Genomic DNA, 115,343 nt, shown 5'->3' with positions numbered 1-115,343 from the left:
AATGAATGGTGAATTAGAGAAAGCAGGGCGTATTAGTGATTATCTGGAGGTGGCAGAACTAATGTGTGTTGATGCATTAACACGTGAAGAGTCTTGTGGCGCACATTTCAGAGAAGAATATCAGACGCCAGAAGGGGAAGCACTTAGAGATGATAAAAACTTTTGTTTTGTATCGGCCTGGCAATGGCATGGAGAGGGTAGAGAAGAGGTGTTGATTCCAGAACATCTGCATTTTGAGAATGTTGAACTAGCAGTAAGAAGTTATAAATAACAAATCCAGCGTTATGAAGATCTATTTAAAAATATGGAGACAAAATGATTCGGGGAGTCCGGGTAAATTAGTTGATTATGAGCTTGATAATGTGGTTTCACATATGTCTTTCCTGGAAATGATGGATACTTTAAATGAGCAATTAGTTCTTTCTGGAGACCGTCCGGTGGAGTTTGATCATGATTGCAGAGAAGGTATTTGTGGCCAGTGTGGCATGATGATCAATGGAAGGGCGCATGGACCAATTGCGCATACAACTACTTGTCAGCTTCATATGCGGGAATTTAAAGATGGCGATACCATTTATGTCGAACCTTTTAGGGCACATGCTTTTCCTATAAAACGGGATCTTAAAGTTGATCGCTCTGCATTCGACAGGATTATTATGGCTGGAGGTTTTGTTTCTGTTAATACCGGACAGGCACCTGAGGCCAACAGTATCCCTATTACTTCTGAAACAGTAGAATCAGCATTTGATTCAGCGGCTTGTATAGGTTGTGGAGCCTGCGTTGCAACCTGTAAAAATTCGAGTGCTGCATTGTTTACATCTGCTAAAATTTCTCATTTGTCAAAATTGCCTCAAGGGAAAATGGAGTCAAGAAAGCGTGTACTTACTATGGTTGCACGTATGGATGAAGAGCAATTTGGGCATTGTACCAATACAGAAGCCTGTGAAGTAGAATGCCCGCAAGGTATTTCAGTACTCAATATTGCCAGGATGAACTGGGAATTTTCATTGAGCAGTATATTGAAGAAATAGCAAGGTTATTCAAATAACCTTGCAAAGTGATTTTCAAGATGATTACGCATGGCATTCCTAAATAATTCCGGGGAGCCATTCTCTAGTATATCTACAAGCCCTTTATGGGATACAAATTTCTGTATCTGCGTTTGTTTCTTTAATAGTCCACTGTTGTGCACATAGTCAAATACAGGTAAGAGCATCCTTTGAAAGGTTTTTAAAGTGTCGTTTCCTGTAATTTCATAAAGCTTTCCGTGGAAAACTATTTCATGATCTATATGGAATATATAGTTCTGAGCAGTGTCGGGCTCGTTTTCTACAATCTCTTTTAATTCTTTTATGTCTTCAGGTGTAATGCGTTGGAATAAAAAATCAGCCATACCAATTTCAAGGGCAAGTCTGATTTCAAATATTCCTTTTAATGTATCCTGATCAAGAACATGAGGGTTCATTGTTTTGCTCATGATGCCAAATATGTCGGGGCTGGTAATTACAGATCCCTTTTTCTTTTTGGTTTCAATCAATCCCATCATTCTTAAACGCAATATGGCTTCACGGGTAACAGTTCTGCTTACGCCTAAAGTTTTAGATAAATCTAATTCTGTAGGAATGGTGTCACCCACTCTAAGTTTCTTTTCCTGAAGTAGTTTCACAAGGTTCGCTTCTACTTTGTCAACCAGAGAGCTTGTATCTAGTGGTTGAAACGGTTCGGTTATGCTTTCCATTATTATGTATTATAATATATTTTTCTAGTAAAAATGCTTTTATGACTCAAATATAATGGTATTGAGGATATTTCGATAAAAAAAGTAAATATTTCTTGCATATGAAGTAAAAAAGTCATTACCTTAGATTTATTATGTTATACATAATGCTAAAACCAAATCTCAATAGTATGAAACAGTTTTATTTAAAATCCTTTATTTTGCTGTGTTGCTCGCTGTTCTCTATAGGCGTCTTCGCACAGAGTAAAAAAGTGACCGGTACGGTTACAGGAGAAGATGACGGACTCTCAATTCCAAGTGTTAGTATTTCTGTAAAGGGAACTAAAGCAGGTACACAAACTGACATGAATGGTAAGTTTAGTTTAGAGGCTACAGCAAATGATGTATTAGTCTTTACTTACCTGGGTTATTTAACTCAAGAAATTAAGGTAGGTGCCAGTACAAGTTTAAAAGTAGTGTTAAAACCAGCTGCTGCTAATCTTGATGAGGTGGTGGTTGTAGGTTATGGAACGCAGAACAGACGTAATGTGACAAGTTCGATTGCTAAATTGGACAAGGACGTATTGGCTAATGCACCACGATCAAATGTGGGGAGCGCTTTACAAGGTACAATTGCAGGTTTGCAGGTAGTTAATAAAACGGGACAGCCGGGTGCGGGCCCAACAATCACACTTAGAGGTGGTGCAAGTATTAACAGTCCGGGTACTCCATTGGTAATTGTAGATGGAGTAATCAGAGATTATAATGATATCTCCTCAGAGAATATCGAATCAATGGAAGTTTTAAAGGATGCCTCAGCTACTGCCATTTATGGTGCAAGAGCTAACAACGGTGTTATTTTAATTACCACTAAAACTGGTAAAGCAGGAATGGCACAGATCAATTACAAATTTACAGGTGGATACAATCAACGAAGAGAGGGATATCAATACTTGGGAGCAAAAGATTATATCTATTATACCCGTTTAGGATATCTTAATGCAAATAGAACACTCGCACAGGTTAATAGCTCCAGAGGTTTGGGTTTGTTAACTGATGCAGCCAATCTGGCTACTTTTGATATCAGGTCATACGTTGCAGGAACTACTACTTTACCTGCAGGATGGGAAGTTATGGATGACCCATATGGTGGTCAGATTATGTTTAAAGATCATGGTGGTGAAGTTGAAGATGTGGTATTTCGCAATACTTATACTAAAGACCACTATCTAAGTGCGATGGGTGGAAATGATAAAGGGAAATATTTTGCTTCTTTTGATGCATATAATGAAGATGGTGTAATTGTTGGATCTAAATACAAACGTTATACAGGTGATATCAATGGTTCTTATAAAGTAAAACCAAGTGTTGAAGTGGGAGGAGGTGTAACACTTTCTACCTCATCACAGATCGGAGCAATTGGTTCTGAGGTAAATAACCTTTACAGAAATCTTGCTATCTGGCCAACATTTAACCCTTGGTTAGACGAAGCGAAGACACTTCCAAATCCTGGTAATGGTGTAAATGATGGTAATCCATTGTATTGGTTGGGTAGATTGAATAGATCTAATGAGGTAAATAAGGTAGTAGTAAATGGTTCAGTAAAATGGGATATCATTCCAGGCTTGTACTTTAAAGGAACTGGAAATGCATATTTACTGGATAGGCTAGATGAGTCTTTTCAAAAGTCAACACAGTTATATACGAACATATTTGCCAACCCACAAACTATTAGCAGTAGCAGCAGGGATGCAATTAACTTACGTAGAAGAGATTTTCAAACACAATTTAATGGAATCTTAAATTACAATAAAGAATTCGGAAAGCATAATTTGAATGCAATGGTTGGTGCTGAAACATTTCTTACCAAGACATTAAATGCACAAATCTACGGACAAAATGCGCCAACTGATGAAATTCCTACTATTAACGCTTCAACAGTATTTCCGGCAACTATAGGAACAACGAAAGTAAATTATAGTGAGAAATCTCAGTTTCGGATCAATTCAGTATTCAGCAGGTTAGCTTATGATTTTGATCAGAAGTATTTATTTACTGCAGTATTTAGAGCGGATGGAGTTTCCAGTTTACCTGAAGGTAATCAATGGGGGTATTTTCCTGGAGTATCTGCAGGATGGAATGTACATAAAGAAGCATTCTTCCAAAATACTGGTTTGAAAAATTATGTTTCTACTTTAAAACCACGCGTAAGTTATGGTGTGAATGGGAATATAAATGGTTTAGGTAAATATGATGTTCAGGGTGTGTATACTTCTCCAGCTAATTATGATGGTTTAGGTGGATTTTTCCATGATAAATTGCCTAATGAAAACCTTAGGTGGGAAAAAAGTAAAACCCTTGATTTTGGTTTGGACTTAGGTTTGTTGAATGATAAAATAACTTTATTGTTTGATTATTACGATCGTAGAACTTCTGATCTTTTAACTGACTTGCAGTTACCAAGTTATATTGGCTACCCTCCTTTAAAAACAAACCTGGGTACTTTACAAAATAAAGGTTATGAGGTTGCGATAAATGCTAGAGTATTAAATACAGAAGGTGGATTTACACTGAATTTGGGGGCTAATGCAAGTTTTGTAAAAAATAAAGTGCTGCAACTTCCTTTCAATGGGAATGAAAATAACAGACAAGGTGGATTGCAAGTATATGATCCGGCATCTGGTCAGGTTATATGGGTAGGTGGAATACAAGAAGGACGTGCTATAGGAGATATTTATGCTTATAAGCAAGTCTCTATTTTTAAAGATGCTGAAGAAGTCGCTCGTGTAGCTGGAAACAGAACTGATGCAATAGCTGGGATTACTGGTCCAAATTTGCCTGCCGGAGCAAACGGTCGTATCACTCCAGGTGATGTGAACTGGGCAGATTTAAATGGGGATAATATCATCGACTCAAGAGACCAGGTTTACCTGGGGAATACTATGCCAAAATGGACAGGTGGTTTTAGTGCTAATGCAGCTTATAAAGGTATTTCATTGTCTACTCGTTTTGAGTTCGCAACAGGTCATACCATTTATAATGATTTAGTGGCAAGAACGATGGGTAACTATCAGGGTACATTTAATTACATCGATTTAATGAAGCAATCCTGGTCACCAACCAACACTGTTACCGATGTTCCAAAAGTATACTTTGCTGATCAGGTTCTGGGATCAAAACAAAATTATACCAGAGCAAATAATGCGGGTTCTGTATTAAACAGTAACAATTCCAGATTCTATGAAAAAGGAGATTATCTGGCATTAAGAGAAGTAACCCTTTCTTATACATTACCTAAGTCATTGATGGCAAAAACTAAGTTTCTTAATAACACCAGAGTTTATGCTACTGGAAGCAATTTGTTTTATATAACTGGTTTTACCGGTCCAACACCAGAAGCACCAATGGATGCTAATAATAACATTACGGGTGTATATGCAGGAACTTATCCTACGCCTAGAACATTTGTATTCGGTTTGGAAGTTTCATTTTAAAGGTTAAGCGTCATGAAAAAGTATTATAGAAATTTAATAGCAATCTTAGGATTGCTCACAGTAACCATGAGTTCCTGTAAAAAGGATCTGGAATTAAAACCAATCAGTAATTTAAGTGATGACACTTATTGGAAAAATGCAGATCAATATGATGCCTTTGTCTCAGGTATGCATAGTAAGTTCCGCGGACATAATGGTAATTTTATGTTTCTTGGTGAACTACGTTCAGGGATATATGGTAACGACCCTGGGACTACAGCTTCCTTTACAGGTGAGGCTTCTCAGGGATTAGAGCGGATGTGGTTACATACATTAACTTTGGATGCTGCGGGGGTAAGTAATTTTGGAACTTTCTATACCAATATCAATCAGCTGAATTTATTAATTAATAAGCTGAATACCGGAACAATTTTGTCAGAACCAGCAAAGAAATACTACTTAGGTATAGCTTATGGAATGCGTGCCTTCTACTATTTCCAGATGTATAGAACCTGGGGAAAAACCGTAATCCAGACTGAATTTATTGATGCACCAAATCTGGACCTCTTTAATCTTTCAAAAGCGGCTTCTCCGGCGGCAGATGTGCTTAAATTGATTCAAGAAGATATAGATAGATCTACTGATAATTTTGGTGTAGACTATTCTATAAGACGTACCAAAGCTTACTGGTCTAAAGCTGCGACTTTAATGTTAAAAGCAGAGGTTTATTTATGGACCGCACACAGAACTGGAGGAATGACTGATGCCAATATTGCTAAAACTGCATTAAATGATATCAAAACTAATATACCTGGATTAGGTTTGGTTACAACTTCATCTAATCCTTTAAATTCTCCTTATGCAGACGTTTTTGCAGCAAAAGGAAATAAAGAAATGATAATGGTTAGCAGAAATCAATTGAATGAAGCGGAGATGTCATTTATTCCAACGTCCTTTACACCACAATCAGGTTTGATTGCTAACTTCTATGATTCATTGGCAAACCGCAAGTTTAATACTTCTTCTGAGAATTATGGAGGTTTGTTACGTGCACCAATTAAGATAGCCACTTATAGGAAATTCAGTGATAAAGATACCCGTAGAGATGCGTCAATACAAGCAGCATATTCATCACCAACAGCAGGCACATACAGAATTGCAGGTTGTTTCTTAAGGAAGTATCAAGGACAACAGGATGCTGGAAACAGAAGGTACACCAACGACTACCCAATTTACCGTTATGCAGATCTATTGCTGTTAATGGCTGAAGCAAAAGAGATTTTAGGCGAAAGTCCGGCAGCAGAGATCAATGAAATAAGAGCCAGAGCTTATGGCGCTAACTACAATGTGGCAGTACAGGGATTTCCTAATCTACCTGGTGATGGAGATATCAAGACAGCAATTCTTAATGAGCGCTTCTTTGAGTTTATAGGAGAGGGCAAAAGATGGTACGACTTAAGACGTATGGGGGATAGCTACGTGTATGCTAACACTGGATTATCTGCAGGTGAATCTTACAAACTTCTGTGGCCAATAGACCGGGGTTCTTTAACCAATAACAGAGCTTTGACACAAACAGACGGTTATCCGCAATTTTAAATATTGTTTCCTTTGGTTTAATCAGTAGCAGTCTAAAAACTGCTGCTGGTTTATTAAAGTGATGCCTCGATCTTTTTACAAATAATATCTACACAAAATGATAGTTTCAAAACTAGAAGGCTTAATAGCCGCCCCATTTACACCAATGGATGAGAATGGGGAATTAAATTTATCTTTAATACCTAAGTATTATAATTTCTTAAAATCAAATCGCGTTACGGGCGCATTTATTTGTGGATCTACCGGAGAAGGTGTATCTATGACCAATCAGGAAAAGAAAGAAGTGGCAGCTAAATGGGCAGAATGTACCGATGATGATGATGATTTTAAGGTAATGATGCTTTTAGGAGGCACAAGTATTGCCGATTGTAAAGATCTGGCATTATATGCAAGTCAGATCGGACTATATGCCATTTCCTTTACTTCACCATTTTATTTTAAACCGGCAAATGCAGAAGTGCTGGGCCAGATTTGTGAAGAGATTGCAAGTGTAGTTCCTGAAATGCCTTTTTATTATTACCATATTCCTGTATTAACGGGTGGTAATTATGCAATGATCGACCTATTACATGCTGTTGATGGTAAAATTCCAAACTTTGCGGGTATCAAATATACCCATGAAGATTTTATGGATTTTCAAAGTTGCATGAGCTTTAAAGATGGTAAATACGACATGTTATGGGGACGTGACGAAAACATGTTATCTGCTTTAGTATTGGGTGCAAAAGGAGCTGTTGGTAGTACTTTTAATTATGCAGCCCCTCTTTATTATGATTTAATTGATGCGTTTAATGCTAATGATCTGGTAAAAGCTCGCGAATTGCAACAAAAAGCAATTGATATGATCCGGTTGTTAGGGAAATATGGTGGTATTTCTGTAGGCAAAGCTTACATGAAATTGATTAACTTAAACTGCGGTGAATTTAGATTACCAGTTAAAAATATGAATGAAACTCAATCAGTGCTGTTTAAAAAGGATGTTGAAGCCCTGGGCTTTGATCACTTTAAATCAGTCGGCTAGATTGGTTAAATTTTAAAAAATGTACAAATACATCTTCCTATCCTTATATATCATGTTAATTACTGAATCTGCTTTTGCGCAAAAAGCAAAGCTACCAAGTGTGGAATGGACGCTTGCGGCTGAACTAAAAGATAGCGATGGAAATCGCTCCCTGGGTTTTGCCGGAGCTATTAATGCAATCGATAATGATGTGCTTATTGTGGCGGGAGGTGCAAATTTCCCTGACAAAATGCCTTGGGACGGTGGTAAGAAGCATTATGCCAACGAGATTCATGTACTGCAAAAAACTACTGAGGGACATTTTTGGAATAAGGTTGTAAAAACTAAACTGCCGGAACCTATCGGTTATTGTGGTTATACATCAACACCACAGGGGATTGTTTATGCTGGTGGTGAAAATAATAATGGTTTTTCAAACCGGGTCTATCTATTAAACTGGGATGATGCTAGTGAAGATGTTATTATAAAACAATTGCCAAATCTGCCTGTCGCTATAACCAATATTGCCTTAACTAATATTGGTCATATCATATATGCAGTTGGAGGTGATTTACAAAATAAGTCTTCAAATGCATTTTTAAGCCTTGACCTTTCCAAAGAAAACGCAAAATGGGAAAATATGCCCAATCTTCCTGTTGCATTAGCTAATACCGTAGTAGTGGTTCAGCAATACAACCATGGGAAGGGTATTTATATGATAGGGGGGAGAGCTAAAACTTCATCGGGAATCAGTAACCTGCATCACAGCACTTTTGTTTTTGATTTTGAAAAGCAAAAATGGAGAGATGCTGCACCAATAAGTGATGGCAAAAATGTAACTAACTTTTCTGCAGGAGCAGGTGTTGGTATAGGAGATCATTTTATCCTGATTACGGGTGGAGATGATGGAAAGATTTTCAATAAAATAGAGAACTACCTTTCGCAAATTGCCAAAAGCAGTAATGATGAACTTAAAAGAAAGCTCACAAAAGAGAAGAATGAACTAAATATTAATCATAAAGGGTTTTACCGGGGGATGTTGTTATACAATACCTTAACCAATACCTGGACTAAGATTGGCGACTTGCCTTTTCTTGCTCAGGTTACCACAAAAGCCACATTGTGGGATGGGAAGATTGTTCTTTCTAATGGAGAAGTAAAACCAGGTATACGAACGCCAAACGTAATGTTAGGTACTATAAAACAATAATATCTAAAACTAAAAACTAAGCAATTTTTTTAGACCAAAATGAGATGAAAGATACAAGTAGATATGCCTGGGTTGTTGTAGGATTACTTTGGGTTGTTGCATTACTGAATTATATGGACAGGCAAATGTTGTCAACCATGAAACCAGCTATGCAACTGGATATTGCCGAATTGCAATCGGCCACTAACTTTGGTTACCTGATGGCTATTTTCCTGTGGATATATGGGTTTATGAGTCCTGTATCTGGGATTATTGCCGATAAGTTCAATAGAAAATGGTTAATCGTAGGTAGTTTGTTTGTATGGTCGGCCGTTACTTATATGATGGGTTATGCAGAGACTTTCAACCAGATTTATTGGTTACGTGCATTAATGGGTGTTAGTGAGGCTTTATATATTCCTGCAGCATTATCCTTGATTGCTGATTTCCATTCTCCAAAAACAAGGTCTCTTGCTATAGGTATCCATATGACGGGTTTATATATGGGACAAGCGCTTGGTGGTTTTGGAGCTACCATTGCTGCTGAATATTCCTGGCAATCCACTTTTCATTATTTTGGAATAGTTGGTATTTTCTATGCTTTTGTACTGGTATTTTTCCTAAGAGAGGCAAAAATATCAGGAGAACATGTAACAACTGATCAGATAAAGGTGAAGCCATCTCTGTTTAAAGGATTGGGATTACTTTTTACCAATATCTCATTTTGGATTATCCTGTTTTATTTCGCTGTTCCAAGCTTACCAGGATGGGCTGCTAAAAATTGGTTACCAACACTTTTTGCACAGAACTTAAATATTCCAATGGCTACAGCTGGCCCATTATCTACTATAACTATTGCTGTTTCATCTTTTATTGGTGTTATAACCGGGGGGATTTTATCAGACAGATGGGTACAGAAAAATCTGAAAGGTAGGATATACACCAGTGCAATAGGTTTGGGATTAACTATTCCTTCATTGTTATTGCTTGGTTTCGGGCATACACTTTTCCATGTTGTAGGTGCTGCGGTGTGTTTTGGGGTTGGATTTGGAATGTTTGATGCCAATAATATGCCTATCCTATGTCAGTTTGTCTCGGCTAAATACCGTGCAACAGCTTACGGGCTTATGAATATGGTTGGCGTATTCTCTGGAGCTTACATTACCGATTTATTAGGGAAATCAACCGATGCCGGCCATTTGGGTAAAGATTTCGCCATGCTAGCCGGTATTGTATTGGTTGCTTTGCTTGTACAGCTTTATTTCTTGAAGCCGAAAAATAATGACTTCGCTGATGCCAGCGCTTAAATAATTTTAAAATATATTCTAATGAAGACACATCACATATTCAATTGCTTTTTGCTCCTCGCTATATTAAGTTTATCAGCTTGTGCTGATAAAGTTTATAATGGAACGGGTAAGGATGCCATCACAATTATTGCTAAGCCAACGGTAAATCCGATTTTTAAACGTATGGAAACCAATCCGTATTTACGCTTTGAGCTTGTTATTCCAGAAGGGAAGGAGATCAATTATCGTCAATTGAAAGGTACAATTGCTGCTGATGGATGGAAAGCTATTGCAAAACTGGAACTTTACCTTGGTAATGATCAGGAAGATATTTCCAAAAGCACCTTAGTAGGTAGTACAGCAACGATTTCAAGTAAATTTGTTATCCCTTTTACAACTGCATTGACGGCTGGAAAACACAATTTATGGTTAAGCGTTACGCTAAAAGATGATGCAGATATTGATCATAAACTAACCATCAAAGCAGATCAGATGAATGATGGAACTGGCTTGGCTTATAAAGTAACTCAAAATGAGGTAACATCACGTTACCTTGGAATTGCATTGCGTAAACCTATGGATGAAGGTGTACATACGTACCGTATCCCAGGGATCATCACCACCGATAAAGGAACCCTGATTTCAGTTTATGATATCCGTTACGATAATGATGTAGATCTTCCAGGAAATATAGATGTGGGCATGAGCAGAAGTACAGATGGTGGTAAAACCTGGGAGGGAATGAAAAATATTATGGATATGGGTGGTCCATTAGATAATAGTGGTGCCGGTGATCCATCTATACTTTTTGATCCGGTTACTAAAACTATATGGGTTTCGGCTTTATGGAGTAAAGGGGATAAATCTATTAAAGGATCAGGACCTGGTTTAACACCCGATGAAACGGGACAGTTCATTGTATGTAGCAGTACTGATGATGGTTTAACCTGGAGTAAGCCGTATAGTATCACTTCACAAGTGAAAAATCCAGAATGGCGTTTATTTTTCCCTGGCCCGGGTAATGGAATTGCAATGGCCGATGGAAAAATTGTTTTCCCTGCCCAATACTGGGATGCAGTAAAAATGCCATACTCAACTTTAGTTTATAGCGACGATCATGGCAAAACATGGAAATCTGGTGTGGGAGCTAAATCAAACACAACCGAAAGTCAGCTTGTAGAAACTACCCCAGGAACATTGATGTTGAATATGAGAGATAACAGGGGCAAGTTCAGAAGCGTAGCAACTACGACTGATATGGGGCAAACCTGGACGGAACATGCTACTTCTTACAGTGCTTTACCTGATCCGGTATGTATGGCAAGTTTCATTAAAGCAGATGTAAATGTTAAGGGAGCAAAGAAAGATGTGTTATTCTTTAGTAACCTGAATACTTCAAAATCACCAAGAGCGCATACGACCATTAAGGCTAGTTTAGATTTGGGTGAAAGTTGGCAGCCAGCAAACCTTTTATACCTTGATGAGCGTAAATCCTATGGATACTCGGCCCTTACCAAAATAGATGACCAAACCCTGGGTATTTTATATGAAGGAATAAGAAGTATGCTATTTGTGAAAATCCCTGTCAAAGATATCATTAAGTGATAAAACAGGATCTCAACAATTCATAAAATGCTTAAAAATTTAAGTCTGATATTCCTGATCGTTTTGATGCAGGCTATGGCTACAGCGCAAACTGTAAAAGTAGCTTGTATTGGAAATTCAGTAACTTTTGGTGCTGGTTTGAAAAACCCTGCTACGGAAGCCTATCCTGCAGTATTGCAAAAGTTGATGAGAAATGGATATGAGGTGAAAAACTTTGGTTTGAGTGGTGCTACACTGTTAAAAAAAGGGCATAGGCCATATTTTAAAACCAAGGAATTTGATGCAGCAATGGATTTTAAAGCAGATATTGCTATCGTACACCTGGGCTTAAATGATACAGATCCTCGCAACTGGCCGGATTATAAAGATGATTTTGAACCTGATTATGCCTGGCTGCTGGATACCCTAAAAAAACAAAACCCTAAGGTTAAACTTTACATATGTAAGCTTACGCCTGTATTTAACGGCCACCCTAGGTTTAAGTCGGGGACCAGGGATTGGTATTGGCAAATTCAACAAAGCATTCCAGTAATCGCAAAAGCAAATCAGGCACAGATTATTGACTTAAATAAGCCGCTACACAACAGACCAGATCTTTTTGCCGATAATCTTCATCCCGATAAAGAGGGGGCAGCTATTATCGCTCAAACTGTATATGAAAAATTAAGTGGCAATTATGGTGGGTTAAAACTCTCTGCAATATTTACTGATCACATGGTGATGCAGCGTATTAAGCCTATTCCTGTATATGGTACAGCAAATGCGTATCAAGATATCGAGGTTGTTTTCAATCATAAAAAGCTTAGAACAATTTCAGATGCTGATGGACAATGGAAAGTGTCTTTCCCTGCAATGACACACGGCGGTCCCTATCTGCTAAAGGTAAGTTCTGATAATGTTAGTCTTGAAATAAAAGATATTTTAGTGGGTGATGTATGGTTATGTTCCGGGCAATCTAATATGGCTTTCCCTTTAAAAGCTGCAGCAACAGGAAAGGCAGAACTTGCTAATTTAAAAATCAACCCTCAGTTACGATTGCTGAAATATAATCCGATAGCAGAAACTAATAATGTTGCCTGGGATACTACAACACTTGAAAAGATCAATCAGCTTAAATACTTTAAAGGCGAATGGAAAACAACAAATACAGCTTCAGCCGCAGATTTTTCTGCAGTAGCCTATTATTTTGGGAAAAAGATCGCAGTTGATGAAGCTGTTCCTGTAGGATTAATAGAAGTTGCTGTCGGTGGTTCGATCATTGAATCATGGATAGATCGTTACACCATGGAACATGATGAGCAATTGGTTGATGTGCTTACAGATTGGCGTAAATCCGACTTCATACAGGAATGGGCCAGAGGTCGTGCAGACGTAAATTTAAAAAAAGCAGCTAAGGTAAAACAGCGTCACCCTTATGAGCCTGCTTACAATTATGAGGCTGGTATTGCACAGCTAACTAATTTTCCTATTAAAGGTGTCCTATGGTATCAGGGTGAAAGCAATGCTCAAAATGTGGAGCAATATGAACATTCTTTTCCTGTCTTAGTTAATAGCTGGAGAGCGAAATGGGGATATAATTTTCCTTTTTATTTTGTACAGCTTTCTAGTATAGACAGGCCATCATGGCCATATTTTAGAGATGCGCAACGCAAACTTCAGTTAAGTATTCCAAATTCAGGTATGGCAGTAAGTTCAGATCTGGGCGATTCTCTTGATGTTCATCCAACAAGAAAGAAAGAGGTTGGCGAGCGACTCGCCTTACTGGCGTTAAAAAATACTTACAATAAGTCTATACGCGCATCTGGGCCCGTGGCATTGAGTGCTAAAAAACAGCAAAACGAAGTGTTGATTTCATTTACAGACTGCGACAAGTTGTTAACGGCTGATAAATTACCCCTTACAGGCTTTGAACTGGTAACAGAAAAAGGACAGCACATCATTCCTGTAAAGGCAATGATTGTGAATAAACAAATACGATTAAGCATACCTAACGGACAGCATATTAAAAAAGTAGATTATGCATGGAAACCATTTACCCGTGCAAATTTAACTAATGAAGCAGGCTTACCAGCTTCTACATTTTCAATTATAGTCAATTAAAAATATTCAAAATGAGCTATACATCACAGGATTTAGAACAACTTAAGGCTTATTACAGCCATCAGTTATTAAATGATACAGTGCCTTTTTGGTTTCCAAGGTCAATTGATCAGGAATATGGTGGTTACTTATTGATGCGGGATCAGGATGGAACCCTGATTGATGATGATAAGGCGGTTTGGATACAAGGACGTGCAGCCTGGCTGTTATCAACTTTGTATAATACAGTTGAGCAGAAACAAGAATGGCTGGATGCTGCAAAATCTGGAATAGATTTTTTAAACAAGTACTGTTTTGATACAGATGGACAGATGTTTTTCCATGTTACCCGTGATGGCAGACCTATTCGTAAACGTCGTTATTATTTTTCCGAAACCTTTGCTGTGATTGCTAATGCGGCTTATGCACAAGCAAGTGGAGATGAAGCTGCTGCAGAACGGGCTCGTTATTTGTTTGGAAAGTGTATCGAATATTCGACTACACCTGGTATTTTACCAGGTAAATTCACAGATACAAGACCTGCAAAAGGAATTGGAGTGCCCATGATCATGATGAATACAGCTCAGCAGTTAAGAGAAACTATTGGAGATCCGCGGTGTGATGAATGGATCGACAAATGGATCAATGAAATCGAAACCTATTTTGTAAAGGATGACATCCGTTGCGTAATGGAGCAGGTTGCTCCTGATGGTGGTATTATTGACCATATTGATGGCAGAACATTAAATCCAGGCCATGCTATTGAAGGTGCCTGGTTTATTCTTCATGAAGCAAAATATAGAAATAATGATCCCAGATTGATTAAGTTGGGTTGTAAAATGCTTGATTATATGTGGGAACGTGGATGGGATAAAGAGCATGGAGGTATCATGTATTTTAAAGATGTGTACAATAAACCAGTGCAGGAATATTGGCAGGATATGAAGTTCTGGTGGCCACATAATGAGGTGATTATAGCTACATTATTGGCCTACACCATTACCGGGGATGAAAAATATGCTGAATGGCACAAGATGGTACATGATTATTCTTATCAGCACTTCCATGATGCAGCAAATGGTGAATGGTTCGGTTATCTGCATAGAGATGGGAGTTTAGCACAAACCGCTAAAGGAAATATGTTCAAAGGTCCGTTTCACTTGCCAAGACAGGAGTGGTATTGCATGACTTTATTAAATGAATTTTTAAATCAACCTGTTGCTGAACTAGCAACCATAAAGGTGCATTAAGAAATGATTAAAAAGAAAATTATCTTTCTTGTAAGCTGTCTTGGTGTTTTAATGATGACCATCAATACAGTAAAAGCACAGTCTCCTGTAAAGTCGCAGGCCAGTCTGATCCCTATGCCACAGAAGATGACGGTTAAAGCCGGTCTTTTTAATCTTAAAAACTGTAAGGTCATCGTTGTAGACAATAATCTTTTTTTCAAAGAGGCTTTACAGTTGCAAAAATACCTTAAAAGTATAGGCATACATGCGCTCATTAAGAACAGTGTTTCCGCTTATAAAACTGGTTTGATTGTCCTTAAACAAGCCGAGATTAAAACTGTAAAATCTACAAAGGAAGCTTATAGCTTAGCCGTAACACCTGGAAACATAGTGGTTACTGCTTCAGGTGGGGCCGGGATTTTTTACGGATTGGAAACTTTAAAACAACTTGTTCGCAAAGATAAACAAATACCAGTATGCGAAATTACTGATTGGCCTGCATTCAATTGGAGGGGGTATATGATTGATGCTGGAAGAAATTTTGTGCCAATGGAATTGATCAAACAGCAGATCGATATGATGGCAAAATACAAATTGAACGTATTTCATTTTCATTTTACAGAAGATATTGCCTGGCGACTAGAGAGTAAATTGTACCCGCAACTTACCGACCCGGAAACTATGCTGCGTAATAAGGGAGAATATTACACAGAAAAAGACTTAAAAGAGTTGATCAGCTATTGTAAAGACAGGCATATTTTGCTGATACCTGAAATAGATATGCCAGGGCATAGCGCAGCTTTTAAAAGGGCTATGAAAACGGATATGCAAAGTGATAGCGGCCTCGCTATAGTAAAAAATATCATCACAGAATTTTGCAATACCTACGATTTACCTTATCTGCATATAGGCGCAGATGAAGTGAAAATTACCAATCAAAACTTTTTGCCAGAAGTAACAGCATTAATAGAGAAACTAGGTAAAAAGGTAATCGGTTGGGAACCTGGAGGTAATTTTACTGAAAGTACCATCAGGCAGTTATGGATGGAGGGAGCGACTAAAGTAAGCAATAATAAAAATATCAAATACATCGATTCCAGACATCTTTACATCAATCATATGGATCCTTTGGAAAGTGTGGTAACGATATTTAACAGACAGATCTGTAATCTTGATAAAGGCAATGACGCGGCACTAGGTGCAATCATGTGTGCCTGGCCAGACAGACGGGTGAATAGTCCGCATGATGTAATGATCCAGAATCCTGTTTACCCTGCAATACTTGCTTTTGCAGAAAGGAGCTGGAGGGGTGGTGGTACCCCTGGCTGGACTGCCGATATCGGAGCACCAGGAACAATTGCTGCAAAGACTTTTGCCGAATTTGAAAATCGTTTAATGGCACATAAAGCATTGTACTTTGCCAAATTTCCTTTCCCTTATGTTAGACAATCTGATGTGCATTGGAAACTTTTCGGGCCATTTAAAAACGAAGGTGATTTAAGTAAAACTTTCCCGCCACAAAACAGGAATTTTAATATTCAGACAGCACCGGCAAACTTAAATGCAGTCGGCGGTACTTTAATATTAAGACATTGGTGGACACCATTGGTAAAGGGTATTTTGGATGATCCGCAGGAGAATACTACCTGGTATGCAGCACGAATAATATGGAGTGATAAAGATGAAGCCAGAAATTTCTGGATTGGCTTCAACAATATTTCGCGCTCATACGCATCAGATTCACCTGAAAAGGGTGCCTGGGACAATAGGGCTAGTCAGGTTTATGTAAATGACCAGCTTGTTTCGCCTCCATTATGGAAACAAGCAGGAGCTAAAGGAGATATGGAACTTCCTTTAGTCGACGAAGGTTACGAATACAGGGAGCCGACAAAGATTTATCTGAAGAAAGGATGGAATAAGGTATTGATTAAGTTACCAGTAGCATCATTGAAGGGTAAAGATTGGAAAAACCCTCAGAAGTGGATGTTCACTTTTGTAGAGGCGGGGATTTAATCGTAATTTTGCCATTGATTATACGATGGTTTCATTAAGCGAACATTCTGAAAATGAACTTGCAGGTTTGTTAAAAACCGGAAGTGAGGCCGCATTCAGTGAAATCTATAATCGTTACTGGGATAAACTCTATGTTGTGGCCAGGAAACGTCTGGACAATGCATTTGATGGTGAAGAAATCGTCCAGGAAATCTTTTGTAATCTATGGCGCAAACGAGAAACATTTCAACTTGATAAAGGATTCAATAATTATTTCTCAGTAGCTGTAAAGTTTGAAGTTATCAACAGGCTTCAGAAAAGGGAACGTCTGCAAAATCTTGAAAAGAACTTAAGTTTTCAGCTCACAGAATTTGACGATACTACTGCTAAACAAGTTGATTTTAATGAGCTTAAAGCACAAATTGAATTAACGGTTAAGCAGTTGCCGGAAAAATGTCAGATTGTATTTCGTTTAAAACATGAGGAAGGATTGTCGCAAAAGCAGATCGCAGACCAATTGAATGTATCTGAAAAAACAGTGGAGGCACATCTTTCTAAGGCCCGTAAAACCATTAAGGATCAGTTTGGTAATGCAGGAATTTTATTCTTTTTAATGTTTTTATAAAAATAATTCATTTCTCACTAAGGGATTTATCGATTCTGATTGGCTATATATAAAAGTAGCCTTTCATGAATGCAAAAAAAGACAATCATCGTTTATCTGAACTTGCCCAGAAATGGAAAGACGGAACCATTACAGCTCAGGAGCAAACTGAGTTTAATGAATGGTACGATTCTTTTGATGATACATCGCTGGATGAAGTCTCCACTGAAACAGTTGCCGAACTAAAACATCGTTTATATACCAATGTGGTCAATCATGAGGGTATCCCATTGGCAAAACCCCTAAAGTCAGTTAAGCAATGGTATAAGATTGCTGTGGCGGCAGCGGTACTTGTTGTATTATCAACGGGGATCTATTTGATCAACGCTTCCAACAATAAGAAAAGTGTAAACAGTCAGCTGGTTAAAGAAGATGTGAAGCCGGGAGGAAACAGAGCTTTGTTAACGCTGGCAGACGGAACTACAATATTGATTGATGATGTTGCAGAAGGTAAACTTGCTGAACAAAGTGGGGTTGTCATCAATAAAACAAAGGACGGACAATTGGTGTATGAGTTTAAAGATGCTAATATCCAAAATGAAGGGTTGGGTACGCAATTTAATACCATCTCTACACCTAAAGGCGGTCAATATCAGGTTAATTTACCAGATGGTACCCGGGTTTGGCTAAATGCAGCTACGTCAATTAAGTTCCCTGTAACATTTACTGGTCTTAAGGAAAGAAAGGTGGAGTTAAATGGGGAAGCTTATTTTGAAGTTCATAAAGACAAGCTTAAACCTTTTAAAGTAACCTCTGATCGTCAGGAAGTAAAGGTTTTGGGAACTCATTTCAATATCAATACCTATAAAAATGAAAGCAGCAGTAAAACGACTTTATTAGAAGGCTCGGTGCAATTACATTCTTCTGTTGCCGCAGATTTGATGCTGAAACCTGGTGAACAGTCTGTTTTAAAGGGGAATGCAGTAGATGTGAATAAAGTAAATACAGAAGAGGTGATTGCCTGGAAAAATGGAAACTTTCTGTTTAACGATGAGAGTCTGACGAGCATTTTAAGACAGCTCGAACGTTGGTATGATGTAGGCGTTGATTATTCGCATGTGCCTGATACACGTTATAATGGCTATATATCCAGGAATGTAAATCTATCCAATGTATTAAAAATGTTGGAAGTTACAGGGAACCTAAAGTTTAAAATAGAAGGAAAAGTAATAAAAGTATATAAATAGAAACCAATTCATATCATATGTAACAACTATACAAAAAGAGAGGATGGCTTTACGACTTTATTGTGCGGGAACATAATAAAGAGCCGGCAGTGCGGGAACACTACCGGCAATAAGGTAAGCTTATCTATTAAAAGAGAGAATCAGTCAATAAAAATCAACAAACCTTAACACTAACAAATTTATGAATTTCAACCTTCTAAGCAAGAGGGTGTATGGCTTCATGCATAGCCTAAGTTTATCTTGCTTTTTAAGATCAAAAACGATATTAGTTATGAAGCTAATTGCAATCCTTCTCACAGTAACCTGTTTACAGGTTAGTGCTGAAGGTTTTTCTCAACAGATTACGCTTTCAAAAAACAGCGCTTCGTTAAAAAGTGTGCTTCATGCAATAAGGAAGCAAAGTGGCTTTCAGCTATTATACAATACTGATTTGATTCAAAATGCAAAACCAGTAAGTGTAAATTTGCAAAATTCCGGATTGGAAGAAGCTTTAAAAGCCTCACTTAAAGGTCAGAATTTTAGTTACGAAATCACTAATAAAATAATTCTGATTAAGCCTATTCAGACTAATAACGATGTTCCTAATGCCAATTACAATCGGGTTTTAAAATGGAAGGCTTTTAAGGAAATCCGTGGTAAAGTAATTACAAATGACGGACAGCCTTTACCAGGTGTAGTGATCGCTGAAAAAGGCACAGGTAATAAAACAGCAACTAATGCCAATGGGGAGTTTGAGCTGCGTAATGTAGCAGATAATGCCGTATTGGTATTTTCTTATATCGGTTACGAAAGTCAGGAAATAGCAACAACAGGTGCAGCTGGGCCATTAAATGTTACCATGATTCAAAGTGATAACAAACTAAAGGAAGTGAATGTAGTTGTATCTACAGGTTACCAGAATTTACCTAAGGAACGTGCTACAGGATCATTTAGCTTTGTTGACCAGAAAAAACTAGCAATAACTAATCTTGGTGCAACTGATTTTGCAAAAGGATTGGAAGGATTAGTCCCAGGATTGTTGGTAGGACCAGACGGAAAGATGCAGATCAGAGGTGCATCTTCACTTAGATCAGCTACACGCGAAGTTTTAATCGTTGTAGATGGTTTCCCTATTGAAACTGGTAATTTTACAGTGAACCCTAATGATATAGAAAATATCACATTTTTGAAGGATGCAGCTGCCGCTTCAATATGGGGTGTACGTGCCTCGAATGGTGTAGTTGTTATCAAAACCAAAAGTGGTATGGCTAATGATGGTAAAGCTGTATTTAACTTTACCAGTAACTTAAGCGTAACCAGTAAACCAGATTTCTCCTTCCAGCGTTTGGCCAATAGCTCAGATTATATCGATGCTGAAGTTGAGAGCATTAAGAGGGGATGGATCCCTTTTACCAATGCTGATAAGAATGCTTACTCATTGGTTGCAGGATTGTATTATAAAAATTATAAAGATCCTAATGGTTTTCCGATGAGCATGGTTAATAGCGGAATAGATCAGCTAAAGCAATACAATTCACTCAATGAACAAGATCTTTTTTACCGCAAAGCAGTACAACGTCAGCTAAATTTATCGGTACGTGGTGGTACTGAAAAGTATATGTTTGCCATCTCATCTTTATACACTAAAGAGTCAACAAACCTGACAGGCAAAAATAATGATAATCTGATCCTGAACTTTAAAAATAGCTTGCAGGTTTTACCTAAAGTAGTTTTGTCATTGGGCATAAATAGCACCTATGTAAAAAATGAGGGTAGTAATAGTGGTTATGATTATGGCAGTGCAAGACCTTATGACAGGATTTTAGATGAAAATGGAAACTACGTTTCACGTACATCAAGAGTTCCCGACCATATGAAGCAAAGCTTTTATAATAATGGCTATTTAAGCTGGGATGATAACGCTTTGCAGAATATGCAAAACACAACAACTAAGAAAAGTACTTTTGCCTCAAGAATTAACGTTGGTGCAGATTACGAGATTATAAAGGGATTAAATTTCAGTTCTCAGTTCCAGACAGAGTTGAGGTTTACAAATAATGAAAATTTACAAGGTATCGATGCCTATTATCCACGATTAATGGCTAATACATGGAGAGTGCCTACAGGATCAGGCTCTTTTGTAAACAAGTTTCCGGCAGGCCCTGTATTTGATAAAGGTAAGGAAAACCAAAACAGCTGGACATTCCGTAACGTGGCAAACCTCGACAGACAGTTTGGTTCTGACCATGCTATTAATGCTGTCGCGGGTATGGAGTTAAGAAAAGTAGGCTTTACAAGTAATTCTGAACGTTATTACAATTATAACTATAAAGCACTTACATCTGATAATATAGATCTGGCTTCGCTTGGTATCACACAACTTAACGGACTTGGTGATTATAGCACTTATACATGGTTGCCTAATTTTGTGGATACAGATAAGCGGTTCTTTTCTTTATTTGCAAATGCTGCTTATACTTATAAAAGCCGCTACACGGTATCAGGAAGTATCCGTATAGATCAGTCGAACTTGTTTGGTACAGATCCAAAATATCGCTACCGTCCGTTATGGAGTACCGGTGTAAGCTGGAACATGACGAACGAAGATTTTATGAGTTCAGTAGGTTTCTTAGACAAATTAATTGTCAGAGCTACCTATGGTATAAACGGTAACATTGGTAATTCAAGTCCGTATCCAATCGCACAAACCGGTAAAAACTTCAATACGCAAGAGAATATGCTGACATACATGAATCCTGAAAATCAGGCCTTGCGTCCGGAAAAAACAGCATCTACAAACTTTGGGGTAGATTTCTCAGTATTCAATCGCCGTATTTCAGGATCGGTTGACTTATACAAAAAGAGGAGTTATGACCTGTTAGGCAATAGCATTCTAGACCCGACAACAGGTTTTTCAAGAGCTGAGAAAAATACAGCAATTATGACCAATCATGGTGTAGAACTGAACTTAAACGCTCGTATTTTAGAGGGAGATGTTCGTTTAGATGCTGACTTCAATATCGGATATAATAAGAATAAAGTAACAGATGTATTGACACCAAATAAAACGGCATCAGCTTATGCGAATTCAGAAGGACAAATTTCAGGATTACCACTTAGCTTTTTATATAGTTATAAATGGGCAGGTTTATCTTCAAAAGGAGAACCTCAGATTTATGATGCTGAAGGTAATATCAGAAGCTGGTCGCAAACACGTATAACTGATATCAATGCATTAAAATATGTAGGAACTATGGATCCTCCTGTTTATGGAGGAATGATGATTAATGTTGGTTATAAAGGTTTTACTTTTAGTCCGCAGTTTACTTTTAAAATGGGACATGTAATGCGTCAGAGCACTACAAAAACAGATATGACTGCAGGTGTAACATCTGATATTGTCAACAGATGGAAAAATCCGGGTGATGAGCAATACACCAATATCCCACGTATGTTCGATAGAGCAAGCATTGATGCAAAATGGAACGACTATTATAGAAAGTCTGATGTTTGGGATGATGATGCATCATTTGTACGTCTAAGATCAATGAGTTTATCATACCAGATGCCTAAAAAATTCTTGTTTAATGTATTTACAGCAGCAAGTTTAACTGCACAGGCTAATAATGTATGGTTGTGGACAGTCAACAAACAGGGCTTAGATCCTGACTACGTTAATTTACTTACAGGAAGCATTGGTTTTCCTCCGGTAAAAAACTACGTATTCTCATTAAATCTTAACTTTTAATTGGTACAGAAATGAAAATTTTTAATATATATAAATATACAGCAATAATGCTTGCAGTAGTACTTTTCACTTCCTGCAATAAGTTCCTGGATGCAGAACCTAAAGGTGTAGTTATTCCTACTACGTTAGATGACTATCTTGCATTAATGAGTGCACCACTTGAAATTGGACGTACTTCAAATAATACTCATTATCTAACTGATGAGATAAATTTACCAGATGCCTACCGCGCCGGAGCAATTGGTTATCCAGGAACTGGTCCGATCAGGGCTTATGATTTTGAAGCAGAGTTGTATGATGTATCTGAGGAAGACACAGATTGGAATGTAGCCTATAGAACAATTTATGTAGCAAACTCGGTGTTATCCGGGTTGGAAACAAATACAGAAACAAATCAGGCAAAAAGAAACCAGGCTAAAGGAGAAGCATTGGTTCATCGTGCTTATACCTATCTTACTTTGGTAAACGAGTATGCAAAGCATTATAGCAATACTTCAGAAACTGACATGGGTGTACCATTAAATTTAAAAGTAGACATCAATGCTTTGCCTGCAAGAGCTTCCGTTAAAGCTGTTTATGCACAGGTAGAAAAAGACTTGTTGGAAGCTGCTGATATCCTCGCTGAAAAATCAACTTATAGTTACAGACCCAATAAGGCTGCGGCGTATGGTGTTTTAGCTCGTATGTACTTATACATGGGGAATTGGACAAAAGCCTCAGAATATGCAGGTAAGGCTTTAGCTATTAATAGTTTTATTTATGATTATACGACCTTTAGCCTGGTAACGCCAACAAAACCACAATCTTCAGCGATTACCGGTTATCCTAGTTCTTCAATAGCTAAAAAACATATTGTATTGTTAAAATATAGTTTGAAGGTTGGTAGCTATGAATTTAACTATCTCTTCTCTAATGAGCAATTCAACTTGTTAAATCCTATTGCTCAAGATCCAGCCTCTTTTGATCCATATAAAGTAAATGATTTAAGAGAGACTTATGGTTCATCTCCTTATGGTTTTTCAGGTACCGCTTTCGTAAACAGTGGAAGGGGAATTAGAGATTTCAATGGTACTTACGATTACAACAATAGTGGGATTACTACACAGGAATTAATATTGATACGTGCTGAAGCTTTAGCACGTTTAAATCAAACACAGCTTGCTTTGGATGATGTCAATGCACTTAGAAAGAAACGTATTCCTACAGCTAAGTATGCAGACTTAACTGCTGCAACACCTGCAGATGCCTTAAATCTGGTATTACGCGAACGTCGTATTGAGCTTGCGTTTACAGGATTACGTTTAGCAGATATCAAGAGGTTAAACCTTGAGGGAAGAAATATCAGTGTAACTCATGGTAGTAAAACATTGCCCGCAAATAGTCCACGTTTTGTTTTACCAATCCCTTCAAAAGTGATTAGTTTAAACAATAACATCAAACAGAATCCAAGATAGAGAGGGGAATTAGTGTGATGAAGAAGATCTTATTATTTTGCATTTTGTTAGGAAGCAGTATTATTTGTCAGGCCATTACTAAATTAAATGGTGTTATTAAAGTAGCAGACAACCGTACGGTTACTATTTATTTGAAAGAAGTTCTTGGTAATGAAGTTGGTAAGCCATACGAGGAAGAACTTAATATTGGAACCCAACGTTCATTTACAATGAAACTGGATATTAATAAAGCCGGTTTTTATAGTCTTTCTGTAGTTACACAAAAAGAAAATAATAAATCTGTACATAATAGTACTATCTATTTAAAACCGAATGATAAATTGAAATTGGAATTTCAAGGAAACAATCAATTCGGATTGGTTTGTAATTATATAAAAATCACCAATGCAGATAATAAGGCACTGTTAGAAATCAACGAGAAATTTAACGATTACTTCCGTGCTTTATTTAACAGTACTGCAGATGTGGTTCATCAAAAAGAAGAGTTAAAGCAATTTTATGTATTAACTGATCAGGTGTTGACAGATAAAAAAATCAGCCCTATAGTTCAGAAGTATTTAAAGTTTAAAGCTTTTGATGTGTACAATACACATTTATATCGTCTTGCATTAGAATACAGCAGGGGATCTAAAAACACTGTTCCTGTTGGGGCGGGCTTTTATGCTCAGCCTGTAGATCCCCTTTTTTACTTTAATGACCCAACAATTTTGCTTTTTACAAATGGGGTGTCAAATGTGATCAGGTATCTTGAAGTATATACAGAAATGCCTGTTTATAAAAGAAGCAAAACACTGAAGGAAATCAATACTCAGATTGACTTGTTAAAAAGTATGGTGTCTAATGTACCACTAATTGATCAGGTGATAGAAAGTTTGCTGAGTAGCTATACTGCTTCCTATAAAATTACCAATGATTTTGAGCAAGACTTGAAAACCTATGTTAAAGTTGCAGCGCAAATTAATGACGTTGCAATCAGATCTAAGGTAAAGAAGGATTTTGAAAACTTAAGGTATACAATGAGAGGAGGTGCTTTACCCGACTTGAAATTTGAGGATGCAGAAGGTAAAACCGTAGATCTTGAACAGTTTAAAGGGAAATATCTTTTTATTGATTTCTGGGCTTCATGGTGTGTTCCTTGTATCAAAATGACACCTCTGGTGCAGAAGTTAGAAAAGGAGTATGAGGGAAGGAACATTACTTTTGTAGCCATCTCAATTGATGGTAATAAACATGCCTGGTTAAGCAAAATGAAAGAACTGAATATGCATGGTCATCAGTATTTAGACCAGACTGGCGCTTTCACCAAAAAGCTAAATATTTCAGGAATTCCTCATTATATGATCTATGATATGGAAAGCAAATTGTTGGTTTATAAGGCGCCAATGCCCGACAGTCCAAAGTTGAAAGAAATAATTGATCAATTATCAGGATTATAACGATCAGAAATAATCTCCATTTTAATAGAAAAAGCCCGTATCATTAATTAATGTTACGGGCTATTTTCTTTTTATTATGTATCATGCTTGAAGAAAAAATACCTAGGTTATTTTTTACTTCCTTAACAAAGTCTTCCAGCTTGTTTTACTTGCAATCAGTTCATCAAGGTGACTGATCTCAATACGTTGCTGCTCCATAGTGTCACGGTGACGAATCGTTACCGTATTATCTTCAAGGGTCTGATGATCTACAGTTACACAGAAAGGAGTACCTATAGCATCCTGGCGACGGTAGCGTTTGCCAATTGCATCTTTTTCTTCATAAACACAATTGAAATCAAGTTTTAAACTATCCATAATTTCCCTTGCTTTTTCTGGCAATCCATCTTTCTTAGTTAATGGGAATATGGCAACTTTAACAGGCGCCAGACAAGGGTGCAGGCGTAATAAAGTTCTGCTGTCTTGTTTATCTCCATCACTTAGATCCTGCTCTTCAAGTGCATTAGTCATTGTTAACAAGAACAGACGATCCAAACCAATTGAAGTTTCAATAACATAAGGAACATAGTTGCCATATGGCTTACCTTCCTCATTTAAGTCATTGTCAAAGTATTGCATCTTCTTACCAGAGAACTCCTGATGTTGTGTCAAATCGAAATCAGTACGGCTATGAATACCTTCTACTTCTTTAAATCCGAATGGGAATTCAAATTCAATATCAGTAGCAGCATTGGCATAATGTGCTAACTTAACATGGTCATGGAAACGATATTTTTCCGGAGGAGTACCCAAGGCAGTATGCCACTTTAAGCGTGCTTCTTTCCAGTAAGCAAACCATTTTTGGTCTTCGCCCGGGCGAACAAAGAATTGCATTTCCATTTGTTCGAATTCACGCATACGCATGATAAACTGACGTGCAATCACTTCATTTCTAAATGCTTTTCCTATTTGTGCAATTCCAAACGGGATTTTCATACGTCCTGTTTTTTGTACATTCAGGAAGTTTACAAAGATCCCCTGAGCAGTTTCCGGACGTAGGTAAACTTCGTCAGAATCTTCAGACATAGCTCCAAACTGCGTGCTGAACATCAAATTGAACTGACGTACATCTGTCCAGTTTTTTGTACCACTAACAGGACACACGATATCATGGTCTTCAATTAGTTTTTTTAGCAATGGCAAATCTTCCGCTTTTAAAGCGTCGTCCATATCAGTTTGTAGCTGAGCTGCTTTATCTGTTTTTCCGTCTTTTTCGTAACGGGCAATTTTGTCTTCTAATAACTGGTCGGCACGGTAACGTTTTTTAGAGTCCTTATTGTCTATCATCGGATCATTAAAACCATCCACGTGACCGCTGGCTTTCCATATTTTTGGATGCATAAAAATGGCAGAATCGATGCCCACAATATTTTCATGCATTTGCACCATTGATTTCCACCAATAAGTTTTAAGGTTGTTTTTTAATTCAGCACCCAATTGGCCGTAATCATATACAGCGCTTAGTCCGTCATAAATTTCGCTGCTCTGAAATACAAATCCGTATTCCTTAGCGTGTGATATTACTTTTTTAAGTTGCTCGTCGTTAGTATTCTTTGCCATAATGATGCAAACTTAGATAAATTACGGTGTTTTTCCTACTTTTGAGTTTGATCATCTGATTAGTATTAAAAATATAAGAAATTGAGTATTAAGGTAAGCGCATTATCCAAACATTTCGATAAGCAAAAAGCAGTAGATGGGATTAGTTTTGAAGCTAAGCCTGGCCGTATTTTAGGTTTTTTGGGCCCAAATGGGGCAGGGAAATCTACTACTATGCGTATGCTCACTGGCTACACCGCACCTACATCTGGATCGGCAAGTTTATGTGGCTTTGATACCCAAACTCAAAGTCTTGAACTGAGAAAGATTATGGGCTATTTACCGGAAAACACTCCTTTGTATATGGATATGTATGTAAAGGAATTTCTGTTGTTTGTTGCCAATACTTATCGGTTAAAAAATGCGGCATTAAAAGTTGAAGAGACGATTAAACAGGTCGGACTTGGTGCAGAGCAGCATAAAAAGATCGCGATGTTGTCTAAAGGTTACAAACAACGTGTAGGCCTGGCTCAGGCCATTATTCATAATCCTGAAGTATTGATTCTTGATGAGCCTACTTCCGGTCTTGATCCTAATCAGCTTTCAGAGATCAGAGAATTGATTAAAAGTCTGGGTAAAGATAAAACGGTAATTCTTTCCACGCATATTATGCAGGAGGTAGAAGCTATTTGTGATGACGTGATCATCATAAATAAAGGGAATATTGTTGCTAATGATTCTATTGCTGACTTGAAAGCTAAATATCCGGGTAGTAGTTTAGAGGATATTTTTAGAAAGTTAACTTTTGCATAGTTATAATAAATACCTATTAATAGGTATTGTTTAATCTTTTTCGTTTTTGTCATTTTGGGCATCTAATTAACCAAACAAACAAGATGAAAAAAATTTTACTCTCATTAATGATTGCCGGTGCTGGCTTAGCTGCTTCAGCCCAAACAAGCCCTGTTAAATTCGGTGTTAAAGCAGGTGTTAATTTTCCAAGCGTTTCATTCTCAGAAGTAGAAGAGGATGAAGGTAAGGTAAAAGCAAATACTTCTTTTTATTTAGGTGGAACAGTTGATTTTCAAATCAGTGAAATGTTTTCGGTACAACCAGGATTATTACTTTCCGGAAAAGGTTATAAACAAGAACTTTCTGGAACTGAAGAGGGTGTAACTTTTTCTGCTAAATCTTCTAGAAGTCTAATGTACATTGAGATTCCTGTAAACGCAGTGGTAAGTTTCCCTGCAGGATCGGGTAAAGTGTTTATCGGAGCTGGTCCATATTATGCTATGGCTATCTCAGGTAAAGATAAAGCTGAATTTTCATTAACAGGTGGCGGTGTCTCAGAATCTGAGTCTGATTCAGATGATGTTGATTTCAGTAAAGACGGTGACACAAAACGTGGCGATTTCGGAATAAATGCTTTAGCTGGTTATCAGTTGAGTAATGGCTTCAACATTCATGCAGGTTATGGATTTGGCTTAAGTAATGTTGCAAGGGATTCAGGAGATTTTAAAGTTAAGAATAAAGTATTTTCTATAGGGATAGGATTTTCTTTTTAACGTTCAACGCGTACCAAGTTTTGATTTGAAGCGTCTGCCACTTGGTAGACGCTTTTTTGCTTTTTAGGTGTTGATATTTTCTAGCTGTGTAACAATGGCAAAGTTTTTGTATCTAAGGAGTAAATCAAATTAAAAATATAAACATGAAAAAATTATTACTATTAACAGCAGTTGCAGGTTTATTTGCATTCTCAAGTGTTAACGCACAAGTTATTAAATCTCCAAAATTAAGTGTTGGAGCTGATTTTGGATTCCCAATTGGTGATGCAAGTGAAGGAACTGACTTTGCATTTGGTGGATCATTGCAATATCAACACCCTGTTGCTGAGAATTTTTTATTAACAGGTAGTGCAGGTTATTTAAATTTTAAAGGCAAGGATTTTGACTTTGGTGGTGTTACTGTAAAAGGTGGAAATGCAGGAGTTATTCCGGTTAAAGCTGGTGCGAGATACTATTTTGGTGAGAACTTTTTTGTAAACGGTGAATTGGGAGCTGGTTTCTCTACTGAAAAAGGAGGATCTACTGCATTTATTTATGCTCCTGGAGCAGGTGTTGAATTTGAAGTTTCTGATAAGTCATCTGTAGAGTTAGGTGCTCGTTATGAAGGCCATTCAGTAAGTGGAGGAACTGCTTCTTTCATTGGCTTAAGAGCTGCATTTAACTTCGGTCTTTAGTTAAAACACTGATTCTGTAAATAATATTATAAAAAGGTTGTTCGGAATATTTCGGACAACCTTTTTTGCTTTAATTAAGTCTGTGCCGGGATATCAATTTTCCCTAAATACTGGCTGTCAGATTGTTTCTCTCGGTCATCTGAGACAAAACCTATGTACGCATGAACTTCTCTCCCTTTAAAATCGTTAGGGATTTCAACAGTTAGTGCCCCATTTCTTCTAAATGCCCCATCAAAGATTCTGGTAATTGCCATTTTATTTTCCATATCATAAACTACTACCATTGCCTGATCTGAGGTATGTTCGTAAGTTATGTTACTGATATCCCAACTAAAAGTAATAAGCATTGGATCTTCAAATACGACAGTTGGATTTACAGCTTGAGGCAAATCTCCACCACTAACCTTAAGCAAGGCAGGATCAATATAAATGCCTGCATCATCTTTGACTAGTGCAATTTTTCGGGTATAAGAAACGGCACTTCTGAATCCACCTGTTTTAGTCCCGTAATTTTTAAAACCCACTTTTAAAAAGTCTTTTAAAGGATTTAAGATGTCTTGTACAAGTTTAAACTTAGCTCTGTTAACAAGTTCATTTTTTGTAGGCTTGGCACGACGTATTGGGAGTGCACGTATGTAGCTTTCATCGCCAATTTGGTAGCCTACAGCAGTTCCTATTTTTCCGTTAAATCCTCCTAATATTCCATTTTTAATTGTAGCCATAATGCTGTTAGTTTCTAAGCAACCTTTTAGAAACAACCTATTTAACCTTGAGAAAGTTTCAATTGTAACTGGAAGTTTACATTTTGTATGCAGTATGACAACTAGGTCTAAACTATATAGTTGACCCTGTTATCACCCTGTTTAGACCCTGTTTGCACCCTGTTTAGATATGGTTAAGTTTGAAACCTTTCTAGATATTGAATAAAGCTGAGATTGTCACTGGATTATTATTGATTCGAACGTAATTAGAATTTTTATATTAACATGAATATGGCAATGTAAATACATAATTTTTCATAATATCGCTGATTAATCAAAATCAGATTGTAATGAAGAGAATGCTTTTAATGGCAGCAGCCGGATTTTTAATGTTAGGCAATACATATGCTCAGTCAAAAGCTGGCGAGTCTAAACTTGGACTAGGTCTGGATGCTGCATTTCCTGTTGGAAGTTATAAAGATGTTGCTGATTATGGTATTGGTGTTTCACTGCTTTATCAAAAGCCTGTGACCGAAAATTTAAGCATCACTGGTAACATTGGTTATATAAGATTTCACGGTCCAGCTATTTATAGTAATATCAAATACAAAGAGGGCTATGTACCTATTAAAGCAGGAGCAAGGTACTTTATTATTCCCACAGTTTATGGCGCTGCGGAGCTTGGTGTCGCAATTTCTACAGCAAATGGTTACGGAACAGGAACTGCATTTGCTTATGCGCCAAGATTAGGCACTGAGTTTAAAATCTCGAACTCCGGAACATTAGATCTTGGACTGAGTTATGAAAGCTGGAGCAGAAGTGGCGGTACACGTTCATTCGGAGGAATAAGGGCGGGATACAATTTTTAGCGGATATTTTTCTAACTTCGGCGTTAATAATCTGAATGCATGTACGCAGTTTTTAAACGTGAATTATTTAGTTTGCTGAATTCCATGATGGCCTATATCACCATCGGAATTTTTCTTTTAGCCCTCGGCTTGTTGTTATGGTTTTTCCCAGATACTTCTATCCTGGATTATGGCTATGCTGAACTGACAGGCTTTTTTAGCCTGGTGCCTTTTCTTTTTATGTTTTTAATTCCTGCAATTACCATGCGCTCTTTTGCTGAAGAACGTAGGGAGGGGACTTATATATTATTGGCTACAAGACCAATAACGGATTGGCAGATTATACTGGCTAAGTATCTGGCTTGTTTGGTTTTGGTGCTTTTCGCACTGGTCCCGACCCTTATTTATTACTATTCCATATCAGAATTGGGCTTTCCTAAAGGAAATATCGATGGTGGAGCAGTAACAGGTAGTTATATTGGTCTTTTGTTGTTGGGTGCCGCATTTACCGCTATTGGTATTTTTGCATCTTCGGTAACTAAAAACCAGGTAATAGCATTTGCTGTAGCTGTATTTATATGCTTCATTACTTTTCAGGGATTTGATGCAATGAGTAAGATATTTGGCATGCAATATCTTGAAACTGCATTGTTAAATCTAAGTGTGAATGAACATTACCAATCTATAAGTCGTGGGGTAATGGATACGCGCGATCTGGTATATTTTATCAGTTTTGTAATGGTGTTTTTAGGTCTTACTCGCTTAATAATAGGAGGTAAGAAATGGTAAATAAGCGTAATAAATGGATGTTGACAACCATTTATATTGTTGCAATTGTTCTTTTAAATGTTCTTGCGCAGTATTTTTATGCCAGAATTGATTTTACCAAAGAAAAGCGTTTCACCCTAAGCCCTAAATCTAAAGAGATTTTAAAAAATGTAAAGAGTCCGGTTAGTATAACTGTTTTTTTAGATGGTGAGCTGCCTGCTGCTTTTAAACGACTTAAAAATTCAACAAAGGATTTACTGGCAGATTATAAAGCTTATGCTGGGACAGACATAAAGGTGATTTTTGTAGATCCTATTTCGGGTTTATCTGCTGCTGAACAAGATACAGCAATCAATAACTTGTATCAGGCCGGTATTGAAGCCACAACATTGAACATCAAGAATGATAATGGCTTTGCTCAGAAAACAATCTTTCCGATGGCTATGATTGCGGCAGATGGTAAACGCTTTCCTGTAAAGCTTTTGCAGAATCTCGATGCAACAGGTAATTATGAGGAGAATATAAATAATTCGATTCAAAACCTGGAATATCTGTTCACTTCGGGTATTCAAAAAGTATTGAGTGCGGAGCATCCTCGGATTGGCTTTACAGAGGGTAATGGCGAATTGTCTGATATATACTTGCAGGATGCCATCAGAAGCCTTTCCGAGAGTTATGAAGTTGGACGTGTAAATCTGGATCAGATAGACAAAAGTGGACTGGATAAGTTGAAATTACTGTTTATCACCAAACCGCAAAAGGAATTTACCGAAGCCCAGAAATACAAGATTAATTATTTTGTGATGAACGGCGGTAGAATAGTGTGGAGCATTGATCAGGTAGGGGCAGATCTGGATAGTTTAAAAGGTGGAGAACAGCTTGCTTTTAATCGAAAACTCAATCTGGACGATATGTTGTTCATGTATGGTGCCAGAATCAATTATAACCTTGTCGCCGATGCCAATTGTGCAGAAATTCCCCTGTCTATGGGTGGGGCACAAGCGCAGATCCAAATGGCCCCATGGGTATATTATCCTTTATTAATGCCCGACTCATCGAGTTATATCGTAAAAAACATTGATAACATCCGGACAGAGTTTGTAAGTACAGTGGATACCATTGGTGTTAAAGGAATCAGTAAAAAATCTATACTGCATACTTCATCATTTAACAAGGTTTTTAATGCACCTCAGGTGCTTTCTTTACAAATGGTGGCCCAACAACCTGATCCGCGTGAATATGCTAGTGTACCACGTACTGTTGGAGTATTGCTGGAAGGAGAATTTCCTTCTGTCTTTTTGAATCGTGCTTTACCCGCTGGAATTGAAAAAGATTATGGATTGCCACAACTTAGTAAACCCACAAAAATGATTGTAATTGGAGATGGTGATATTTTCAAAAATCAGGTAAGTGGGAGAGATGGGTCCGTATTTCCATTGGGTTTTGATAGGTATTCGCAAAGAAATTTTGGAAATAAAGCATTGTTGCTAAATATCGCAGATTATTTATCTAATGATAATAATTTAATCAGTTTACGCAATAAAGAGGTTAAGATCAGGTTATTGGATAAGACCAGGTTGCGCGCCGAAAAGTTGCAATGGCAACTGATTAATATAATTGTACCTTTACTATTGTTAATATCCTTTGCAATTTTTCAACATTATTACCGTAAACACAAGTATACACGGTAATTTTTATATTTTTGAGAACTTACTAGATCATAATTATGAGATTTATTGTATCCACATCAACGCTATTAAAACATTTGCAAACTGTTAACGGTGCATCGAGCAGCAGCACTGTTTTACCTATACTGGAAAATTTCCTGTTTGAGATTAAAGATGGAAATTTAACGATCTCTGCTACAGATTTGCAGACTAGTATGACTACCTCATTGCCTGTTGAATCTAAAGAAGGAGGAAAAGTTGCAGTACCAGCAAGAATCCTGTTAGACACTTTAAAAACATTACCTGATCAGCCAATATCTTTCAATATTGATGACAGTACTTTTTCTATCGAGATCAGTGCAGGTGATGGTAAATACAAGCTAAGTGGAGAGAACGGTGATGATTTTCCGAAAATTCCGGTAGTAGAAAATGCTTCTTCAGTAAATTTACCTGCTTCTGTATTAACTGAAGCCATTACAAAAACTATTTTTGCAGTAAGTAGCGATGAACTTCGTCCGGCTATGACTGGTGTCTTTTGTCAGCTTTCTGAGCAACATATTACTTTTGTAGCTACTGATGCACATAAATTGGTAAGATACAGACGTATGGATAGTAAAGGCGAAAAGAGTTCATCTTTTATTTTGCCTAAAAAAGCGCTGACCTTATTAAAGGCGGCTTTACCATCAACTGATATCAATGTTTCTGTTGATTATAATGCTACAAGTGCATTCTTTAAATTTGAAAATATTAACCTTGTTTGTCGTCTGATTGATGAGCGTTATCCAGATTATGAAGCAGTTATTCCTGCAAATAACCCTAACAAATTGGTTATTGACAGAGCTTTGTTCTTAAATACATTGCGTAGGGTAGTGATTTTTGCAAACAAAACTACTCACCAGGTACGTTTAAAAATTAATGGCAGCGAATTAAACATTTCTTCTGAAGATCTTGATTTCGCTAATGAAGCTCATGAGCGCTTAAGCTGTCAGTATGAAGGTGAAGATCTTGAAATCGGATTTAATGCTAAATTCCTTATTGAGATGTTGAGCAATTTAAGTGGCGAAGAGGTAACTCTGGAGCTTTCAACACCAAATCGTGCAGGTTTATTGATCCCTCAGACTAATGATGAAAATGAGGATGTTCTGATGCTTGTAATGCCTGTAATGTTAAATAATTACAATTAATACTTAAAATAATTAGCTAAAGTGGCTTGGTTTTTGACCAAGCCATTTTGTTTTTAACGATTCTAAAATTAAAAGATATGAAACCATCATTTTTATTATCATCGAAAGCCGGAAAAGTTTTCATGGTAGTTTGTCTAAGCATAATCGTATTAGTTGCTTCATGTGGTAAAAAGTATGACCCGGTACCTGAGCCGGTAGGTGATGCGAAAGTACGCTATGTAAATACTGTGCTAAATTCAGATCCTCAGGATTTTTATGTTAATGGAGCCAAAAAAGGTATTGAAGCTGTAGCTTATGGGGAAGTTTCTGATTATTTAACAATCACTTCAGGGAGTAATGCATTTAGTTTTTATAATACTGGAACTACGACTGTAAATACAACTACACAGGCTTATAATTTCCCTATTGGCATTAGCGGAACCGTATTTTACGTTCAATCACAAAGTGGACCAAAAGGAGCTTTTGCAATAGGTGATGATATGTCGGCACCAGCAGCTGGTAAAGCTAAAGTTAGATTTATTAATGTAAATAGTTTTGCAGGATCCAATCCAATTTCAGTTTCTGTAGTTGGTGAAACAGGTGTGCTGATCCCGTCATTAATGTATATTGATTTGGAGAGATTGGCTTACTTTAGCGTTGAGCCAGCAGCAAAGTTTAAAATCACCATGAATAGTACAACTATAGAGTTTGACCCTGGAATTGTTGCTGGTAAAAACTATACCATTTGGATTGATGGCTCGTCTGCTACTACGTTGACTGCACATGCAATTCTTCAGAATTAGAGATAACTATATCATTATTATGACATTTCTATTTATAAAAATATCATGGTTTATGCCATGATATTTTTATTTTTGGGCTTAATTTATAAGATTTGGAATTTTTCAGTTTTTTAGTAGACTTCCTCCTGCACATTGACAAGCACCTGGAAGAAATTATCAGAGATTACAGCACCTGGACTTATGCTATCCTTTTTTTAATCATTTTTGCTGAAACAGGCTTTGTGGTAACACCATTCTTGCCAGGGGATTCCTTGCTCTTTGCAATGGGTGCATTGATTGCTGGCGGAAATACTGGTTTAAGTATTTGGGTAATGATGATCTTACTCATCGTCGCTGCAATTTTAGGAAATTCCCTGAATTACAAGCTCGGCAGCTTTTTTGGTGTGAAGGTATTTAAGCCTGAGAATAAGATTCTCAAGTTAGAATATTACAATCAATCACATGAGTTTTTTGAAAAACATGGTGGTAAAGCTATCATTTTCAGTAGGTTCTTACCTATATTCCGAACAATTGCTCCTTTTGTGGCTGGTGTAGCAAAAATGCCTTTCGGAAGGTTTACTTTCTTCAATGTTGTTGGTGGAGTAGCCTGGATTGCTGGTTTATTATTGGCAGGTTTTTTACTGGGACAAATTCCGGTGGTTAAAAAGAACTTCGATGTTGTGATTATAGTGATTGCAGTGGTTACTTTCTTCCCGGCCTTATTCGCAGCTTTGAAATCTAAATTTAAGAAGAAACCAGTAGTTGAGGTGCTTGATGAAGCACTTAGTACAGAAGAAGAGAATAAAGCTAGCTAATATTTTAATATTGGCTGTCCGGCATCAATCCAGGCAGTATACCAATATGATCCGATACTTAATATGGCTGAGCGCATTTGTCGCTCAACCATATTTTCCATTCTATCGTGATATGCTTTTGAATAGGCAAAGGAGTATTGCCTCAATAGTTGATTGTTTCTTTTAGAATAGCTATACTTTTTGCGGGCCGGAAATTCTTTACTTAACCTGGCTTCAAAATTTAATACCGTATCTACCATGGTATGTGTATTCTTAACAATCTTCCATGCTTCGGCTAGTGGGTTTTCTATATAACGTGCAGGGCCAACAACATAGTTGTATTGTTTTGCAAATAGTTCAGGTAAGCGGCTTTCCCAAAAAGCATGTATCCCCAATTGGTTTGTGAGTTGACCATTATGGTTTTGTGTGGTATGCAGGGGGACATGAGCATCCGCGATATAATGACCTAAATAAGCAGAATAGATTAATATTCTTAAGGAGTCTTTGTCTTTGAAAGCGTTGACAAGCTTGTAATAGCTTTTTTGAATTTGCCAGGGTAAAATACCATTCTTGTTTAGCTTAGTCCATCCATAGCGTTTTAAAGCATCCTCCCATTTATAAGGGATGCTATCTATATGTTTTTCATATAACTCTACGTCAAGAAAATGTCTTGCTGCTTCAGCCGTATCGGCGTATCTCCTTTTATCGGGGTCTACGGCATGATCTGAAATGTAGGTGATGTTATTCTTGTAAAAAGAATTAATGCCGGCAGGGAGCGTAAAAACAGCCAGGCGATTGATACGCATATGTGCATAAAATCCCCAGGAGCTGCAGGTAATAAGGACTACCATTAGAGTTACAGTAACGAATAGATTTTTCATTACTGTAAGTCTATATCAATTGGGCTATTGCCTGGTAATTTATTCTATACTTTTTCCCTTCATAGCAGCAGAAACTGCTACATCCATTACCCTTTCGGCAAATGGGCGGGTGAATTCATTTAGCTCATCAGCTTTTTTAAGTATTTCATCCTTTTGAGGATTTGCCAGTGCTACTTTTAAAGCTTCAATATGTGTTTTGGTATCAGCTATTTCAGCTTCTGTGAGGTATGTCGCATGTTTTTCAATAAAGCGTTCTGCAGTGTATACCAGTTGTTCACCCTCACTTCTTGCTTCAATCAGCATGCGTTGTTCAACATCACTTTTAGCATGAGTAATACTGTCTACCAGCATTTTTTCAACAGTATCATCAGTTAAGCCATAACTAGGTTTAATATCAATTTCCTGTTTAACACCTGAGCGTAATTCTACTGCTTGTACTGTAAGAATACCATCGGCATTCAGGATAAAGTTAATGTCGACTTTTGGTAGGCCTGCCGGCATTGCCGGAATTCCTTTCAGATCAAATTCTGCAAGTTTTCTGTTTTCCTGTACCAAATCACGTTCTCCCTGGAAAACTGTGATTTTCATGTTTACCTGCCCATCAACCGAAGTTGTGTATTGTCGGCCAGCCTTAGTAGGTACTTTTGAATTTCTTGGGATAATCACATCCATTAATCCCCCCATCGTTTCGATACCCAAAGAAAGTGGTGTTACGTCAAGCAGAAGAATATCAGAACGGTTTCCGGCAAGAATATCTGCCTGAATTGCTGCACCAAGGGCAACTACTTCATCAGGATTGATCTGGTCATGAGGCTGAATGCCAAAGAATTCAGCTACCTGTGATTTTACATAAGGTGTCCTGGTTGATCCCCCAACCAATACTACTTCATCAATCTCAGCCACAGTTAATTTTGCATCACTCAGTGCTTGTTTGCAAGAGTTAATGGTTTCCTGAACTTTTGGAGCGATAAGTTGTTCAAATGTTTGTTTATCTAATGTACACCAGATATCACCCATTTGTTCATTAAACAGGTTCTGCGTACTTAAAGCTTGTTTCGCAGTTTCTGCTTTCAATCGTAATTCCTGCATTAAAGATGGGTCAGCAGTAAGCTTTTCCACATCTAATTTATTTTTCTCTATCCAGTAATGAACAATGGCACGGTCAAAATCGTCACCTCCCAAAAATGTATTACCATTTGTTGCCAATACTTCAAATATGCCATTTTGAATAGAAAGGATAGAAACATCAAATGTTCCACCGCCAAGATCGTATACTGCAATTGTTTTTTGTTGAGTAGGATCAAGACCGATTCCATAAGCCAGACTGGCGGCTGTTGGTTCGTTAACGATTCTTAAAACATCCAATCCAGCTAAACGGCCGGCATCTCTTGTAGCCTGGCGCTGACTGTCGTTAAAGTAAGCAGGAACAGTAATCACCGCCCTGTTTACAGGTGTCTTTAATGCATGTTCTGCACGTGCTTTTAATTCTTTTAAAATCTCTGCTGATAACTCAATGGGAGTATAGAACTTATCGCCCGCTTTTATTTTAATCAGAGAATCATTCTCATCATCAATGATTTTATAAGAAAAAGTATCCTGGTGACCAGCTACATCTTTATATGAACGGCCCAGTAAACGCTTTACTGAGAATATAGTATTTTCAGGATCGGTGGTTAAAAACTCTTTAGCTTCAGTACCTACAATAGAATCACCTTGTTTGTTGAAATGAACTACAGAAGGAACCAAAAGGCCTTTCCCAGTATCATTAATCACAATAGGTTTTTTATCGGGATTGATAAATGCCACTAAACTATTTGTGGTACCTAAATCAATTCCAACGATGATTTCTTCTTTTTGCAGGGAACCTGTTGCCAGGTTAATGGAGATCTTTGCCATAGTCTGGCAAATTTAGGAATGTTTCGTGTCTTTTTTGTTGGAATGTTGCAATGTTTGAAAACCGGATGCACTTTTCTTTCGTAAGTCTCCATATAAAACTTTAGAACCAAAGACTATGGAAAATTTACAAGAAAAAAGTATGCTGACTGCACCATTGCAGCGTCGTTCTTTCCTTCAGTTTGCAGGAGCAGGAGCTGCAGCTATGGCTTTAGTTGCAGTGGGCTGCAAAAAAGACAGAAACAATGGCCCGATGGCTTCGGGAGTTACATTAGATTTTAAGGATGATTTTGGCGTATTAAATTACGCGTATGCTTTAGAACAACTTGAAGCAGCATTTTACATTCAGGTGGCTTCTAAACCGCCTACAACATTCAGTCCAGCCGAAAAAACATATTTTCAGGATATTCAATTTCATGAAATCGCACACAGAGAGTTCTTTAAAAAAGCATTGAACACTGCTGCAATTGGCAGTCTGGAAGTGGATTTCTCCACAATAAATTTTAATGACCGTACTAGTGTTTTAAACGCAGCCAAGGCTTTTGAAGATTTAGGTGTTGCTGCATATAATGGTGCCGGGGCTCGTATTAAAACAGATGCTTATCTGGTAGCCGCTGGTAAAATTGTATCTGTTGAAGCCCGCCACGCAGCTTATGTTCGCGATTTAATTTCGAACGGCAGTTTTGCGAATGCGGAAGTGGTCAATGCTCAGGGCCTGGATATGGCTTTATCGCCTGATAAAGTTTTGGCTGTTGCCGGAAAATACATCAAGACCAAAATTAATGTCATTAACCTTTAAATCTTAGAAATCATGAATATTGTAAATATATTAGAAGAGATAGAAAAAGTAGACTGTGAGATCTATGAGAGATTAAACCCAAGAAGAGCAGCAATGAAAGATTTTTTTAATTTTGGGAAAAAGGTTGCTTTATCTGCCGCACCACTGGCATTAGGTTCCATGTTTACAAAAGCATACGGACAAACCACACCAAGTGGAGTAATCGATGTGTTGAACTTTGCTTTGACCCTCGAATATCTGGAATATCATTTTTATAACCATTCTTTACTTGCAGCTCCTGGTCTAATTCCGGCTGGAGCTGCAACTACCGCAATTACGACAATCCGTGATCATGAAAAAGCACACGTAGATTTACTGAAAGGTGCAATTACTGCCAGTGGTGGGACGCCGGTTTCTTTTACTTATGATCAGTTCGACTTTACAGCAAAGAACACCTTTCCAACAGTATATACAAATTATGATACTTTCCTTGCGGTAGCACAAGCATTTGAAGATACAGGAGTAAGGGCATATAAAGGTCAGGCGACTGCATTAAAAGGGATGTCTGTTTTAACTACAGCCTTGCAAATTCATTCGGTAGAAGCCCGTCACGCTGCACACATACGGTCTATGAGAGCTGCCCGCGGAGCGACTATCAAGCCATGGATTAGTCTTGGTTCTGGGGGTGTTGCCAATGATACTGGTATTGCTGCAGTAGATGCGGTTTATGCAGGTGAAAATCTCGATGCACAGGCGGGCATAACCATTACAGGGATCGCAAACGGTGTAACTAAAGCGGCAGCTGTAGAGAGCTTTGACGAGCCTTTATTAAAAGCAGATGTATTAAACATAGCTAGTTTATTTATCAAATAAAAAGCATAGTTAGGTAAATAGTAATGACCCCGTAGGTTTCTAATCACCTGCGGGGTTTTATATTTTATAAGGAAATTTAAATTGAAACGTTGCCCGCTACAATGAGCTGAGTCATGGTTGGTGTTGGACTTCCGCCACGTTTTTCCAGGGTAACAGCAAAAGTTTGCGCATCTGCAATAGCTTTCATGTTTATCAGAATTTGTGAACTGTCAGCTTTCACATCAAACACTCCTAAATCTACAGGCTTTCCATTTACAAGAGCCCAAAGCTGATATTGATGATCAGCATCATTTAGTGGGAGTTGCATTTTCGATTGATCTACAATTACATTTTGCTTAGAAGTATCCCAATAAACTACCATTTTAGCATTGGGATCCATTTTTGTTCCAGCAAGCTGTACAATTTTCCAGGCTGGATTGGCCACCATATCTGCAATCTTTTGCAAATCAGCATTTGATTGCTTAATATAATTTACTGTAGTAGTATATTGTTCTTTTTCAGTGCTTAGTAATGCAATTTGATCTTTAGCATTGCCTAATTCATTGTGTGTATTATACAGCGCAACGCCACTAACAACAAGTAAAGAAGCACATGCAGCAAGCGCAATACGTAAGGTTTTTATTTTCGATTCGTAAGGCGCATTATTAAATGGAATAATAGGGGCGACATCCTGCACAGAAGGTTTACTAATCTCCGCTAATATTTTACTTTCAATATTGGGATTAGGAGCTACTGCATTTTTTTGTGCATACTGTTCCATAGCAATTTCAATAGCTTCAATCTCCTGTTTTATTTCAGGGTGTTTTGCTGCCATATCTTCTACTTCCGCTTGTTCTATTGCATTTAACTGCCCTAGAACGTAAAGCTCAAGTATGCCGGATTCAATATATGTTTTTAGTTCTTCCAATTTAATTAAAATACTTTCTAAGCTCTAAAATTGCCATTCTGAGGCGTGTTTTCACGGTACCCAAAGGTAAGTTCAATTCTTCAGCAGTTTCTACATGTGTATAGCCTTTAAAATATACCATATCTAATACATTATTGTATTCAGGTTTTAGTGTATCAACTATGTCTTTCAATCCCAGTAAATCTGCATTAAAGGTAATTTCTTTTTGTGCATCAATGAAATCTACGTTATTATCGATGTCTTGGTTTTTTTCTGAATTTCTAAAATCTTTAGAACGCACTTTGTCGATAGCCAGGTTACGTGCAATATTCATCATCCAGGTAAACAAACGCCCTTTACTACTATCATAGCTGTCAGCAGCGTTCCATATTTTAATGAAAGTTTCTTGTAGAATATCTTCGGCGACTTCTGTGTGGGGTACTAGCCTGGAGATTACTCCAAACAACGCTGCCGAATACATATCGTACAATGCGCGTATAGCAATAGTATCCCGACTTTTCAGTTTACTAATGAGTTCTTCTTCAGAAAGGGATACTTTATTTACTGTGCTCAATTGACCCGTAATATAGAGATTATAACATAATCTACGAAATATTTGTTTTGTTTTCAATGAGTTAATTGTAGGATAGGGTGATTATAGAATGAACTATAATAAGCAGCCCAGGTTTTGCCGAATTGATCAAAAGGAAGTTGGATAAAAGGAAACGGGATAAAATTATGGCATTTCTTACTTACTACGTAAGTTTTGAGAAGCCGGAAATGATGATTAAGTTTGAAGAAGAAGTTGAACAATTAAAAGGAAATAAAGAACCTATGGGCGTTATAGAGATATTAATGGAAAGACGGGAGAAACAGGGAATTGAGAAAGGAATTGAAAAAGGAATTTATCAAAGAAGTTTGGAAATTGCCCGTGAAATGAAGAAGGACAAATTTCCTGTTGATAAAATTTCAAAATTCACTAAACTATCTATAGAAGAAATAGAGAAGCTATAGCCAGTAATTCCTTTAAGGAATATCGAGCTCTGCCTTATGGATATTATACAACCACAATACAATATCCTGATAACTATCAGTGCCTTTAGATTGGTTGTTTAATTTTAAAAACCGATCAAAAGCCACATCCATATAAGCAAACATATTGCTGTTGTAAATTTTCCAGAAATTTCTGTCAACTTTTAAGTCATTTATGGTAACCGGGTTTATAGTATTGTAAAGCTTTTCATAATCCTCCGGCGATTTCATTTTAATTTCAAAGATGATGTTTTTAAATACTTCGTATGTCGCTGAGTATTGGAAAAGAGGATCGCTGCTATTGCTACCCACCAGGTAACCAACCAAGTTGGCTTCATCTTCTCTGGCAATACCCAACTGATGCGCTATTTCATGGCAAGTTATAAAAGGTAATGATGTTCCTGGTAAGCGCATGTTAACATTTGCCTCGCCGGAAAGCGGACTGTAATATCCCTCAATACCAATTTTAGTGATTATCCAGCTGTTTAGTACTGGTTTAACTGAAGGGCTTTTATAAGTAAAGAATGCATTTTTCTGCTGCATCCCATCATAAGCAACTTTGGCTTTTTGACGGAGTTCCTGAATGCTATAATTTACCCTTTTAACGTGTTGAAATTGGTTTAGACGATTAATGAAGTATTGTCCAAGGGAAACCAATTGTGCAGTAGTATATTTTTCATCGCTAATATGAAGTTGTTTCGCTATTGGTAACCGCGAATAATTTAGTCCCCACAATAGTTTAAATGTCAAATACAGTATCAAAAAGAAATTAATAACCTGTAAGGGTATATTGATACGATCTGTTCTTTTTAACCTCTTTTTAACTACCTTTTTATAAAATAAATACAGACTTCTAAGTACAAATAGGATGAGCAATAAATACAGGAAATCACCCAGAGCAAATGGAACGATACTGCTGATAAACCGCTGTAAAACAGAAGTGAATCTGTATAATCCCTGCGCATAATATTGCTCTACCCAATTGCTGTTGAAGCCAATAGCATATACCAATGCCGATAAGACGAAAAGCAAAATGAACTGCTTTAGCTTAGGCAGGTATGCGGTATTCATTAGGGGTTAAATGAAAGCCTTTGTCCGGTTTCTTGCGTTGTGAAACGTCCTTTTTGATAAGCCAGGTTTCCAGAAACAAAAGTATGGGTAACTTCAGCCTGGAAAGTTTGTCCTTCAAAGGGCGACCACCCACATTTGTACAATACGTTAGTCCGTGTTACTTTAAAAGGATCATTTAGGTTTACAAGTACAAGATCTGCCCAATAACCTTCTCTGATAAAACCTCTCCTGTCGATGTTAAAGCAAGTAGCCACGTTATGAGCTGTCTTTTCAGCGATCTGTATTAAAGATATTTTGTTCTGGTGATACATTTCAAACAAAGCAGGTAAAGCATGTTGTACCAATGGGCCACCAGAAGGTGCTTGTAGATAAGGTTGTTCCTTTTCTTCAATAGTATGCGGCGCATGGTCCGTTGCAATGATGTCTATATAACCATCCAATAAACCCTTTAAAATGCCATCTTTATCTGATGCTGTTTTTACTGCCGGGTTCCATTTGATCCAGTTGCCTTTTGTAGCATAATCCCGGTCGTCAAACCAAAGGTGATGAACACAAGCTTCAGCAGTTATTTTTTTATCTGCAAGCGGTGTTTTATTGTCGAACAATGCTACTTCCCTTGCTGTTGAAATGTGCAGGATATGTAGTCTTGTATCATATTTCTTAGCCAGTTCCACAGCTAATGAAGAAGATTTATAACAAGCCTCTGCACTGCGGATTAATGGATGCATGTCTATGGTGATGTTATCGCCATATTTTGCTTTATACTCAGCCATATTCTGTTGTATGGTCTGTTCATCTTCGCAATGTGTAGCCACAAGCATTGGGGCCTCTCTAAAGATGTTTTCCAATACTTTTTCATTATCAACCAGCATATTTCCGGTCGAAGAGCCCATGAATACCTTAATACCACAAACGTTTTTAGGATCTGTTTTCAATACCTCATCCAGGTTGTTATTGGAAGCTCCCATGAAAAAGGAGTAATTTGCCAATGACATTTCTGATGCAATGGCATACTTGTCTGCCAGTAGTTCTTGAGTTAAAGTATTGGGTACAGTGTTTGGCATTTCCATGAAAGAGGTGATCCCTCCGGCAACGGCTGCCATACTTTCTGTAAAAATATCTGCTTTATGTGTTAATCCAGGCTCTCTGAAGTGCACCTGATCATCAATCATCCCCGGAAAAAGATGTAAGCCTTCCGCATTGATTTCCTGATCGGCAGGAGCATCAATATGAGGTGCTATTTTTTCAATTAATCCATTTTTAATGAGCAGGTCGGCAACTATAATTTGCCCCTCGTTCACTATTGAAGCAGCTTTTATCAGAATGGTATTCATATTGCCAAAACTACAAAAAACTCTTATTATATATTACAGTTGTAGTAAAGCGAAGAATTTATTTCAATCTGTTGATTATATCTGATGCATTTAATTCCATTTTTGAGAAAGCAAACCATTTATTGCCCAGGTCTTTTAATGATGCACCGAAATGATAAACTAAGGTGTTATCCAAGATTAAAAACCTGTCGTGTGCTTTATTAAATTGTTTTGCTGTAACAGGAGCATATTGCTTGTTGTATTTTATTAAATCCAGCTTGAACTGATTACTGATTTCCTTTGTATAGATATGTAATGGTATACCTTTTTTTCTTTTAATAAATAGGTTTAGAACTGTTTCATCAACATAGTTGTCGATTAATATAATGGAGCTTTTAGCCTGTTTAATTAAATCGGAAACGAAGATATAAGCATCAAATATTTGTCCGTCATAAAATATACCTTGTTTAGGAGCAAGTTGTTTATTTTGAAGTGCATCGAAGATTTGGGCAAATTTTTGATCTGTTTCATGTCTGAAGATTATCTGGTTACGCTCAACATGATCTAATCGAGTGAAAACTTCAGCGTTTTCTCTTATAAATTTCCGCATATTAACAAATGCATCTATGATTTGTATACTCATACTTATAGCTACTTTACTACGAAGAAGTGCGGAAAGCATTGCGACTCCTGATTCTGTAAACGCAAAAGGTAAAGTAGAAGCGTGTTTTAATGTACTGAACCGGTCGCAATTTGCGACCAGTTCTATTTTTTCGACCTCAGTTAGTTTGAAACAATATTGATCTGGAAATCTATCAGTGTTCCTTTTTACCTGCTCGTTAAGCCTTTTTGTTTCTACACCATATAACTCCGCCAAATCTCTATCTAACATTACTTGTTTTCCGCGGATAGTAAAGATTTTATTTTGGATGGATTCATGGTTAACTAACGTCATTAATTCACTCATATCAATTGCTTTAATGTAAACCTATACAGATCCAATCATAAATAAAAAATGACTAAATAAATTTTGTCTATTTTTGCACAATGGCGAAAAGCTTCGAAGAATTTAATTTAAACAGGCAAATCTTAAACGCCGTGGCGGATGCAGGATTTACTACTGCAACCCCGATACAGGAAAAAGCAATTGCACCCGTTTTGTCGGGACAAGATATTTTTGGAATTGCACAAACAGGCACAGGTAAAACTGCGGCCTACGTTTTACCAATTTTAATGCAACTGAAATATGCTCAGGGCGATTCAGCCCGTGCATTGATTTTGGCACCAACAAGAGAACTGGCCATGCAGATAGCAGAACATGTAAAAATGTTCTCTACCTATACAGATCTACGTTCAGTAGTAGTATATGGAGGTATAGGCCCTAAAACTCAGATTGAACAAATAAAAGCAGGTGTAGATATTATCATTGCTACACCAGGTAGGTTCCTTGATATTTATCTGGCAGGACATATCAATACCCAATATTTAAAGTTTTTAGTGCTGGATGAAGCCGATAAAATGATGGATATGGGCTTCATTGGTTCTATTCACAGAATTTTAGAAATTGTACCGCGCAAAAGACAAAACCTGCTTTTCTCGGCAACGATGAGTAACCTTGTGCAAAAGATAGCGGGAGATTTCCTTAAAAATCCAACTGTTATTGAAGTTGCAGAACAAGCTACACCAGCATCAACTGTGACACAGGCCTTGTATGAAGTTCCAAACTTTAAAACCAAGATCAATTTATTGCAGCACCTATTGAAAAACGATGAGGAGTTTAAACGACTTATCATTTTCTGTAAGACTAAAACTGTTGCAGATAATATACACAGCTTTATTGTACGTCGTTTTGGTGAAGAAGCAGTAAGGGTAATCCACGCCAATAAGGGTCAGAATACACGAATTAATTCCATTAATGCCTTTAAAGAAGGTAATATCAGAGTTTTAGTGGCAACGGATGTTGCTTCAAGAGGTATTGACGTTTCTGAGGTGAGTCATGTAATTAACTTTGATGTACCTATTGTTATAGAAGATTATGTGCACAGGATTGGAAGAACAGGAAGAGCTTATTCTAAAGGAGATGCATTGACTTTCTGTAATCCTGCAGAAACATATTACATTAAGAAGATAGAGAAACTCATCAGACAACAAATTCCTGTTGTACCTTTGCCGCCAGAAGTTTTTGTGGAAGAAACTCAATACGAGGAGAAACAAGCCATTGCCCGTGCAATAGATGATCAGAAACGTAGGGAAGATCCTGATTTTAAAGGAGCGTTCCATGAGAAAAAGCATGCGGCCGCCATAGCAGCTGCAGCTAGAAACAAAACCAATAAACAACCGGCCTGGAAAAAGAAGAAGTTTAAAAAGTAGTTTTTAAAAGCTAAACGGAATTGAAAGTAAAGTTAACCCCGCTAAATATTGTTTCGGCATTATCTCTGGTAGTTGCTGCATTGGTACTATTGGAAAAAAAACCGTCAGGATATAACAGCCATGTTAATGTAACAGGACTGTTAGCAGGCTTTTGTTTGTTAACAGCAGTGATCGCTTTTATCTCCGACCTTATTTTCAGAAGATTCGTTCCGAGCCTTAAAAAGCTTTGGATAATCGAAGGCGTGTTAATCGTTTTTATCGTCATTTTAATATTTATAATAAAATCTAGTGTAGTATAATGAAAGAAGCAGAAATCAAAATCACAGTTCAACTGGATGATAATAATGTGCCCGAAAATATAATGTGGGAATCGACAGATGCGGAAACCAAAGAGCAAGTGCCTGTTAAATCAATGATGTTGGCCCTTTGGGACCACAATTACAAAAATTCAATGCGTATAGATCTGTGGACTAAAGACATGCCTGTTGATGAAATGAAAAGGTTCTTCTACGAAACTTTACAGACTATGGGCGATAGCTTCTTAAAGGCTACAGGTGAAAACCTGATTGTTGAAGATTTGCGTGATTACTGTGCGCATTTCGCAGATAAAATGGGGATCAATACACAAGGATAATCAGCATGAGAACGCAAGGAATTGTTGGTGCAGTATTGATGGCTATTGGAGGAATGTGTCCACTGGTTCGTGTACCAATTATGGGAAACTGGAATTATTTTGATCTTGACCAAACGCTGGCCATTACTTTTTATGTAATGGTTGTTGTCGGTTTAATCGGAGCATTTACCGGAAAAGCAGGCATGATAAAATTTGCCGGATGGGCAGCGCTTGTACTTGTGGCAGTTACGCTTGCGGGGGTATATTTTAAAGCACATGATTCGTTCGGTTTCCTTCACTTTAAAAAGGCCGTAAACTTTGCTGCCGGCTTGGTAAAATACAAATGGGGATGGTATGTAATTGCTGCCGGAGCCTTTTTACTGATTACGGTTAGAAAACCAAAACCGGTTGTTGTAGTACAGGAACCAGTTATATAATATTTATGATCATTGAGCGATCAGTTCAGGTCGCTTAATGATTTATGTTTGCGCTTCCGCTTATACTGACTATGTTTCAGGTTCTCATCCCCACTAATGATGCTGATATTTCCATCAGCTTCCATAATAGCCAGCTTTACATCTTTATACTTTTCTATCCCATGCTCTCTGATGGCCTGCTGAAGTTCTTCATTGGTGATGCCCAGTTTGCTTAACATAGTGAAATCAAGATTTCCATTGTGGATAAGGATTTCCGGCTTTTCAGAAATTAGGTTTCTGAATTTTGCACTTTTAAACATCAGCTTCTTTAACAGATAATTAAGTAAGAATAATACTGCAGCTGCAACCAATCCACCTGCTAAACTGGTGTTACTCCCCACCATCGCATTCTGCACAGCATTACTAATCAATAAAATTAAAACTACATCAGTTGTGTTTAACTGAGAAAGCTCCTTTTTGCCAGTTAAGCGAATGGCTATCAGCATAAAAGCGTAAACTGCCAGGCTCCGTAAGATAATGTCCAGGTATTCGTTCATGATAATAAATATAACACATATTTCTGCTGTTATTACATATAAAAAGGGGTATTTAGTTTACTTTAAATAAGTAAAGAAGACCTAACTTACATCAGCTTTTGTAACCTTATTCCAATTATGAATTTCAATAGAACCCGAAAAAGAAAGATAATGTTTAGATGTATGTCTTTACTGCTTTTATTACTAACAGGCTCATTAACCACTTCTGCTGCAACAATTACTGTAGCTTCTTTGGCCGAGTTACAAAAAGCAATAGAAAAGGCTGTTGCGGGTGATGTGATTTTGCTTAAAAGCGGTGTTTATGTCAGTACTGAAGATATTATCGTTAAACGTGCAGGTACTAAAGAAAAGCCGATTACTATTGCAGCTCAAACGATAGGGGAGACAGAAATCTCAGGAACTGGCGGTATCGGAATTAAAAGCCCTGGTGCTTATATCATTATAAGAGGTTTTAAGTTTAGCAACTCGGCAGGTAAGAATGATCTGGCTGGGGGAACAGCTTTTTGTCGGTGGACCAGGAACATTTTCGAGTGTCCGGGTGAAGGCAATTACCTAACTATTAACGGAGCTGATCATCAGGTGGATTACAATACTTTTCAGAACAAAAATTCAATGGGTAAGTTTATTGGAGTTCGGGGAACAGGAAAACAGATTGCTGAGCGGTTATGGATTCATCACAATTACTTTTATAACTTTTCTCCGCAGACAGGGAATGGGGCAGAGGCAGTGCAGTTTGGTTTAAGTGGCTTTAGCCTTTCTTCCAGCAATAGCATTTTTGAACATAATTTGTTTGAAAAATGTGATGGAGAAGCGGAATTGTTGTCTGTTAAATCTTCTGCGGTAACTGTTAGGTACAATACTGTGCGCGATTGCAAGGCACATATCACCTTAAGACATGGTAACTTCAATAAGGTGTATGGTAACTATTTCAGCAACACACCGGGTTTAAGAATTTTTGGAGACGATCATCTTATATACAGCAACTATTTCGAAAACTGCAACCCGGCAATTAATATCGGAAATGGTGGCGCAGAAGTGGCAGATGGAGCACCGTTGACTTCCCATGATCGGCCAGATAGGGTGTTGATTGCTTTTAATACATTGGTTAACAATAAAAAGAACATTGTTCTTAATCCGAGGAAACCAGTAGAATTAGGGGCTACTGATATTACCATTATCAACAATGTGATTCAAGGTGGAGAAGAAGCCGCTTTGATCAATGGCCCTTTTCTTAATCCTAAATGGGAGGGGAATATTATTTACCAAACAAAAGGAGCGGGTAATATGCCTGAAGGAAGTTATAAAACGTTCGATCCTAAAATGGTTAAAAATGCGACCGGAACTTTTCATCTTGAAAAGGCAATAGCAGGTTTAAATGCCACAGGTGCATATCCAATGATTACAGTAGATATGGATGGACAAAGTCGCAAGCAGCCATTACAAGTTGGCGCAGATCAGATTTCCAAAGATCCTGTTATTGCCAGGATTTTGACACCAGAGTTAGTTGGATATAAAGCGAAATAAAGTTCGATTAGCATTTGATCCAATGATAACCATTTCGTTGAAGTCAACGAAATGGTTATCTATCTGCTGCCCTATATTTTTACAGGCAACTTTAGCCTTTTTGTGGCGGGATTAAGAATTAAGTAATTCTTGCTGATATTTTCTACCCAAAGGGGTTAGTTTGTATTTTTGAAATCTGCTGTTTGTTTTGTCAGGGAGGGTCATTTCGATTAATCCTAATGTTAAAGCAACCTGTAAATAGGTATAAAGGAATGTTTGACGATGCTTTATACCTAATCTATTCATTAGCTCTTTGCTAGATTCTGCTTCTTGCCCAAAGCAGATCAATAGACTAATGACTTGTTCGGTGACTTGTTCGGTAACTTGTTCGGTGACTTGTTCGGTGGTGGGGGCAGCAGAAGGAAAAGTAATTCTTAAAAAGTTCTCCGAAAATTTGAAACAATTTTTACCATATGACCTTAAAATCCGTGGTATACCCGAACCCATATGTTCTACCAAATCCAAGTCCTTAAATACCCGCATTAACTCTTTATTCCTAGGCATGGAGAAGCCTTCAAAAAACTCGTTATTGCCAGGATTTTAACCCCAGAGTTAGTTGGATATAAAGCAAAGTGACTTGGTCGGTCTTAGTCGGTCACTTAGTCGGTTTCGGGTGTTGCTGAGGGTAAATTGTATCTGTGCTGGGATTAAGTTTCTTTATACTTTCTTCCACAGGTAAGTTTTCGGGCATAGTACCACCAATGTCCTTGATCGTTTGACGTACCTTAGTCCCAACATCAAAATGTGTTTTATTCGCCTTTGATTTTTCTCTGACCTGATCCCGTTTCAATTTGTCTTCAGTCTGGGTAGCGCGAAACAGATTTGCCGCCAACTCTGTGCTGCCCATATGATCTAAAATATTTTCACTTTTCTTTAAACCTTTATTGGTGTGGATTGCCTTAGCATCGAAACCACCATATAAACCTTTATATCCATGGTTTTGAAAGATGGCATAGTCTCTTGAACTAATTACGCCAGCATCCTTTGCTGCGTCTGCAAGGTTTAGATTATGTCGTTTAAGTTCCTTACGTAGGAAAATTCGTTTTTCATCCTCAGTACTTAATTGACTATATTCTTCCATTTTCCTTATTTCTTGCAATCTGGTTTGCACAGCGAAATAAGTTTGACCAAGAGCCACCACCTCTTTTGATGGGTCTGCATTCTGGACAATTAAATAGCATGCGTATCGGGAAAGTTTAATACTTGGATATTCTTTTTTTGCACCATTTCCAAGTAGGATCACCTCGTTGATCTCAACGAGGTGATCCTCTGTTGCCTGCCCACTATTTTTACAGGCAACTTTAGCCTTTTCTACTACGACAAGGAAATTTCTGAAATCAGTATATTCCAGTGCTTTAGAGAGTTTTCTTGCTCCCCAAAATTCATTTCCATTTTCGTCTATTTCTTTAATCTGTTCAAAAATAGGTAGGGAAGAGGATTGATGGTTTTTCATATTTTGCTTATTGTTTGTTAATCAAACTTAATTATAAAATAACTAATAGTGTTTGTAATATCTCTATTTTTAATAATTTAATCTTTTGTGTAATTTTTTAGGAATTTGAACTAATATTTGGTATCCTTTCCATTTTTATAAAAGGAACAAGTAACCAATATCAATTATGACCCATTTAGCAGGGCTGAAAATTGTTGTTATTACCAGGATTTTAACCCCTGAATTGGTTGGATATAAAGCGAAATAGTATCTTTGCCGCTACATGAATTTAAGTAGCCAGGTAAAACACTTAGTTAAAAAGGAATTGCTGCTGGAGTGGCGCTCAAAATATGCCTTAAACGGCGTATTGTTGTATGTGGTTTCTACAGTGTTTGTATGTTTCTTATCTTTTGTAAGTATTGACATCATTACCTGGAATGCGTTGTTTTGGATCATTATGCTTTTCGCATCAATAAACGCAGTTTCTAAAAGCTTTTTACAGGAAAGCAAAGGCAGACAACTTTACATATATACCATTGCAAGTCCTATAGCATTAATCATTAGTAAAACGATTTATAACGTACTGTTGATGACCTTGCTTACGGTTATTGCACTGAGTTTTCATATGATGGTATTCGGTCGTGTGCCTCAGGATTTACTGATGTACTTTATCGCGACAATTTTAGGAAGCCTTAGTTTTTCAACCATATTTACTATGATTTCTGCAATTGCATCCAAGGCAGGAAATGGTGGTATGCTGATGGCTATTCTTGGCTTTCCGATTATAATTCCTGTATTGGTTGTATTGATCAAGCTCACAAAAAATGCTATTGATGGACTAGACAGAAGTGTAAGCTGGGATGAGGTTGGGATATTGCTGGTCATCAACGTGCTGGTTATGGCAGTGTCTTTATTGCTATTTCCGTATTTGTGGCGGGATTAAGTGTTCTACAGCATAAAAAAATTGCTCGGTCTTTTACTATGTTCATTTGTCGCTAATCTGAGCACACATGCACAATCGCGATTTCCTACTTTAGAAGTAAACGAGACTTTTAAAGTTACTGTCGATGAAACGGAAAAAGGCATTGTTGCAAAGCTGAATGAGCCTAAATCTTCATCTTATAGGGAACTCGAAATCACCACTTTTGAAGGAAAGGAGTGGCTAAAAATAAAATATAAAATGTCTGCTGTTTTTATGGATATTGAATCTCATCAAAAACCATTAGTATCGAACACGCAGGAGCTGAAATTCCCTTTGAAAAATTTGCAATAAACCAAAAACAAAAACGATGATCAACAAACCTTTACTATTCCTCCTACTTTTCGCAGTTGGTTCAGCAACCGCCCAGACCCCTGTTATCTTTGATGCGATCGGTTTTGATAATAGTTCTCCTTTTGTAAAAGTGAGAAAAGCCAGTGAAATTTATTTCTGTCATCCAGTTACCGGAGTGTTAGTTGATGATGTCAAAGAGCATTCAGGTGACTTACTTTCTGTAGTGAAAGACGGAGCGTATGCAGTGGGCCACAAAAATGGAAAATTATTAAGCAACTTTGAATACGATGAGGTGACTTTACTTACCCATTATGATGGGCAATGGTATGCGGGAATCCATTACAATTATCAGTTTGCACAAACGAAAAAAAAGGGAAAGTATGGACTTATTGACCTGCAGGGAAAAGTAATTTGCGAACCACGTTTCCAGGAATTGGAGATCATAAACAAAGATATCATTGGTTTTAAAGAAAACAATAAATGGGGATGGCTAAGTGCAACGGATGGTGAAATTATACAGCCCCCTTTATATGATGAATTAGGCAGAAATTATCTATTTAAGGATATGCTTCAAATTCATCTCAATGGAAAACAAGGAATAGCACATAAAAGTGGTAAAGTGGTTATTCCCCCAACCTACGAACGCCTGAGCAACATCTTCCTTAAAACCAGAAAGTATACTGCTTTTTTTCAAAATAATGCCTATGGTCTGATAGACTCTCTGGGGACTGTAGTAGTTCCTGCAGTCCACAAATCACTGATTCCTGTTAGAGGAAGTGATTTTCTTAAGATTGAAGAACGTGGTCTGCAAGGGCTCATTGATGCTACCGGAAAAGAAGTCACCCCTCCATTGTATGATAAAATCAATGATTTTGTAAGAGGTCATGCTATTGTCGAAAAGGCGGGTAGGGTAGGACTAATTGATGAAAGGGGCGAATTGTTATTGTCTCCCCAGTATGACGAGATCGAGTTCAAAAACTCAGCGGGACAGATAGTTTTTGATGGTGTCAGTGTATCACTCATGCCTTCTGTTGTAAATGCTTCCAAAGAATACCTTGAAAGGCTAGCGGCTGAAGCTAAACTGGATGCGATGCCCTATTATCTGAGGGTAAAAGACAGGGGTAAAGTAGGAATTTTCGATTGGCAAAAGGCAAAACCTATTTTGCCGGCAAACTTTACGGAAATCGCCATCGTAAATCAGCAAGGAGAAACTTATTTTTATGCTGTAAACGGGAATCTCTATGGAATTTACGATAAACTGGGTAAAGAAATATTACCTCCGAAATATCGTGTACAGTCCGATGTCTATCTCAATCGGAGCTACACCTATGGAGATCTTAACGAAAGTCCTTATATCTTCCCGGTTTATGATGATAAACGACTGGGAATCTACAACAGTCTAAAGAAACAGTTTATTGTTCCAGTAGGCGATTTAGAGATCAGCTGGTTAAATGCCCGAACTTTTGAGGTTCGGAGAAAAGTAGAGGGAACGAGCTATACCAAAGAATCGGCAGTATACAATAGCAACGGAGAAGTGCTGATACCCTACACTAAAGATATTTATCTCTTAAAGATGCTCACCGATAAGCTCCTTCAGGCAGAACAAGGTTCACAATATGTCATTTATAACATGAAAGGTGAAAAAGTGTTTGAACGTCCAGAATGGAACAGGAACGGCTACTACAACAGTTATCAAATACCAGAAAACAGAAGAGAGGATGTCAAACCTTTTCAAAGTGGACTTTTCAAAATCTATATTAAGGGAGATAATTTATTTATTGATGAAATGGGAAAACAGTTTCGCTTTAATGACTTTGCCTATGTTGGCGAATTTTATGACAACATGGCCTGGGTAGTGAGCAAAACAGGAGATAAAATACTGTATGGATTGATTGATACTAATGGAAATGTAGTTGTTGAACCTCAATTTGACCGTCTTGATGCGATCAATGACCATCCGGATCTGATGCTGGTAAAAAAGAAAGAAAAGTATGGAGTTCTGAACCGTCAGGGCAAAATAATACTTGAGCCTATATATGATATGATCAATAGCTTCTCACCAGAGCTGTTGGAGATCAGATTAAAAGACAAATCTGGCCTTGCAGATAAAGATGGGAAGATAGTTTTAGAGCCTAGGTTTGATAACCTAAGAAGAAATTATAATGGTAAAAATCGTACATGGCCAATTCTGGCTAAAGAAGGCAATGAGTTCTCATTTATCAATGAAGGAACAAACAAACCAATCATATTAGGGAAATCGAAAATTGAATAGGGAAATGAAACCATATATACTGATACTTACCGTTTTTTTTGTCAATAAGTCAACCGGGCAGATTATTTCTCCCCCTATGGTAGGGAATGCTGAATATAAACCAGGACGTCAGGATCCTCTGATGAAGGGTACCGAAATCAGTCCTTTTCGACAGGGTTTCGCCCGGATTAATAAAGATGGAAAGGAGTTTTACATTGACGTCAATGGACAGAAAGCTTTTGACTATATGGTCAATAATGAAGAAGTTAAACTGGGAGATAAATACGATATCCTAGATTATCAAAAAGAGCTGAAAGAGACAGGTGAGATGCCACAGACCGTTATTCTGTTTGTAAAAGATGGTAAAAAAGGAGCAATGTCGCCCGATGGAAAAGAAATCCTTCCAGCTCAGTATGATCAGATAGATTTTAAGAACCCGTCCTATTGGAAACTCTCATTAGATGGGAAGGTAAGTATGTACCTCCCAGGTTGGCTTAAGCTTCCTTTTTTTGATGAAATCAATTACCTGGATGGCCGCTACTTTGATGTAAAACAAGGTGCTAAGTGGGGCGTTTATGATTCAAAGAAAAAAGAAATGGTTATCAATGCTTCTTACGAGGCTTTTGACTATTGCGGAGGCTGTACAAGAAAATCGGATTATGTTTATGCAAAAAAAGATGGTAAATGGGGCATTGTGGGTTTCGACGGACAAGTACTTGTACCATTTGAATATGATCATGAACATATTCAAATGCGTAGTGATAACTGGGTACAGGCTTTTTCTAAAAAAAACACACCTGTAATTGTCAACATAAAAAGTGGGCAGGAGTTTGCTGTGCAGGAACACAGCACTATTGCAAAAGGCTTGCTGATCTATACGGAAAAGGGGAAGTTTGGCGCTTATAACCAGCAAGGGAAGCTTGTCGTTCCTTTCATTTATGACCGTATTGACATAGAAGGTGCTGGTGCCTATCAAAATTTCCCAGGCAATTATCTGATTGTTACCAAAGGAGAATTTGAGGGGGTGATTGATTTAAACGGAGCAGTTGTTGTTCCAATTCAGTATGAACAGGTAAAGGTTAGCAATAATTATTTTATACTGAAAAAAGGGACAATGACCATTTTGGCAGATGCTAAACTCAAAGAGCTGATCAGTGTGGAAGATGGACAAATTACTTATATTGACGGCAGTAGTGAGGGGGGGATAGAACCACTTCCGATTTTCAGAATAGTTAAAAAAGCTTTTTTGGGTTTATACTTTGCAAATACTGGTAAGTATTATGAACCGCAGTTTTATGATATCGGTGTAGATCATAAAGCCGGGAGTAAAATATATGATTTGATTATCGGAGAGCGACAGGGAATAAAGACCATATTTGATTTAGAAGGGAACATGCTGGTTCCCGGTAAATACAATGGCTACACCTTCTTGACAACACTCGGAAATAAACGTGTACAGGTGCAGAGAGATGGAAAGATAGGCATTTATGACCTTGATACACAGCAGGAATTAATCCCTCCCATGTACCGCGACTATTTTGATTTCATTGGCCCTGATCAACAGACCTTAGTTTGCCGGTCAGGTGAATATGAATCTCCTCGGATTGAACTACGTTTGGTTAAGGATGGCAAGCTACTAACTGAACAGTACTATTCTGAAATTGCCACGATTGATAGTACAACTTATTTATTAAGCGACTGGAAGAGTAATAAGTATGGTTTATATAATGCTGTAAAAAAAACAATCAAAAATCTACCCTATAACTTCGCAGCTTACATAGGATCAAATCAAGTGTTGGCTGTGTCTAATGAAGATGGCAAGGCAAAACTTTACAACTTCCATACCTCCAAAGAGCTTCCTGCGAAATATCGTTTTTCATTTCGCGATGAGCCTGCTTCATACGCTACAGATCAGCCTGCAATAGTGAACCTGTTTAAAAACGGAATGGCAGTAATTGGTCAAAATAATAAGCTGGGCTATATCAATGAAAGTGGAAAGTTGATCGTGCCAATGACATTCGATAAGGCCAGCAGTTTCGATAGTTTAGGAGTTGCCCTTGTGGCACATGATGTTGCAGATAACTACCATACCTATTCTAAAATTGGCTTCATTAATAAACAGGGTAATTTTGTTATTCCTCTGAACGATAGTTATCTGGATTCTTTTTATGACAACTTCTTTGTAGTAGGGAAAATCCTGTTAACAAAATATAACCCTAAAAATAAGGAGCTGAAGTATGGACTTGTCAATAGTACCGGAAAAGTGTTACTTGAGCCTATATATGACCGGATCAGCCCTGTAAAGAATGATCAATATTTACTGGTGAAACAAGGACGTAAATATGGGATAACAGATGCCGAAGGTAAATGGGTTGTACCCTTGTCCTTTGATGACGTTGGAATGAGAGTTTATGATTTCTACGGTTATGCTTCGCCGGTACAGTTTTTTCCTATGCCAGTAAAGGAAGGAGATACATGGAAATTTCTTACAGAGAAAGGAACGATGCTACCGATTGAAGGAGATCGCTTAAGCTATTAAAGCGTAAGAGTTAAATTTTTTCCTTTTCACCCCAAATTTTTCTATGAGATTCTTCCTGTGACTTTCAACTTTATGATTACTTATCCGACATTTATGGATTATAATTAGCAGATAAAAGGTATTTTCGGCAGCTATGAAAGAATATTTAGCTTCCTTAAACATACTATCCACATCCGAATTAAATCAAATCGATGCGTATATCGTAAAACGCAGGGTTGAAAAGGGTGCGGTATTACTAGAGGAAAACAAGGTTTGTCGAGAACTTTTGTTTGTGGTTTCCGGGGTACTGCGCAGTTATTATTGGAATTATAAGGGCGAACAAGTGACGAGCTGTATTGCTTTCGACAATGAATTTATGGCGGCTTATCCGAGTTTTATCCAACAACAAAAATCGCGTGAAACGATACATGCATTGCAACACACTGAAATAGAAGTGATGCGTTTTGAGGATTTAGAAAAACTATATGACAGCAGCATGGCCTGGCAAAAACTGGGACGTAAACTCGTTGAAAATCAATATATTTTCATGGATTTACATCATACGGAATTTCAACAACAGAACAGTTCGCACCGCTATGAATACCTGTTAAAGAATTATTCGAAGCAACTCAATATGATCCCACAGCACTATATAGCGTCTTACCTGGGAATCTCTACCCGACAATTAACGCGAATTCGCAAATCGCTTTTATAGACAAATGGCTACTTTTTGGAGGTCTTGTCGGATCTACCTTTGAAAAAACAAAATCACTATCAAACTCGTTTGAGCTCGAGCCAATAACGAAGAAGGGGTAGTGATGGGATGTGATTTCAAAAAGAGAAACCCTATATGAAAAATATTTTATTGGTAGGAGGCACAGGACTACAAGGTCAATTGACGCAACAACTCCTGCAAGAGCGACAAACTTCAGCGAAGATTTTTATAAGCAGTAGAAAAGAGGGGTCGGCAACAATTCTAATCGATGTTACTCAACCACATACCTTTCAAAACATACTAACTGTTCCAATTGATTTGGTGGTGATGTGTACCGTTGATCCTAAAAACGAGTTATTGCAATTTTGTATCGAGCATGGCTTGGATTATTTAGACATAACAAAGACCAGTACGGCTATTGCAGCAGCGCAAAAGGTAGCCTTATCTCAAAAATTAAACAGCAAAATTGTCCTGGCATCGAGTTGGATGGGAAGTGTAGTACCGGGATTGATTCAGGATGCTGTCACGTGGTCGGATATAGAAGCAGTAGAATTGCTGATTTACTATTCGATGCGCGATAAAGCCGGTGCAAGTGCCGCTGATTTTATGGCACAAAATGCGGCTCAGAAGTTCCCGATTTACAGTCAGGGTAAAACGAAATATGTCCGGCATTTTGAAGGGGGTATAAAACACCAGTTTGCATTCTCTAAATCGGATTTAACCTTGTATCATTTTGATGCGCCCGACAATTATGTGCTGCATCATGTTAAACAAATACCCACAGTTTCAAGTGCAATAACCTACGGGGATAACCTATCAGGACTCCTTTTAAACCTTATGCAAAAGTTGCATGTATTTGATATACTACCCATGTCGATACGTAAAAAGCTTTTTTACGCCAACGGCACAGGAGATAAAACCGCCTTTGATATTCAGATAAAATCCAAAACAGGTAAGTCGATAAAAATCAGCTTGATCAATGAAAAGGGACAAGCGAATTTAACGGCCTTTTCTACGGTGATGCATATCGAAAAACTCATTTCGGACAAGGAGTTACTGCCTGGCGTTTATTTCGGCCATCAGCTTTATTCAAAGGGAGCGTTCAGCACTGCATTAAGTCAAAATGAAAACATCAGTATTAACGTTGATCAATGAAATAGATTTTAATAGCGTATTCCTACATTTGCATGGCACGATTAAATTTACACTATGAACGAATATCTGTTTTCTTATGGCACGCTGCAAAAGGATAAAGTGCAGCTCGAAACCTTCGGCAGGTTATTGAAAGGTTCCAAAGATACTTTACCAGGATATAAGCTTTCAACGATCGTGATTATTGATGAAGATGTACTGGCTAAAAGCGAACAGGAAATTCATCTTCTGGCAATACCATCTGAAGTGGCAACTGACAGCATTGATGGTGTTATTTTCGAAATTACTCATGACGAACTGCTGGCAGCGGATGGATATGAAACAGATGCTTATCAAAGGGTTAAACTGCAGTTCGCATCAGGGCAGGAAGCCTGGATTTACGTTGCATCATAACCGAATTGGCTACTCAGGCTGTGCATGTAAAGAAACATAACCTGTCTTTTCAATAATTGATTGGCCCTGTCCAGACAAAACCCAATTCAGCAACTTTTTTGTATTTGGTTTTGTCTGGTTAGTTGTTACTGCATAGAACTGGGTTGTTAAAGGATAAGTCCCTGTTCGGATGGTGTTGCTGTTGGCAGGAATGTTGTCAATATCCAACACCCTTATCTCCTGATTTTTTATCATTCCCGTAGCAAAATATAAGAAAGAGAAGCCTATTGCATTTCCGAAGTTTTTATAATTGGCAGTTTTTTTAATTATACCACCCATTCCAGCCGCTACATTATTTGTGGGCGGATCAGTAAGTTTATAGCCACGCATGGTATGAATTAACATGGTCTGACTACCACTGCCTTCAGGCCGTTGAAAAGCCTTTATTGCTTCCGAATTTCCGCCAAGTTCTTTCCAGTTGGTGATGGAGCCCGAGTAAATTTTCCTGATCTGATCAAGCTCAAGGCCCTTAACTTTGTTTGTAGAATTAACAAAGAACACGAAGGCTTCTTTTCCTATTGGTGTCAGTACCATTTCTATACCCTTTGTTCGGGCATAATCTAATTGCTCCTGTGATGGTCGGGCAACAAAGATAATATCTGCCTTTCCGTCCACCAGGTTCTTGTATGCATTTGGCGTATTGGTACACATCACATCACTATTGTAATGGTTGTATCTTTTATTTGGATAAACAGCCCGGGCAAATGCGGAGTAAACAGGATATAGTGCAGTTGCACCATCCATTACCGGAAGATGATCGTCGATCTTTAATGAAGAAGGACTGCCAAGATCTACAGCTTTTGTATTTTTTGTAAAGGGTTCATAAGGAGAGAGGTTTAGCTCATCACTAACTACAGGAACATTGTCAATGCGATATTTATTTATCTGGCATCCTGCAATAATCAATATACAAAACCCCAAAAAGATCCCCATTCCGTTGTATAAAGTTTTGCGCGGCATAAGTCTTGTTGAAAATAAGATGATAAATATAATTAAGGCAATGGTTATGGCGATGGTAATATAGGTGGCATAGGCAGGGGCTCCACCAAAATTAATTATAAATAAAGCCGCAAAACCGGAGAAGCCAACTAAAGTAATTAATAACAGTGTCAGAAATATTCTTAAAATGAGCATACTACAATATGAACTGGGTTCTTTTCAGTCTAAGATAACATTTTTATCAAATTTGGTTTAGCATTGATGGTAGTTGAAAGGTAGCAGTATTCTCTGCATATATTTCCTTTTGCTAAAATAATTTGTTAAATTGGTGATACAGTTGTGGTTACGGGCTCATATCCCAACCAGCTACAGCGCTCCCGGTCCTATAGAGGGAGCTGACCCCGGTATCAGACGGAAGGACTAACACCCCAAGCAGTTTTAACGAAAATAACAGCGTATGGCCATTTTGTGGCGTATGCTTCCACATAAATTATATATTATGAAAACAGAATTAGAAATGTTGACATCATATGTAAGTTTACTTATTATGAACCGTTCCGTATATCCGGGATTGGATATGTTAACAACCATAAAAACCGAATGTGTGCGATTAAAAGACGTTTTTAATATTTCTTTTAACCACACTACAGACAGTTTCAAGTTTACTGAAGCTATGAACTCCCGTTATATAAGATTGGTAAATCTTGCCAATTTATTATGGGAAAGAGCCAGATTGCCTAATTCCTTTGCCCGTTTGGCGATGATGGATGTATTGGCGGTAAAACATTTCTTGGAGTACGAGTATCGTAGTTTTTTAGATGCGGACCGTGATTTAGCAAGCTTCGAAAGATTCACATTAAAGCATCGTGTATTATCGGAGCTTAAGGTCATTAAAGGACATTTGATAGCTAAGAAAATATCAGAAGCTTTAATTTTGCAAATAGAGAAAGTATTCCTTGATCTTTTTAAAGAATCAAAATACCCTGTACTTAGTGTTTCCAAAAAGGAATATGTAGAAGCCCTACTTACCAATCTTTCGGCAATGGCTATTGACGAAAGAGATAAAGATTGGAATGTGCGGCTCAGGCTTTTGTTAATTAAACTCAACTGCAACCATCTGGGCATTTATAAGTTGCTGCAAGCAGAACAGGAAAAAGAGATTCTTATGATCCGGGATCCGGAAAAGCAATATGATCTGCTATTTGCTAAGGAGATTTGGATCAAGCAGATTCAGATGGATCGCAAGCTTGCTTATAACACCGATGTAGATGATTTAAAAAGCATGTTGCTGGAGCAAATCAGAATGCTTGGTCCACATTTGAGAGAAAAGATGGAAAGGAGAGCAGCCTTAAAGCCAGAGAAAGTTAAGTACAAGCTTAGTGTGGATGAGCTATCGGTAGTGTTTCATTCTTATTATCTCGAAAAGGTTTTCGATTATCCTTCAAAAAAAGCGGCAGCAGAAGCCATTTGCGAAAATATTCGAAGTGTCGGGACGACGGATATTTCAGCGAATTCTTTGCTGAAATATGATAGACTGGAACAACGAAGTGCGGCATTGAATTATTATCGAAGGAGTAGTCGGATTTTAGAGCAGTTAAAAATAGACTTCGATCTGTAGAAATCGTACAAAAAGACTGCTTTTATTAAAATAGGGGGTATGACGAAAAATCATACCCCCTTTTGGTTTTTATGTCTGTTTTGAGCCAATGGGGATAGTTGTGGGGTTTTGAAACTATACCCATGTAGGCTTTTCAGTATCGTTTGGCTATGCTAAACGATACCCCTTGGATTGAAATTGTTATTGCTCTTTTGCTTTTGAACCTTTTAATAACGGCTATGAAAGCAAGAATTAACCAATCGTTTAGTACCCGGATGTGCGTCCAGGATAAGAGTATGGCCCTTTGTCTGTTTGATTGCGAGAACATAGCGCCAGACTGCCTGAGTGGTCTATCGTTAGGTTATCTATTGTTTTCACATGTTGTTGCCCATAATCGAAGATATGCACTGTTCAGGCGTAGCGCCAGCAAGGATAACATAAAGGGATGCCCACCTAAGGGTTAAGAAATAAAAACGATGAATAAGAACAATGATTAAAAATGGAAACTTCAATAAAACACAGGACTAGATTTAGGCTAACAGACCAAACCAAAGAATGGATGGTATATGGCATATGTTTACTTTGTCTCGCTTTGTTTGCTTCTGCCGCTTATGGTAAGATTGCAGATCATGAAACCTTTGTAAAAGGTTTATCTAAAGTCTCTGTGATAGGAGGTGCTGCGGTATACCTTGCCTGGTTTGTTCCGATAGCAGAAATTATAGTTTGTGTTTTATTGTTAGTGCCAGCATTAAGTAAATGGGGACTGTATGGTTTTACAGGACTGATGACGGTTTTTACAGGATACATTTTAAGCATGTTGTTCTGGGCCAAGAAGTTGCCTTGTCATTGCAATCTGATCATCGAGAAATTGAGTTGGGGACAGCATTTATGGTTCAATGTAGGATTTATTGCATTGGCTGTACTTGCCTTGTGGCTAGGGAAAGCAAAACAAACACTTAATAAATAATACTATGTATAATAACATCAAAAAAATCACTTTGAGCGGGCTAGTTGCTTGCTTGGTGATAGGGTTTAGTGCATTTAAGGATGCAAGTCGTTCGATTAATGATTATTATGTACAAACGACTCCCGGTACTTATGAACTGGTTTTAAATGCAAATTATGATGATAGCTGCGAACCTCTTGATTCTGATGTTTGTAGTTTCCAACAAACCACAAATGAGAATTTGCCAACGCCGATTACAAGGCAATATATTATAGACAATCCAACTAAATTTTCTATTGAAAACGCAGAAGGACTTTATACTGGCACCGTTAATTAACAAAAAGGGAGCTTACCTGTGATAAGGTAGGCTCCCTTGCTTATTTATAATGGCCTATTTATATTTTGGTATTAGTCGAGTAATGCTTCTTCAATTAACTTAACAAAAGCATTCTTAGCCTCGGTTGATAATTTTTCTGTTAACATAGAATTCAACCTGGGTGGTTTAGCGGAAAAAATTTCCCCCTTTTTAAGTATGAAAACAGCAGGATAAGATGAAATGTTATTTTTTTCAATTACAGGGTGTATTGCTCCTAAACCATTCGTATATAGATTCAAGCCATCTGGATCTGTGTAATCTCCATTAACAACGCTTTTGAGCCAGGTATCTTTATTTTTATCTATGCTAATAGAAACAAATGCAACTTTTGGATTATCCTTATATTTATCTATAATAGGTCGCATTCCCTGATACTGTATCTTGCACCATGTACAGCCTGTATACCAGAAATCAAGTATCACGATCTTATCTTTTAAATCAGAGAGCTTAACGATATTTCCTTTTGTATCTTGTAGTTCAAATGGGAAAAATGCTGATCCTTTAGTTGTTATGTTTTTTATTTGAATAACGATGTCTCTGAACTCCTTATTCTTAACATACATTAACGCGTTATCAAGATAGCCAAGCACACCTTTATTTGCTTTAAAACGGAAGAAAAATAATGTCAAAAGCTTTTCTCTTACAAGCCCTTTATAATCTTGTGTGATAGAATTAAAAACATGATCAATAATTGATGGTCGCAAGACATCTTTTTGCTTATCTAATAGATTGTTAAAGATGATCTTTTCCAAGAGAAAATTGCAATAAACAGATGATGCTACCAAATGTTTTTCATCTATTTTGTGATTTAAATCATTATCAATCCCTTTGTAAATTTCACTTTCCAAAAAAGCTTTTAAAAACTTTATAGAGCCAGAACTGCGCGTAGCTTTTATGGTATTACTTCTTAGTAAGGTGTAATACTTATTTCCATAACAATTTGCCATCATGATTTTAGTCATGTTTTCGCCCATTCCAGGAGCATACTTGTTAATCACGGCTATCTGTTGGGAATATATAGAATCCATTCTTCTTTTTATGATAGAAAAGTATTCTTTATACCGTTCTTCCTGTAATAACTTAATCTCACCATCATTATTACTAAAATTTAGTCTATATATTTCACTTTGACAATTGAGCTTTTCTGAGCCTTTTCCAGTAAATTCGTAATATTCATTAGATAATTTACAGGTTATCCTATCACCTTTTTCCATTATATACATATTATCATAACTATTCCAGGATGATACGTCATTTGTTGATGATGTCATGAAATTTACATAAGTGAAATCGGATGTTCCTGGCAAAACTATTTTAAAAAGTGCTTTATTTCCTACTTTAAACTCGTGTCTACTATACGGAGCGGTAGTAGTATTTGAGCCAATAGTTAATGCAAATATTGTCAAGTTATCCGTTGTTTCTCCTTCTATGATTATATCAGATGGAGAAGTTTTTTCATGTTTTGCCTGACCTACTACAGAGATCGCATTGATTAATAATATCAGGCATATAAATATCTTGCTCATTTATCTTAGATTTTGTTGGATACCACTTAAGTTGATTTCATTATCTGGAATTGGAAATATGTATTTTGGACTATTCGGAAGTAGAGTGTAAGTTTCTCCATTAATAGTCCGAGTTAGCGTAATGTTAGCGCCCTCTTTATTAAATCTTCTCAAATCATTCCATCTGGTTCCCCTCCAGACCAACTCCTTTCTTCTTTCAATTAGAACCTTAGCCAGTGCATCTTCTGCGTTTGTTGCCGTTAAATTCTCAAAAGGTTTAGCTGGTGAAGTGGCATTGGGATCCCATCGCTTAATCCGCAATTGATTAACTACGTCCATTGCCAGATCTGATTCACCTTTCCTTGCCAGACATTCAGCTTTTATTAAATAAACTTCATCAGTAGCTAAGCCTACATAGGGATATGATCCACCACCAAAGTACCTTCCTTTCATATCATAAGTGCCATTGCTTTGCTTCTTATAATAGAGCACAAGTCTTAAATCATTAGGCTCATAAAGACTAATAAGATCTGGAGATACATCTACGTATGGGTTATTTCCACTAGATATATATCCTGCATCAGCAGGAGTATTTTTAGCGTATATCTGTTCATCATGATTATAGGTAAAGGGATTTGCTGCCGTTTTGCTAATAGTATTGTAATCAATAAGACTGTCGTACAAACTTAAGCAGGTATCTGCATGCATTTCGGCTTTGGTGTAATTACGCATATTCAAATAAATTCTGGCAAATAAGGCATGAGCTGCGGCCTTCGATGGTCTGGATCGTGCAGCAGGTATTCCAAGGTCAAGTAGAGGAGTAGCCTGTTTGAGATCGGTAAAAATTCTATAAAAGTTTTCTTTGACAGTTGAACGTTGTGCGAGCTCGTCGATTGATGGTCTTAGCCTTAATGGAACCCCCAAATCTGTTGAAGCTGTAGTCTCATCATAAAATGGCGCAAAATTATTCACTAGTTCATAATAGGCATATGCACGAACAAACAAGGCCCAACCTTTTGTCTTATTCCATTCATTAATATTTAATGCATTGACGTCAATGTTATCCAATCCTGCCAATACATTATTTGCATAAAATATTGCAGTAAAGGGAACATCCCAATGATCTGTTTCCATCCCTTCATAAAGGTCTTTTGCCCATATATAGGAATTACGGCTTGTTGCTGAACTTAATGATTTCCATATGGCATCGCTGCTGTATACATATTCATCAGCTGCGAGGATGCCCAATCCAACGCCTTTGTTAATAAAATCAGAGTTGTCAAGTAATTTCTGAAATTCGTCCAGAGTGACAGGCTGTACAATATTTGTACTTGGTTTGGCATCAAGAAAATCCTGAGTACACCCACTGCTTAGCTGTATAAGAACGCTGGCAGTTATTATTATAAGAATCCTTTTCATTTGACTTGTTTAGAAGTTAATATTTACACCAAATGCTATAGTTTTTGGAATAGGATAGCTAGATACATCCGGATCAAGCCCCTTTTTATTGGCTGTCCATAATAAGCCGAGATTTGTTGTGTAAGCATAGATGTTTACATTGTTGAAAGGCAGTTTCTTGAATTGTTTTCTTGTGAACGAGTAATTTATTTGAATGTCCTGCAAACGAATCAAGTCTCCCCGTTCAATAAGTACAGCTGCATTTTGATAAAAACTATTACGGCTTGTATTATTCGGGTAAACAGGTGCTGGTACATTTGTTATCAGCTCATCACCTGGTTTCTGCCATCTTAAGTTGTAATCTGTAATTTTAAAACCACCGGGAGAAAATAGGGTTGCATTATTTAGAGATTTACGTCTAAAATAGGAGCCCATTTTATAAGTTATATTGAATGAGAGTTCCAGATTTTTATAAGAAAAAGAATTCCGTAATCCTCCATATACAATGGGTGTTTGTGATCCAAAGAATTGAAGTTGATTTAGATCGGTAGAATTGTTGATTTTCGAATAATCAGTACTAATTACACCATCTAAATACCCTTGTGGGTTACCTGAAGCATCTAATCCGGCCCATTTATACCCAAAAATTGAATTGATTGGATAACCGATTAAGGGCGCCAGACTAGATGAGGAAGCACTAACTATGTCAGAATTACTCCCAGGCTTAACTTTATAACTGACAATTTTATCTTTAATAAAAGTAAATATGAAATTTGTGCTCCATTTAAAAATCTGATCAATATTTCTCGAATTGAGTTGAACATCTATTCCCTTAGAATGAATGTCTGCTGTGTTACCAGTAAAAATAGACACTCCTGTTTGAGGAGCGATCGGACTATTCCCGATTAGATCCATTCCCTTTTTACTATATAATTCAATACTTCCAGATATGAGGTTTTCTTTTGTTGAGAAGTAAATACCTCCATTTATATTTTTTACCCGTTCCCATCTTAGGGCTTCATTTGGAGGGTTGATAACTTTTAAATATTGTGTTTTAGTTAATTGATTTGTGGCAACACCTCCTGCTGTTAAATAGGCCGAAATCGAACTGTTTACATTTCCATTATATCCATAATTAGCTTTTAGTTGTAGTGATGTTAACCAATCAATAGTAAAGAAGTTCTCTTTGTGCATATTCCATGCTATTCCGGTTGACCATAAAGGCACACCCTTTTGGTTTGCCTTTACTCCAAATAGGTTAGATGCATCCTTACGGTAACTTCCTGAAATGATATAGCGGTCATCATAGGTATAGGAAGCATTTCCATACCAGGAAGTATATCTGTTCGTTAAACCGTCTTGAGCGGGTCTTGCTCCAATTGTTGATGTAAGACCAGTATAATAATTTGGAAATTGAGAAACTTGATCAATTGTAATGTTAGAAGCCGTTTCAGGGTTATAGCCATAGAGAGTATATGAATAGCTTTTCCCATTATCATCCCTAATTTCATACCCGGCAATCGCAGCAACGGCATGTTTTACTCCAAAAAATCTATTGAAATTTAGCTGAGCCCTGGCATAATTAGATTGCCTACTTTTGAATATAGGTGAATAGATATTACCCAATGGGATAGGGCGGATTACTGCCCCAGTCGTGGTATTGATCTGAGAATAAGTATTAATCAAATCACGGGTATAAAACGATTCTCTGGTATTTAAATTCTCTCCCTTAGTAGTAGCATTATAATATTGGTAATTCAAAGAAAAACTAAGTGGAGAGATGATCTTATAGTTGAGCCCAATATTTATCCGGTAATCTGTAAGATCGGTACGATTGCTGGAATAACCTTGCCTCAATTCATCTAATGGGCGATATTTCCAGTCTAACAACTTTCCTTCTCCAGGGTTATTTGTATAGGATTCTCTTAATCCACTAGCCCTTAACGTAGGCAGTGCATTACCAGTTTCATCCGCTATTAGTTCATACGGTACATATCCTAAATAATTACTACCACTGTTTTTATTATTAGATTGAGACTTTGAAAAATTAATATCCGTATTTAACTGCAAGCGGTTGTTCAGCATATTATACGTATTATTTGCCTTCAGGGTGAGTCTCGAATCTGACAAAGCAACAGAATTTGGTAAGCCCTTATCATATCCAGCTGAAAAAAAGTAAGTTTGATTACTGCTTCCGCCTCTTACGTCCATAAAATAACGTTGCTGTGTGCTTTTTCTATAAAAATATTGGTTTAGCTGCTTTCTATAATCAATATTCCTTAATGCATTAATTTCGGTATTTCCTTGAACAGTATAATCAGGATTAAGCTTTATCTTTTGTAATAAAACAACTACTGGAGAAATGGTAGAATACCCATCATTGATCGTAGCTGTGTAAGCTCCTTGTTCAAATAAGAACTTTTCTATATCAATAAATTCACTGGATGTTAATTGAGGCTCATAATATAAATCTGGTTTTTCTCCTACTGTAAGATCGGCTTTAAAACTTATAGCAGCAGTTTGATTGAATACACCTTTTTTTGTGGTAATTACTATAACCCCATTTCCTGAAAAAGCACCCCAAATAGAAGCAGCAGCTGCATCTTTTAAGATCGTGATACTTTCAATCGTTTCTGGGTTAATTGTATTGATGTCGCCTGTAAACGGGAAATTATCTAATACAATTAACGGAGTAGTATTTGAAAAGATTGTACTCCTTCCTCGAATACTAATACCCAGAGAATTTGTAGCTGTGTTATTAGATCTATCTAGTAGAAGACCATTAGTTACACCGGTTAATCTACTGAGAAGGTCGGTTGAAACTGTTCTGTTGAATAACTTATTGTCAATTCTAGTGAAGGAGCCTGTAGCTCTTTCCTTTGGAATATTCTGGTATCCGGTGGATACAATTTCTACCACTTGTAGGTTCTTGTCATCGGTATCCAATGCAATAACCAATGGTTCTTTTAGGGGGATTTGGATGCTGATGCTTTTGGTTTCATAACCAAGGTGAGATATGGATAGGTTATATGTTCCGTTGCTTAGCGTTAGGATAAATTCTCCTTTATCGTTGCTTACTGTAGAATGGTTTGGCTCGGTTACTTTTATGACTGTACCGGGTAAAGCTTCGCCAGTTGTGGAAGAGATTACTCTTCCTAATATGGCTTGTTTGCTTTGTAGAGGGCTTTGGCTTTGCACCTTACTATTGAAATTTAGGCAAAGCGTGGCCATTACGATGATTTGTATCGTTTTAAACATATTTGGTTAGAGGTTAAACCCTATAAGCCAGATATGGAGATCGTTGCAACACCTGGCTTACAGGTGATTGAATTAAATGGATGATTTATGAGATCAGAATTGTCTCAAAATGAGTTGGGTTGCGAAATTAGATTGGAGATTTTGGTTTTATCGAATAGAGTTTGTCACGGGGACTAATACCATTTTTAAGGGCGGAATTATCGAATGAACAGTAAATAGTTGAGAAGCAAAAGAATCCCAGCTCCATATCTGTTGACAAGAAATCAGGGAATACTGATGCGTGGGTCATTTTGCTCATCATATTAAGTAGTTAATATTTTTGAGCTCCATTGAGGAGTGGAAGTGCATCTAATAACAATAGGGCACGGTAACTTGCCATCCTCTACTGCCTGGCTCTGGTGGGCCTCCCAACTTTTTCAAGTTGGCACAAAGTAAAGTATAAGCAAGCACCGCACCCTATAGCTTATAGGGAGCAAATGCTGTACTTTCTTCACTTTGCGAAATTTACCAGATTTGGCAGCGAAGCTCGTTTTTAGCGATGCCCAATTATTTTTATAAGGGTACCGCTAAATTATAATTTTTTGTAAACTCTTTTTTATTTCATACTGTCAAATAAAAGTGAATGCTGTTATACTTTATAGTGCATCTTTATTTTCCTAATCAAATATACATTTTTTATAAATACTATCAAAATTTGATAGTAAATACTATCAATTAATAGCTGTTTGATTTGGAATATCTGTAAACCTGTTTTAGCAGCTTTGTATATGGCTGTAGTAATTGGCGAAATCATCCACAAATTGGTTAAAGAAAGCGGTCTGAAGGCTAAGGTTGTTGCTGAACATGTAAATGTAAGCGAGTCGACACTGTTTGGGATCTATAAAAGAGCTTCCGTAGATATTGATAAATTAATAGCATTTTCAAGACTGCTAAACAAAAATCTGTTTCTATACTACTTAAACGAAGAACCACTTAAGAGCATGTTTAGCAAGGATACGGTAATGCTGCAAAATCGCATTGTCGATCTCGAATCTGAAGTCATGGCCAGAAATGAAAAGCTAAAGGACCTTACTGATATTATTGAAACACAAAAGAAGGTAATTATATTACATGAACAAAGATTACCTAAATCAAAGAAATAATATAGTTCGTCCTCGTATAAAATCATCTGAGTCGAACAATTAAACAGTTAAAAAGGTGGAGATTTAATAGGTAGATCGGACTGGCCTTAATCGTGCGTTTTAACCGCTTTTTCTTTCTCGAGGAACGACGGAAGGGGATTTAAGGGGCCGTCGAGTTAAATCAGTTGTGCCATCAACAGATCTTTGTACTATCAAAGTTCAAAGATCATTTTTATGACAAAATACTCTCTACCTGACGCAAGCAAAAGTTTATTGGATAACAATAAAAATCTACTTAGATTGATCAAAAATCAAATGTAGCTCAGTTGTTCAAGACAAATCATTTTTACTCATTTTCAACCAAAAAAAACTATATTTACCCCTATATTGTCACAAGATTTTCCGACAAAGACTTTTTTCTATTACTTTTTTCATGGAAATTTTGAGTTTTTATCTCATTTAATAGTTTGCTCCATTTTAGCATTCATTAAGAAAGAATTTAACACAACATTAATTAGTGAACTAATATCTAAATAGCTTGACTAAAGATTTAGAAACAAATTGGAACCGACAACTTGTAGAGTTATAGAACCCTATATTTACTTGGAGAAGCCCAACAAATGTATCACCTATTTGTTATATTTCAAGACTTTATACAACTTATTGAAATTAATATTATATTTACCATGCATGGCAAAATTACTCAACCTACCCTCTTTCACAACTCAACAACTCCCACTTCAGTATTTTGAATATTTTCTTATGAGAACGCTGCAGTGGTTGAAAAAGGAAAGTGATGCAAGTCAAAATGACCTAAGTGTTCTAAAATGCCAAAAACTTTTATTCTTCACAACAGCTATTAATTGTCAGTCTTCTGTTAATGAGGCAATTTTAGCCAAACAGATTTTCAATCATTTCAAAGCCTATCAATATGGACCTGTAGAGGAAAACATATATAATCTTTTAAAAGTAAATAATAACCAGCTATCGCATATTACACTTACTTTTAAAAGCCTAGAGTTAGCATTCGATGCTGGTCACCTCAATCTAGCTATCGCTGATATTGAAAAGGAAAGTGGTCTAGATTCTAGTGTTCTGAACAGCATTACCTCTTCAATTGAAGATTTAAGTAACAAGAATAAAAATCTTGTTCGCTATAGCCCTTTTAACCTAGTCGAACTTTCTCATAGATGGAGGTGCTGGAACTATTCATATGTAGAAGGAATTCGGGCAGACATTAGCTGGAAAAGTATTGCGGAAGAATCCATGATTTTCTCTCTTTAATGTCCACATAGCTCTCATATGCTTCATATTTCCACCTTAAAACTTCTTTTAGAAACAATTTCTGAAAAGTTTACTACTACCATCGCACGGATTTCTGGCCTACAGCCAATACACCGACCGAAAGAAACTAATATCGCGTTAAACAGATTGTACATCTTGGTAAACCAATCCATACTTGCCGGAGAATATATCGAAGATCAAGTTAAGGTTGAAAAGGATATCGAGGAAGCCAAAACCTATTTAACCATTCTTTTAACGCAAGTTGAGCAGGAAGTCACAGATCAGGATATTTCAGGTTTATTTTATACTTTCATCACGGTTGTACAGAATTGCCTGAACAGCTACTCCTCGATGATTATCAAGATTAATAATCATTACCTTGTAAATAATGATATTTATATAAATAGAGACTACGATCGTGCGGAAATTAGTAGCCAGAGTCAAATTCTGGTTAATAAACACAGTCGCGTGAATTATGAGGATTTTGATAACCAGAAAACATATATGGCGTATGAAATACTACTCATCAATATTCACCTCTCCCTTATAGATCTTACCTGTAACCCAAACGAGAAATTATTGCATAAGCTTAATACGATCGAAGACAAACTAAATACTTTATATAATGAAGTCAAGCTTAAACCATTTGAATTCATCTTTAGTATCCGAGAAAAAGCAAAGTTCCTCAAACTTAAAGTACTAATCAGACTTTATCAGATACAGAAAGGATTTGGCAGCGACCTCAAGATTATACAGGAGTCCAAACTTGTGCCAATAGATGAATTAATAGATGAAATAGAATTTCCAGAGCTTAAATCTTTCTTGGAGTATTCTTACCAACATTATATCGATACTGATGAGAATGCTCAAAAGATCTTAACGAGGTATAGATCGATCCCAAATACTGAAGATAATTATTTTCTACGCCATTTAAGGATCAAATATCTTAAAGACTTAAAAAAGGATAGAACAGCTTTGGAAATTCTTGTGAAGAAATTTGATGTAGATTATCAAACATCCGATACACACTTCAATCATTATGCAAAAGGCGTTAGTCTCAATTATGCAAACAACAATCTTTTCTCTTTTATATTGGAAAACCTGGATATTAAATATTCTGAAGCACTGAACCATTATGAAAATATAAAACGGGTGAGCATCGAGACTGGAATCAAAAATTACTTTCCAGATCTTAGATTGTTAAAATACCTTGTCCTGAAACTAAACAACCTTTTCGAGCAAGTTGACGCATTAAAAGAAATCCAAACCATAAATATTTACCTTGAAAAATGTAAAGAACTTATTGAGAGCTATAAAAAAAACATTAACTGGACAAAGTACAACCATAGCCTAATCTATCAATTACCTTTTAATGAATGCATATTTCAAAATTCATTCACAAAAAAGGCAAGGCTTAGACACTTTTTTACGGCTTCAACAGTTGTTCTTCCATTAGATAAAGAACAAAATAATCTTGAATATATTGAGTATCACAATCAAATAAAGGTTTTTAGTAGTATCAAAAACACGATGAACAATCTCGCGGTTGAATCATTAAAGCTTGAGGGACTGAACGAAGACTTAGCAAACAAGGATGTTAAGTATATTGAAATATTGGGTATCTTCTGTGCGATCAGCACTTTCGTTTCTGCTGCTATTCTCTCTATCATCACAGATAAAAACGGAGGCAATGGCTCAGATTCCTTTACGTTCTTGTTGTCTACGGGGATTATTATGTTCTCTTTTTTGGGATTATTGATTTATATTATTAACAAGAAGTCTGTATCAAAGAAATTTTCTATTGTGCTCCTTTTAATCTTAATTATGTTGATCATCACCTGTAATAACATTACAAAATAACTGATCCAGTTATAAACTACCACCAACATACCAAGACTTCTATATCCAATTGGATATCATAGCAGTGAGATTACCTTTTCATTTGCCAAAGGATCAGGTACAACAGGATTGGGGTTGTGAAGATTAGATACTTTTGTTCATGAGATGCTAATTTTAAGTTCTGTTATTATGATACCTGTATTTTGCCAATTGAAGTGAATCCTGCATGTATTGTCTAAAGGTTTTTGCATGCACAATAACAAGACCACCAAGAAAACTATGCACATTTTCGGAAAGATTTTGTGGGAAACCTGAATACATTTTATCTGAAGCTGCAAATATTTTAAGCATTACCAATAGGTCGAAGTTATCTTTCTTGAATGAGGGATCGATAATTTCGATTTTCAAGTTTTCATTTTCCTGTAAGGCTGTTCTTATACTTGAATTGATATGTTCATCTCCAAATGAATAACCTACAATAACAAGCTTGTCGCAAAAAATGCAATCCCTGTCAAAGGCAGCCTGCATCTGACGAAAGGGTGAAAATATTGCTCTTTGGGTTTTCTGATAGCCGGTAATAAAATTGGTTAAGAAAACTGTCTTGCCTTTTTCACTTTGAAAAGTAGGAAATTCACTTGTATTCTGTTCTAAGTAGGCACCGCATGCTAGGTGAAATTCCGGTAATTCAAGCTGGTACTGATTAAGGGCTCTAACTCGCCAAAATACACTTCCATGTAGGTTGTAGTGTATGTGTGATTGCTGGTCTTCAAGGATACGGCGTGCTCGTGGCTTTAATTGTTCATTATATCCAACGGTATCACCGCAATCGAAGCCTTCAAAAATCTCAAATTTAGGCTCTGATTTTTCTAATATGATTTTAAAGTTCCGATCGTAATTCAGGGTATACATTCTCAGTATTCCATTCCCATTTATTCTATTGATCCACTTTTGAAAAATTCCATTAATCTGTTCTTTGGATTCTGTTATCACATTTGATTTGCTGGCAGTATGATAAGCGTAGTGTTCTATTTCAATTGTGATATCTGTGAGTAAATGGGCAAGTAGCTGTTGTAAAAAGAATTGCTGAGGAGTTTCTTGCCCATGGTTCATTATTGCCCACTCATCATCCTTTCCCGGTATATGCAGTTTATTAAATTGTTTAGCCTCACCGCCAATTACGGAAAAGTTCATGATTTTATCTTCGAAATTAGAACTGAAAAAAGGCTTCATCAATGCAGATACCTTTTTCTGCAAACCATGGCTCGCATAGTAAACGATAAGCTCTTCGATTACATTAATGATAGTTTCAACATTTATATCTTTTTCTTCATAATACTGAGTAGCGATAAGTTTTTTGTAGATAAATTCGGTAATCCGGGTTTTTCCATCTTTTGTATAAAATCCGCCATTTCTAACTAAATTGGTCAGCTCATGTGTTTTTGGGGCACCCCAATCAATTACAGCACCAGCACCAAATAAGAGAACGTTTCTTTTTTTAAGCATTTTTGAAGTTAGCTATTCTAAATAAAAAATCTTTTAAAAGAATACAAAGCGACTGTTAAAGTGAGTCCTATAGTTCTTCTTTATATGATATAAATGTGTTTTTGCCTATATCTATGCCATTAATATTCAGATTTATAACCATATTAATAGGAGTAAATAACAGCTCTGCTTAAGCAAAATAAATGAGAGTTCTATAAAGTTATTCGGTTTACGATCTGGTTCCATTTATATGGGGCTTGAAAATAATAAGAGATGTAAAAATATGATTTCTATTTCACAAGGTGGTATGGCTTGTCAGGTGTCAAGTTGAACAGTAATCATGATCAAACATATAAATGAAATTATAACAAACTCAATTGGCCACTATCGAAGTTTTCTAGCTTCTCGACAATAATGTTTCCTTCAGGAATGCCCAAACTGATTAGAGTGTGCAATCTTTGTTCATATTCTTCTGGCTTAAAATAGCTCACGTGCCATTTCACTTTCGATACATTAAGGTGCTTGATGATTTCTTCAAAATAAGGTAGATCAACATCTGCCATAGAATGACCAAATACATTTATTTCTTCAATCTTCGCAAGTTCTTCAAAGAATTTCTGCTTTTCTGTGATGATATTGCCTACCTGTTTGTAGCTATCCAGAAAATATTGGTCGATAATTTGTTGACCTTCGGTAATGCGAACGTCTTCATCTTCTGTGCCCCTTTGGGGAAGAGGATCAGGATTAATACAGTGACCTAAAAGAAGCACAGAATCTTCACTTTCAGCCTCATTATGAATATAAGTAATATTAGCCTTATGGACCTTATACAGCCTTGTGAGAGTTGGTGTATAGTTAAAGTTCATAAATATAGCCTCCCGATTAATTTTCAGCATGTCGTCTCGATAAGATGGGATCTCTAAGCTCAATATCCATTCAGTAAATATTGCCTTTAATTCAGTAGTTACCAACTTAATTCGTTCCCCAATCTCATATTGATAGTCATGATGGAAGGCATCACTCCAGTTTTCAGTGCCATAAGACTCCAAATAATTTGCAGCTTCATCCAAGATATAGTCTGTATCGAGCTCTGCTAAAGTAGCCTCGAAATCTGACCATAGCTGATCTGGATTAAAATATCTTTCCAAGGCATCAAACAATTCTGTATTCTTCTGCTCTACATAATTTCTAAAATGCCAATAGGAAGAAGGTATTCCATGATAAAGGTCAAAGCCGTTACCGATAATATATAAAATTGAATTGTTCATTGCATTAATTTTTGACCTCAAATATAACATCCATCAGCAGAACAGTTTCATGAAGTTTTGTCTAGTTTGAATCGAATGATAATTTTAACACTAGAAATCCTTACGAATTGGAAGATGCTCTGCAAAACATCTTTCCTCATGGTATAGCTACAGATCTGAAGGTTCAAAACCTACAAAACCTTGGGCTTTCAATATTGAAGCAGTTTCCTCCCTATATCTTTTAACGGCTTCGGGATCAGAGTCGCGCGTTTCTACGCAGCTTCCGTTTTCCCAGCTTGTAGACCCCATGCAATGTAGACTTGATAATACATGTGGTTGGTACGTGCCTTTCAATAAGGCTATAATGTCAAATGCAAATTCGGAAAAATAGGTTTCCGAATAGTTCAATAATAGGCTGAAATAGCAATCATCTGTATATTTTAGACACTTTGAGGAGGTCCAGAAGGATAAACGTGTACCATTATTTGGCCCGTTGTCAACATTTTCATTTCTAAAAAATATTTTTCCTGCACCTCTCTTGTATTCCGTTTCTGCGCGGAGTATCATTCCACCGAAGAATCTCCTGATCATTGTAGCTTCAACCAGTTCATCCAATGCCACAAAATCCTTTTCATTTTCTTTTCGGAGCTCAAAAAATACCGTTGCACAGAAAAAATTAGCAGGCAGATATAGCTTGCTTCGACTATTTGGAGGATCTACTCGCGCCAGTAATGGCTTTAGCTGTGACAGCTGTTCGACTGCTTGCTTAGCGGACTTTCTATTAAATGAGGATTTTACTTCGATTACTGCGCAGACATATTCCACCGGGATAGCAAGGGACTTTCCCTGATGCGAAGAATCGGGATTGTCCTCAACCCATAGAACAGGGGATTCCAACTGGTCATATATGATCACATCGTAATGTACCATATACTCGGAACTTGAAATGCCAGGCGAAATGATAAAGCCGGAGGTAACGCCATATCGCTTGGGCAAGAATTCGCTCAACCACTTTCTAAATTCGGCTTCTGCGACAAGACCATGCCTGGTCTTCACCTGCCTATTGCTTTCCTGATCTTTTGCGATGTCATAGGCGGTAAGCATTCTAGTTCTGGCGGTCAGGAATTGCTTCCAACCCTGGGTTGGCATTTGTGCCCGTAGCGAAGATTTATTGTTTTCGTTAGACATGTTTATTGATTATAATCAACAATTTAGCAATTTCAAGTGGATTGTTTAATAGGATAAAATATCCACTTGAAAGCTAATTATTATTTAAGAACATTGGGCGTTACACTAGAGGTCAAAATTCATCGGTACCTTTTGGGGTGTGATTATAGCTATCTTCATCTATTTTCAGCACACTAAAAGCGTGCTCTTAATTAAATCCAACTAACACATTCCTTCTCAACCTCAAAATATTATAGGTTTTGAAAATTATCCAATAAGTTGATTTTATTTAAAAGGTGACTGAGCTTCACATCACCGCCATTTCTGGAATTAAAATGATCAATGATATTGATGAAGTTTTTAAAACCTTCGCTACTGTCAGTATAAGGCTTAATTAGTAGCTTTGTATTTCGTGCTTCGTCCTTTTCATAAATTTTAGCCTCGTAGTTGATTTCGCTATAATAGTTATAATATAGCTTTATTAAGATGGCTTCTACAATGATATATATGTGCTGATTGTCTTTAAAAATATTAGTTGGAATTACCTTTGATAGATCGTCCAGAATTATTTGAGGTGTTACCTTTCTTAAAACAAGTTTCTTGTATAACTCAGAGTGAAAATCTTTTAAAAAAATTAGAAAGATAAAAACACTTGGGAATATATAGTTTCTAGTTCCAAATGTTCTCAATGCTACACGTGCATGTGAGAACATTTTTTCCTGTTGGCGTAAGGTCAAACTGTTAAAAGTGAATAGAACATTAGAATATTTAATGAACTCTTCTTTGTCGTGGGAGAGTTCATTATTATTTCTATCTACATGACGGAAGTATTCATCGAAACTGAAATAGTTATAAAGATATTCTACGAAGACATTTGCTGGTGGTTCAGGTAAAATAAATTCCAAGTCGATAAATCGTCTTAAATACTCAGTGCTATTGATTTGTTCACTCCCATAAAATCCCCGGATTGCATTTCCTAATTGAGCTTTGTCGATAGAAAGCACGAATACAATTCCCGATACACTAAAAAAATGTTTCACCTGCTCAAGCAGCTCGACTGCATAACTAGGTCTGCATCGATCCAATTCATCTATAAACAGAACAAGAGGTTTTCCATTTGTATGCTCTTTTATATATTTTTCGAGTTCTGCTTTGAAATCAACAAGCCCATTCTTTTTTTTGGTATAATCAATAATCTCGTCTCTTAAAAGATCACTAGCCCCCTTACCGGCATCTGTCAATAAATTACCAAGTACTTCAGTGTCGACATACTTTGCCGCTATTGCTTTTAGAAGCCCTGGAATTACACTATGACTAATGACTGCTGCTTTTCTAATCAGAGAATTGAATGTCTCATCTGTTTTTTGGTCGGTCAAACTCCCTAATTCGGACATCAGTGCAACCATTGGATCGGCATCGAAATCATTTTCCCAGGCGTTGAAATATAATGTAGTGTATTGGCTATTTTCCAAATGCGTTTTCCACATTTTTATAAATGTGCTCTTGCCAGTTCCCCAGGGGTTATTTAAAGAGAGGACAAAACCGTCCGCATAAGAGTCGACAATCGAAGTAAGAGCCACAGCGTAACCTTTTCGATTTAGTTTACAATTTTTAAATGGCTCTTCAGCGGGGATTTCAATATCTGTGTGTTTCAGAATCATAGCGGTAATTTAACTTATGTATCAATTTAATTGTGAGGGCAAATTTATACTTCTTCTTCTTCTTCACTTTCTTCTTGGTCATCATTGGGTAGAACTCTATCGATGACTTCTTTCTTCATAGCCAACTTTTTTTTCGCTTTGCTTTCCAAAATAGCTGCTACTTTTCCTAACCCAGGAATGGCTTCTAGTCGATCTATGGCAATCTGGAATTTATAGCTTTGTTCTAATGCTTCCATCACGGGGTGATCAGATGTTTCATAATTTGAAATCAACTTTCCCGGGTTTTCAGATGATACTTGCAAAAAGTTTGTTAACAGTCGGAACTTAAGTTCATCTGATTGGACTGGATCTGTCAGTCCTTTAATTTGTTTTGATAGTCCCTCATAGGTTTTACTCAATACTTCTTTATGAGCGTATTCTTCGATTAATCTTTTTGATAAATTTAATTTTTTATTCGCTGAATACGTAAACCATAAAATTGGTATATATATCGGGATAATTGCTAGAACTAATCTCGGCAACCGGTTAATAGCTTCCTCTAAATTAATGTCTTTATAAATGTAAGCAGCACTAACTAGAAAAGGGATTAAACTCACTATTATGAGTAAATAAATCCCTAATGAGAATCTAGTCTGTAGTTTTTTTGCAGAATTTTCCTCATCTTCTTTCTTTTTTGAAAACGCTGCACTTAATCCTGCTGTAAGGGCATTAGGTAGTAAGGCTTCAATTTCAGATGTAATAGATGAATATTTGTCCTTGTGTTCCTTTTCAAAGTCAATAAACTTCTTTTTATAATTGTTATCTATTTCTTCAACATTTTCTTTTATCAATAATCCTTGCTCAGATAATTCTTGATAAACTTTATCCAATTCATCTTTAGTACCTTCAATTTTTGTTACTTCCCCAGTTGTTGCATCTGTATCATTGTAACCGAATATTTCTCGATAAAACGCATCTATTTCTTGTTTTCTTTTGTTAAGAGCATTAATTGTAACAGTCGACTTACTAACATTATCTTCAATCTTACTTAGATTAGCGTCAATATCAACTATTTCAGCTTCCAGGTCGGGGTACTTTAACAAGAATTGGTCAAATTGAAGAACCCTTTGTTCTAGCTTTTTGGCACTTGAAATTAATTCGTCCTCTGTTTGGTCAGCTCTCGTAATAATCTCATCTATTTCTAATTTTTTATTCTCAATGTGTATTGCTTCTGTATCGACTTTCGAAACTTTGTCGTTTATAGTGGAAACTAATTTAATTGCTTCAGCCAACTTTTCATCTATTTTATTTTTGTATTCAGATGCTTTTCTAGAACTCTGGGCTGCATCTTTTTCAAAATCTGAAGTTTTTCTTTGTATATCTTTATCTAATAATTTTGTTTTATTCTCAAGTTCAGAAATCCTGTTCCAGAGCTTTTTCCTTTCATCTTCTAAATACTCTACTTGTTTCGTAAGCTTCTTATCATTAAAAAAATCCATAATAGTAATCCAAAATTTTTATCATTTAAAACTATTTTTTAGGATGGTGTAGGATTATGACTAGTTGCTCCTAGACCTGGTTTTGATTAGACTTTGAGAAGTCCGTATTTGTTTATTCTACAAAAAATATTGAAAAATCCAAAGCGCAAGCACTTAAAAAAGATAATTGCTTTTTAAATGTCTCCTGGCTTTTCTCATAAACTTTTTTTACCAAAATTTTGTGTTTTTTCAGTTCTTCATCCATCATTAAACCTCCATTATTTAATCAATCTTTCGTTAATTCACTTGTCTAGAGAATTATCATACATTTAATCGTTCGCGCTAACAGGAGTGAATATTTGTTTTTCAAGTTCTTTAAAAATATTTGTTTCTTCTGTTATAAGTGGTGCCATAGTATCTCTTAAAAATGATACTGTGTTATTGCCACATTGTGTCAAATTCAATATTTGTTTCAGTTCAGTATAAATTTTTCCGCTTGCTGATTTAACATCGTCTTTTGGATTATTTCGACTAATACTATCGTTAATTGCATCTTGTTTAGCTTTTAAACAAAGTTCAATTTTCTCCTCTTGTTTATGTTTAATACATAATTTTTCAATTATTTCATTGTCTAACAGATAATTTTCTATATGTCTTTTTTCTAGTGTTTTAATGTTTTTCGCAAGTAGTTCTGATACTTCGGTGTCACTTTTATCATCTCTATCAACAAATTTAATAATAGTAGATGCTTTTAGAATACTGGAAAGTAATTTAACTGATTGATTTTCTAAATCTTCAATTTCGCTACATGAACCAAGTGAAATAAATGAAGTATCATGATATTTTTGTTCAAAGATTTTTCCATAGATCTGTGCATCAAAATTTTGGCATTTTCTGCCTTGTTGAGTTCCTTCACAGAAGACAATTTGCCTTGGCGAAATTAATTTAGAAAAGTCAGAAAGTGCGAGTTCAAAAAATCTGTTCCAAATTGATTTTGAAATCTTAGTTGGTGTTATTACTTCTTGTGAATCAAAGTCTCTGTTGTCGAAATCTAAAAATGTTACACTGTTTGGTATTGCCAATTCCAATTCTTCGGCTTGTTTCAGCATTCCAATAGAGTGTGTAGAAATCCAAAGTTGTGAGTGGTCTGGAATTAATCTATAAAGTTCAGCTAAAAGTTTTGATTGAAGTCTGGTGTGCATATGAGCTTCTGGCTCATCAATACAAAAGATAGTATTTGTATAGTATTTTGACTTTATGATTAAATCTAAAAGTAAATCAAAGGCAGATTTTTCTCCTGCGGATAAGTTTTTATAATGAAAGTCTTTTGAATTACCTTTATTGAAGTAAAAACTGCCATTTGAGAGTGGGTCGCCAATTGAGCTTAATGTTAAATCATCAAAAACATTATTTAAAGATTGTTTGATTTCTCCAATTAATTCTTCTCGATATTGTTCAACTGTTTTGCTGTTATTTGTTGAATTAAAAACACCTGCGAGTGTTTGTGATATTAATCTTTGATAGTTTTCAGAAACTGTCAAATCATTACCATTTAATGTGTCAAATTTAAAGCTTTCTGTTGGTATCTTTTGAGCTTTTAGATTATTAACTGTAAAGTCATGTTCGTTCCTATATGCTGTTCTGAAATAGAATTTATCTTTTATATGAGCTTTATCAAAAGTTTCGTGAAAATCTATTCCTACTTTGTCTATGTGCCAACCTTGTCCACTTAATGGTGAGTCTTTTTTTGAACAATAGTCTTCCATGCCAATTGAATTATAACCACTTAATTTATAAAAGTGATTAAATGCTTCAAATAAGGATGTTTTTCCACTTCCATTTGGCCCTACTAACACAATAAGTTTTGCTGTGTTAGGCAAATTGGTAATTTGTAAATCGGTAAACCTTTTAAAGTCTTTGAGGTGTATTTGTTTTATTCTCATTTATTTGGGAGTTTAATTTTTTTGCTATTCGTTTTTTAATTGGAGCATAAAACATTCTATTTTCTGTATAATTGTTAGCAAGCGGTTTTTAATTTTTTAAATCATTTTTTAATTTTATAAAATCGTCTATTATTGCTATTGTTTATTAATATTAATTAACTAACCGATTTACCGCACTGGTTAACTTATCTGCATGGCCGTAAATCTCATCAATCTCCATTATCTCATGCTTAATCTCTTTCTTATTTTCATCAAGAATTACCAGGTACTTCTTATTGCCTAGATAAAGCCTACAAATCGTTTTACGATTATTGTCATCTAATAAAATGGCAAAGTATGATTGTGCATCCCTATGGGTAATTCTCTTATGGTCGATAATTTCCCGAAGAATTGATTTTACAATAAAGAAGCCTTCGATCTCTTCATCTGTGGTTACGATGTTAGGTTCGGCCATTACCGGCTCTGCAGTGACCTTACCTTCTGTTTGATTGCTGTTTGCTTCCTCTTTACCTAAAGCTGTCTTTAAACGATCTGTAATAGCGTCATTTAAAACCTGATTTGAAGAACGTTTTACCAATTCAGTGAATTGCGTCAATATCTTTTCTGTTAGTTTACCTGGGTATACCTGACTGGCGAAGTGTTTTACGAAAACTGGGGAGGGGTTTCTGAGTTCGGAAGTGATCAGTGCTTTTATCTCATTGGTATATTTAAGATCTGAGGCGGTGTTTGATATGTTCTCTACATCAAAATAGGATTTATGGAACTTTTTAAGCTCTTCAATTTGTGCATCTTTTATCTCTGTGATATTGAATTCAAAGAAAGGCTTTTCGTCCATTTTATTTACATCATTCAGATCAGTATAAAAACGGTAAATCAGTCCATTGGTTAATAGTCCGAATTTAGCGGCACATACATGGAAGTATCTAAATAGCTGTGAATTGTGTGGGTCAAGCTTTTCTAAGTGATGTTTGCACTCTACTATGATAATTGGATCGCCATCTTTCATGATCGCATAGTCAACCTTTTCACCTTTTTTAATTCCGATATCGGCAACGAATTCAGGATTCACTTCAAATGGATTAAATACATCGTAACCCAATATTTGTATAAAAGGCATTACGAGTGCATTTTTGGTAGCTTCCTCGGTTTGAATCTGCGGTATCATTTTTTCAACACGCGCTGCTAGTTGAGCAATTTGATCCTTAAAGTCCATACGGTTTGGTTTAAATGGTTTGGTGGTGGTTTTTCTAAATCTATATTTTTTGCTGCTATATAGCTCGTTATACGAGAATATATGATGGTCTGGTTGCTATAGCAGAGTTATGCTTCAATCACAACCGCAAAAAGTGCAGGAAGAAGATTGATGATAAAAGATTGTAAAGCAGTATTGACTTGAGAAGGTATTTCATGATTGAGTAGCGTTTAGTTTATCTGGTTATCTCAAAGTTTAAAATTTTATTCCATAATAACAATGGTTAATTTGGAATAATGGGAATAAACTCATTTAAATGTTTTTCTATAGGCTTGATTAATGTCTTTTGTGCAATCAAATCGGTGCGGGGGAATGAGTAGGAGAGTTAATCATGTTTGATATTGGATTGTAACAGATGTATGACTGAAACTGCTCTACGACTGCTTTAACACTGGTTTTTACTGCAAAAGCAGTAGTAGAGCAGTAGCTGACCAGTATCTGACCAGTAACAGAGCAGTAGTTGGTATACACCAAACTGCAAAATAATCCTGTTTTTTTACGCTATTTTCCATCAATACGCTTATTTTTATGCTATGAATTTACGCATCTCTATTTTAATGCTTTTTATGTGTTGGATTAGCGAAACTTTTGTATTTTTTTATTCGTAATAACAATTGTTAGTGGCAACTCTAAAGAAACGACAGTGAAACTATTCGACTACTTAAAACTACAACAGAAAACGAACTCCTCACCTGAGCAGACAATAAGACGTGTGGTTGATTGTATGCCTGAATTTTATAAGACACATAAACAATTTATTGATAGCGTTGAATTTTTAGAGAATAGAGAATGGGAACTTTCACTTGACAGCTTAATCGAACTCGCAGACGAAACAGAACATTATTTTGCAGAAGACTTTTGGCTTGGACTTGCAGACGCTGCGGAAAAAATGAATTTAATAACCCAAGCGAATTATTGTAGAAAACAAATCGACTTAAACACAGAGGACATAAAATCTAAGATACCATATTCAGACTATGAATAGTTTGAAAGATCTTGAACCTTTTAATGAAAATAAAGGAAAATATGTTGAATTTGAAGATTTCAGCTGCTTTATGACATCTAAAGCAACCCCATATTTGGTGTATTTAGTATTTAAAAATATTTTTGGTGATTCCAATTTGGATTATTTTCAAGATAATAAAAGACAATGGGGTTGGATTTTTCAATATAAAGATTTTTATATAAAGATTTATGCTTGGAATGGGGAAACTATATGCATTTCAGTTTATCATCATGAGTCCGTTGATGAGTCTAAAATGTTAGGAAAACAAATAAATGCGCTGCTGTTAAAATTTTCTGAACATAATCAAAAGAAGCTAAAAATAAAAATTGCAAATGCTAAATTTAAAATATTGGAAAATGCATTTGTAACTTATTACCAGACTGGTGAAAGCTTACTTTCCTTGTCGAAAAGTATTGATAATGGTATGTTTTTTGATACTGATAAGCTTTGGGATAAAAGGAACGATTTACTTCGTTCGGCTTTTTTAATGTTCTTGTCTTCTTTTGAAGGATTTATGAATATTATATATGAACTATATTTGAAAGCAGAACTTAGAGCAGGTAGAATAAAAGAAAAAATTAGCAGAGAACAAATTGATGTTAAGCTAACAATGATGCCCGTTTATTGTAATGGTTTCAAAACAAAGACTATTGATCAATCAGATGAAAGGTTCAAAAATTATTTACGATTGGTTAGTTTAAGAAATGATTATGTTCATGCTAATCTTATTAAATCTCTTGAAAGGTATTCAATAGAGGAAGATGGGTATACGTTTATCATTGAAAATGAAGATAATTTAGATATCCCATCTAATATCAATCAACTTGAGTACGACCATGTGCATAAAGCAAAAGGATATATTGATGGAATTGTAGAATTAGTAGTTGAATCTATGAAACCAAAAACAAAAAAAATCTTCGAAGAAATTATATATCTTAATGATATTCAGATAAAAGATGATAATGGTATTTTCACCCCTGTTATTTCAAGCTAGCATTTTCGAAATTTAATTGCTTTCCCTCTATAATATTCAATATGGCAGCTTTTAAAATCATGTGATGTAAACAACAAATTTAAGGGTCAATCTTTTGAATTTTCTATCTGATCAGTATAGGCCATCTTATGGATATTATAGCTTACGCCTTCGTGAAGCATTGTTTTATGTAACTCAGGTAAGAATTTGAAACCAACCGCCTCGTAGCACCTAATTGCCGAATGATTCTTTTCCCATGTGAAAAGCTCCACGCTATCTGTATTATAGAGTAGCTTAGACTCCCTCAATAGTAATTTAATAAAGTATCTTCCCAACCCTTGATTTCGGAGTGATGGTTTTTCAACAAGAATCCTGGCTAGTCTTGGATAGCCGTTTTCTTGAGGAATGATCTCTCCAAACGCAAAAGGTATCCACTCAATAGTATAGCCTTAGAGATGATGTCCCGGATATGCACGCAATCAGGAACCTGTTACATTCTTGATTGCGTGAATGATTAACACTCCTGTTGATTAAAGCAAATCTGCTTTTATAGTTTTCATAGGATTTTTTATTACCATTCTCTCCATAAGTCCGAAATTCCTTCACCTTCGGCATAGTCTTTTGGATTTAAACCCGAAGCAATTGTTATTTGGTCTATAAGTTCACATAAATCTTCTCTCTCACCTGTTTCAATTATACCTTGGTCCTTTTCATTTAACTTATTAAGTGATTTTACTGCAATTTCAAAACACTTTTCTTTTTCAGTTCTGCTTCCATTTTTATCAAGTGAAATAAGTTTTGAAATTAAATTATCAAATATACTTTTAGCTTCATTGCAATTTTTCTCGGTGTACTGTTTCATTTCATACTCGAAAAAATTTTTTCTCCATTTTGCAAATGGATAAAGCTCTTTGGTTTTAATTAGTTTTTCTGAATAAGTCAAACTGTCATTTTGGGAACTTTCAAAGTTAGTTTCTGCTTTGATTTCTTTGGATAAAGTACTTTTAGGTAGAGAATTTTTGTTTGTCTTTTTTGAATTTGCAAACAAATAAATAATTCCACCGATAATTAAAGTCCCAATAATTATGTATGTCATTTTTTTCATTTTTATGTTACTAATCGTTTTTCTAAAATATCTGTTAACTTTTTTAAATCAGCCATAAAGGTTCTCCAATGCAGCTGTAATTAGTTGTATAAGAAATATAGACTATGTTTTTTAATTATCTGTTGACATACCATTTGTAAATAATATTATAAATATTAATTAACTAACCGATTTACAGCACCAGTTAACTTATCTGCATGGCCGTAAATCTCATCAACCTCTGTAATTTCGTGCTTAACCTCTTTCTTATTTTCATCAAGAATTACCAGGTACTTCTTATTGCCTAAATAGAGCCTACAAATCGTTTTGCGGTTATTATCATCTAATAATATAGCGAAGTATGATTGCGCATCTCTGTGGGTAATTCTTTTGTGGTCTATAACCTCGCGAAGAATCGATTTCACAATGAAGAAGCCTTCAATCTCTTCATCGGTGGTTACAATGTTAGGCTCGGCCATTACGGGCTCCGCAGTCACCTTACCCTCCGTTTGATTGCTGTTTGCTTCCTCTTTACCTAAAGCGGTCTTTAAACGATCTGTAATAGCGTCATTTAAAACCTGGTTTGAAGAACGTTTTACCAATTCAGTGAATTGCGTTAATATCTTTTCTGTCAGTTTACCTGGGTACACCTGGCTGGCAAAGTGTTTTACGAAAACAGGGGAAGGGTTTCTGAGTTCGGAAGTGATCAGTGCTTTAATCTCATTGGTGTATTTAAGATCTGAAGCAGTGTTTGAAATGTTCTCTACATCAAAATAGGATTTATGGAACTTTTTAAGCTCTTCAATCTGTGCATCCTTTATCTCTGTGATATTGAATTCAAAGAAAGGCTTTTCATCCATTTTATTCACATCATTCAGATCTGTGTAGAAACGGTAAATCAGTCCATTGGTTAATAGTCCGAATTTAGCGGCACACACATGGAAGTATCTAAACAGCTGTGAATTGTGTGGGTCAAGTTTTTCTAAGTGATGTTTGCACTCTACTATGATAATAGGATCGCCATCTTTCATGATCGCATAGTCAACCTTTTCACCTTTTTTAATTCCGATATCGGCAACGAATTCAGGATTCACTTCAAAAGGATTAAATACATCATAACCCAATATTTGTATAAAAGGCATCACGAGTGCGTTTTTAGTAGCTTCTTCAGTTTGAATCTGCGGTATCATTTTTTCAACACGCGCTGCTAGTTGAGCAATTTGATCTTTAAAGTCCATACGTTTTGGTTTAAATGGTTTGGTGGTGGTAGCGTTATTACTGGAGTCCTTTATATAGGATTCGGAAAGAGTTTCATGATGAGTAGCGTTTAGTTTATCTGGTTATCTCAAAGTTTAAAATTTTATTCCATAATAACAATGGTTAATTTAGAATAATGGAAATAAACTCATTTATATGGTTTCGTTCATGAGATGTTTGTTTAGAGGATTTCTTTATCGGTGGTAGCCTTAGATTTTCTGAATGATGAAACAATAAGTCCAAAAGCAACGATCACATCTATGATATTCCAAATTTCTCTTCCTAATGCAATCTTAAAGAAGGGCTGGAATAAAATAGCCAGGATAGTGAAAATGATTGTTTCGTATTTAAACCCTTGTAAATTTGCTTGATAAGCTAAGTATGCAAATCCAATTAATGCCACCAACCTTACAAACTGATAGTATCCATATGGCATTTTTAATAAACAAAGTAGTAAAAATACCGACAGTCCTATTTTAATATTTTTCTCCATTATTTTTTATATTTCATGATCTAATTTAGGTTTGGTTTAAATGACTTAATTCCCTTTTTGATGGGGTAGCATTAAGTTACCGTTCAATTTCACATAAAGTTTTTTCGCGCTCCTTTGCTATAGCTATGGTCGTTGGAATGACTTGACTCTTACAGTTGTTCAAACCGCGACATTTAGCATTTAAATGATATCTTTTTGCAACCTTACTTGTACAGATGTAGGCTGCGGTATTTTTTTCAATATTAGCGTTACGCATAGATAAGCCGATTCCACCGATAAGGGTTATAAATAAAATTATAACATCAATTCCGTATTGGGTTAGTGGTACTCGTTTTCTTGTTGTAGGTGGGGAGGTAGCTGAAGTTTCTGGTATTTGTATCTTGGGTATTTCTCTCTTTGGTTCTTCTTTTACATCCTTTGTTATTTCATCAGGTATTTCTTCTGTCAGATCATAGACTTTTCCATACTGGTATGGCCTTGGTTCAAAATCGATAAGCCAAGCCAATAGTTCAATGTTTTTTGATTCTGTGGATTCTGTCCTGTCCTTTAAGAAATTGTCTAAAGGTCTTAGTTTATCAGGGTCAAATCTTTCAATACTGCTACTATAATCATTCGAAATATTGCCTGAATTGAAAAAATCTCGAATAATCTTGTTGTCTTTTTCCTGTGGCCTTGAATTCAAAACCAAAAGGCATTCCTCCCTTAATCTTGCGGGTGTAGAATGTGATAAATTTAAAGAAAGCAATCTCTTAACCTTCTTTTGGTGGTAACTAGAAATCACCGCTTTTTTATAATCCTCGAGCATTATTCTATGAATTGATAAGTAAATGTAGTCGGAATTTTTGGAATCTTTTACGGTTTTCCGGAATTCCACCGGATTTATTGGAATGATCGGAACCGTATGATGATCAGGCCTTTTGACCGCCATACATTTGCTTTCGAAATCGGTTGGAGACTCAACTAGCTATTGAGGCTCATGTACAAACAGATTTTAAAACAGTGAAAGTTGCGGTTGGTAACGACTGGTTTGGGAAGCAGTTACTGCCTTCCGCAATGGACACTCAATTCTTCCCAAAAATTTCAGAAGCGCTTCTGGAATACCAACGTAGCAACCTCCGCGATCGGATTCGCGGAGGCCTACAAAGTATTTCAATTCTAAAATTTTTGAATCATGTATAGTGTTATTTTCTTTTTTTTTAATGGGCTTATTTTCACCTTCTCACTCAGATACGCCTGCAAAACGCGACTGTAAAAATGCTGAGACTACTATCAGTCCACAAGGCGGCCCAGGTGGGGAAATAGGTGATAACCCACCTAGATAATAATTAGAAATACGGGCATTTTTTGCCCGTATTTTTTTACTTTAGGAGAATAATAAAAATCTTGAAAAGATATACAACGCTTCTTCTATTACTATTTATGTTTTCCTGTCATCAAGATGAGGTTAAACAAAAAGTAACTATTGAAAATCCCTACTACGATCGGGCCTGGTATTTTTCTGATCACAATCTTTCGGATAGTAGCTTCATTTATTTTAATAAAGCCAAAGAGAAAGCTCTGAAAGATGAAGATAGTGTTACGGTAGCCAAGAGTTTGATCAATATGGCTATTATAAGTGGCGGTAGAGGTGATTTTTTTGGAAGTCAGGAAATTTCGCTCTCAGCCATCAATTATCTCAATCCAGCCGTTGAAAACGAAAGAGAAATCTTGTCTAGCAATTATAATAACCTGGGGAAGATGGCTAGTCGATTAAAGAACTATCCACAGGCTGCTCAATTTTATCTTCAATCTATTGAGTTTTCTAACAAGGAGACTTCCAGAAATATCTATCTAAATAATCTGGCTGTTAATTTAACAGAGCAACAGAAGTATAATCAAGCGCTTCAATATTTTAATAAGCTGATTACAAGTAAGAGTATAAAAGAGGATTCAATTACTTTCTCGAGGATCTTATCTAATGCATCGAAAACGAGATGGTTACAAAACCCAGAATATAATCCGGTACCCAACTTCTTGAATGCCTTACATATTCGTAAGAAAAAGAATGATCTGTTTGGGCAGAATGCAAGTTTAGCACACCTTACTGATTATTACATGATCAAAAGACCTGACTCTGCAATGTTCTATGCAAGGAGCATGTATCTTTTGGCCCAGCGGATAAAAAGTGCGGATGACCAGTTATATGCACTGGAACGATTGATTAAGCTAAGTCCACATCAGCAATCAAAACAATATTTTGAGACTTATAAAAAATTGCAAGATAGTTTAGAAACAGACCGGAATGCTGCTAAGAACCAATTTGCTATGATCCGTTATGAAACGGAGAAAAATAAAGCAGAGAACCTCAATTTGCAAAAGGAAAATGTGGAAAAGAAGTATCAGATTACTATGCAGAAGTTTTTGTTGGCTGGAACTTTTTTACTCTTTGTAGCAGGTGCTGTTATATCGATCCTTTGGTACAGGAAAAGAAGGCAAAAGTTAGCGTTGGAGGCGGAGTCGGCTATTCGTGATAACAAGTTAAAGATCCATAAAAAAGTACACGATGTGGTTGCAAATGGCTTGTACAGGATGATGTCGGAAATTGAGAATAGAGAGGAAATTGATAGAGAAAGAATTTTGGACGGTATAGAGGTGCTTTATGAGAAGTCACGTGGTATCACTTACGAAGATAGTCCAGTTGCCGAGCATGATTTTCAGGAAGAAATGAATAGCTTGATAGGATCATTTGGTGCAATGGATACGCGAATATCTCTGGTGGGAAATGAGAAGGCACTGTGGGATCAAGTAAGTGCAAAAGCAAAGCATGAAATAGCACACATTCTTCAGGAATTGATGGTGAATATGAAAAAGCATAGCGGTGCGAGTAATGTGGTAGTGAAGTTTGAGCACATAGGTAATCAGGTGAATATTCATTATATGGATGATGGGGTTGGAATAAATGGACAGCCAAATTTTAAAAATGGCTTGACAAATACGGGAAACCGTATTGGCAGTATTGGTGGTACAATTACTTTTGATACAAAAAACGACAAGGGATTGATAATTCACATTTCCTTTACAACTACCTAAAGATATATGATGTTTGAACGCGTACTAATTGCAGAGGATCAGGAGAGCACTAGTATTTCTGTGCGTAAAACAATTGAAGATCTAAACATTGAAGATCCCGAATATGTGTTTTACTGCGATGATGCTTTTGCCAGAATCCAAAAGGCAAATAAAATAGGTCAGCCTTATGATTTGTTAATCACAGATCTTTCATTCGAGGAAGATCATTATATTCAGAAAATTGTAGATGGTGCAGCGCTGATTAGAGCTGCTAAAGATGAACAGCCAGGTCTTAAAGTTTTGGTGTTTTCAGCAGAGGGTAATCCTGCGGTGATAGATGCGTTGATCAAAGACCTGGGGATTAATGGATACGTACGCAAAGCGCGGCATGATGCGAAGGAACTTAGATTAGCCATAGAAGCAATTGCCAAAGGGAATAGGTATTTTCCTGCACAAATGAAGGTGCCAATTAAAGAGAGAAATACTTATGATTTTACCAATTATGATACCACCATCATTGCGTTGCTAGCCAATGGTGTAAAGCAAAAAGAAATTCCTGAGTACTTGCAGGATCAAGACATCAAACCTTCTGGTTTGAGCAGTATAGAAAAACGCCTCAATCTGATCAGAGATGTTTTGGGCTTTTCAACTAACGAACAGCTTATTGCCTATTGTAAAGACTTTAAAATTATCTAGTACTTTAATTTCTGGTTTTACGGTTTCCCGTAAGGAATACTTTGTTTACCTGCCTACTTTCGAATCATAATTAAGAACTAAATTTTAAATTATGAAAAAGTATTACGTAAACAAAAATGCACAACCAAATGGTGATCATGAAGTTCATGATGAAAATTGCTATCGTCTGCCAGAAGTGGCTAATCGAATATCTTTAGGAGAATTCTCTTCATGCAAAAGCGCGGTCATAGTAGCAAGGGGATACTACTCAAAAGCCGATGGTTGTTATCACTGCTCACCATCTTGTCATACTAGTTAAGTGATTTCAGAACGATTTATTATAAAGAACCAATAAAATAATAAAAAGTATGGAGAGCACAATTAATACAGAATTGCAGAGTCATTTCTTAAGACTCTATCAAATGGCCTGTTCAGATGAAAATTTTGATAAACTCGAAATGAAGCAGCTCTATAGATTCGCTGAACAAAGAGGTGTAGATACCGAACATTTAAATGGCATATTGACTAATCCAATTCAAAGAATGGAAGTGCCTACTTCTATAGAAAAGCGGATAGAATATCTATATGACTTGGCGATAATGATATGGGTTGATCATGAAGTTACAGAAGATGAATACAATCTACTAAAGAAATACTGTAAAATATTTGAGTTCTTCGATGAGAACATCCCTGCAATATGTGATTATCTTATTGACTGTGCTAAGCAGGAAAAGTCTCTTCTAGAAGTATTGCAATCAATAAATTAAACGCTATGGAAATTAGAAAATTATTCCTTACCAAAAAAAGTGAGATTCCTGAATCAAGCATCTCTCCAAGCGAAGAAAAGGAAGATCTAGAAATAAGGATTACCTATTATCAAAGTGGATATGGAGCTGCTTTAAAAGCTATGGGAGGTCCCATTAATTTTAGAGCTTGTCTGGAAAACGTTTACGAAAGTTTTGAGCAACAGTGTCGCGATCAGGAAACTCAACAGACAAGATTAAAGCAACCTTACATTGATGAGAAAACCAGAAAACAGAGCGAACTTAAAAATACAGAGACTGCAATTTCAATTTTTGAGGAGAAGAAGCAAGGGCTGGTTGAACAAATCAATCAAGCAAGGAACGAAATTGAAGATGTGAAGCATCATCCTGAAAAATATGGTGTGGAGAGTTCAAAGCGTCCAAAAGCACAGTTTTATATTGGGCTATTATTGTTAATTCCAATTACCCTTTACTTGTTTGTTTTCTATATTTCTGCAACATACTCGGCCTTCTTCAAAGACTTCTCAAATGATAGTCTTACTGCAGCTATCTTCGATGCACAGGCATTTAGTAATGCCATGAAAGCAGGATGGTTGGAAGGTGTACTGATCTTTACAATTCCTTCAGTATTTCTTGGATTAGGGTATATAATTCATATGATGCAAAAAGGCAAGGGGGTTAAAAATGTCATTAGAATGATTGCTCTTTTTATCACGACCTTTTTATTTGATGGACTATTAGCCTACCAGATTGAAAAGAAAATTTATGAGTTCAATAAGACACCAGATTCTGCACCATACAATCTACAGATCGCGTTAGGAGAAGCAGAATTTTGGATGATCATTTTTGCAGGTTTTGTAGTTTACATTATTTGGGGTTTAGTTTTCGATATCACAATGAAAGAACATGAAAACTTAGATAAAATCCGAGGATATATTAAAACAAAGCTTGAAGAAGTAAAATCGTTAGAGGTTTCAAGAAATGAAATTGTAGCGGAAATCGAGCAGCTAAGAAAAAAAGTGGTTGAAATCAGTGGTAAGATTACTGAACTTCAGGCTACCATAGATGGGTTTGTATTTAACATTAGACAATATCTTTTATACCATGCACAATACAAGGAAGGCTGGTTTCAGGCGGTGTCTTCTGAAATTGCCTTGTCCCAACAAAGGCAAACGGAAATATTAGAACAATGTGAGAATATTGCTCAGGAGCACCTTCAGAAACTCAATCTGGTTAATCAAAATGTTCAAAACGTGGTTTATTCTAAAATATCTTAAGCTATGAAAATCAAAATTATTGGATTATGTGTGTTCACGGCAGTCTTTCTTTCTGTAGGTTGTAGTTTTGATGATGATCAAAAGGCAACCTCTGAAGGCGATTCAATGAAATCATCATCCAGCCGGAAAGACAATTTAAACATCAGTATTCTGTTAGACCTTTCTGATCGGATTGATCCAGTAAAAAACGCCAATCCAGGTATGGAGTTTTATAAAAGAGATCTCGGTTACATTACATCGATTAGTAAGGGGTTCGAGAATCATTTGAGATCTAAGCCAATTAGGCAAGACAATGATCACATCCAAATCTATTTTGAACCGGAACCTTTAAGTCCGGAGATAAATAACCTCGCAAAGGAATTAAAACTATCCTTTACGAAGGATAATACAACTAAGGATGCCATTTTAAAAATATCCCAACAATATATATCAGCTTCTAATGAGATTTACAAACTTGCAATTAAGGACAGTAAGTTTATAGGATCGGATATATGGGGATTTTTTAAGGATAAGGTAAATGATTATTGCATCAAACCTAAACATAGAAATATCCTGTTTATTTTGACAGATGGTTACATATTTCATAACAACTCTAAATTCACTGAAGGGGCAAGAAGTTCCTATTTAACACCCGAATTTATTAGAGCTCTAAACTTGAATACTTCGAACTATAAGGAGGTCATAAGAAAGAATGATTACGGATTTGTAAAAGCTAATGATAGCTTAAGTAATCTGGAGGTTGTTGTAATAGGTATTAATCCGTTAAAGGGGAATCCATTTGAAGGGGATGTGATAAGTGAATATTGGATAAAATGGCTTAAGGAGATGAAGGTTAAAAATCCTGTAATGAAACCCATTCCAGCTGATCTTCCTTCCAATGTGGAAATGATTATTCAAAATTATATTCATCGACATTAATTTTTAAGTTGATGCAGAATCGTATAAGTTTTCTGATTTTAGTAGGTGGCGTAATAACTTTGGTGAAATTTTCTGAAATTTCTGTAAATTTTCTTGATCTTATGGGCTAAAATGATAATATTTGGATATTCCTCTTAAGTGTCTGTATCCTAGTGTATAGATTGAGTTTTAACGCTACTTCTTATGAAAAAAATGCTTTTTATGCTATTGGGTAGTTTGCTGCTTTTTACCGGATATTCTCCTATATCAAAGAAAGAGAAAGAAAGTAAGCATATTGCCACCTGTTATGGGAATAAAACTTGTTATGCCTGTAAGAGCTGTAATTATTGTGCGCATTGTAATTCAGGAGGTGGTAGTTGTGGAGTTTGCTCTTCATCAGCTTCGTTACCAATAAAAAGTCAGACTCAAAAAAGTATACCCGTAAAATCGACAAGTAATACTAGTTCTTCAAGCTCCCAATGTAAAGGAACTACTAAAAAAGGGCAGAGATGTAAGCGCATGGTGAAAGGCGGCGGGTATTGTTGGCAGCATAGCTAAGAAAGCACTGTAAAGTTTCAATCTTGTAAAATCGAATACTTTAATAACTCTTTAAAAATGAAATTATCGCTTAATTCCTTAGTTTTTACACTAAAACACTTTCTATGAAAGACCAATTAAAGAACTCTGGTCAAACAGAGGAAGAGCTGATTTCTAGTGGTGGATTAAGTTATGAATTCCCGCATACAAATTTTATAAATAGTTCAGACTTTACAGATATGTTATCTATAGTCCCGGATGATCCTGATGCGCTACAGATGATCTTGGGAACAAAGGATAATTATATAGTTCATGATTTATTGCTATGGCACAATGTAATGATTGGAGGAACGACCGGATCAGGCAAAACTCAGCTTTTGTATGATCAGATTTGTTATTGGTTGTGTCGGAAAACACCTGAGCAATTAAAAGTATTCATTTTTGGAAGTAAGGAGATTAATTATGAAGTCTTTAAAAAATTGGATCTTTGTGTGGTAGATAACGAGAATATTCAATACAATGAAAGTCGTTCTTGCTGTGCAACTATCCTTTCCCTTATCTCTGAATGCAATGAGCGCAGTAGATTGTTTCTAAAAGCTGGCGTAAGAAATAAGAAGGATTATAACAAGGAGTTTAGAAGTGGAAGATTAAAGAGTGAAGATGGGCATCGACTACTTAGAGATATCGTTTTAATAATAGATGACTTGACCGCATTTTTTTCAGAGGAGCTTGAGCGTAATTTAATGACTTTATCTACTTTAAATTTAAATGCCGGAATCTACATTATACTGGCTACAAGCCAGATTATTTTACCCGCAATAAAAGTTTCATTTTTATCTAACTTCATTTTTAGAATTGCTTTTAGAACTATGTCGGAAAAGGAATCTAAAAAGATACTTGATTATGGGGGAGCGGAGAGGATTATGGATGTCGGAGGCTTTTTAATTAGGGACTGGGGGAAAACGAAAGAATTGAGAACAGTTAATATCGCTTATGATGATATGCATCGACTTGTCGACTTTGTTATGGTTCAGGAAAAGAAATTCAACAGATTTGAACTTCCTAGGATAGATGTTAAGCCAGAAGTAGCCACCTTAAGTCTAAAAGATCTAGATTCAATGTTTGAGGATGCTGCCAGGTTAATTGTTTTGCATCAACAGGGTTCTACATCATTAATACAACGTAAATTAAAATTAGGGTACAATAGAGCAGGCCACATAATAGATCAACTGGAACAAGTAGGGGTAATTGGGCCTTTTGAAGGATCGAAAGCTAGAGAGGTTCTGATTCCTGATGATTATGCATTGGAGATCTTTTTGAATGAATTGAGAGGAAATAAAGATGCATCTGTTTTAGATGTAACTAAAGAAGATGTAATGGCCGAAAATGTTACGCAAAGACCTGAGAGTTTACCTGTGATAAAAAATATCTCTTATTATCGTGAAGTTATTAAAAGTGCTGAAAATGAGAAGAAGAAAGGTTTTTGGACAAGAATATTTGGTAGGTAAAATTGTAGCTAGGAATAAGATTCTATACATTAGTAATAATGAACGCTCTGAAGGAATTTGGATGAATTCTTTTTGATAAAATGCAAGAGGCTAGCTTGCTCCATTCCTCAAGGACTTCATTATTATTTCACATCCTCTCAATTTTTCCCTATTTTTCATCCATATTTTAAGAAGCTTTATGGAAAACTGGAAAAAACTACAAGACGCATTAATTGCGTTCAGAAATGAGCGCGACTGGGAACAATTCCACAATCCTAAGGACCTTGCACTTGCGCTTTCAATTGAGGCTGCGGAACTAAATGAATTATTCCTCTGGAAAAAGGCAAATGAAGCCAATCCGGAAAAGATAAGGGAAGAATTAGCGGATGTGTTTGCCTATGCCATATTGCTTGCAGAAAAATATGATCTGGATATCAATGAGATTGTGCTGGATAAGATAAAAAGAAACGGGGAGAAGTATCCTGTTGATAAAGCTAAAGGTACCGCTACCAAGTATACAGATCTATGAATGCTGAATGCGAGTTTGATGTAACTGAATTTAAATTTAACCGGGATCTTCTCGGTCATTTGGTACAGAGTGAACACATCATAAACTACTGGCCCGTAGTTTATATTTTAAATAATGGCAAGGGTAAAGAAGCTTACGTTGGTGAGACTATAGATGCATTGACCAGGATGTCTGCTCATCTAAAAGATGATGCTAAGCAAAAGTTGAACTCCATGTATCTGGTTGCCAGCGATAAGTTCAATAAATCTGCGACACTGGATATCGAATCAAACCTTATTAAATACATCTCCGGAGACGGTATTTATAAATTGCTCAATATAAATGTTGGATTAGCTAATCATCAGTTTTACGAAAAAGCTAAATACTGGGCGTTATTTCAGTTGCTTTGGAACGATCTCCGTACTAAAGGATTGGCTAAGCACTCATTGCAATATATTGATAACTCTAACCTGTTTAAATATTCCCCTTATAAAAGCTTAGCACCAGAACAGAAGGTCGGGCTAATGATGATGATGAACAGCCTGCTGAACGACTACTCCAAAAGGATTGTGGTGGAGGGTGGCGCAGGTACCGGGAAGACTATTTTAGCAATTTTCCTTTTTAAATTGCTCAAGACAGATATCCAGGATTTCAACTTCAGTGAATTTGGGAATGAGGAGGAGCTATTTATTGACCTGGTGAAAAGGTTGAAAGAGAAGTATCCTGACCCGAAGATGGCACTTGTAATTCCAATGTCCTCATTCAGGACAACCGTAAAGAAGGTTTTTAATAATGTGAAGGGCTTGAATGCGAATATGGTGATCGGTCCGTCAGAAATGGTGAACGATCAATATGATATAGTTCTGGTAGATGAGTCACATCGCCTGCGTCAACGTGTAAACTTAGGGTCTTACTTCAGAGATTTTGACAAAGCATGTGGGAAGCTAGGATTAAACAAAATGACTTGCAGTGAATTGGATTGGGTGCTGATGCGCTCGGATAGAAGTATTCTTTTTTATGATGAAAAGCAGTCTATCAAACCTTCGGATGCAAATAAGGAAGACTTTGACAGACTAAAATCATCACCATATACCACCGTAGAAAAGCTTAAGTCCCAGTTTAGGGTGAGGGGTGGACATGATTATATCTCATACATCGATAAGCTACTTAATTGTACTTTGGCACCAGATAGAAGGATTTACCAGAGTAAAGATTATGAGTTCCTATTGTTTGATTCTCTAGATCAGATGATAGCTGAAATTAAATCGAAGAATGAAGCAATTGGTCTGGCAAGACTGATCGCTGGCTTTTCCTGGGAATGGAAAACTAAAGAAAAGAAGAACAGACACCTGATCGATATTCAGATTGGTGATACTAGTTTGAGGTGGAATAGTAAAGCGATAGACTGGACTAACTCAAAGAACGCAATTGATGAGGTTGGTTGTATCCATACTACGCAGGGATATGATTTGAATTATGCAGGGATCATCTTCGGACATGAAATCTCCTACGATGAGCTGAACGACGAAATCGTAATCTACAAAGAGAACTATTTCGACAAGAATGGAAAGAATACAGTCAAAGATCCTAAAAGGCTGAAATCGTATATACTGAATATTTATAATACAATACTTCAGCGCGGAATAAGAGGTACGTATGTTTACGTTTGTGATCCTAAACTCAGAGATTACCTGGCGAAACATATACCTCAGGCTAAAGTTGAACAACCGCAAGTGAAATTGGAAGTGATGGCAACGCAGACAGAAAATAGTGTACCTTTTTATGATCTGTATGCTGCTGCCGGTAATTTTAGCGATTTACAGCACGGTCTCAATCATCATTGGGTTAAACTGCCGGATCGTTACAGCCCTGATCCCGATTTATTTGCCTGTAGGGTAATAGGGGAGTCTATGAATAAGGTCATTCCGAATGGTTCAATTTGTCTGTTCCGAAAGTATACAGGTGGTTCCCGAAATGGGAAGATTGTCCTTGCGGAAAGTACTACATTTAAGGATATGGAATTTGGCTCTGGATACAGTATAAAGGAATATCATAGTTCTAAAAACGTTAATGACGAGGGATGGAACCATACTTCAATTTTGTTAAAACCATTGTCATATGATCCGAAGTTTGAAGATATTAAACTAACTGAAGATGAGTTAGACAGTTTTAAGGTGATCGGGGTTTTTGAAGGGGTGCTGGTTTAATTCGCTAATCAGTTCTTTGTTTTTTTCTTATTCATACGCTGTATATTGACCAGTTTCTCGACTGTGAACTTTGTTTTATAGGAGTTTAAATGTCCATATCCTAAAGTATCTTCCATTTCAAACTTCCCAACCACATCTGCGATCAGATAATACTTCCAATATTTTAAATGTACCTGTCTTAATAGTTTTCTGAATTTTGGTTTCAAACTGGGTCGCTGTGGCCATTCTACGTATGACTCAAGACCTTCACAATCTCTGTTCTCTGAAATCAAACCCCAGTATTCTTCGACACTGCGGTAAATGCCTCTGGTATAAACACTCTGATTTAAATGATTAGGCAGGTCGCAGAACTTTGTGTAATCATATGCAGAAATTACCTTTGGCGGAAATACGATTTGCTTTGACTTGCATCCTGGTATGAATAAAATAGAGATAAAAAAATAGGTGATTGAGCGTTGGGTCATAAAATCAATTCGTTTGGATAAAAATAATCATTCTTTCCGGATGTAACACCACCAAGTGAAGGATTGGAAGTGCCCTCAAAGCTTTTCCGCTTTAAAACTTCAAGATTGTTAAAATCCAAATTGTAGTTCATCAAAGCCATTTAATAAACAGTCTCGATTGTTGAGGAGTTTTGAAATAATTTAATTAGATCTGAACGTAATACGTTGGTCAATAGAGACGGACTAGTGGAGGATTTAGTATATTGGTTTCGTTAAACAAGATGTTAGCTGTAATATTAAAATACATGATAGAATCAAAATTCATAGAAATATCGAAAAAATACGGAGGGCAATATGACCTGTCAAATTTTAAAGTAAATGAAACTTTAAGTTCCAAACTACCAATTTCAATTCACAACCTTAAATTATCTCATAAAGAAGTTTCAATAAATGTTTGCTATGAATTTGGAAATAGTAATGTCGCAGAAATAAAATTTGAAATCGATGTTCAAATTGAAGTTCCCTATTTTGAATTGGAAACGAGAGATCATTTTTCAAGATTATTTAGTTTAAAAAAAAATCCTTGGAAAATTAAATCGTCAAATAACCAACTGTCATCAAATATTATTCGTTATTTAAACACAGTCAGTTTAACAAAAATGGCAAACGAAGAATCTTTTGAACCCTTAATGAAAGGGATTTATAAAAATGGAAAATATAATTTTAACACAAAGTTCTATTTAGGTTTCAACAATAAAGAGAATTCTATCTCCCCCATTATTGAGTTTCATAAAACTCTAATTGACCACATCAAAGAAAAATACTGTAGTTAAAATTAGGCGTTGAGCACCATGCACCAATCTATCCAGGATGGCATCTGCGATTATTCCTTCGCCACTTACTTCATAGCACAAATTTGGATTTTCGTCAGCAGACCGGTTCGAGATCCGGGAAGGTTACACTTCCTATAGAATAGTCTAAGGTATTTCTCGCTATGGAAAATTGGATTAGAGTTTAGGTGGGATAAACTCTCATTGCTAATACTTCAACGTTATACTGCATTTTAAAAGACGATCGTGAAAAATGAAATCAAAACTTACATATAAAGCCTATCTCTTTCCACTATTAGCGATTTCTTTAATAATTGTATCAGTTAAAGTTTTAATTGACAATTATCCCATTGATCTTTTAAAACTAAGATGGGTAGACTATTTTATGACAATCTTGTTTTCTATAACTCTGGTTTGGCTTATTAAATTTGAAACACTTAAAAAAATGATATTTATTGAAGTGTCAGATAAGAACTTTGTTCACCAAAACATTATTTTCAATAAGAGAGATTATAATTTTAATGACTTAATTGCCTATAAAACACAGATTGACTCAACAAGACTTGGAGATTTTGAAGAAACAATTATATCTACAAATGACGGCAGTAAGATAATATTATCAGAATTTTTTTTGGACAATTACAAAGAACTAAAAATTAAACTAACGAATAAGCTAACAGACAATGGTGGAGCAAGGAAAAATGTCCTATAGCAGTCTTTTGGCAAACGAGCGGGTTCAGTACTGGCAGAAATGATATTCCATTTTCCTGATTATAGCCAAAGACAATAGCATCAACGGTTACTTTAATATCCTGGTTTCTAAAAGAGTCTGCGTGATCCATGTTTCAAGAATAATGAAATGCAAAGTAAATGATTTATAAGTTGTCTACAATAATAGTTAACCGTTGTTTTCATGTCTTTTGTGCAATCAAATAGGTGAGGGGAATTGAGTAGGGGAGTTAATGATGTTTGACATTGGAATGTAACAGATGTATGACTGAAACTGCTCTACGACTGCTTTAACACTGGTTTTTACTGCAAAAGCAGTAGCAGAGCAGTAGCTGACCAGTATCTGACCAGTAACAGAGCAGTAGTTGGTATACACCAAACTGCATAAATTAATCCTGTTTTTTTACGCTATTTTCCTTCAATACGCTTATTTTTATGCTATGAATTTACGCATCTCTATTTTAATGCTTTTTATGTGTTTGGCATCTTTATGTTACAGTCAGAACATGGACACTGTTTATTTCGATGCAGACTGGAAAACTACGATAAAAGCCAATGCCTCTTTTTACCGAATAGTAAAGTTAGTTGAAGAAAGTAAAAAGCATGAAGTTACCGATTTCTATATGTCCGGAAAGATTCAAATGACAGGTACTTTTTCTTCTATGTCACCCGAAATAAAGGATGGTATTTTTACGTGGTATAAAGATGATAAAAAGATAAATGAAATCATTTACGAGCAAGGGAAGGCGAGATCGAGAGCTTATTTTCTAGACGATGGCAGTCCTGATACTACCGTTAGAATATTTGGTTCAAATCCTGGAGAAGAGAGGCCTGAATATCCGGGAGGCATAAATAAGCTCTACAAGTATATAAGTAAGAGTTTTATTTATCCTAAGTCCTTGCTTAAACCCAGGCTGGTCGGCAAAATTATTCTTTCTTTTGTGGTAGAGAAAGATGGAAGTATTGGGGATGTGTATGTTAAACAATCTTTCCATCCATTACTGGATGCAGAAGCTATTAGGGTTGTTGAAAACATGAAAAATTGGAAACCAGGTCGTAAAGACGGCGAGCCGGTACGGGTTGTGTATGAATTACCACTTGGCATGAAATAACAATGTGGGTGAAAACTTCTTATATACTGTAGGACCAACTTTGCTTGTAATAAATTAAGAACACTAAAACCTTCAGCCGGTTTTGCAGCTAATCTAAATTAAAATAGACCTTTATATGTGAGGTGTTAGTTTATTGGGTTATTTCTTTTATTAATTGTATACCCTAGAGAATATCTGATTGTGTTAGCTGAAGCATTTAGACTTTGAGTAGGGAAGAGATAAGAGAAATTAATGCTAAAATTCAAATAATTCAATCCAATTCCAGTTGTAAAATACTTGCCTTCTTCAAGGATTGTTTTAGTGTTGTAGTAGCCAGTTCTTAATGCTAGCTTGTCTGCAAGGATAACTTCTAGTCCTGTCGAAACGTTGGGCATATTCGATACGTTTTTTACTAGGAGTTTATTTAGTTCTACGCTAAATGCATACTTTAAAGAGCCATCATGGGTTCCTATATATGATCCACCTAGTTTGACTAAAGTGGGCATCGCTAGATTCACTGATCCATATTTGATGTTAGTTCCTAGATTTGAAATATTAGCTCCGATTGCGAGAGTTCCGTCTTGGTGGCCAGCAGATATTGGCTTATAATAAAATAAACCGATATCTGCACCGAAAGCTTGTCCGGTAATTCCTTGTCCTTGAACAAAATCTAATGCAGTAATGTCGGAACGTACATATTTTACAGTAGTCGAAAGTGAGAAAACTTCAGATAGTTTTCTGATATAGGCAAAGTCGATGGATAAGTCACTGGGTTTGTAAGAGTTGGTATTATTACCTTCATTATCTATAAAAATACTTCTACCTAAGGTAAAGTATTTGATGGAAGTTGCTATAGTTTGCAGCTCATTTAGTCGATGAAAACCAGAAAGGTAAAATACATTCATATCCTCTGCAAGCTGTCTTTTCCATGGAGTTATCGAGATTCCAACGCCTGAAGATTGTTCCGAAAAAGCATATTTTGCCGCATTCCAATAGATCGAATATACATCGCTAGAAGTTGAAACCCCAGTCTCTCCCATCCCTGCTGAACGGGCATCAGGGGTAATTAATAAAAATGGCAATGCTACCTTATAAGCTCGTTCAGGGTCACTGCTCTGTGCTAAACATTTAAATGTTATAAAGAAGCTAAAAACTACATGAAAAAGAAAGTGTCTGATTATAAAAAATATTCTATTTATCATAAGAGCATGTTGATTTAACTCATGGGTATTTCCCTATCTTTACTTGAATAATAAGTGATTGATATTTGTTAAACCTATTATTTTTTGTAATAATATCATTTTTAATCTACTTTAATAAAAGAATAAATTTACTTCCCTTTCTGCAATTTGCTTTAAACATTTAAAAAGCCCTTTATTAGTTAATTTAAAGAGGTATTCTTTAAGATTTAATGTTCATAATTCCATTCTTGCGATATTTTTATATTAATTTAATGCTGAATTAATATATGTCAACTTCTTTTGTTAAAAAAATAACACTAACTTACATTAATAAACTGATTTAGCTTTCGCTCTTATGAAATTTACAATTACTAAGCAAAAAAATATCTTTATTGCCTCTTTTCTGTTTCTGCTCATTATTTCTACACTTTCAGCCTGTAAAAAGAAAAAAATCGAACCAAAGCTACCTGCTGTAACTATGGAAGGAAAAAATACCTTTGGTTGTTTTTTTGGTTCGGATATCTGGATTCCAGAATTAACATTATCTAACTCGTTAATGGTTGATTATAGTGACCGCGGAATGCTTATTATAGAATGTAAAAGAAGGGACCGAACGAATGTAAAAGGTTCAGACATGATGACAATTAAAATAAAAGATATATTTCAACCTGGAGTTTATGAGATAAGTGAGGTTGAGGTCTCTTCAGGTTCTGAACATTATTTTTTAGATGATTCAGGTAAAATAAGTATAACTCTTATTGATAACAATCGGCATATTGTTTCTGGAACTTTTGATTTTCAATTAAAAGAGAGAAGTAGCTCAAAAATAATCCATGTATCAGCGGGAAGGTTTGATGTAGTTTATATAAACTATTAGATATTTTAATCCCAGATAAATTACAACTCAAATCAATTAATTCTCGTCAAACAAGTGGCATTATGAAATATATCTATAGCGTTCTCTTTTTTCTCTTATTGGGATTTGTTGCTCATTCACAAACTTTAAGAGTTAGCAATTCGACTAATCAAAATACATCGCATGCAGATTCTTTATGGTTTACACAACAAGAATATATAGAGCACGTATATGGTAATTTGAATATGTCAGAAGTTACGACTAATTTTCTTATTCAGAGATCCTTAAATTATTTTGAGCCTTTAGCTCATGACGGTAAATTTGGAAATGACTCTACTGTGAGGAGTTTCAATGAGGGAATGCAACTTTATAATACACTTTATTATTCTGCGCTTGATACTGCTGCGGGAAATGGCTTGTTGCATCCTTCTGTATTCTATACTCAAACTAAATTAGAAGCTGATCAGGGGTATATACCGCTTGTTTTAATAAATCGCAGCTATCACAGCATTACTCAGAATGCATTACTATCAGGGCTTTTAAGTACCAATGGTGATAGTACCGTTCTTTATGATGTACCTAATAGATCTAGCTCTCCATATGAAAAGCACCGTTTATTTACGGCCTTTCATACTTTCGAGGGATTTGCTTACCATTCTAATGGGGACGTCAAATTCAAAATCGTACCAACCTCATTCAATTTTACTGATACGGTCGCAGGGGTATTAGATATCGATTTTGGTGATGGTAATGGCTATGTGACTGTCACTCGGAATAGTAATAAAAATATCACCTATACTACATCTGGAATTAAAACGATTAAAGTTAAAGAAGATGGGTTGGAAAGTTCTTTTAACTTCAATTTTTTCAGAGATGATGTATATTTCGAAACTGAAAATATAGTGTTACCTGAGCTTGAAAGCTATCGAAACATTACGTCCGGTCTCAGCGCTTCAATGCCGATGCTTTCTGTAACATTGGGATGTGATAATATTCTTGATAAACCTATTTTATTAGTAGAGGGATTTGAGATAGAAAGTATCACATCAAGCGATCAAATACTAAGATCTATGAATACATATAACTTAGTTGGAAGATTGTTAAATCGGGGCTACGATTTTGTTGTCGTTAAGTTTATAAACAACGATGCATCAATAATAGAGAACGCAAATAATTTACGTCTCGCAATAGACTATATCAACAACACCAAGATCGGATCGAACAAATTAAACGTGATTGGATTGAGTATGGTGGTTTAATAGCGAAATATTGTTTAAAGGATATGGAGGACAATAATATTAGTCATAATGTGGCGAATTATTTTTCTTATGATGCTCCTCATCAGGGTGCATATGCTCCTATAGGTTTGCAACACCTCCTTAAAAGTGCCAGTTATGCAGTAAGGGATATTAGAGTAAATCCGAATGTTGCGACTTTATTGAGTAAGTTGAATTCTGTGGCAGGCAAACAATTATTGCAATTCAATGATAGTGATATTTCTAATGAACGGAATACATTTGCCGCGGTTTATGCTGCAAAAGGCTACCCAGCACTTTGTAATAATTATGGGATTGCTAATGGACGAGGGGATGGGGTTGGAGCTAATTACTCTGGTGGTGATCAATTGATGGAGATGAATGGTTTTGCCAAAGTATGGTTACTAGGTAAAGTGTTAAAACATAAACAGCAGTTATTTTCGTTGAGTTCTACACTGTCAACGATCTCCTATCTGAGTAATACAGGCTTGGCTCCTTTCTTAGGATTGAATGGACTTAAAAGCTTTTCTTCAAAAAAAATGGGATCAGCAGAGCATAGTTGGGAAGCAGTACCAGGCAGTACTTTAAGTATGCATACTGAATATGGGGTGGGGTTATCTAAGGGATTTGAGGAAATAGGAGGTAGTTCTATTGATTTCTTTGGGAGACATGAAACTGCGTTTGTAGCTACTGCATCTGCACTTGATTTGAATAATCAGAATTACGGTACAAATAATGTGTATTTGCCGAGAAATCCATATTACAATATTGAAGCTAACCATAATAATGTCTTATCTAGTCACATCACACCCTTTAAAGATATTATATATTCTTCATCTTATAGTCAATCTCATCTGGATATAGACTACCGGATTAGTAATTTTATCTTTACTAAAATTTATGGTGACAATATTCCTTATAGCTGTCAAACATCGTGCAACAATATCCCTACTTTTACTGCCATTATTCAGGATTGTTCAAATGGTGAAAAAAGGATCACAATGAAGAATTCGCCTAACGGTGTGGCTATAAAATGGGTGTCGAATGACTTAAGTATTGTTAGCGGTCAGGGTACAAAAAGTATTACATTTATTTCAAATTCAAATGGCCCTTTTAGTGGCCATGTAGAGCTTACGCCTCCAGGTTGCCCTACTATGAATTTTCCATTTAGTGTAATTATAGAACCTGCTGTCATAAGTGGCCCAACAACAATTTGTGGTGAAGGCACTTATTCAGTTTCTAATTTGCCAATTGGTGCAACTGTTACATGGGAAATAAATGAAGCATTCACAGAAATAATTGCCTCCAATACTAATGAAATTACGTTATCGACAGTTGGATATGAAGGTGGTGTTTTTATAATCAAGGCAATCATTTCTACCTCATGTGGAAACTATGAATTACAAACGACGATTACCAGTGGCATACCGTACTCTGTGACGGCTGAGGTTTACTGTGAGGACGGATGTGGCTTTGAAAATCAATTATGTGTAGATGATCGGCCATATGCTGAATTTAACAATATAATCACATATCAGGTTAATGAAACTCCAATTTTCCCCCTCACATTACATTATAAGTTTTCCCCTGATAGTGGATATGGTTTTTATACAGGCAGTAAGCTCTTAACTAGTACTAGTGGTTATATAATTCTACCGAGAAGCTTTGAGCCAGGTTTTTATGGTATTAATGTATGGGTAACAGGTGGGCCATGTAATGCTGCTAGTGAGCCGTGGGAAATAGGAATAATGGCAGTTAATTGTAATAATAGTCGTATTGTCGCCTATCCTAATCCCGCTACTACCGAAATTAAAGTAGGGTTCAGAGATCTTTCTGCTAATAGGTTTAAAGCTGCTGCGAGCGCAGCAGCTACTAGGTTATTCAATGTGAAATTGTTAGATCAAAAAGGCCGGATTCAAAAAGCAGCGAAAAATATACAAGGTCAGGATCAAATCAGTTTGGATGTGGCAGATTTGCCCGCTGGAACTTATTATTTGCATATTTTAGAGGGAAAGTCTATAGATAAGCAACAGATCATTATAAATCGATAGAGAATTGAACAGTTTAAAGTTTATAGGGAGTTCTAGCCAATGCGTGATTTGCTGAAAAAAGCGAACGAAGTTGGAGTTTTTTCTTTGAGTAAAAATTATGATAACGAATTAATGTGGTCGCATTATCCACGTAACCCATTATTTGTATAAAAGGCATCACGAGTGCATTTTTGGTAGCTTCCTCGGTTTGAATCTGCGGTATCATTTTTTCAACACGCGCTGCTAGTTGAGCAATTTGATCTTTAAAGTCCATACGGTTTGGTTTAAATGGTTTGGTGGTGGTTTTCTAAATCTATATTGTTGCTGCTATATAGCTCGTTATGTGAGCATATGTGGTGGTCTGGTTGTTATAGCAGATTTATGCATTAATCACAACCGCAAAAAGTGCAGGAAGAAGATTGATGATAAAAGGTTGTACAGTAGTATTGACTTGAAAAGGTATTTCATGATTGAGTAGCGTTTAATTTATCTGGTTATCTCAAAGTTTAAAATTTTATTCCATAATAACAATGGTTAATTTGAAATAATGGAAATAAACTCATTTAAATGGGTTCGATAGACCAATATTTCACTATTTATTTAAATAGATAGATGACGATGTATAGAGGAGGGATGCTTTCCAATAAATTGGAAAATCAATCAAATAATCATTTTAAGTGTAAAATGTTTCTCATTGATTGTTGTTGATTTCTTTTTGGTTATCTTTTGTCTATTGTGTAAGTTTACATTGAGTAATGTTATTGCTTTTAATAAAACTGTCGAAATGATCAAATCCAATAAATTCATTGTACAAAATAGGGAGATATCTTTCTTACAAAGTGGAGAGAAGGAATTTATATCTCTTACTGATATCGCAAAATACAGGAGTCAATATGATCCAGCCGCTATTATAAGCAACTGGATTAGGAACTCGAATACAATTTCATTTCTTGGCTTGTGGGAAACATTAAATAATAAAGATTTTAAACCCCTCGAATTCGAGGGGTTTAAAAATGAGTCAGGAAATAATTATTTTGTTCTATCTCCTCAAAAATGGATAGAATCTACTAATGCAAAAGGAATTGTTTCAAAATCGGGAAGATATGGTGGAACTTTTGCCCATACTGACATCGCCTTTGAATTTGCTTCATGGATTTCACCAGAGTTTAAACTGTATCTGATTACAGAATTTAAGAGGCTTAAAAATGATGAAATGGTACGTCTAAATATCGATTGGAATTTTCAACGTACCCTTGCGAAAGTAAATTATAGAATTCATACAGACGCAATTAAAGAGAAAATCATCCCATTAGAATTGACTAAAGAACAGTCTGCTGTAATTTATGCCAATGAAGCAGATATGTTAAATGTTGCATTATTCGGCAAAACCGCTCGGCAATGGAAAGTTGATAATCCTAACTTAGAAGGTAATATACGTGACTATGCTACATTAGAGCAGCTTGTGGTTTTAAGTAATATGGAAAGTATCAATTCAGTTATGATACATCAAGGTTTAGTACAGAAGGAGCGAATTATACAATTGAATCAAACAGCTATTATTCAGTTGAAATCACTTTTTGGTAATAAGCAACTGAAGAATTTACAAAATTCATGATGATATTACATAGGGTTTAAAAGATGATGCTAAGCAAAGGTTAAACTCCATGTATTTGGTTGCCAGCAATAAGTTCAATAAGTCTGCAACACTGGATATTGAATCAAACCTCATTAAATATATCTCCGGAGACGGTATTTATAAATTGCTCAATGTAAATGTTGGATTAGCTAATCATCAGTTCTATGAAAAAGCTAAATATTGGTCATTATTTCAGCTGCTTTGGAACGATCTCCGCGCTAAGGGATTGGCTAAGCATTCATTGCAATATATTGATAACTCTAACCTGTTTAAATATTCCCCTTATAAAAGCTTAGCACCAGAACAGAAAGTTGGGCTAATGATGATGATGAACAGCTTGCTGAACGACTACTCCAAAAGGATTTTGGTTGAAGGGGGGGGCGGTACCGGGAAGACTATTTTAGCAATTTTCCTTTTTAAATTGCTGAAGACAGATATCCAGGACTTCAACTTCAGTGAGTTTGGGAATGAGGAGGAGCTATTTATTGACCTGGTGAAAAGGTTGAAAGAGAAGTATCCTGATCCGAAGATGGCGCTTGTAATTCCAATGTCCTCCTTTAGGACAACGGTAAAGAAGGTTTTTAATAATGTGAAGGGCTTGAATGCGAATATGGTGATCGGTCCATCAGAAATGGTGAACGATCAATATGATATAGTATTGGTAGATGAGTCACATCGCCTGCGTCAACGCATAAACTTAGGGTCTTACTTCAGAGATTTTGACAAAGCATGTGCGAAGCTAGGATTAAACAAAATGACCTGCAGTGAGTTAGATTGGGTGCTGATGCGCTCGGATAGAAGTATTCTTTTTTATGATGAAAAGCAGTCTATCAAACCTTCGGATGCAAATAAGGAAGACTTTGACAGACTAAAATCATCACCATATACCACCGTAGAAAAGCTTAAGTCCCAGTTTAGGGTGAGGGGTGGACATGACTATATCTCATACATCGATAAGCTACTTAATTGTGCTTTAGCCCCAGATAGAAAGATTTACCAGAGTAAAGATTATGAGTTCCTATTGTTTGATTCTCTTGATCAAATGATAGCTCAAATTAAATCGAAGAATGAAGCAATTGGTTTGGCAAGGCTGATTGCTGGCTTTTCCTGGGAATGGAAAACTAAAGAAAAGAAGAACAGACACCTGATCGATATTCAGATTGGTGATACTAGTTTGAGGTGGAACAGTAAAGCGATAGACTGGACTAATTCAAAGAATGCAATTGATGAGGTTGGTTGTATCCATACTACGCAAGGATATGATTTGAATTATGCAGGGATCATCTTCGGGTATGAAATCTCCTACGATGAGTTGAACGACGAAATCGTAATCTACAAAGAGAATTATTTCGACAAGAATGGAAAGAATACAGTCAAAGATCCTAAAAGACTGAAATCATATATATTGAATATTTATAATACAATACTTCAGCGCGGAATAAGAGGTACATATGTTTACGTTTGTGATCCTAAACTCAGAGATTACCTCGCGAAACATATACCTCAGGCTAAAGTTGAACAACCACAAGTAAAATTGGAAGTGATGGTAACGCAGACAGAAAATAGTGTGCCTTTTTATGATCTGTATGCAGTTGCCGGTAATTTTAGTGATTTACAGTACGGTCTCGATCATCATTGGGTTAAACTGCCGGATCGTTACAGCCCTGATCCCGATTTATTTGCCTGTAGGGTAATAGGGGAGTCTATGAATAAGGTCATTCCGAATGGTTCAATTTGTCTGTTCCGAAAGTATACAGGTGGTTCTCGAAATGGGAAGATTGTTCTTACGGAGAGTACTACATTTAAGGATATGGAATTTGGCTCTGGATACACCATAAAGGAATATCATAGTTCTAAAAACGTTAATGACGAGGGATGGAACCATACTTCGATTTTGTTAAAACCATTGTCATATGATCCGAAGTTTGAAGATATTAAACTAGCCGAAGATGAGTTAGACAGTTTTAAGGTGATCGGGATTTTTGAAGGGTTGCTGGTTTAGCTAAAACATTAATCTAGCTGATGAAGCCATTGCAATTGCCTATTTGATAGAGATTAACTATTGTCGTTTTAGTGCTTACTTCGATTTCTTCTTTTCTTTTAAGCCCAGGTAATTTCCTGTATTAACAACTTTCTTACCCGTCGTCTGTTCCAATTCCTTTCTTGCAATACCTGCAATGTCGCCACCACGCTTCGCAACCTTTTTATTTTCCATAAGCCCAATAGGATTTTGAGCTTTAATAATCTCCGTGGTAGATGCTTCTCCCAGCATAGAAAATATTAATTCCAGATCACTCATATGATCACGAAGGTTTTGTTTTTCAAGTCCTTTAAGATTTTTATGTTGCAAAGGTGTCAGGCCAAATGTAGCCTTACTAATCTCAGCTGTTAATATGCTATATTCAATTCCTTCTTTAACCCCGTGATTTTTCCATTCTCCTGTCAGCTCATCCCTCACTGCGATCCCTCTTATCCGCTTATCAATCCAGCCTTCGCTGTATCCTTTAGCTCGGTAAATATCGCGCATTCTCGCTTGGGCAAGTTCCGGGTTTTCTATCTCATCTAGTCTATCAGAGCCAACCTGAGCAAGCCATAACTTAAATGGTTCAGCTTTAGTCGAGGGAACTGATTGGATAATTCGTAATAAGCCTTTAGTGTCAGAGGCTTGAATTTTTCTTTTTTTACCATCAGCGGCTAGCATTTCAACCAGGGTACAAATTGTACCCCAGTTACTTTTAAGCTGTTCATCCCTACTCAGCATCTTCTTGATATATTGTTTTACATCTGTGCTATCGGTAAGTACTGCAACCACATCTTGTACAGAAAAATACCATTTCTGGTCTGTTTCGCTCCATTGTGAACGAATTCGCTTGCTTTCAAACAATTTGATATCCATTTTATAAAGATTAAGAGCTAAGTTAAGCAACTTTAAACCCTGTATCCACAGGTAATACATTATTCTTCCTTTGTCGAACCATATATAGCAATATTATAAGTTTGCTATATTCGATTGATGGAATTATTAGAGGGGGCTTGTAATTACCTGATAATTAGCTGTTAGTCTAGGTGTGGGTTATGATTTGTATGAGTCTTGTATGAGTCTCATATGAGTATGGTATGAGTCTGTATTGGTTTAAGGCACTTAAAACCCATTTTTTAGTTATTTAAAAGCCTGTTGTATTTTCTAATTGGTATTATTCTTTTAAAGGATTTTTGGTGGCTGATGAGGCTTTGGGCCATTTTTCTTTCGTTAGCTGATATTTATACTCATCTACTGTACTGCCGTCTACTGTTACATCATTTTGGGTAAGCGTAATAATAATTTTATCAAAATCAAAACCTGAGGATGGTAGCTTTACAGGCTTAATCAGGATTGGTACATTAGTTTTATGATTATAGCTGTATTGTTTTATCGCTTGTATTGTAACTGGTGATGACCATTTACCTTTAAAAACCAAGACAAAGTTCTTTTTCCTATAATCCATTTTTGCTTCGAGATATTGGAATTTAAAACGGGCAATTGAATCAGATTTATTTAAAGTTTTGAGTATAGCTACAGGAAAATCAATGGTTGCAGTCGAGTCCAGACTCAGGTTAAAGCGAGGGTTAAAGTGATCATCTATTTTGGCTTTCATACCACCCTGAAAAAATCTGGTGACTGCATAGAAACGTTCAATTTTTTCCATGGTTTTTACAGAATCCTTTTGTTCAATAAACGTTTTGTATATGGGGTTAATGCGTTTTAAACCGAATGTCTGAATGTAGTATTTAAGATATTGGTTGATATCTGTATATGCCTTTTCAGGAACTATAATATTGGTTTTCATCTTTTTGTTCACCATTTCATTAAAGATCTTCAGTTTTTCAATTGATCCGTCTGACTCGATTTCATAATTTAGTGTATTGGCTATCATTTGACCCGGTGATAGTTTGAGCATTTTATAAGCTATATAGAAAAAGTCTTCGTTTGTCTGTGGAAGTTCATCGTAGCGCACTTTGCCGAGATAAGATCTTATTTGCTGCGTGAACAGTACACTGATTTTTTGAGAACGTGCGCTTGGTGGCGGAAGTGTTGCAAAGTTTAGCTGCATTCCATTAGTGCCATCAAGCGGCACCAGAACAGGATTTCTTCCACGAAGAGAAAAACTCAGAAAGTTGTTATCTCCATAAGTTGATGTACTATACTGCAAATTCGCAATGTATAAAGGGCTGATAGATTTCTTAATCCACTCTTCTACTTTAGTCATGTCGCAAGGCATTTCGGTACAACTGGATAGATTGAAAAGTAAGTCTAAAGTGTTTTGAGCTGATGCTTTGGCTCCGCAGATAATAATTAAAATCAGTACAAAGAGCGTTCTTCTAATTTTCATAGTTCAAATCTAAAGAAAAACAAGTGTTAATTTTTAT

Annotated in this window: 102 protein-coding genes and 1 pseudogene (1 of these 103 running past the window's edge); 65 read left to right on the top strand and 38 right to left on the bottom strand. The window is 36.4% G+C overall.

Going from position 1 to position 115,343, the window contains the following annotated elements; translation table 11 throughout:
• Both ABDJ41_RS08455 and ABDJ41_RS08450 read left to right on the top strand, forming a co-directional pair.
• A protein-coding gene (locus tag ABDJ41_RS08455; protein WP_349785494.1) for a fumarate reductase/succinate dehydrogenase flavoprotein subunit crosses the window boundary here: on the top strand, positions 1-271 show its final stretch. The gene continues 1,646 nt to the left of window position 1, outside the view; the window shows 271 of its 1,917 coding nt (coding positions 1,647-1,917); its start codon lies off the left edge, out of view; the stop codon is at positions 269-271.
• A gap of 13 nt (positions 272-284) precedes the next feature.
• The gene (locus ABDJ41_RS08450) at positions 285-1,031 is read left to right on the top strand and encodes a succinate dehydrogenase/fumarate reductase iron-sulfur subunit (protein ID WP_349785493.1); all 747 of its coding nucleotides are present in this window, start codon (positions 285-287) and stop codon (positions 1,029-1,031) included.
• Positions 1,032-1,036: 5 nt separating this feature from the next.
• Here ABDJ41_RS08450 and ABDJ41_RS08445 read toward each other — a convergent pair whose 3' ends face one another.
• Positions 1,037-1,738, bottom strand: a complete 702-nt coding sequence (locus ABDJ41_RS08445) for a FadR/GntR family transcriptional regulator (protein ID WP_349785491.1) — start codon at positions 1,736-1,738, stop codon at positions 1,037-1,039.
• Positions 1,739-1,908: 170 nt separating this feature from the next.
• On the opposite strand from ABDJ41_RS08445, the gene ABDJ41_RS08440 reads away from it, so the two are divergent.
• The 14 genes from ABDJ41_RS08440 to ABDJ41_RS08375 all read left to right on the top strand — a co-directional run bounded on the left by ABDJ41_RS08440 (position 1,909) and on the right by ABDJ41_RS08375 (position 25,640).
• Positions 1,909-5,211 carry a SusC/RagA family TonB-linked outer membrane protein gene (locus ABDJ41_RS08440; protein ID WP_349785490.1) on the top strand — a complete coding sequence of 1,101 codons (3,303 nt, stop codon included), beginning with the start codon at positions 1,909-1,911 and terminating at the stop codon, positions 5,209-5,211.
• A gap of 12 nt (positions 5,212-5,223) precedes the next feature.
• A complete protein-coding gene (nanU, locus tag ABDJ41_RS08435; RefSeq protein ID WP_349785489.1) occupies positions 5,224-6,789 on the top strand; it encodes a SusD family outer membrane lipoprotein NanU in 1,566 nt (521 codons plus the stop codon).
• A gap of 97 nt (positions 6,790-6,886) precedes the next feature.
• Positions 6,887-7,810 carry a dihydrodipicolinate synthase family protein gene (locus tag ABDJ41_RS08430; protein ID WP_349785488.1) on the top strand — a complete coding sequence of 308 codons (924 nt, stop codon included), beginning with the start codon at positions 6,887-6,889 and terminating at the stop codon, positions 7,808-7,810.
• Between the two features lie 19 nt (positions 7,811-7,829).
• The gene (locus ABDJ41_RS08425) at positions 7,830-8,999 is read left to right on the top strand and encodes a galactose oxidase (protein ID WP_349785487.1); all 1,170 of its coding nucleotides are present in this window, start codon (positions 7,830-7,832) and stop codon (positions 8,997-8,999) included.
• Positions 9,000-9,043: 44 nt separating this feature from the next.
• Positions 9,044-10,285 (top strand): MFS transporter, encoded by a 1,242-nt coding sequence (locus tag ABDJ41_RS08420; RefSeq protein ID WP_349785486.1) that lies wholly within the window; start codon positions 9,044-9,046, stop codon positions 10,283-10,285.
• A gap of 21 nt (positions 10,286-10,306) precedes the next feature.
• Complete coding sequence (locus tag ABDJ41_RS08415; protein WP_349785485.1) at positions 10,307-11,872, top strand: exo-alpha-sialidase; 1,566 nt, start codon at positions 10,307-10,309, stop codon at positions 11,870-11,872.
• Between the two features lie 27 nt (positions 11,873-11,899).
• Complete coding sequence (locus ABDJ41_RS08410; RefSeq protein WP_349785484.1) at positions 11,900-13,972, top strand: GDSL-type esterase/lipase family protein; 2,073 nt, start codon at positions 11,900-11,902, stop codon at positions 13,970-13,972.
• Positions 13,973-13,983: 11 nt separating this feature from the next.
• On the top strand, positions 13,984-15,201 hold the full coding sequence (locus ABDJ41_RS08405) for an AGE family epimerase/isomerase (protein WP_349785483.1): 1,218 nt from the start codon (positions 13,984-13,986) through the stop codon (positions 15,199-15,201).
• Positions 15,202-15,204: 3 nt separating this feature from the next.
• Positions 15,205-17,193 carry a family 20 glycosylhydrolase gene (locus tag ABDJ41_RS08400; RefSeq protein ID WP_349785482.1) on the top strand — a complete coding sequence of 663 codons (1,989 nt, stop codon included), beginning with the start codon at positions 15,205-15,207 and terminating at the stop codon, positions 17,191-17,193.
• Positions 17,194-17,218: 25 nt separating this feature from the next.
• Positions 17,219-17,797 (top strand): RNA polymerase sigma factor, encoded by a 579-nt coding sequence (locus tag ABDJ41_RS08395; RefSeq protein ID WP_349785480.1) that lies wholly within the window; start codon positions 17,219-17,221, stop codon positions 17,795-17,797.
• Between the two features lie 65 nt (positions 17,798-17,862).
• On the top strand, positions 17,863-19,023 hold the full coding sequence (locus ABDJ41_RS08390) for a FecR domain-containing protein (protein WP_349785479.1): 1,161 nt from the start codon (positions 17,863-17,865) through the stop codon (positions 19,021-19,023).
• 271 nt (positions 19,024-19,294) lie between these two features.
• The gene (locus ABDJ41_RS08385) at positions 19,295-22,750 is read left to right on the top strand and encodes a SusC/RagA family TonB-linked outer membrane protein (RefSeq protein WP_349785477.1); all 3,456 of its coding nucleotides are present in this window, start codon (positions 19,295-19,297) and stop codon (positions 22,748-22,750) included.
• 11 nt (positions 22,751-22,761) lie between these two features.
• The gene (locus tag ABDJ41_RS08380; RefSeq protein ID WP_349785476.1) at positions 22,762-24,204 is read left to right on the top strand and encodes a RagB/SusD family nutrient uptake outer membrane protein; all 1,443 of its coding nucleotides are present in this window, start codon (positions 22,762-22,764) and stop codon (positions 24,202-24,204) included.
• A 17-nt stretch (positions 24,205-24,221) separates the two neighbouring features.
• Positions 24,222-25,640 carry a TlpA family protein disulfide reductase gene (locus ABDJ41_RS08375; RefSeq protein ID WP_349785475.1) on the top strand — a complete coding sequence of 473 codons (1,419 nt, stop codon included), beginning with the start codon at positions 24,222-24,224 and terminating at the stop codon, positions 25,638-25,640.
• Between the two features lie 114 nt (positions 25,641-25,754).
• Here ABDJ41_RS08375 and ABDJ41_RS08370 read toward each other — a convergent pair whose 3' ends face one another.
• Entirely contained in the window at positions 25,755-27,239 is a 1,485-nt protein-coding gene (locus ABDJ41_RS08370) for a glycine--tRNA ligase (RefSeq protein WP_349785473.1), read from the bottom strand.
• An 81-nt stretch (positions 27,240-27,320) separates the two neighbouring features.
• On the opposite strand from ABDJ41_RS08370, the gene ABDJ41_RS08365 reads away from it, so the two are divergent.
• The 3 genes from ABDJ41_RS08365 to ABDJ41_RS08355 all read left to right on the top strand — a co-directional run bounded on the left by ABDJ41_RS08365 (position 27,321) and on the right by ABDJ41_RS08355 (position 29,457).
• Positions 27,321-28,031, top strand: a complete 711-nt coding sequence (locus tag ABDJ41_RS08365; RefSeq protein WP_349785472.1) for an ATP-binding cassette domain-containing protein — start codon at positions 27,321-27,323, stop codon at positions 28,029-28,031.
• Between the two features lie 83 nt (positions 28,032-28,114).
• Complete coding sequence (locus ABDJ41_RS08360; RefSeq protein ID WP_349785471.1) at positions 28,115-28,783, top strand: porin family protein; 669 nt, start codon at positions 28,115-28,117, stop codon at positions 28,781-28,783.
• Positions 28,784-28,926: 143 nt separating this feature from the next.
• Positions 28,927-29,457: a hypothetical protein gene (locus ABDJ41_RS08355; protein ID WP_349785470.1), complete on the top strand. Its 531-nt coding sequence runs from the start codon at positions 28,927-28,929 to the stop codon at positions 29,455-29,457.
• Positions 29,458-29,531: 74 nt separating this feature from the next.
• On the opposite strand, the gene ABDJ41_RS08350 is transcribed toward ABDJ41_RS08355, so the two are convergent.
• Positions 29,532-30,179, bottom strand: coding sequence for a DUF6266 family protein (locus tag ABDJ41_RS08350; RefSeq protein WP_349785469.1), 648 nt, complete (start codon positions 30,177-30,179; stop codon positions 29,532-29,534).
• Positions 30,180-30,508: 329 nt separating this feature from the next.
• On the opposite strand from ABDJ41_RS08350, the gene ABDJ41_RS08345 reads away from it, so the two are divergent.
• From ABDJ41_RS08345 to ABDJ41_RS08320, 6 genes are all read left to right on the top strand, one after another.
• Complete coding sequence (locus tag ABDJ41_RS08345; RefSeq protein ID WP_349785468.1) at positions 30,509-31,027, top strand: hypothetical protein; 519 nt, start codon at positions 30,509-30,511, stop codon at positions 31,025-31,027.
• 39 nt (positions 31,028-31,066) lie between these two features.
• Positions 31,067-31,795: a gliding motility-associated ABC transporter permease subunit GldF gene (gene gldF / locus ABDJ41_RS08340; RefSeq protein ID WP_349785467.1), complete on the top strand. Its 729-nt coding sequence runs from the start codon at positions 31,067-31,069 to the stop codon at positions 31,793-31,795.
• On the top strand, positions 31,789-33,465 hold the full coding sequence (gene gldG, locus ABDJ41_RS08335) for a gliding motility-associated ABC transporter substrate-binding protein GldG (RefSeq protein WP_349785466.1): 1,677 nt from the start codon (positions 31,789-31,791) through the stop codon (positions 33,463-33,465). Before gldF ends, gldG begins: the two co-directional genes overlap by 7 nt.
• A 35-nt stretch (positions 33,466-33,500) precedes the next feature.
• Positions 33,501-34,625 (top strand): DNA polymerase III subunit beta, encoded by a 1,125-nt coding sequence (gene dnaN, locus ABDJ41_RS08330; protein ID WP_349785465.1) that lies wholly within the window; start codon positions 33,501-33,503, stop codon positions 34,623-34,625.
• Between the two features lie 77 nt (positions 34,626-34,702).
• Complete coding sequence (locus tag ABDJ41_RS08325) at positions 34,703-35,407, top strand: DUF4397 domain-containing protein (protein ID WP_349785464.1); 705 nt, start codon at positions 34,703-34,705, stop codon at positions 35,405-35,407.
• A gap of 92 nt (positions 35,408-35,499) precedes the next feature.
• Positions 35,500-36,201, top strand: a complete 702-nt coding sequence (locus tag ABDJ41_RS08320) for a DedA family protein (RefSeq protein ID WP_349785463.1) — start codon at positions 35,500-35,502, stop codon at positions 36,199-36,201.
• On the opposite strand, the gene ABDJ41_RS08315 is transcribed toward ABDJ41_RS08320, so the two are convergent.
• Entirely contained in the window at positions 36,198-37,061 is an 864-nt protein-coding gene (locus tag ABDJ41_RS08315; protein ID WP_349785462.1) for a zinc dependent phospholipase C family protein, read from the bottom strand. The genes ABDJ41_RS08320 and ABDJ41_RS08315 overlap by 4 nt on opposite strands.
• Positions 37,062-37,100: 39 nt before the next feature.
• Positions 37,101-38,957 (bottom strand): Fe-S protein assembly chaperone HscA, encoded by a 1,857-nt coding sequence (gene hscA, locus ABDJ41_RS08310; RefSeq protein ID WP_349785461.1) that lies wholly within the window; start codon positions 38,955-38,957, stop codon positions 37,101-37,103.
• A 115-nt stretch (positions 38,958-39,072) separates the two neighbouring features.
• Here hscA and ABDJ41_RS08305 point away from each other — a divergent pair, with 115 nt between their 5' ends.
• Entirely contained in the window at positions 39,073-39,753 is a 681-nt protein-coding gene (locus ABDJ41_RS08305) for a ferritin-like domain-containing protein (protein WP_349785460.1), read from the top strand.
• Between the two features lie 12 nt (positions 39,754-39,765).
• Entirely contained in the window at positions 39,766-40,605 is an 840-nt protein-coding gene (locus ABDJ41_RS08300; protein ID WP_349785459.1) for a ferritin-like domain-containing protein, read from the top strand.
• 76 nt (positions 40,606-40,681) lie between these two features.
• On the opposite strand, the gene ABDJ41_RS08295 is transcribed toward ABDJ41_RS08300, so the two are convergent.
• Positions 40,682-41,512, bottom strand: coding sequence for an anti-sigma factor (locus ABDJ41_RS08295; protein ID WP_349785458.1), 831 nt, complete (start codon positions 41,510-41,512; stop codon positions 40,682-40,684).
• Position 41,513: 1 nt separating this feature from the next.
• Entirely contained in the window at positions 41,514-42,065 is a 552-nt protein-coding gene (locus ABDJ41_RS08290) for an RNA polymerase sigma factor (RefSeq protein WP_349785457.1), read from the bottom strand.
• 164 nt (positions 42,066-42,229) lie between these two features.
• Here ABDJ41_RS08290 and ABDJ41_RS08285 point away from each other — a divergent pair, with 164 nt between their 5' ends.
• Positions 42,230-42,505 carry an RpnC/YadD family protein gene (locus tag ABDJ41_RS08285; protein ID WP_349785455.1) on the top strand — a complete coding sequence of 92 codons (276 nt, stop codon included), beginning with the start codon at positions 42,230-42,232 and terminating at the stop codon, positions 42,503-42,505.
• Positions 42,506-42,517: 12 nt separating this feature from the next.
• Here the strand turns inward: ABDJ41_RS08285 and ABDJ41_RS08280 are convergent, their stop codons facing one another.
• The 3 genes from ABDJ41_RS08280 to ABDJ41_RS08270 are packed head-to-tail and all read right to left on the bottom strand — an operon-like array spanning position 42,518 to position 45,874.
• Entirely contained in the window at positions 42,518-43,594 is a 1,077-nt protein-coding gene (locus tag ABDJ41_RS08280; protein ID WP_349785453.1) for a DUF3810 domain-containing protein, read from the bottom strand.
• The gene (locus ABDJ41_RS08275; RefSeq protein ID WP_349785452.1) at positions 43,594-44,928 is read right to left on the bottom strand and encodes a dihydroorotase; all 1,335 of its coding nucleotides are present in this window, start codon (positions 44,926-44,928) and stop codon (positions 43,594-43,596) included. The genes ABDJ41_RS08280 and ABDJ41_RS08275 overlap by 1 nt, the downstream gene beginning before the upstream one ends.
• Positions 44,929-44,986: 58 nt before the next feature.
• A complete protein-coding gene (locus ABDJ41_RS08270) occupies positions 44,987-45,874 on the bottom strand; it encodes an ORF6N domain-containing protein (RefSeq protein ID WP_349785451.1) in 888 nt (295 codons plus the stop codon).
• An 80-nt stretch (positions 45,875-45,954) separates the two neighbouring features.
• Here ABDJ41_RS08270 and ABDJ41_RS08265 point away from each other — a divergent pair, with 80 nt between their 5' ends.
• Positions 45,955-47,277 (top strand): DEAD/DEAH box helicase, encoded by a 1,323-nt coding sequence (locus ABDJ41_RS08265; RefSeq protein ID WP_349785450.1) that lies wholly within the window; start codon positions 45,955-45,957, stop codon positions 47,275-47,277.
• Positions 47,278-47,287: 10 nt separating this feature from the next.
• Here the strand turns inward: ABDJ41_RS08265 and ABDJ41_RS08260 are convergent, their stop codons facing one another.
• A complete protein-coding gene (locus ABDJ41_RS08260; protein ID WP_349785449.1) occupies positions 47,288-47,542 on the bottom strand; it encodes a hypothetical protein in 255 nt (84 codons plus the stop codon).
• A gap of 33 nt (positions 47,543-47,575) precedes the next feature.
• On the opposite strand from ABDJ41_RS08260, the gene gldC reads away from it, so the two are divergent.
• Entirely contained in the window at positions 47,576-47,911 is a 336-nt protein-coding gene (gene gldC / locus ABDJ41_RS08255; protein ID WP_316817375.1) for a gliding motility protein GldC, read from the top strand.
• A gap of 5 nt (positions 47,912-47,916) precedes the next feature.
• Entirely contained in the window at positions 47,917-48,327 is a 411-nt protein-coding gene (locus ABDJ41_RS08250; RefSeq protein ID WP_349785448.1) for a hypothetical protein, read from the top strand.
• A 20-nt stretch (positions 48,328-48,347) separates the two neighbouring features.
• Here the strand turns inward: ABDJ41_RS08250 and ABDJ41_RS08245 are convergent, their stop codons facing one another.
• Complete coding sequence (locus tag ABDJ41_RS08245; RefSeq protein ID WP_349785447.1) at positions 48,348-48,863, bottom strand: DUF421 domain-containing protein; 516 nt, start codon at positions 48,861-48,863, stop codon at positions 48,348-48,350.
• A 162-nt stretch (positions 48,864-49,025) separates the two neighbouring features.
• Between ABDJ41_RS08245 and ABDJ41_RS08240 the strand changes: the two genes are divergently transcribed.
• The gene (locus ABDJ41_RS08240; RefSeq protein ID WP_349785446.1) at positions 49,026-50,387 is read left to right on the top strand and encodes a polysaccharide lyase 6 family protein; all 1,362 of its coding nucleotides are present in this window, start codon (positions 49,026-49,028) and stop codon (positions 50,385-50,387) included.
• 111 nt (positions 50,388-50,498) lie between these two features.
• Here the strand turns inward: ABDJ41_RS08240 and ABDJ41_RS08235 are convergent, their stop codons facing one another.
• The 3 genes and pseudogenes from ABDJ41_RS08235 to dinD all read right to left on the bottom strand — a co-directional run bounded on the left by ABDJ41_RS08235 (position 50,499) and on the right by dinD (position 51,879).
• Complete coding sequence (locus ABDJ41_RS08235) at positions 50,499-50,852, bottom strand: Fic family protein (RefSeq protein WP_349785933.1); 354 nt, start codon at positions 50,850-50,852, stop codon at positions 50,499-50,501.
• A pseudogene (locus ABDJ41_RS08230) lies at positions 50,844-50,939 on the bottom strand (ATP-binding protein); the annotation flags it as partial. The gene ABDJ41_RS08235 and the pseudogene ABDJ41_RS08230, both read right to left, overlap by 9 nt.
• Before the next feature lie 82 nt (positions 50,940-51,021).
• Entirely contained in the window at positions 51,022-51,879 is an 858-nt protein-coding gene (gene dinD, locus ABDJ41_RS08225; RefSeq protein ID WP_349785445.1) for a DNA damage-inducible protein D, read from the bottom strand.
• A 262-nt stretch (positions 51,880-52,141) separates the two neighbouring features.
• On the opposite strand from dinD, the gene ABDJ41_RS08220 reads away from it, so the two are divergent.
• The 7 genes from ABDJ41_RS08220 to ABDJ41_RS08190 all read left to right on the top strand — a co-directional run bounded on the left by ABDJ41_RS08220 (position 52,142) and on the right by ABDJ41_RS08190 (position 60,160).
• The gene (locus tag ABDJ41_RS08220; RefSeq protein WP_349785444.1) at positions 52,142-52,801 is read left to right on the top strand and encodes a heme exporter protein CcmB; all 660 of its coding nucleotides are present in this window, start codon (positions 52,142-52,144) and stop codon (positions 52,799-52,801) included.
• A 21-nt stretch (positions 52,802-52,822) separates the two neighbouring features.
• Positions 52,823-53,131, top strand: a complete 309-nt coding sequence (locus tag ABDJ41_RS08215) for a hypothetical protein (protein ID WP_349785443.1) — start codon at positions 52,823-52,825, stop codon at positions 53,129-53,131.
• Between the two features lie 16 nt (positions 53,132-53,147).
• Positions 53,148-55,403 (top strand): WG repeat-containing protein, encoded by a 2,256-nt coding sequence (locus ABDJ41_RS08210; protein WP_349785441.1) that lies wholly within the window; start codon positions 53,148-53,150, stop codon positions 55,401-55,403.
• 4 nt (positions 55,404-55,407) lie between these two features.
• The gene (locus ABDJ41_RS08205) at positions 55,408-57,921 is read left to right on the top strand and encodes a WG repeat-containing protein (protein WP_349785439.1); all 2,514 of its coding nucleotides are present in this window, start codon (positions 55,408-55,410) and stop codon (positions 57,919-57,921) included.
• Between the two features lie 133 nt (positions 57,922-58,054).
• On the top strand, positions 58,055-58,615 hold the full coding sequence (locus tag ABDJ41_RS08200) for a Crp/Fnr family transcriptional regulator (protein ID WP_349785438.1): 561 nt from the start codon (positions 58,055-58,057) through the stop codon (positions 58,613-58,615).
• 135 nt (positions 58,616-58,750) lie between these two features.
• Entirely contained in the window at positions 58,751-59,770 is a 1,020-nt protein-coding gene (locus tag ABDJ41_RS08195; RefSeq protein WP_349785436.1) for a hypothetical protein, read from the top strand.
• A 54-nt stretch (positions 59,771-59,824) separates the two neighbouring features.
• A complete protein-coding gene (locus ABDJ41_RS08190; RefSeq protein WP_349785435.1) occupies positions 59,825-60,160 on the top strand; it encodes a gamma-glutamylcyclotransferase family protein in 336 nt (111 codons plus the stop codon).
• Between the two features lie 9 nt (positions 60,161-60,169).
• Here ABDJ41_RS08190 and ABDJ41_RS08185 read toward each other — a convergent pair whose 3' ends face one another.
• Entirely contained in the window at positions 60,170-61,333 is a 1,164-nt protein-coding gene (locus ABDJ41_RS08185; protein ID WP_349785434.1) for a PstS family phosphate ABC transporter substrate-binding protein, read from the bottom strand.
• 304 nt (positions 61,334-61,637) lie between these two features.
• On the opposite strand from ABDJ41_RS08185, the gene ABDJ41_RS08180 reads away from it, so the two are divergent.
• From ABDJ41_RS08180 to ABDJ41_RS08170, 3 genes are all read left to right on the top strand, one after another.
• The gene (locus tag ABDJ41_RS08180; RefSeq protein WP_349785433.1) at positions 61,638-62,756 is read left to right on the top strand and encodes a hypothetical protein; all 1,119 of its coding nucleotides are present in this window, start codon (positions 61,638-61,640) and stop codon (positions 62,754-62,756) included.
• 478 nt (positions 62,757-63,234) lie between these two features.
• Positions 63,235-63,702 (top strand): MauE/DoxX family redox-associated membrane protein, encoded by a 468-nt coding sequence (locus tag ABDJ41_RS08175; RefSeq protein ID WP_349785431.1) that lies wholly within the window; start codon positions 63,235-63,237, stop codon positions 63,700-63,702.
• A gap of 4 nt (positions 63,703-63,706) precedes the next feature.
• Positions 63,707-64,018 (top strand): hypothetical protein, encoded by a 312-nt coding sequence (locus ABDJ41_RS08170; protein WP_349785430.1) that lies wholly within the window; start codon positions 63,707-63,709, stop codon positions 64,016-64,018.
• Positions 64,019-64,089: 71 nt separating this feature from the next.
• Here ABDJ41_RS08170 and ABDJ41_RS08165 read toward each other — a convergent pair whose 3' ends face one another.
• From ABDJ41_RS08165 to ABDJ41_RS08155, 3 genes are read right to left on the bottom strand one after another with little or no spacing between them, the layout of a single operon-like run.
• Complete coding sequence (locus ABDJ41_RS08165; protein WP_349785429.1) at positions 64,090-65,583, bottom strand: TlpA family protein disulfide reductase; 1,494 nt, start codon at positions 65,581-65,583, stop codon at positions 64,090-64,092.
• Positions 65,584-66,981, bottom strand: coding sequence for a RagB/SusD family nutrient uptake outer membrane protein (locus ABDJ41_RS08160; protein ID WP_349785428.1), 1,398 nt, complete (start codon positions 66,979-66,981; stop codon positions 65,584-65,586).
• Between the two features lie 9 nt (positions 66,982-66,990).
• Entirely contained in the window at positions 66,991-70,218 is a 3,228-nt protein-coding gene (locus ABDJ41_RS08155) for a SusC/RagA family TonB-linked outer membrane protein (protein WP_349785427.1), read from the bottom strand.
• Positions 70,219-70,985: 767 nt separating this feature from the next.
• On the opposite strand from ABDJ41_RS08155, the gene ABDJ41_RS08150 reads away from it, so the two are divergent.
• The 3 genes from ABDJ41_RS08150 (at position 70,986) to ABDJ41_RS08140 (ending at position 74,483) form a co-directional block, all read left to right on the top strand.
• On the top strand, positions 70,986-71,360 hold the full coding sequence (locus tag ABDJ41_RS08150) for a hypothetical protein (protein WP_349785425.1): 375 nt from the start codon (positions 70,986-70,988) through the stop codon (positions 71,358-71,360).
• A gap of 669 nt (positions 71,361-72,029) precedes the next feature.
• Positions 72,030-72,623, top strand: a complete 594-nt coding sequence (locus ABDJ41_RS08145; protein WP_349785424.1) for a type II toxin-antitoxin system antitoxin SocA domain-containing protein — start codon at positions 72,030-72,032, stop codon at positions 72,621-72,623.
• A gap of 18 nt (positions 72,624-72,641) precedes the next feature.
• Positions 72,642-74,483 carry a hypothetical protein gene (locus tag ABDJ41_RS08140; protein ID WP_349785423.1) on the top strand — a complete coding sequence of 614 codons (1,842 nt, stop codon included), beginning with the start codon at positions 72,642-72,644 and terminating at the stop codon, positions 74,481-74,483.
• 153 nt (positions 74,484-74,636) lie between these two features.
• On the opposite strand, the gene ABDJ41_RS08135 is transcribed toward ABDJ41_RS08140, so the two are convergent.
• The 8 genes from ABDJ41_RS08135 to ABDJ41_RS08100 all read right to left on the bottom strand — a co-directional run bounded on the left by ABDJ41_RS08135 (position 74,637) and on the right by ABDJ41_RS08100 (position 84,632).
• Positions 74,637-75,965 (bottom strand): hypothetical protein, encoded by a 1,329-nt coding sequence (locus ABDJ41_RS08135; protein WP_349785422.1) that lies wholly within the window; start codon positions 75,963-75,965, stop codon positions 74,637-74,639.
• A gap of 341 nt (positions 75,966-76,306) precedes the next feature.
• On the bottom strand, positions 76,307-77,233 hold the full coding sequence (locus ABDJ41_RS08130) for a bacteriophage abortive infection AbiH family protein (RefSeq protein ID WP_349785420.1): 927 nt from the start codon (positions 77,231-77,233) through the stop codon (positions 76,307-76,309).
• A 126-nt stretch (positions 77,234-77,359) separates the two neighbouring features.
• Complete coding sequence (locus ABDJ41_RS08125) at positions 77,360-78,379, bottom strand: DUF6602 domain-containing protein (RefSeq protein ID WP_349785419.1); 1,020 nt, start codon at positions 78,377-78,379, stop codon at positions 77,360-77,362.
• A 230-nt stretch (positions 78,380-78,609) separates the two neighbouring features.
• Positions 78,610-80,019 carry a KAP family P-loop NTPase fold protein gene (locus ABDJ41_RS08120; RefSeq protein WP_349785418.1) on the bottom strand — a complete coding sequence of 470 codons (1,410 nt, stop codon included), beginning with the start codon at positions 80,017-80,019 and terminating at the stop codon, positions 78,610-78,612.
• 44 nt (positions 80,020-80,063) lie between these two features.
• A complete protein-coding gene (locus tag ABDJ41_RS08115; RefSeq protein WP_349785417.1) occupies positions 80,064-81,497 on the bottom strand; it encodes a hypothetical protein in 1,434 nt (477 codons plus the stop codon).
• Positions 81,498-81,609: 112 nt separating this feature from the next.
• On the bottom strand, positions 81,610-81,744 hold the full coding sequence (locus ABDJ41_RS08110) for a hypothetical protein (RefSeq protein WP_349785416.1): 135 nt from the start codon (positions 81,742-81,744) through the stop codon (positions 81,610-81,612).
• Between the two features lie 61 nt (positions 81,745-81,805).
• Entirely contained in the window at positions 81,806-83,419 is a 1,614-nt protein-coding gene (locus tag ABDJ41_RS08105) for an AAA family ATPase (RefSeq protein WP_349785415.1), read from the bottom strand.
• Positions 83,420-83,570: 151 nt separating this feature from the next.
• Complete coding sequence (locus tag ABDJ41_RS08100) at positions 83,571-84,632, bottom strand: type I restriction endonuclease (protein ID WP_349785414.1); 1,062 nt, start codon at positions 84,630-84,632, stop codon at positions 83,571-83,573.
• Positions 84,633-85,314: 682 nt separating this feature from the next.
• On the opposite strand from ABDJ41_RS08100, the gene ABDJ41_RS08095 reads away from it, so the two are divergent.
• Both ABDJ41_RS08095 and ABDJ41_RS08090 read left to right on the top strand, forming a co-directional pair.
• Positions 85,315-85,656: a hypothetical protein gene (locus tag ABDJ41_RS08095; protein ID WP_349785413.1), complete on the top strand. Its 342-nt coding sequence runs from the start codon at positions 85,315-85,317 to the stop codon at positions 85,654-85,656.
• Positions 85,649-86,671, top strand: coding sequence for a hypothetical protein (locus tag ABDJ41_RS08090; RefSeq protein WP_349785412.1), 1,023 nt, complete (start codon positions 85,649-85,651; stop codon positions 86,669-86,671). Before ABDJ41_RS08095 ends, ABDJ41_RS08090 begins: the two co-directional genes overlap by 8 nt.
• Positions 86,672-86,757: 86 nt before the next feature.
• Here ABDJ41_RS08090 and ABDJ41_RS22970 read toward each other — a convergent pair whose 3' ends face one another.
• The 5 genes from ABDJ41_RS22970 to ABDJ41_RS08070 all read right to left on the bottom strand — a co-directional run bounded on the left by ABDJ41_RS22970 (position 86,758) and on the right by ABDJ41_RS08070 (position 90,412).
• Complete coding sequence (locus ABDJ41_RS22970) at positions 86,758-87,021, bottom strand: GNAT family N-acetyltransferase (protein ID WP_502930331.1); 264 nt, start codon at positions 87,019-87,021, stop codon at positions 86,758-86,760.
• Between the two features lie 200 nt (positions 87,022-87,221).
• Positions 87,222-87,746, bottom strand: a complete 525-nt coding sequence (locus ABDJ41_RS08085) for a hypothetical protein (RefSeq protein WP_349785410.1) — start codon at positions 87,744-87,746, stop codon at positions 87,222-87,224.
• 164 nt (positions 87,747-87,910) lie between these two features.
• Positions 87,911-88,972 (bottom strand): type I restriction endonuclease, encoded by a 1,062-nt coding sequence (locus ABDJ41_RS08080; RefSeq protein ID WP_349785408.1) that lies wholly within the window; start codon positions 88,970-88,972, stop codon positions 87,911-87,913.
• A 200-nt stretch (positions 88,973-89,172) separates the two neighbouring features.
• Positions 89,173-89,484 (bottom strand): DUF6804 family protein, encoded by a 312-nt coding sequence (locus tag ABDJ41_RS08075; RefSeq protein ID WP_349785407.1) that lies wholly within the window; start codon positions 89,482-89,484, stop codon positions 89,173-89,175.
• A gap of 76 nt (positions 89,485-89,560) precedes the next feature.
• The gene (locus ABDJ41_RS08070) at positions 89,561-90,412 is read right to left on the bottom strand and encodes a hypothetical protein (RefSeq protein ID WP_349785405.1); all 852 of its coding nucleotides are present in this window, start codon (positions 90,410-90,412) and stop codon (positions 89,561-89,563) included.
• Positions 90,413-90,683: 271 nt separating this feature from the next.
• Here ABDJ41_RS08070 and ABDJ41_RS08065 point away from each other — a divergent pair, with 271 nt between their 5' ends.
• The 10 genes from ABDJ41_RS08065 to ABDJ41_RS08025 all read left to right on the top strand — a co-directional run bounded on the left by ABDJ41_RS08065 (position 90,684) and on the right by ABDJ41_RS08025 (position 100,884).
• Positions 90,684-90,806 (top strand): hypothetical protein, encoded by a 123-nt coding sequence (locus tag ABDJ41_RS08065; protein ID WP_349785404.1) that lies wholly within the window; start codon positions 90,684-90,686, stop codon positions 90,804-90,806.
• Between the two features lie 61 nt (positions 90,807-90,867).
• Positions 90,868-92,553: a tetratricopeptide repeat protein gene (locus tag ABDJ41_RS08060; RefSeq protein ID WP_349785403.1), complete on the top strand. Its 1,686-nt coding sequence runs from the start codon at positions 90,868-90,870 to the stop codon at positions 92,551-92,553.
• A 6-nt stretch (positions 92,554-92,559) separates the two neighbouring features.
• The gene (locus ABDJ41_RS08055; protein ID WP_349785402.1) at positions 92,560-93,228 is read left to right on the top strand and encodes a response regulator; all 669 of its coding nucleotides are present in this window, start codon (positions 92,560-92,562) and stop codon (positions 93,226-93,228) included.
• A 347-nt stretch (positions 93,229-93,575) separates the two neighbouring features.
• Positions 93,576-93,974: a hypothetical protein gene (locus ABDJ41_RS08050; protein ID WP_349785401.1), complete on the top strand. Its 399-nt coding sequence runs from the start codon at positions 93,576-93,578 to the stop codon at positions 93,972-93,974.
• Positions 93,975-93,979: 5 nt separating this feature from the next.
• Entirely contained in the window at positions 93,980-95,248 is a 1,269-nt protein-coding gene (locus ABDJ41_RS08045; RefSeq protein ID WP_349785400.1) for a hypothetical protein, read from the top strand.
• A gap of 3 nt (positions 95,249-95,251) precedes the next feature.
• The gene (locus ABDJ41_RS08040; RefSeq protein WP_349785398.1) at positions 95,252-96,166 is read left to right on the top strand and encodes a hypothetical protein; all 915 of its coding nucleotides are present in this window, start codon (positions 95,252-95,254) and stop codon (positions 96,164-96,166) included.
• A gap of 390 nt (positions 96,167-96,556) precedes the next feature.
• Positions 96,557-96,703 (top strand): DUF5763 domain-containing protein, encoded by a 147-nt coding sequence (locus ABDJ41_RS22965; protein ID WP_502930330.1) that lies wholly within the window; start codon positions 96,557-96,559, stop codon positions 96,701-96,703.
• Positions 96,704-96,807: 104 nt separating this feature from the next.
• Complete coding sequence (locus ABDJ41_RS08035) at positions 96,808-98,190, top strand: DNA translocase FtsK (protein ID WP_349785397.1); 1,383 nt, start codon at positions 96,808-96,810, stop codon at positions 98,188-98,190.
• A 178-nt stretch (positions 98,191-98,368) separates the two neighbouring features.
• Positions 98,369-98,698 carry a nucleotide pyrophosphohydrolase gene (locus ABDJ41_RS08030; protein WP_349785396.1) on the top strand — a complete coding sequence of 110 codons (330 nt, stop codon included), beginning with the start codon at positions 98,369-98,371 and terminating at the stop codon, positions 98,696-98,698.
• Positions 98,695-100,884, top strand: a complete 2,190-nt coding sequence (locus ABDJ41_RS08025; protein WP_349785395.1) for a DNA/RNA helicase domain-containing protein — start codon at positions 98,695-98,697, stop codon at positions 100,882-100,884. The genes ABDJ41_RS08030 and ABDJ41_RS08025 overlap by 4 nt, the downstream gene beginning before the upstream one ends.
• A gap of 8 nt (positions 100,885-100,892) precedes the next feature.
• On the opposite strand, the gene ABDJ41_RS08020 is transcribed toward ABDJ41_RS08025, so the two are convergent.
• Together ABDJ41_RS08020 and ABDJ41_RS08015 are read right to left on the bottom strand one after the other, a co-directional pair.
• Positions 100,893-101,348, bottom strand: a complete 456-nt coding sequence (locus tag ABDJ41_RS08020) for a hypothetical protein (RefSeq protein ID WP_349785394.1) — start codon at positions 101,346-101,348, stop codon at positions 100,893-100,895.
• Positions 101,345-101,479 (bottom strand): hypothetical protein, encoded by a 135-nt coding sequence (locus ABDJ41_RS08015; RefSeq protein WP_349785393.1) that lies wholly within the window; start codon positions 101,477-101,479, stop codon positions 101,345-101,347. The genes ABDJ41_RS08020 and ABDJ41_RS08015 overlap by 4 nt, the downstream gene beginning before the upstream one ends.
• Positions 101,480-101,632: 153 nt before the next feature.
• Here ABDJ41_RS08015 and ABDJ41_RS08010 point away from each other — a divergent pair, with 153 nt between their 5' ends.
• The 3 genes from ABDJ41_RS08010 to ABDJ41_RS08000 all read left to right on the top strand — a co-directional run bounded on the left by ABDJ41_RS08010 (position 101,633) and on the right by ABDJ41_RS08000 (position 103,998).
• Positions 101,633-102,160 (top strand): hypothetical protein, encoded by a 528-nt coding sequence (locus tag ABDJ41_RS08010; protein ID WP_349785392.1) that lies wholly within the window; start codon positions 101,633-101,635, stop codon positions 102,158-102,160.
• A 250-nt stretch (positions 102,161-102,410) separates the two neighbouring features.
• On the top strand, positions 102,411-102,869 hold the full coding sequence (locus ABDJ41_RS08005) for a hypothetical protein (RefSeq protein ID WP_349785391.1): 459 nt from the start codon (positions 102,411-102,413) through the stop codon (positions 102,867-102,869).
• Between the two features lie 457 nt (positions 102,870-103,326).
• A complete protein-coding gene (locus ABDJ41_RS08000; RefSeq protein ID WP_349785389.1) occupies positions 103,327-103,998 on the top strand; it encodes an energy transducer TonB in 672 nt (223 codons plus the stop codon).
• 125 nt (positions 103,999-104,123) lie between these two features.
• Here ABDJ41_RS08000 and ABDJ41_RS07995 read toward each other — a convergent pair whose 3' ends face one another.
• Positions 104,124-105,179: a PorV/PorQ family protein gene (locus ABDJ41_RS07995; protein ID WP_349785388.1), complete on the bottom strand. Its 1,056-nt coding sequence runs from the start codon at positions 105,177-105,179 to the stop codon at positions 104,124-104,126.
• A gap of 334 nt (positions 105,180-105,513) precedes the next feature.
• On the opposite strand from ABDJ41_RS07995, the gene ABDJ41_RS07990 reads away from it, so the two are divergent.
• The 3 genes from ABDJ41_RS07990 to ABDJ41_RS07980 all read left to right on the top strand — a co-directional run bounded on the left by ABDJ41_RS07990 (position 105,514) and on the right by ABDJ41_RS07980 (position 109,321).
• Positions 105,514-106,035 carry a Riean_0653 family protein gene (locus ABDJ41_RS07990; protein WP_349785387.1) on the top strand — a complete coding sequence of 174 codons (522 nt, stop codon included), beginning with the start codon at positions 105,514-105,516 and terminating at the stop codon, positions 106,033-106,035.
• 62 nt (positions 106,036-106,097) lie between these two features.
• The gene (locus tag ABDJ41_RS07985; RefSeq protein WP_349785386.1) at positions 106,098-107,273 is read left to right on the top strand and encodes a hypothetical protein; all 1,176 of its coding nucleotides are present in this window, start codon (positions 106,098-106,100) and stop codon (positions 107,271-107,273) included.
• 23 nt (positions 107,274-107,296) lie between these two features.
• Complete coding sequence (locus ABDJ41_RS07980; protein WP_349785385.1) at positions 107,297-109,321, top strand: T9SS type A sorting domain-containing protein; 2,025 nt, start codon at positions 107,297-107,299, stop codon at positions 109,319-109,321.
• 13 nt (positions 109,322-109,334) lie between these two features.
• Here ABDJ41_RS07980 and ABDJ41_RS07975 read toward each other — a convergent pair whose 3' ends face one another.
• The gene (locus tag ABDJ41_RS07975; protein WP_349785384.1) at positions 109,335-109,574 is read right to left on the bottom strand and encodes a hypothetical protein; all 240 of its coding nucleotides are present in this window, start codon (positions 109,572-109,574) and stop codon (positions 109,335-109,337) included.
• A 510-nt stretch (positions 109,575-110,084) separates the two neighbouring features.
• Between ABDJ41_RS07975 and ABDJ41_RS07970 the strand changes: the two genes are divergently transcribed.
• Both ABDJ41_RS07970 and ABDJ41_RS07965 read left to right on the top strand, forming a co-directional pair.
• Entirely contained in the window at positions 110,085-110,915 is an 831-nt protein-coding gene (locus ABDJ41_RS07970; RefSeq protein ID WP_349785383.1) for a KilA-N domain-containing protein, read from the top strand.
• Positions 110,916-110,964: 49 nt separating this feature from the next.
• Positions 110,965-112,938 (top strand): DNA/RNA helicase domain-containing protein, encoded by a 1,974-nt coding sequence (locus ABDJ41_RS07965; RefSeq protein WP_349785382.1) that lies wholly within the window; start codon positions 110,965-110,967, stop codon positions 112,936-112,938.
• A 75-nt stretch (positions 112,939-113,013) separates the two neighbouring features.
• Here ABDJ41_RS07965 and ABDJ41_RS07960 read toward each other — a convergent pair whose 3' ends face one another.
• Both ABDJ41_RS07960 and ABDJ41_RS07955 read right to left on the bottom strand, forming a co-directional pair.
• Positions 113,014-113,832, bottom strand: a complete 819-nt coding sequence (locus ABDJ41_RS07960; protein WP_349785381.1) for a BRO family protein — start codon at positions 113,830-113,832, stop codon at positions 113,014-113,016.
• Positions 113,833-114,130: 298 nt separating this feature from the next.
• Positions 114,131-115,306, bottom strand: a complete 1,176-nt coding sequence (locus ABDJ41_RS07955) for a hypothetical protein (RefSeq protein ID WP_349785380.1) — start codon at positions 115,304-115,306, stop codon at positions 114,131-114,133.
• Positions 115,307-115,343: the final 37 nt, after the last annotated feature.

The sequence above is a fragment of the Pedobacter sp. ASV1-7 genome, from assembly GCF_040203335.1.
Taxonomy (GTDB): domain Bacteria; phylum Bacteroidota; class Bacteroidia; order Sphingobacteriales; family Sphingobacteriaceae; genus Pedobacter.
The sequence above is the reverse complement of the archived record's forward strand: the minus strand, read 5'-3'. Positions and strand labels throughout refer to the sequence as shown.

Excerpts from the sequence above, each read along its gene's own strand:
- ABDJ41_RS08450 (WP_349785493.1), top strand. The coding sequence starts at position 285 with ATGAAGATCTATTTAAAAATATGGAGACAAAATGATTCGGGGAGTCCG.
- ABDJ41_RS08445 (WP_349785491.1), bottom strand. The coding sequence starts at position 1,738 with ATGGAAAGCATAACCGAACCGTTTCAACCACTAGATACAAGCTCTCTG.
- ABDJ41_RS08440 (WP_349785490.1), top strand. The coding sequence starts at position 1,909 with ATGAAACAGTTTTATTTAAAATCCTTTATTTTGCTGTGTTGCTCGCTG.
- nanU (WP_349785489.1), top strand. The coding sequence starts at position 5,224 with ATGAAAAAGTATTATAGAAATTTAATAGCAATCTTAGGATTGCTCACA.
- ABDJ41_RS08430 (WP_349785488.1), top strand. The coding sequence starts at position 6,887 with ATGATAGTTTCAAAACTAGAAGGCTTAATAGCCGCCCCATTTACACCA.
- ABDJ41_RS08425 (WP_349785487.1), top strand. The coding sequence starts at position 7,830 with ATGTACAAATACATCTTCCTATCCTTATATATCATGTTAATTACTGAA.
- ABDJ41_RS08420 (WP_349785486.1), top strand. The coding sequence starts at position 9,044 with ATGAAAGATACAAGTAGATATGCCTGGGTTGTTGTAGGATTACTTTGG.
- ABDJ41_RS08415 (WP_349785485.1), top strand. The coding sequence starts at position 10,307 with ATGAAGACACATCACATATTCAATTGCTTTTTGCTCCTCGCTATATTA.
- ABDJ41_RS08410 (WP_349785484.1), top strand. The coding sequence starts at position 11,900 with ATGCTTAAAAATTTAAGTCTGATATTCCTGATCGTTTTGATGCAGGCT.
- ABDJ41_RS08405 (WP_349785483.1), top strand. The coding sequence starts at position 13,984 with ATGAGCTATACATCACAGGATTTAGAACAACTTAAGGCTTATTACAGC.
- ABDJ41_RS08400 (WP_349785482.1), top strand. The coding sequence starts at position 15,205 with ATGATTAAAAAGAAAATTATCTTTCTTGTAAGCTGTCTTGGTGTTTTA.
- ABDJ41_RS08395 (WP_349785480.1), top strand. The coding sequence starts at position 17,219 with ATGGTTTCATTAAGCGAACATTCTGAAAATGAACTTGCAGGTTTGTTA.
- ABDJ41_RS08390 (WP_349785479.1), top strand. The coding sequence starts at position 17,863 with ATGAATGCAAAAAAAGACAATCATCGTTTATCTGAACTTGCCCAGAAA.
- ABDJ41_RS08385 (WP_349785477.1), top strand. The coding sequence starts at position 19,295 with ATGAAGCTAATTGCAATCCTTCTCACAGTAACCTGTTTACAGGTTAGT.
- ABDJ41_RS08380 (WP_349785476.1), top strand. The coding sequence starts at position 22,762 with ATGAAAATTTTTAATATATATAAATATACAGCAATAATGCTTGCAGTA.
- ABDJ41_RS08375 (WP_349785475.1), top strand. The coding sequence starts at position 24,222 with ATGAAGAAGATCTTATTATTTTGCATTTTGTTAGGAAGCAGTATTATT.
- ABDJ41_RS08370 (WP_349785473.1), bottom strand. The coding sequence starts at position 27,239 with ATGGCAAAGAATACTAACGACGAGCAACTTAAAAAAGTAATATCACAC.
- ABDJ41_RS08360 (WP_349785471.1), top strand. The coding sequence starts at position 28,115 with ATGAAAAAAATTTTACTCTCATTAATGATTGCCGGTGCTGGCTTAGCT.
- ABDJ41_RS08355 (WP_349785470.1), top strand. The coding sequence starts at position 28,927 with ATGAAAAAATTATTACTATTAACAGCAGTTGCAGGTTTATTTGCATTC.
- ABDJ41_RS08350 (WP_349785469.1), bottom strand. The coding sequence starts at position 30,179 with ATGGCTACAATTAAAAATGGAATATTAGGAGGATTTAACGGAAAAATA.
- ABDJ41_RS08345 (WP_349785468.1), top strand. The coding sequence starts at position 30,509 with ATGAAGAGAATGCTTTTAATGGCAGCAGCCGGATTTTTAATGTTAGGC.
- gldF (WP_349785467.1), top strand. The coding sequence starts at position 31,067 with ATGTACGCAGTTTTTAAACGTGAATTATTTAGTTTGCTGAATTCCATG.
- gldG (WP_349785466.1), top strand. The coding sequence starts at position 31,789 with ATGGTAAATAAGCGTAATAAATGGATGTTGACAACCATTTATATTGTT.
- dnaN (WP_349785465.1), top strand. The coding sequence starts at position 33,501 with ATGAGATTTATTGTATCCACATCAACGCTATTAAAACATTTGCAAACT.
- ABDJ41_RS08325 (WP_349785464.1), top strand. The coding sequence starts at position 34,703 with ATGAAACCATCATTTTTATTATCATCGAAAGCCGGAAAAGTTTTCATG.
- ABDJ41_RS08315 (WP_349785462.1), bottom strand. The coding sequence starts at position 37,061 with ATGAAAAATCTATTCGTTACTGTAACTCTAATGGTAGTCCTTATTACC.
- hscA (WP_349785461.1), bottom strand. The coding sequence starts at position 38,957 with ATGGCAAAGATCTCCATTAACCTGGCAACAGGTTCCCTGCAAAAAGAA.
- ABDJ41_RS08305 (WP_349785460.1), top strand. The coding sequence starts at position 39,073 with ATGGAAAATTTACAAGAAAAAAGTATGCTGACTGCACCATTGCAGCGT.
- ABDJ41_RS08300 (WP_349785459.1), top strand. The coding sequence starts at position 39,766 with ATGAATATTGTAAATATATTAGAAGAGATAGAAAAAGTAGACTGTGAG.
- ABDJ41_RS08285 (WP_349785455.1), top strand. The coding sequence starts at position 42,230 with ATGGCATTTCTTACTTACTACGTAAGTTTTGAGAAGCCGGAAATGATG.
- ABDJ41_RS08280 (WP_349785453.1), bottom strand. The coding sequence starts at position 43,594 with ATGAATACCGCATACCTGCCTAAGCTAAAGCAGTTCATTTTGCTTTTC.
- ABDJ41_RS08275 (WP_349785452.1), bottom strand. The coding sequence starts at position 44,928 with ATGAATACCATTCTGATAAAAGCTGCTTCAATAGTGAACGAGGGGCAA.
- ABDJ41_RS08270 (WP_349785451.1), bottom strand. The coding sequence starts at position 45,874 with ATGAGTGAATTAATGACGTTAGTTAACCATGAATCCATCCAAAATAAA.
- ABDJ41_RS08265 (WP_349785450.1), top strand. The coding sequence starts at position 45,955 with ATGGCGAAAAGCTTCGAAGAATTTAATTTAAACAGGCAAATCTTAAAC.
- ABDJ41_RS08260 (WP_349785449.1), bottom strand. The coding sequence starts at position 47,542 with ATGACGATAAAAACGATTAACACGCCTTCGATTATCCAAAGCTTTTTA.
- gldC (WP_316817375.1), top strand. The coding sequence starts at position 47,576 with ATGAAAGAAGCAGAAATCAAAATCACAGTTCAACTGGATGATAATAAT.
- ABDJ41_RS08250 (WP_349785448.1), top strand. The coding sequence starts at position 47,917 with ATGAGAACGCAAGGAATTGTTGGTGCAGTATTGATGGCTATTGGAGGA.
- ABDJ41_RS08245 (WP_349785447.1), bottom strand. The coding sequence starts at position 48,863 with ATGAACGAATACCTGGACATTATCTTACGGAGCCTGGCAGTTTACGCT.
- ABDJ41_RS08240 (WP_349785446.1), top strand. The coding sequence starts at position 49,026 with ATGTCTTTACTGCTTTTATTACTAACAGGCTCATTAACCACTTCTGCT.
- dinD (WP_349785445.1), bottom strand. The coding sequence starts at position 51,879 with ATGAAAAACCATCAATCCTCTTCCCTACCTATTTTTGAACAGATTAAA.
- ABDJ41_RS08220 (WP_349785444.1), top strand. The coding sequence starts at position 52,142 with ATGAATTTAAGTAGCCAGGTAAAACACTTAGTTAAAAAGGAATTGCTG.
- ABDJ41_RS08210 (WP_349785441.1), top strand. The coding sequence starts at position 53,148 with ATGATCAACAAACCTTTACTATTCCTCCTACTTTTCGCAGTTGGTTCA.
- ABDJ41_RS08205 (WP_349785439.1), top strand. The coding sequence starts at position 55,408 with ATGAAACCATATATACTGATACTTACCGTTTTTTTTGTCAATAAGTCA.
- ABDJ41_RS08200 (WP_349785438.1), top strand. The coding sequence starts at position 58,055 with ATGAAAGAATATTTAGCTTCCTTAAACATACTATCCACATCCGAATTA.
- ABDJ41_RS08195 (WP_349785436.1), top strand. The coding sequence starts at position 58,751 with ATGAAAAATATTTTATTGGTAGGAGGCACAGGACTACAAGGTCAATTG.
- ABDJ41_RS08190 (WP_349785435.1), top strand. The coding sequence starts at position 59,825 with ATGAACGAATATCTGTTTTCTTATGGCACGCTGCAAAAGGATAAAGTG.
- ABDJ41_RS08185 (WP_349785434.1), bottom strand. The coding sequence starts at position 61,333 with ATGCTCATTTTAAGAATATTTCTGACACTGTTATTAATTACTTTAGTT.
- ABDJ41_RS08180 (WP_349785433.1), top strand. The coding sequence starts at position 61,638 with ATGAAAACAGAATTAGAAATGTTGACATCATATGTAAGTTTACTTATT.
- ABDJ41_RS08175 (WP_349785431.1), top strand. The coding sequence starts at position 63,235 with ATGGAAACTTCAATAAAACACAGGACTAGATTTAGGCTAACAGACCAA.
- ABDJ41_RS08170 (WP_349785430.1), top strand. The coding sequence starts at position 63,707 with ATGTATAATAACATCAAAAAAATCACTTTGAGCGGGCTAGTTGCTTGC.
- ABDJ41_RS08165 (WP_349785429.1), bottom strand. The coding sequence starts at position 65,583 with ATGAGCAAGATATTTATATGCCTGATATTATTAATCAATGCGATCTCT.
- ABDJ41_RS08160 (WP_349785428.1), bottom strand. The coding sequence starts at position 66,981 with ATGAAAAGGATTCTTATAATAATAACTGCCAGCGTTCTTATACAGCTA.
- ABDJ41_RS08155 (WP_349785427.1), bottom strand. The coding sequence starts at position 70,218 with ATGTTTAAAACGATACAAATCATCGTAATGGCCACGCTTTGCCTAAAT.
- ABDJ41_RS08150 (WP_349785425.1), top strand. The coding sequence starts at position 70,986 with ATGGCTGTAGTAATTGGCGAAATCATCCACAAATTGGTTAAAGAAAGC.
- ABDJ41_RS08145 (WP_349785424.1), top strand. The coding sequence starts at position 72,030 with ATGGCAAAATTACTCAACCTACCCTCTTTCACAACTCAACAACTCCCA.
- ABDJ41_RS08140 (WP_349785423.1), top strand. The coding sequence starts at position 72,642 with ATGCTTCATATTTCCACCTTAAAACTTCTTTTAGAAACAATTTCTGAA.
- ABDJ41_RS08135 (WP_349785422.1), bottom strand. The coding sequence starts at position 75,965 with ATGCTTAAAAAAAGAAACGTTCTCTTATTTGGTGCTGGTGCTGTAATT.
- ABDJ41_RS08125 (WP_349785419.1), bottom strand. The coding sequence starts at position 78,379 with ATGTCTAACGAAAACAATAAATCTTCGCTACGGGCACAAATGCCAACC.
- ABDJ41_RS08120 (WP_349785418.1), bottom strand. The coding sequence starts at position 80,019 with ATGATTCTGAAACACACAGATATTGAAATCCCCGCTGAAGAGCCATTT.
- ABDJ41_RS08115 (WP_349785417.1), bottom strand. The coding sequence starts at position 81,497 with ATGGATTTTTTTAATGATAAGAAGCTTACGAAACAAGTAGAGTATTTA.
- ABDJ41_RS08110 (WP_349785416.1), bottom strand. The coding sequence starts at position 81,744 with ATGATGGATGAAGAACTGAAAAAACACAAAATTTTGGTAAAAAAAGTT.
- ABDJ41_RS08105 (WP_349785415.1), bottom strand. The coding sequence starts at position 83,419 with ATGAGAATAAAACAAATACACCTCAAAGACTTTAAAAGGTTTACCGAT.
- ABDJ41_RS08100 (WP_349785414.1), bottom strand. The coding sequence starts at position 84,632 with ATGGACTTTAAGGATCAAATTGCTCAACTAGCAGCGCGTGTTGAAAAA.
- ABDJ41_RS08090 (WP_349785412.1), top strand. The coding sequence starts at position 85,649 with ATGAATAGTTTGAAAGATCTTGAACCTTTTAATGAAAATAAAGGAAAA.
- ABDJ41_RS08085 (WP_349785410.1), bottom strand. The coding sequence starts at position 87,746 with ATGACATACATAATTATTGGGACTTTAATTATCGGTGGAATTATTTAT.
- ABDJ41_RS08080 (WP_349785408.1), bottom strand. The coding sequence starts at position 88,972 with ATGGACTTTAAAGATCAAATTGCTCAACTAGCAGCGCGTGTTGAAAAA.
- ABDJ41_RS08075 (WP_349785407.1), bottom strand. The coding sequence starts at position 89,484 with ATGGAGAAAAATATTAAAATAGGACTGTCGGTATTTTTACTACTTTGT.
- ABDJ41_RS08070 (WP_349785405.1), bottom strand. The coding sequence starts at position 90,412 with ATGGCGGTCAAAAGGCCTGATCATCATACGGTTCCGATCATTCCAATA.
- ABDJ41_RS08065 (WP_349785404.1), top strand. The coding sequence starts at position 90,684 with ATGGGCTTATTTTCACCTTCTCACTCAGATACGCCTGCAAAACGCGAC.
- ABDJ41_RS08055 (WP_349785402.1), top strand. The coding sequence starts at position 92,560 with ATGATGTTTGAACGCGTACTAATTGCAGAGGATCAGGAGAGCACTAGT.
- ABDJ41_RS08050 (WP_349785401.1), top strand. The coding sequence starts at position 93,576 with ATGGAGAGCACAATTAATACAGAATTGCAGAGTCATTTCTTAAGACTC.
- ABDJ41_RS08045 (WP_349785400.1), top strand. The coding sequence starts at position 93,980 with ATGGAAATTAGAAAATTATTCCTTACCAAAAAAAGTGAGATTCCTGAA.
- ABDJ41_RS08040 (WP_349785398.1), top strand. The coding sequence starts at position 95,252 with ATGAAAATCAAAATTATTGGATTATGTGTGTTCACGGCAGTCTTTCTT.
- ABDJ41_RS08035 (WP_349785397.1), top strand. The coding sequence starts at position 96,808 with ATGAAAGACCAATTAAAGAACTCTGGTCAAACAGAGGAAGAGCTGATT.
- ABDJ41_RS08030 (WP_349785396.1), top strand. The coding sequence starts at position 98,369 with ATGGAAAACTGGAAAAAACTACAAGACGCATTAATTGCGTTCAGAAAT.
- ABDJ41_RS08025 (WP_349785395.1), top strand. The coding sequence starts at position 98,695 with ATGAATGCTGAATGCGAGTTTGATGTAACTGAATTTAAATTTAACCGG.
- ABDJ41_RS08020 (WP_349785394.1), bottom strand. The coding sequence starts at position 101,348 with ATGACCCAACGCTCAATCACCTATTTTTTTATCTCTATTTTATTCATA.
- ABDJ41_RS08015 (WP_349785393.1), bottom strand. The coding sequence starts at position 101,479 with ATGAACTACAATTTGGATTTTAACAATCTTGAAGTTTTAAAGCGGAAA.
- ABDJ41_RS08010 (WP_349785392.1), top strand. The coding sequence starts at position 101,633 with ATGATAGAATCAAAATTCATAGAAATATCGAAAAAATACGGAGGGCAA.
- ABDJ41_RS08005 (WP_349785391.1), top strand. The coding sequence starts at position 102,411 with ATGAAATCAAAACTTACATATAAAGCCTATCTCTTTCCACTATTAGCG.
- ABDJ41_RS08000 (WP_349785389.1), top strand. The coding sequence starts at position 103,327 with ATGAATTTACGCATCTCTATTTTAATGCTTTTTATGTGTTTGGCATCT.
- ABDJ41_RS07995 (WP_349785388.1), bottom strand. The coding sequence starts at position 105,179 with ATGATAAATAGAATATTTTTTATAATCAGACACTTTCTTTTTCATGTA.
- ABDJ41_RS07990 (WP_349785387.1), top strand. The coding sequence starts at position 105,514 with ATGAAATTTACAATTACTAAGCAAAAAAATATCTTTATTGCCTCTTTT.
- ABDJ41_RS07985 (WP_349785386.1), top strand. The coding sequence starts at position 106,098 with ATGAAATATATCTATAGCGTTCTCTTTTTTCTCTTATTGGGATTTGTT.
- ABDJ41_RS07980 (WP_349785385.1), top strand. The coding sequence starts at position 107,297 with ATGGAGGACAATAATATTAGTCATAATGTGGCGAATTATTTTTCTTAT.
- ABDJ41_RS07975 (WP_349785384.1), bottom strand. The coding sequence starts at position 109,574 with ATGGACTTTAAAGATCAAATTGCTCAACTAGCAGCGCGTGTTGAAAAA.
- ABDJ41_RS07970 (WP_349785383.1), top strand. The coding sequence starts at position 110,085 with ATGATCAAATCCAATAAATTCATTGTACAAAATAGGGAGATATCTTTC.
- ABDJ41_RS07965 (WP_349785382.1), top strand. The coding sequence starts at position 110,965 with ATGTATTTGGTTGCCAGCAATAAGTTCAATAAGTCTGCAACACTGGAT.
- ABDJ41_RS07960 (WP_349785381.1), bottom strand. The coding sequence starts at position 113,832 with ATGGATATCAAATTGTTTGAAAGCAAGCGAATTCGTTCACAATGGAGC.
- ABDJ41_RS07955 (WP_349785380.1), bottom strand. The coding sequence starts at position 115,306 with ATGAAAATTAGAAGAACGCTCTTTGTACTGATTTTAATTATTATCTGC.